This window comes from Hydrogenophaga aquatica (genome assembly GCF_054780915.1).
Genome location: NZ_BAAGVK010000011.1, coordinates 283,851 through 396,425, shown reverse-complemented (window position 1 = coordinate 396,425; position 112,575 = coordinate 283,851). Strand labels below are relative to the sequence as shown.

The following is a 112,575-nucleotide window of genomic DNA, read 5'->3' as shown; positions in this document are numbered from 1 at the left end:
CCGAACGCATGGCTCAATTGGGTCACGTGCTTTCCCCGCTTCCTTCCTGTGGCGGTGGCGTTTATACCGATGAGGGCATTCGCGTGACCACAGCCTATAGGAGTCACTTTCAGGATCTGAACCGCGGGTGGCGGGTTGGCGGATGTCGGTCGGGCGACAGATGAGGGCATGCCCGCGCGCTACGATGCATCGGTTGTGGCCCCCATTTCAATCACAAGGAGACTTTTCATGCTTGGCCTGATGCAAGACCAGCCGCTGCTGATTTCAGACCTGATCCGCCATGCGGAGCGCCACCACGGCGACGTGGAAATTGTCTCTCGGCGGGTGGAGGGTGATATCCACCGCACCACCTACCGGCAGGCGGCCGTGCGTGCACGCCAGCTTGCCAGCGCCCTGGACGGGATGGGCCTGGCCCAAGGCGACCGCGTGGCTTCGCTGGCGTGGAACGGCTACCGGCACTTCGAGATGTACTTCGGCGTGAGCGGTTCCGGGCGCGTGCTGCACACCATCAACCCGCGCCTGATCCCGGAGCAGGTCGCCTGGATCGTGAACCACGCCGAAGACCAGGCGCTGTTCTTCGACATGACCTTCTGGCCCATCGTCAAGGGCATACACGACAAGTGCCCGACGGTGAAGCGCTGGGTGGCGCTGTGCGACGACGTCCACCTGGCCAAGTTGACCGAAGGCGGGAGTATTCCTGGCCTGGTCAGCTATGAGTCATTGATCGCAGGCCAGCCAGAGAACTACGAGTGGCCGCGCTTTGACGAGAACAGCGCATCAAGCATGTGTTACACCAGTGGCACCACCGGGCACCCCAAGGCGGCGCTGTACAGCCACAAGTCCACCATCCTGCACGCCTACGCGGCGGCGCTCCCCGACGTGATGTGCCTGAGCGCTCGAGACAGTGTGCTGCCCGTGGTTCCCATGTTCCATGTGAACGCCTGGGGCATTCCGTATTCCGCCTGCGCGGTGGGTTGCAAGCTGGTGTTCCCTGGCGCGGCGCTGGATGGCAAATCCGTCTACGAACTGATGGACGCGGAGAAAGTGACCTTCGCCGCAGGGGTGCCCACGGTGTGGCAGATGCTGCTGACGCACATGGGGCAGAACAACCTGACGCTGCCGTCGCTCAACCGCACGGTGATCGGCGGCTCGGCGTGCCCGCCAGCCATGATCGACGCTTTCCGCGAGAAATACGGTGTGGATGTGCTGCACGCCTGGGGCATGACGGAACTCAGCCCGCTGGGCACGTTGTGCACCCTGAAGAACAAGCACCTTGACCTGCCGGCAGAAGAACAGATGAAGATCCGTCTTAAGCAGGGGCGGGCCATCTTCGGCATTGACATGAAGGTGGTGGGGCCGGATGGCGAGGAGCTGCCCTGGGACGGCAAGACTTCGGGCGACCTGCTGGTCAAGGGGCCCTGGGTGATTCGCGACTACTACAAGGGCGAAGGACCGGCGCCGTTGGCGGACGGCTGGTTCCCCACGGGGGACGTGGCCACCATCGACGCGGAAGGGTTCATGCAGATCACCGACCGCAGCAAGGATGTGATCAAGTCTGGCGGTGAATGGATCAGCTCGATCGATGTGGAAAACATTGCCATGGCCCACCCGGCTGTGCTGATGGCGGCATGCGTCGGCATGCGCCACCCGAAGTGGGATGAGCGCCCGATCGTTGTGGTGGTCAAGCGGCCCGGCCAGGAGGTCACGCGCGAGGCGTTGCTGGCTTTCTACGAAGGCAAGATTGCCAAGTGGCAGGTGCCCGACGACGTGGTGTTCGTGGACGCCATTCCCCTGGGCGCCACCGGCAAGATGCAGAAGATGAAGCTGCGCGAGATGCTGTCGGACTACAAACTGCCCGGCCTTTGAGTTTGACGCCCGGCCAAAGTCGCACAAGCGATAGCGGCTAGGGCAATCCCTGAGGGCGCATCAAGACGCCCCTTGTAAGCTGTGTGTCAATTCAACCACCCGCATAGGAGACAAAACATGAAACTTGTGTTGAAGACCCTCACCGGCGCAGCGGTGCTCGCTTGTGCATTCGCCGCGCATGCCCAGAAGGGCGAGACGGTGAAGATCGCGTGGATCGACCCGCTCTCGGGCCTGATGGCCCCTGTCGGCTCCAACCAGTTGAAGAGCTTCCAGTTCTTCGCGGAAAAGTTCAGTGGCGCCAACAATCCTGCGGGCGTCAAGTTTGAAGTCATCGGCATCGACAACAAGCTCAGCCCGGCTGAAAGCCTGACCGCGCTGCAGTCCGCCATTGACCAAGGCGTGCGCTACATCACCCAGGGCAACGGTTCGTCCGTGGCTGGCGCGCTGATTGACGCGGTTAACCGGCACAACGCCCGCAACCCGGGCAAGGAGGTGGTCTTTCTGAACCATTCCGCCGTGGACCCGGATTTCACCAACAGCAAGTGCAGCTACTGGCACTTCCGCTTTGATGCGGACACTTCGATGAAGATGGAGGCGCTGACCACCTTCATGAAGGACCAGCCCGACATCAAGAAGGTGTACCTGCTCAACCAGAACTACTCCCACGGCCACCAGGTGGCCAAATACGCCAAGGAAACGCTCAAGCGCAAGCGGCCTGACGTGGAAATCGTGGGCGAGGACCTGCATCCGCTGGCCCAGGTGCGCGACTTTGCGCCATACATTGCCAAGATCAAGGCATCGGGTGCCGACACGGTGATCACGGGCAACTGGGGCTCTGACCTGGCGCTGCTGGTGAAGGCCGCCAACGAGGGCGGCTACACCGGCAAGTTCTACACCTACTACACCGGCGTGACCGGCACGCCCACCGCGCTGGGCACGGGCAGCGAGGGGCGGGTGTACCAGGTCTCGTACAACCACTACAACATGGGTGGCGACATGGGCAAGTGGCAAGCCGAGTTCAAGGAGCGCCTGAAGGATGACTTCTACACCGGCTCCGTGATCCACATCTACAAGGCGTTGGGTGAGGCCATGGCCAAGGCCAAGTCCACCGATCCGGTCAAGGTCGCCGCCGCGATGGAAGGGCTCAAGTTCCAGAGCTACAACGGTGAGGTGGAGATGCGCAAGGCTGACCACCAGCTGCAGCAGCCGCTGTACCTGACACGCTGGCAGAAGGCCGATGCGAAGTTTCCCTACAGCCCGGAGAACACCGGCATGACGCTGGGTCTGGTCAAGGAGTTTCCCGCCTATGTGGCGAGCACGCCGACCAGCTGCGACATGAAGCGCCCGCGTTGATGCGGCGCTGACCAGCTGCTGCCTGGTCCGGCCGGGGAGGACCGGGCGGGTGGCGGTATATCCTCCCGTTTCCTTTTGTCCCACGCGGCATGCCTGCAAGGCACGCCGCTGGGGTATCTGTTGCGTTCAGGGCCCGCATGGGCCGGGAAAGACGGAACCATGGAGTTCTTCATCGTTTCCATGCTCAATGGCCTGAGTTACGGGCTGTTGTTGTTCATGCTGAGCTCGGGGCTTACGCTCATCTTCAGCATGATGGGTGTGCTCAACTTCGCGCACGCCAGCTTCTACATGCTGGGGGCTTATCTGGGCTATTCGATAGCGCAGGTGGTGGGTTTCTGGCCCGCACTGTTTGTGGCGCCGGTGCTGGTGGGGCTGCTTGGCGCGCTTTTCGAGAAATTGAGCCTGCGCAAGGTGCACAAATACGGGCATGTGCCTGAGCTGCTGGTGACCTTCGGCCTGTCCTACGTGGTGCTGGAGCTGGTGCAGCTGGTCTGGGGACGCACGTCGGTGGAGTTCCGTCCGCCCGAACTGCTGCAGGGCCCGGCGTTCACGCTGATGCACCACGCCAACGACACCATGGGCTTCGTGTGGGGCAGGGCAGCCGCCGAAATGTGCGGCGTGGCGGCGCAGACCATCTGCACGCCGTTCCCCGCAACGCGGGCGTTCATGATGCTGGTCGCCGTGGTGATGCTGGTCAGCCTTTGGCTGCTGATAACCCGCACGCGGGTGGGTCTGGTCATTCAGGCAGCGCTGACGCACCCCGACATGGTGGAGAGCCTGGGCCACAACGTGCCGCGCGTCTTCATGATGGTGTTTGGTGCAGGCACGGGGCTGGCCGGGCTGGCGGGTGTGATAGGCGGCAGCACCTTCGTGACGGAGCCTGCCATGGCGGCCACGCTGGGGTCGGTCATCTTCGTGGTGGTGGTGGTGGGCGGCCTGGGTTCGCTCTCCGGGGCGTTTCTGGCGTCGGTGCTCATCGGGGTGATCCAGACCTTTGCCGTGGCGCTGGACCATTCCTTCGTGAGCCTGGCGCAAGGTGCGGGCCTGGAGCTTTCGCAAGCCTTGCAGGACAACGCCGTGCTCAAGCTGACGCTGTCGCAGGTGGCGCCCATATTGCCCTACCTGTTCCTGGTGCTGATCCTGATCTTCCGGCCCAAGGGGCTGCTGGGCACGCGCGAGACTTGAGGTAAACCCATGACGACCGCTTACTACATCTTCAAACCCTACAACGTGGGGCGCTGGATCATCTGGACGCTGTTCGCGCTGGTGCTGCTGTTTGCGCCCAAGGTGTTTTCGAGCAACCTGTCCATCAGCATGCTGGCGCAGATGGGCATTGCCATCGTGGCCTGCCTTTCTTACAACATGCTGCTGGGGCAGGGGGGCATGCTGAGCTTCGGGCACGCGGTTTATACCGGCCTGGGGGCTTACGTGGCCATTCACACGCTGCTGCGCGTGGCGGACGGGGTGCTGCCGCTGCCGGTGAGCCTGATTCCGCTGGCCGGCGGCCTGGCGGGGATGTTCTTCGCCGTGCTGTTCGGCTTTGTGACCACGAAAAAGGCCGGCACGCCCTTTGCCATGATCACCCTGGGCATGGCGGAACTGGTGTTTGCCATGTCGCTGATGTTCTCGGGCTTCTTTGGCGGGGAGGCGGGCATTTCGGCCGACCGCATGGTGGGTGACCCGGTGATGGGCATCACCTACGGCCCGGCGGTGCAGGTGTATTACCTGATCGCCGTGTACACCTTTGTTTGCGTGGCGCTGATGTACGCCTTCACACGCACGCCGCTGGGCCGCATCCTCAACGCGGTGCGTGACAACCCGGAGCGGGTGGAGTTCATCGGCTACAACACGCAGAAGGTGCGCTACCTGGCGTTCATCATCGCGGGCTTCTTCGCGGGCATCTCGGGCGGGCTGGCGGCCATCCAGTTCGAGATCGTGACCGCCGAGGTGGTGGGGCCGCTGCGCTCGGGCGCCTACCTGCTGTTCACCTTCCTGGGCGGCGCCACCTTCTTCTTCGGCCCCATCATCGGCGGGGTACTGATGGTGCTGGCCTTCGTGCTGTTTTCCGAGATCACCAAGGCGTGGCTGCTGTACCTGGGCCTGATCTTCCTGTTCATGGTGATGTACGCCCCGGGGGGCGTGGCGAGCCTGGTGATGATGAACCTGCGCGTGGCGGCCTTCGGGCGGTTGCGTGAGCTGTGGGTGAGCTACCTTGCGCTGGGCGTGACCGCGCTGGTGGTGCTGGCGGGCGGCGGGGCGATGGTGGAAATGATCTACCACCTGCAACTGAACGCCGCGCTGGGCGATGAGGTGCGCTTCCTGGGGGTCGCCCTGCACGCCAAGCAGGCCACGAGCTGGTTTGGCGCCGCCTTCGTGCTGCTGACCGGGCTGGGCCTGTTCGAGCTGACGCGGCACCACTTTCGCCAGCAGTGGGCCGAGATACAGACCGACATTGAAAAAGAAATCAAACGCCGGGAGACGAGCTGATGAACGCCCCCTATGCACTGGAACTCAAGAATCTGCGCAAGAGTTTTGGCAAGACGGAGATCATCCGTGGCGCCGACCTGGCGGTGCGTCCGGGTGAGCGGGTGGCCATCATCGGCCCCAACGGGGCAGGCAAGTCCACGCTGTTCAACCTGATCAGCGGCCGCTTCGAACCCACCAGCGGCGAGATACTGCTCAACGGCCAGCGCATCAATGGCAAGAAGCCTTTCGAGATCAACCGCCTGGGGTTGAGCCGCAGTTTTCAGATCACCAACATCTTCCCCAAGCTCAGCGTGTTCGAGAACCTGCGCTGTGCCGTGCTGTGGAGCCTGGGTTACAAGTACACCTTCTTCAAGTTCCTGGCCGACCTGGAGGATGCCAACGAACGTGCCGAGGCGCTGATGGAGATGATCCGCCTTGACAAGAAGCGCGATGTGCTGGGCATGAACCTGACCTACGCGGAGCAGCGGGCGCTGGAGATCGGCATCACCATCGCGGGTGGGGCCAACGTGGTCCTGCTGGACGAGCCCACGGCGGGCATGAGCAAGAGCGAAACCCGGCGCTTCATCGACCTGATCCGCGAGGTGACCGTGGGCAAGACACTGCTGACGGTCGAACACGACATGGGTGTGGTGTTCGGCCTGGCCGACAAGATTGCCGTGGTGGTGTATGGCGAGGTGATCGCCTTCGACACGCCCGAGGCAGTGCGTGCCAATGCACGGGTGCAGGAAGCGTACCTGGGCTCGGTGCTGGCGGACGAACAGGCGGCCCAGGCCGCGCATTGACGAACCGGAGCCGTGAACATGCTGGAAGTCAACAACCTGCACGCCTACTACGGCAAGAGCCACGTGCTGCATGGCGTGCATTTCAAGGTGGGGCAGGGCGAGATCGTGGCCCTGCTGGGGCGCAATGGCTCCGGCCGTTCCACCACCGCCAAGGCGGTGATGGGACTGGTGGACTGCGAGGGCGATATTCGCTGGAAAGGCCAGTCGATCCAGGGCCGCAAGCCGTTTGAAGTGGCGCACCTGGGGCTGGGTTATGTGCCCGAGAACCGGGACATCTTCCCGAAGCTGACGGTGCACCAGAACCTGTTGCTGGGGCAGAAGGGCTCGGGCAAGGGCAGCCGCTGGTCGTTCGATGACATGTATGCGATGTTTCCGCGCCTGAAGGAACGCCAGCACACCGAGGCGGGGGTGATGTCGGGCGGGGAGCAGCAGATGTTGACGCTGTGCCGCACGCTGATGGGCGATCCGGATCTGATCATCATCGACGAGCCGACCGAGGGGTTGGCGCCGAAGATCGTTGAACTGGTGGCGGAGTACCTGCAGAAGCTCAAGAGCAGGGGGGTGTCGGTGTTGCTGATCGAGCAGAAGCTGACGATTGCCTTGAACATCTCGGACCGCACGCTGGTGATGGGGCACGGGAGCATCGTGTTCGAGGGAACGCCGACGGAGTTGAAGGCCAACCCGTATGTGCGCAAGGAGTGGCTGGAGGTTTGACGAGACAAACAGGTGACAGCCGCGCCTTGCACCACCTGAGTTTCTGCCTAGAATCAACGCAAATCGAACGATCGTTCGTTTTTTGCTTTACGGACCCTGAAGAGGAGACTTCATGACCGCACATTACCAAGCCCACGGCGAAGTGGCCGTGATCACCCTGGACAACCCGCCGGTCAACGGTCTGGGGCTGTCCACCCGCCAGGGCATCGTTGCCGGGTTGGCCCAGGCCGAGGCCGATCCCGCCATCAAGGCGATCGTGCTCACAGGCGCAGGCAAGGCCTTCTCGGGCGGGGCGGACATCAAGGAGTTCGGCACGCCCAAGGCCATCCAGGAGCCCAACCTGCTGAGTGTCATCCGCGCGGTGGAGAACACCACCAAGCCGGTGGTGGCCGCTGTCCACAGTGTGGCCATGGGTGGGGGGCTGGAACTGGCACTGGGCGCGCACTACCGCGTTGTGGCGCCCGGCTGCAATGTGGCCCTGCCCGAAGTGAAGCTGGGACTGATTCCCGGCGCTGGCGGTACGCAGCGCCTGCCGCGTGTGCTGGGCGTGGAAGCCGCGCTCAACATGATCGTCAGCGGCGAACCTGTGAAGAGCGAAATGCTGGCGGGCGTGCCCGGCCAGAAACTGTTCGACAAGCTGGCCGCGTCGCGTGAGTCCCTGATGGACGAGGCCATGGCCCTGGCGCGCGAAGTTGCAGCCCGCCATGCCGCCGATGGCTCCGCGTTTCCGCTGGTTCGCAATCTGCCCTGCAAGCACCCGCAGGGGGCGGCCTACTTCCAGTTTGCACGCAACATGGTCAAGGGCATGGCCAAGAACTTCCCGGCCCCCGCCAAGTGCGTGGACGCGGTGGAGCAAGCCACGCTGCGCAAGTTCGAAGACGGCATGGCCTACGAGCGCGAGACCTTCATCAACCTGATGTGGACGCCCGAGTGCCGCGCCCTGCGTCACCTGTTCGTGGCCGAGCGCGCTGCCAGCAAGATTCCCGACGTGCCCGACGACACCCCTGCACGCGCCATCCAAAGCGTGGCCGTGATTGGCGCGGGCACCATGGGCGGCGGTATCGCCATGAACTTCCTCAACGCGGGCATTCCGGTGAAGATGCTCGAGATGAAGCAGGAAGCCTTGGACCGTGGCGTGGGCGTGATGCGCAAGAACTACGAAGCACAGGTCAAGAAAGGCAAGCTCAAGCAGGACAAGTACGAGCAACGCATGGCCCTGCTGTCCACCACGCTGGACTATGCGGATTTGAAAGAGGCCGATCTCGTGATCGAGGCCGTGTTCGAGGATCTGGGCGTCAAGGAGCAGGTGTTCAAGAAGCTCGACGAGGTGATGAAACCCGGCGCCATCCTGGCGAGCAACACCTCGACGCTGGACCTGAACAGAATAGCCGCCTTCACCCAGCGCCCGCAGGACGTGGTGGGCATGCACTTCTTCAGCCCCGCCAACGTCATGAAGCTGCTGGAGGTAGTGCGCGGCGACGCCACCGCCAAGGACGTGCTGGCCACGGTGATGGCCATCAGCAAGAAGATCAAGAAGACGGCGGTGGTCTCGGGCGTGTGCGATGGCTTCATTGGCAACCGCATGATCGAACAATATGGCCGCCAGGGCGGTTTCTTGCTGGACGAAGGCTGCACGCCCGAACAGGTGGACCGCGCCATCGAGAAATTCGGTTTTGCCATGGGCCCTTTCCGCATGGGCGACCTGGCGGGCAACGACATTGGCTGGGCCATCCGCAAGCGCCGCTACGTGGAACAGCCCGACATGAAGTACAGCAAGACCGCCGACCTGCTGTGCGAAAAGGGGCGTTTCGGCCAGAAGACCGGGGCGGGCTGGTACGACTATGTGCCTGGCAAGCGCGACGCCATCCCCAACGCCGAGGTGGTGGCCATGATCGAGGAGCACCGCAAGACCCTGGGCATCACCCCGCGCAAGATTTCCGATGAGGAGATCGTCCAGCGTCTGGTGTTCAGCCTGGTCAACGAGGCGGCGCACATCCTGGAGGAGGGCATTGCCAACAAGGCCAGCGACATCGACGTGGTCTACATCTTTGGCTACGGCTTCCCGGTGTACCGCGGCGGTCCGCTGAACTACGCCAACGAAATCGGCCTGTTCAACGTGGTGCAGGCCATGAAGCGCTTTGCCCGCAACCCGCACGACGACGCCAAGTTCTGGGAGCCCGCACCGCTGCTGGCCCGCCTGGCCGCCGAAGGCAAGACGTTCTAAGCCCTACAGGAATCCATCATGACCAACGCCGTCATTGTTTCCACCGCCCGCACCCCTCTGGCCAAGAGCTGGAAAGGTTCCTTCAACATGACCCATGGCGCCACGCTGGGCGGCCATGCCGTGCGCCATGCCATCGAGCGCGCCGGCATTGACGCCGCCGAGGTGGAGGACGTCATCATGGGTTGCGCCAACCCTGAAGGTGCCACCGGCGCCAACATCGCGCGCCAGATCGCACTGGCAGCAGGCTGCCCGGTCACCGTTTCGGGTATTACCGTCAACCGCTTCTGCTCGTCCGGTCTGCAGACCATCGCCCTGGCCGCACAACGCATCATCGCGGGCGAAGGCGAGATCTACGCCGCTGGCGGTGTGGAGAGCATTTCCTGCGTGCAGCAGGAGATGAACATGCACATGCTCACCGATCCGGCGCTGCTCAAGGCCAAGCCCGAGATCTACTGGAGCATGCTGCAGACCGCCGAACAGGTGGCCAAGCGCTACAACATTGGCCGCGACGCCATGGACGAATACGGCGCGGCCAGCCAGCAGAAGGCCTGCGCGGCCCAGGCAGCTGGACTGTTCGATGCCGAGATCGCGCCCATCACCGTGACGGCGGGCATTGCTGACAAGTCGCTGGGACTCATCACCAGGCAGGTGACGGTGAGCAGGGACGAAGGCACCCGCGAAGGCACGACCAAGGAAGGCATCAGCGGCATCAAGCCCGCGCTGCCCGGAGGCCTGGTGAGCGCGGGCAATGCCAGCCAGTTCAGCGACGGTGCGGGCGCCTGCGTGGTGATGGACGAACGCGTTGCGCAGAAAAAGGGCCTGCAGCCGCTGGGGCGCTTCCTGGGGTTTGCCGTGGCTGGTTGTGAGCCGGACGAAATGGGCATTGGCCCTGTGTTTGCGGTGCCCAAGGTGTTGTCGCGCCTGGGCCTGACGGTGGACGACATCGACCTGTGGGAACTGAATGAGGCCTTCGCGGTTCAGGTGCTGTACTGCCGCGACAAGCTGGGCATTCCGGCGGAGCGGCTCAACGTCAACGGTGGCGCCATTGCCCTGGGACACCCCTATGGCGTTTCGGGCCAGCGCCTGACGGGCCATGCGCTGATTGAAGGCAAGCGCCGTGGCGCCAAGCGCGTGTGCGTGACCATGTGCATCGGCGGCGGCATGGGTGCTGCTGGCGTGTTCGAGGTCTTGTGACGCGAGGTTGACCATGAGTCTGCGCCCCACCGTCGATTTTCTGCTGTACGACTGGCTGGGGGTGCAGACCCTTGGCGAGCGTGAGCGTTTTGCCGACCACAGCCGCGAAACGTTTGATGCCGTGCTGGACACGTGCGAGCGCATCGCACGCGAGAAGTACGCGCCCTTCAACCGTCTGGTGGACACCCAGGAGCCGCACTTCGATGGCGAGAAGGTGGTCTTGCCGCAGGCCACCAAGGACGCCTGGGATGCCTATGCGGCCTCGGGCATGCTGAGCGCCGCGCAGAACGCCGAGATTGGCGGCATGCAGCTGCCCTACACGGTGGAGGCGGCGGGCAACGCCTTCTTTGCCATGGCTTCGGTGAGCATTGGCGCGGGCATGCTCACGGTGGGCAACGCCAACCTGCTGATGGCGCATGGCACACCTCTGCAGCGCGAGGTGTTCGCGCTCAACGAATTTGCCGGGCGCTTCTCGGGCACCATGTGCCTGAGCGAGCCGCAGGCGGGGTCGTCCTTGAGCGACGTGGCCACGCGTGCCGTGCCCGATGGCGACGGCGCCGAGGCCGACCCGCTGGGGCCGCGCTACCGGCTGCGCGGCAACAAGATGTGGATATCGGCGGGCGAGCACGAGCTGACCGAAAACATCATCCATCTGGTGCTGGCCAAGATTCCCGGGCCCGATGGCAAGTTGCTGCCCGGGGTCAAGGGGATCTCGCTGTTCATCGTGCCCAAGAAGCTGGTGGACACCCAAGGCCAACTGACCGGCGTGCGCAACGACGTGGCACTGGCGGGCCTGAACCACAAGTGCGGCTGGCGGGGCACCACCAACACGCTGTTGAACTTTGGCGAGGGGCGCTTTCCGGTACGGGGGCCTGGCGTGGGCACGGGCCTGGACGGGCGGGGGGCCGGTGCCATCGGCTACCTGGTGGGTGAGGCCGGGCAGGGCCTGCGCTACATGTTCCACATGATGAATGAGGCGCGCATTGGCGTGGGCATGGCCGCAACCATGCTGGGCATGGCCGGTTACCACGCCAGCCTGGACTACGCACGCAACCGCCCGCAGGGACGGCCACTGGGCGCTGGTGGCAAGGACCCGACACAGCCACAGGTGCGCATCATCGAACACGCCGACGTGAAACGCATGCTGCTGGCCCAGAAGGCCTACTGCGAAGGTGCGCTGGCCCTGGAGCTGTACTGTGCAAGGCTGGTGGACGAGCAGCACACTGGCGCGCCACAGGCCGCAGACGAGGCCCGGTTGCTGCTGGAGGTGCTGACTCCCATTGCCAAGAGCTGGCCCAGCGAATGGTGCCTGGAGGCCAACAGCCTGGCCATTCAGGTGCATGGCGGCTATGGCTACACGCGCGACTTTCCGGTGGAGCAGTACTGGCGCGACAACCGCCTGAACATGATCCACGAAGGCACCCACGGCATCCAGGGCATGGACCTGCTGGGCCGCAAGGTGCTGATGGAAAACGGGCGCGGCCTGCAGCTGTTGGCTGCCCACATGCAGGCCACCATCGAACTTGTCGAGCGGGTTCCCGAACTGGCCGCGCATGCCAGCGCACTGGCCCAGGCCCTGAACCAAGTGGGCGCAGCCACCCAGGCGGCATGGGCCACGGGTGACCCTCAAGCGGCGCTGGCCAACGCCGTGCCCTACATGCAGGCGTTCGGGCACACGGTGCTGGCGTGGATCTGGCTCGACGTGGCCCTGACGGCGCACCGTTCGCCCGACGACGCGGCGCGCACTGGGCGGCTGGCCGCCTGCCGCTACTTCTTCCATTACGAACTGCCCAAGACGGGTGCCTGGTTGCAGGTGGTGTCCAGTCGCGACCAGACCTGCGCCACGCTGCCCGAAGAGGCGTTTTGAACACACACGGAGACAAGACATGACTCGCACCATCCAACAACTGTTCGACCTGAAAGGGAAGACAGCCCTCGTCACCGGCGGCTCGCGCGGGCTGGGGCTGCAGATGGCTCACGCGCTGGGCGAGGCTGGCGCCCGCGTGATGCTGAGCGCCCGCAAGGCCGATGAGCTGGAGGCCGCAGTGCAGGAGCTGCAGGACGCGGGCATCGACGCCCGCTGGATTGCCGCCGACTGTGCGCAGGAGACCGACATACACCGCCTGGGCGCCGAAACGCTGGAGCGCATGGGCGACGTGGACATCCTCGTCAACAACGCGGGGGCGGCCTGGGGCGCACCTGCCGAAGACCACCCGCTGGAGGCCTGGGACAAGGTGATGAACCTCAACGTGCGGGGCTACTTCATCCTGAGCCAGTACCTGGCCAAGCACAGCATGATCGGGCGGCAGCGCGGCAGCATCATCAACGTGGCGTCCATCGCGGGCCTGGGTGGCAACCCCAAGGGCATGAAGACCATCGCCTACAACACCTCCAAGGGCGCGGTCATCAACTTCACGCGCGCACTGGCGGCGGAGTGGGGTGCCCACGGCATCCGCGTCAACGCCATCTGCCCCGGGTTTTTCCCCAGCAAGATGACGCGCGGCACGCTGGAGGCCATGGGCGAGGAACGGCTGGCCGCTGGCGCACCGCTCGGTCGCCTGGGCGACGACGAGGACCTCAAGGGCCTGACGGTGCTGTACGCTTCCGATGCAGGCAAACACATCACCGGCCAGTGGTTGGCGGTGGATGGCGGCGTCAGCATTGTCACCGGGGGGTGAGCGTGCGGCCGCTTCACGGAGGTTGAATGGATTTTCAAGTACGCATTCCTTTTGTCGATCACCTTGGTTTCCGGCTCGAACGCTGGGAAGGCGGCGAGGCCGAGCTGCACTACGACCCCGCGCCCGAGCACCTGAATTCCTTCAACGTGGTGCACGGCGGCGCGAGCATGACCCTGCTGGACGTGGTGATGGCCCACGCCGCGCGCAGCGTGCAACAGGACATGGGTGCAGTGACCATCGAGATGAAGACCAGCTTCATGCGCGCGGCGCAAGGGGCACTGGTGGCGCGCGGCAAGCTGCTGCACCGCACGGCCACCATGGCTTTCACCGAGGGCAGCATCTTCGACGCAGCAGGCAAGCTCTGCTGCCACGCCACAGGCACGTTCAAGTACGTGCCGCGTCTGCCGGTGGGGGCCCGGGCCACCCAGGCACTCAACACCATACGAACCGATTGACGCCTGCAATTGGCGGGTCTTATCTTCAGGAGCTTTTCATGCCCAGCAATATCCAGGTTCTGCTCGACAACCGCCCGCAAGGCGAGGCCACGACAGGCAACTTCAAGATCGTCACCACCGAAACGCCCGCCCTGCAGGACGGGCAGGTGCTGGTGCGCCACCATTACCTGAGCCTGGACCCGTACATGCGCGGCCGCATGAACGACAGCCGCAGCTACGCGCAGCCCCAGCCGCTGGGCGAGGTGATGATCGGCGGCACTGTCGGCGAGGTTGTGGACAGCCGCCACCCCAGGTACGCCACTGGCGACAAGGTGGTGGGCATGGGCGGCTGGCAGCAGTACAGCGTGGTGGACGCCAACCAGCCCGGCGCGCTGCGCAAGGTAGACACCACCCACGTGCCCATCAGCCATTACCTGGGCGCGGTGGGCATGCCGGGTGTCACGGCCTGGTATGGGTTGGTCAAGATCATCAACCCCAAGGCAGGCGAAACCATGGTGGTGAGCGCCGCCAGTGGTGCGGTGGGCAGCGCTTTTGGCGCGCTGGCCAAGGCGCGCGGCTGCCGCGTGGTGGGCATTGCGGGCGGGCCAGACAAGTGCGCCTACGTAAAGAACGAGCTGGGCTTCGACGACTGCATCGACTACCGCGAGCACAAGGACTACCTGTCGCTGGCCAAGGCGCTGAAGGTGGCGTGCCCCAACGGCATTGACGGCTATTTTGAGAACGTGGGCGGCATGGTGCTGGACGCCGTGCTGCTGCGCTGCAACGCCTTTGCCCGCGTGGCCATGTGCGGAATGATTGCTGGCTACGACGGGCAACCGCTGCCCATGCTCAACCCGGCGCTCATCCTCGTCAACCGCATGAAAATCGAAGGCTTCATTGTGAGCGAGCACATGGAGGTGTGGCCCGAGGCCTTGACCGAGTTGGGCACGCTGGTGGGCAGCGGCAAGTTCCGCCCGCGCGAGACGGTGGCGCAAGGCATCGAGTCTGCCCCTGAGGCTTTCCTGGGCCTGCTCAAGGGCAAGAACTTTGGCAAGCAGCTGGTCAAGCTGGTCTGAGCGAACAACGCACACCGAGGAGACGACATGCTCAAGACCTTGCAGGGCAAGACGGCGGTGATCACGGGTGCGGGCTCCGGCTTCGGGCTGGAGGTGGCGCGCATAGGTGCGCGCGCCGGCATGAACCTGGTGCTGGCGGACGTGCAGCAGGACGCGCTTGACGCCGCGCGGCGCGAGCTGGAGGAGGCAGGCGCGCAGGTGCTGGCCCAACGGGTGGACGTGTCCAACGCTGAGGCAATGGAGGCCCTTGCCAGCGCCGTCCAGCAACGCTTTGGCGCACCGCACTTCGTGTTCAACAACGCGGGCGTGGGTTCGGGCGGGCTGGTGTGGGAAAACACACTGGCCGACTGGAACTGGGTGCTGGGGGTGAACCTGTGGGGCGTCATCCACGGCGTGCGGCTATTCACGCCGATGATGCTGGCCGCAGCAGAAGCCGACCCGGCCTACCAGGGGCACATTGTGAACACCGCGAGCATGGCGGGCCTGTTGACAGCGCCGAACATGGGCATTTACAACGTGAGCAAGCACGCGGTGGTGGCGTTGACCGAGACGCTGTACCAGGACCTGCGGCTGGTGAGCGACCAAGTGAGTGCCAGCGTGTTGTGTCCGTACTTTGTACCCACGGGCATTGCCCACAGCGAGCGCAACCGCCCGCAGGACATGACCGACGAGAAGCTGACGCGCAGCCAGATGGTGGGGCGAGCGATGTCTGAGAAGGCGGTGAGCAGCGGCAAGGTGACCGCGGCGGAAGTGGCTCAGCGGGTGTTTGACGCAATGGCCGATGACCGTTTCTACATCTACAGCCACCCCCGTGCGTTGGGGAATGTGCAGACGCGGATGGAGGCGATTGTGGGGCAGCACAACCCGCCTGATCCGTTTGTGGAGCGGCCCGAGCTGGGGCAGGCGTTGAGGGAAGCGCTGCGGGCTGGTTGAGGCTTTCCTTCGTTGGTTGCCCTGGTTTGTGGGCGGCCAAGGCGTATGCGCCCAGGCGCTGGCGCTTCGACGAGGTGGCCGGTGCTGCGCACCGGCTCCCCTGCGATGCTCGATGCCGTGGCTACGCGGCAGAAACTCCCTACACGTTTCTAGCGAAACGCTCCGGTCGGACATCTGCCGCAAGTCAGTTACGAAGCGCGCTAAAGCGCGCAGCCACGGCATCTGCGCTTCTCGGCACCTCGTAAGGCGCGCCAGCCCCTAGGCGCACACGCCTTGGCAGAAGCATTTTTGGAGCACCACCGGTGGCATTCCAGCGCTCTTGTTGGCTGCGGCAGGCCTGGCCCTGTGGGGGCGATTTTCCGGGGTGGCTGTGTCTGGCGGCCTGGGGCTGGGCGCGCCTTTGGCGCGCTTCGTCAACTGACTTGCGGTGGCTGTTCGAACGGAGCGCTGCAAGCGCTCAGTGAGTTCCACCGCACCGGCCCCAGACAGGTGGACGCAGCGGAGTCGGCGCCAAGGCGCCGACCGCCACAGTATGAGCCCCCGCAGAGCCAGGCCTGTCGTAGCCCGAGAGGTATCTAAAGAGCAAACACCCCAAAACCCTAGGGTTTCCCCTCGCTCCGCAAATAATGTTTAAACCTAAACTATTCATCAGTGAAGCGTAAACAGCCTTAGCACGTCCCATACAAGGAGACCCCATGAAAATCGTCTGCATCGGCGGCGGCCCTGCCGGCCTGTATTTCGGCCTTCTGATGAAAAAGCTGGACCCCGGGCACGACGTGACCGTGGTCGAGCGCAACCGCCCCTACGACACCTTCGGCTGGGGCGTGGTGTTCTCTGACGCCACCATGGACAACATGCGTCAGTGGGACCGCGAGACCGCCGACGAAATCCAGGAAGCCTTCAACCACTGGGACGACATCGAGCTGCTGTTCAAGGGCCAGACCATCCGCTCGGGTGGCCACGGCTTTGTGGGCATCGGGCGCAAGAAGCTGCTCAACATCCTGCAGGCCCGCTGCGAAAACCTTGGCGTCAAGCTGGTGTTCGAAACCGAAGCCGAGTCCGACCTCGACTATGCCGACGCCGACCTCATCATCGCCAGCGACGGCATCAACTCCCGCATCCGCAGCCGTTACGCCGATGTCTTCAAACCCGACATCGTCACCCGCCCCAACCGCTACATCTGGCTGGGCACCAACCGCCTGTACGACGCCTTCACCTTCGACTTCCAGCGTACCGAACACGGCTGGTTTCAGGCCCACATCTACAAGTTCGACGCCAACACCACCACCTTCATCGTGGAATGCCCCGAGCACGTGTGGCTGGCCCACGGGCTGGACAAGGCCGACCAAGACCAGTCCATCGCCTTCTGCGAAAACCTGTTCAAGGGCACGCTCCAAGGCCACAAGCTGATGACCAACGCCCGCCACCTGCGCGGCTCGGCCTGGCTCAACTTCCAGCGCGTGGTGTGCGAACAATGGTGGCTGCGCAACGCCAACGGCAGCCACGTGGTGCTGATGGGTGACGCGGTGCACACGGCCCACTTCGCCATCGGCTCGGGCACCAAGCTGGCCATCGAGGACGCCATCGAACTCACCCGCCAGTTTCAGCGCCTGGGCGACAGCCCCGACAAGATTCCCGAAGTACTGGCCACCTACCAGGAGCTGCGCCGGGTGGAGACGCTGCGCCTGCAGAACGCCGCCTGGAACGCCATGGAGTGGTTCGAGGTGTGCGGCAAGCGCTATTGCGACCAGCTGGAGCCCGAGCAGTTCATGTACTCCATGCTCACGCGCAGCCAGCGCATCAGCCACGAAAACCTGCGCCTGCGCGACAAGAACTGGCTGGAAGGCTATGAGCGCTGGTTCGCGCAGAAGGCCGATGTCAGCGTGCCCGCCGGGGCGCCGGTTCCGCCGCCCATGTTCACGCCCTACAGCGTGCGTGGCGTCACATTGAAGAACCGCATCGTCGTTTCGCCCATGGCGCAGTATTCCGCCGTGGATGGGCTGGTGGCCGACTACCACCTGGTGCACCTGGGCGCACGTGCCATGGGCGGCGCCGGTCTGGTGTTTGCCGAGATGACCTGCGTCAGCCCCGAAGGCCGCATCACCCCCGGCTGCCCCGGCCTCTACAAACCCGAGCACACCGCTGGTTTCAAGCGCATCGCCGACTGGATTCACGCCAACACCGATGCCAAGTTCGCCATCCAGATCGGCCACGCCGGGGCCAAGGCGTCAACCCGCGTGGCTTGGGAGGGGATCGATCAGCCGCTGGAAAGCGGCAACTGGCCGATCATGTCCGCGTCGCCCCAGCAGTACCTGGAAGGTGTTAGCCAAGTCTCCCGTGAGATGACCCGTGCTGACATGGACGAGGTCAAGGCCCAGTTCGTGGCGTCCGCCCGGGCCGCCGCAGAAGCGGGTGCCGACTGGCTGGAGTTGCACTGCGCGCACGGCTACCTGCTGTCAAGCTTCATTTCACCGCTCACCAACCACCGCAGCGACGAATACGGTGGCAGCCTGACCAACCGCCTGCGCTATCCGTTGGAAGTGTTTGCCGCCGTGCGCGCCGTGTGGCCCGCTGACAAGCCGATGTCGGTACGTATCTCCGCACACGACTGGGTCGAAGGCGGCATCACGCCTGACGACGCGGTGGACATTGCCAAGGCCTTCAAGGCGGCGGGCGCGGACATGATCGACTGTTCCTCCGGCCAGGTGAGCAAGAAGGAAAAGCCGGTTTATGGCCGCATGTTCCAGACGCCGTTCGCCGACCGCGTGCGGCAGGAAGCGGGCATTCCCACCATCGCGGTGGGCGCCATCAGCGAGGCGGACCACGCCAACTCCATCCTGGCAGCCGGCCGTGCCGACCTGTGTGCTGTGGCCCGCCCGCACCTGGCCAACCCGGCCTGGACGCTGACCGAAGCCGCCAAGATCGGCTACGGAATGGTCAACTGGCCCAAGCAGTACCGCTCGGCCAAGGCGCAGATGGAAGCCAACTTCGCCCGCGAGAAAGCCATGGCAGCGCAAGGCGCGGGGGCCAAATGAGTGCGGTCATACGCCACGCCCTGGTGACGGGTGGCGGACAAGGCATTGGCGTAGCCGCCGTGCGTGCCCTGCGCGCGCTCGGCATGAACGTGACGCTGCTGGGCAGGCGCCTGCCGGTGCTGCAGGCCGTGGTGGACACGGGCCCAGCCCACCTGCACGCAGTGGCCGCCGATGTAGCCGACCCCGCCCAGGTGGCTCAAGCGGTGGCCAGTGCGCGCGAGAGGTTCGGGCCCGTGCAGGTGCTGGTGAACAACGCCGGGCAGGCGCTGAGCGCACCTTTCCACAAGATGGACATGGCGCTGTGGCGGCAGATGCTGGACGTGAACCTGACCGGCACCATGGTGTGCACACAAGCTGTGTTGCCCGACATGCTGGCCGCAGGCTGGGGGCGTGTGGTCAACGTGGCCAGCACGGCAGGGCAGGTGGGTTACGCCTACGTGTCGGCGTACTGTGCAGCCAAGCACGGCGTGGTGGGACTCACCCGCTCTCTGGCGCTGGAACTGGCGGCCAAGGGCATCACCGTCAACGCCGTGTGCCCCGGTTACACCGAAACCGACATCGTGCGGGAAAGCATTGAACGCGTGGTGGCCAAGACCGGCCGCACGCACGAGCAGGCGCTGGCCGAGTTCGTCAAATCCAACCCGCAAGGGCGCCTGGTGCAGCCTGAACAGGTGGCCGACGCCATTGCCTGGCTGTGCGGCGAAGGCGCGGCGGCCGTCACCGGGCAGTCCATCTCGGTGTCGGGCGGCGAGGTGATGTGAACAGAACAAACAAGGAGCAGACATGAACCTCACACAGATCGACCCGGCACTGCTGGCTGGCAACCGCCGTCCCATGGCCGCTTATCAGGCCACCCACTTCCTGTGGGAGGTGAACAACGGCACGGCCACCATCACGCTCAACCGCCCGGACCGCAAGAACCCGCTCACCTTTGACAGCTATGCCGAACTGCGCGACCTGTTCCACCAGCTCAAGTGGGCCGACGACGTGAAAACCGTCGTGGTCACTGGCGCGGGCGGCAACTTCTGCTCGGGGGGCGATGTGCACGAAATCATCGGCCCGCTGATTGCGCTGAAGGCCCCCGAGTTGCTGATGTTCACGCGCATGACGGGTGAACTGGTCAAGACCATGCGCGCGTGCCCGCAGCCCATCATCGCTGCCGTGGACGGCGTGTGTGCCGGGGCGGGGGCGATCGTCGCGATGGCGTCCGACATGCGGCTGGGCACGGCACGCAGCAAGACGGCCTTCCTGTTCAACCGCGTGGGTCTGGCGGGCTGTGACATGGGGGCCTGCGCCATCCTGCCACGCATCATCGGCCAGGGCCGGGCGAGCGAACTGCTGTACACCGGCCGCAGCCTGGGCGGGGAAGAGGGCGAGCGTTGGGGCTTCTTTAACCGCCTGTGCGCGCCTGAAGAATTGTTGGCTGAAGCGCAAAAGCTGGCAGCCGAACTGACGCAAGGGCCGAGCTTTGCCAACGGCATCACGAAGACCATGCTGCACCAGGAATGGGCCATGACGATCGAGCAGGCCATCGAGGCGGAAGCCCAGGCCCAGGCGATTTGCATGCTGACGGAAGACTTCTCGCGGGCGTACCACGCGTTTGTGGCCAAGCAGAAACCGGTGTTTCAGGGGAACTGACATGGCAGACACCACCTATCTCCAATGGCCCTTCTTCGAGCCGCGCCACGCCGAACTGGCACAGGCGTTGGACACCTGGGCCACCCAGCACATTCCCCACGACCATGGCCCCGATGTTGACGCCGAATGCAAGGCCCTAGTGCGTTCGCTGGGCGCGGCAGGCTGGTTGCGCCACGCCGTGGGCGGGCGCGACGTAGGGGGCACCAACGACGCCATAGACACCCGCGCCATCTGCCTGATCCGCGAAACCCTGGCCCGCCACAGCGGCCTGGCCGACTTCGCCTTCGCCATGCAGGGGCTGGGCTCCGGCGCCATCTCCCTGCACGGCACGCCCGAACAGCGGCAGGCCTACCTGCCTCGCGTTGCCAGCGGTGAAGCCATTGCCGCCTTCGCGCTGTCCGAGCCCAATGCCGGGTCCGACGTGGCCGCCATGGCCTGCGCCGCCCGGGCCGATGGCGACGACTACATCCTCGACGGCGAAAAAACCTGGATATCCAACGGCGGCATTGCCGACTTCTACGTGGTCTTCGCCCGCACGGGCGAGGCGCCTGGGGCCAGGGGCATCTCAGCGTTCATTGTGGATGCAGGCACACCTGGCTTCGAGATCGCCGAACGCATCGATGTGATCGCCCCCCACCCGCTGGCCCGTCTGCGCTTCACGCAGTGCCGCATTCCCGCCAGCCAGCGTGTGGGCGCACAGGGCGAAGGCTTCAAGGTGGCCATGCGCACGCTGGACGTGTTCCGCACCTCTGTAGCTGCCGCGTCGCTGGGTTTTGCCCGCCGCGCGCTGGACGAAGCGCTGCACCGCGCCACCACCCGCAAGATGTTCAACGGCGTGCTGGCCGACTTCCAGCTCACCCAGGCCAAGCTCGCGCAGATGGCCACCGCCATCGACAGCGCCGCGCTGCTTACCTACCGCGCCGCCTGGCAGCGTGACCAGGGCCGCAACGTCACCCGCGAAGCCGCCATGGCCAAGATGACCGCCACCGAGAACGCCCAGCAGGTCATTGACGCGGCCGTGCAGATCTGGGGCGGGCTGGGCGTGGTGAGCGAGGTGCCGGTGGAACGCCTGTACCGCGAGATACGCGCCCTGCGCATCTACGAAGGCGCCACCGAGGTGCAGCAGCTCATCATTGCCCGCGAGCTGCTGAAAGAAGCGGGCACGCGCGGCTAAGGGCAACAACGCACAGCCACAAGACACAGAGGAAACAACATGCCCACCGCGCACATCGACACCTTTGCCCGCGACCACCTGCCGCCGCCGCACCTGCAGCCCGAATACATCTTCGAGCTGCCGGAGCTGCGCTTCCCCGAACAGCTCAACTGCGCCACCGAACTGCTCGACCGCCACGTGGCCGAGGGCCGGGGCGACCGCGTCTGCATTCGCGCGCCCGGCCTCACGTGGACCTACGCCGACCTGCAGGACAAGGCCAACCGCATTGCCAACGTGCTGGTAAGCGACATGGGCGTGGTACCGGGCAACCGCGTGCTGCTGCGCGCGCCCAACAACCCCATGCTGGTGGCTTGCTGGTTCGCCGTCATGAAGGTGGGGGCCATCGCCGTGGCCACCATGCCGCTGCTGCGCGCCAAGGAACTGAAAGCCATTGTGGAGATTGGCCAGGTCACCCACGCACTGTGCGACGCTGCCTTGGCCGAAGAACTGCGCCTGACCGCGCTGGACACGCCGCTGCTGCGCCAGATGCGCCACTTCAACTACGCGGGCCCCGACAGCCTGGAAGCGGCCATGGAGCGCGCCTCCCCCCACTTCGACAACGTGGCCACCGCCAGCGACGACACCTGCATCTTCGGCTTCACCTCCGGCACCACCGGCGTGCCCAAGGCCACCATGCACTTCCACCGCGACGTGATGGCCATTTGCCGCTGCTGGCCGCCACACGTGCTGCGTGCCACGCCCGATGACGTGTTCATCGGCAGCCCGCCGCTGGCTTTCACCTTCGGGCTCGGCGGCCTGGTGCTGTTCCCCATGTCCATCGGTGCGTCCACCGTGTTGCTGGACAAAGCCAGCCCGCCACAGCTGCTCGACGGCATCAAGGAATTCGGCGCCACCGTGTTGTTCACCGCGCCCACCTCGTACCGCACGCTCGCGGCTCGTGGGGTGGAGCTGCGCCGCACACCGCTGCGCAAATGCGTGTCGGCGGGCGAGGCCTTGCCCGCGTCCACCCGCGCACTGTGGAAAGAGGCCACGGGCATCGAGCTGATCGATGGCATTGGCGCCACCGAGTTGCTGCACATCTTCATCTCCCACGACGAAGCACATGCCCGCCCAGGTGCCACAGGCAAGCCCGTACCGGGCTACCGCGCCAAGGTGATCGACGACGACGGCAAGGAAGTGCCACCCGGCACCATCGGCAAACTCGCCGTGCAGGGCCCCACCGGCTGCCGCTACCTGGCAGACGAGCGCCAGAAGAACTACGTGAAGAACGGCTGGAACGTGACCGGCGACGCCTACCTGATGGATGCCGATGGCTACTTCTTCTACCAGGCCCGCACCGACGACATGATCATCTCTGCCGGCTACAACATTGCAGCGCCCGAGGTGGAAGAGGCGCTGATGCTGCACCCCGCTGTGGCCGAGTGCGCCGTGATTGGCGCCCCCGACGCCGAGCGCGGCCAGATCGTCAAGGCCTTCGTGGTGCTGCGTCCGGGGCAGGAAGAGGGCGAGGCGATGGTCAAGACGCTGCAGGACTTCGTCAAGCAGACCGTGGCGCCCTACAAATACCCGCGCGCCATCGTCTTCACCGACAAGCTGCCGCGCACCCAGACGGGCAAGCTGCAGCGCTTCAAGCTCAGTGCGGAGGCCGTCCAGTGAACGACTGGCACTTCGAGCGCCCGCTGCGCATCCGCTTCGGCCAGTGTGACCCGGCAGGCATCGTCTATTTCCCGCAGTACCTCGTCATGCTCAACGGCCTGCTGGAAGACTGGTTCACCGACGGCCTGGGTGTCAACTACGCCGAACTGCTGGGCCCGCGCCGCGTGGGCACGCCCACCGTGCGGTTGGAGTGCGACTTCACCGCCATCAGCCGCCCGGGAGACGAGGTGCGGCTGTGCCTGCGCATTGAACGCCTGGGCGGCAGTTCCATGACCTTGCGCTTCGCCTGCCTGGCGGGCAGCGAGGTGCGCTTGAGCGCACGCCAGGTGCTGGTCTTCACCAGCCTGGACACGCACCGCGCCATACCCATTCCCGCTGACGTGCGCCACGCCATCGAGTCGCGCCACCCCCATTTCACTCAGGAGAATTGACATGCAAGTCTTGTTGCCCCCCGGTTGGCCGCGCCCCAAAGGTTATGCCAACGGCGTCACCGCCCGCGGCCGCATGGTGTTTGTGGCCGGCATGATCGGCTGGGACGCCGACGGGCGCTTCCACAGCGACGACATGGGCGTCCAGGTGCGCCAGGCCCTGCAGAACGTGGTGGACGTGCTCAAGGAAGGCGGCGCCCGCCCCGAGCACATCGTGCGCATGACCTGGTACGTCACCGACAAACAGGAATACGTCAACGCCTACCCTGAGATCGGCAAGGCGTTCAAGGAACTCATTGGCTGCTACAACGCCGCCATGACGGCGGTGGAGGTCTCTGCCCTGATCGAAGACCGCGCCAAGGTGGAGATTGAAGTCACGGCGGTTGTACCGGATTGACTGGTACCCAAAAGTCCGGCGGTTACCGGGCAAGGCGAGGGGGCGCGCCATTTGATGGCAAACTCCCACACCTTGTTTCGTACCGATGGACGCGCCAGGGAGCGCGGTAGTTTTTCAGCATGCAAAAAATCGTCGCGCAAATCGCGCAAGAACTCCGAGTCAAACCCCAGCAGGTCCAGGCCGCGGTCGATCTGCTCGACGGGGGCGCCACCGTCCCCTTCATCGCCCGTTACCGTAAAGAAGCTACCGAAGGGCTGGACGACATCCAGCTGCGCGAACTGGAAAGCCGCCTGGCCTATCTGCGCGAGCTGGAAGACCGCCGTGCCGCCGTGCTCAAGAGCATTGAAGAGCAAGGCAAGTTGACCCCGGAATTGCGTGCCGCCATCGAAGCCGCACCCACCAAGCAGGAACTGGAAGATCTGTACCTGCCCTACAAACCCAAGCGCCGCACCAAGGGCCAGATCGCCCGAGAAAACGGCATCGAGCCCTTGGCCGACCTGCTGTTTGCCGACCCCACACGCGTGCCTGCCGACGAGGCTCAGGCCTACGTGAAGGCCGAAAAAGGCGAGGATGGCAGCGACTTCACCACCGTGGCCGCCGTGCTGGATGGGGTGCGCGACATCCTGAGCGAACGCTGGGCCGAGGATGCCGCACTCGTTCAGGCCCTGCGCGAATGGCTGTGGCAGGAAGGCCTGCTGCAGAGCAAGAAGCTCGATGGCAAGAACGAGAACGACCCCGACGTGGCCAAGTTCCGCGATTACTTCGACTACGACGAACCCATTGGCCGCGTGCCTTCGCACCGCGCCCTGGCCGTGTTCCGTGGCCGAGCGCTCGAAATCCTGGACGCCAAGCTGGTGGTGCCCGAGCCGGAATTGCCTGAAAGCGCCAAAGCCGGTGCCAAGCCCTCCGCCGTACCCTCGTTGGCCGAAGGCCGCATCGCCCGCCACCTGGGCTGGAGCCACCAGGGCCGCCCGGCGGACGACCTCATCCGCAAATGCGTGGGCTGGACGTGGCGCGTCAAGCTCAGCCTGTCCACCGAGCGTGATCTGTTCGCCCGCCTGCGCGAAGAGGCTGAAAAAGTCGCGATCAAGGTGTTTGCCGACAACCTGCGCGACCTGTTGCTGGCCGCGCCCGCCGGCGCCAAGGCCGTGATGGGCCTGGACCCGGGCATACGCACCGGCGTGAAGGTGGCCGTGGTGGACCAGACCGGCAAACTCGTGGACACCGCCACCGTCTATCCGCACGAACCCCGCCGCGACTGGGAAGGCTCCATCGCCACGCTGGGCGCGCTCTGCCTCAAGCATGGCGTGCAGCTCATCGCCATCGGCAACGGTACCGCCAGCCGCGAAACCGACAAGCTCGCCGCTGACCTGATCAAGCGCCTGGCCGATCGGGGTGTGCAACCGCAGAAGGTGGTGGTCAGCGAGGCTGGCGCTTCCGTCTACTCCGCTAGCGAATACGCCAGCCAGGAAATGCCCGACGTGGACGTGAGCCTGCGCGGCGCGGCCAGCATTGCCCGCCGCCTGCAAGACCCGTTGGCCGAACTGGTGAAGATCGAACCCAAGAGCATCGGCGTGGGGCAGTACCAGCACGACGTGAACCAGAGCGAGCTGGCCCGTGCGCTGGACGCCGTGGTGGAGGATTGCGTGAACGGCGTGGGTGTGGACCTCAACACCGCCAGCGCTCCGCTGCTGTCGCGTGTGTCGGGCCTGTCGGGCAGCGTGGCCAAGGCCGTGGTGCGCTGGCGCGAGTCGAACGGGGCCTTCAAGAGCCGCCAGGACTTGCTCAAGGTCACCGGCCTGGGCGCCAAGACGTTCGAGCAGAGCGCGGGCTTCCTGCGCATCCGGGGCGGTGACAACCCGCTGGACATGACTGGCGTGCACCCCGAGACCTACCCGGTGGTGGAAAAGATCATCGAGAAGACCGGCAAGCCCGTGGCCGACCTGATGGGCCGCGTGGACGTGCTCAAAAGCCTCAAGCCCGAACTCTTCGCCAACGAACAATTCGGCGTCATCACCGTCAAGGACATCCTGGGCGAACTGGAAAAGCCCGGCCGCGACCCGCGCCCAGACTTCCAGGTGGCGCGCTTCAACGAGGGGGTGGAAGACATCACCGACTTGAAGGAGGGCATGGTGCTGGAAGGCACCGTGAGCAACGTGGCCCAGTTCGGCGCTTTCGTGGACCTCGGCGTTCACCAGGACGGCCTGGTCCACGTCAGCCAGCTTTCGCACAAGTTCGTGAACGATGCCCGCGAGGTCGTCAAGACGGGTGACATCGTGAAGGTCAAGGTGGTGGAAGTGGACGTGGCGCGCAAGCGCATCGGCCTGACCATGAAGCTCGATGCCCCCACGGGCGCACGCGGTGAACGGCGCGAGAGCAGTGGCAACCGCTTTGAACCGGCTGGCCGCCAGAACCAGACAGGGCGGGGCGGCTACCGTTCTAATGAGCCCGCGCCGTCGTCGGCCATGGCGTCGGCCTTCGCCAAGCTGCAGGGCCTCAAGCGCTGAGCGTTCGCAGGCGGGGCCTCACCACTCCCGGGGCCTCGTCTATACTCGAAAATCCCGCCGCTCAGGCGCCCCCAACCGTCCTTCTGCCCACCATGGAACTCGAAGCACTGCTCGCCAAAGCCAAGGCCCTGCCCAGCATTCCGCGAGTGGTGTCCGAGGTGCTGGAGGAACTCAACAGCGACGATCCCAATCCTCGCAAGATCGCCGAGGCCGTGGCCACCGATCCGGGCCTCACGGCGCGCATGCTCAAGCTGGCGAATTCCGCCTTCTTCGGCCTCACGCGCGAAATCGCCAGCGTGCCGGACGCGGTCAGCATTCTGGGCTTCAACCACGTGCGCACGCTCGTCACGGCGGTGGCCGTCAGCAGCAGCTTCAAGGAAGTGCCCGGCGTCAACCTGGAGCAGTTCTGGGGCTACAGCCTCAACACCGCCAAGATCTGCCGCACCCTGGCCAAGAGCATGAAGATGAACGACGGCGCAGCGTTCACCGCAGGGCTTGTGCACGCCGTGGGCGATCTGGTCATGCACATCGGCATGCCCGATGAAATTGCCAAGGTGGACTGGAGCGTGGCCCCGCTGGCCATGAACCGCGCCGCCGCCGAACAAGCTGCCTTCGGCTACACCTACGCCGATGTGAGTGCGGCATTCGCCAAGAAGTGGGACTTCCCCGAAGCCATCGTCACCGCGCTCCAGCACCAGCTGGTTCCCTTCGAAGGCGACATCTACGAACCCATGGCCGGCGTGGTGCACATGGCGTCCTGGCGCGCCAGGGCGCAGGAGGTGAACCTTGACCGCGAGGGCATGAAATCCACCTTCCCCGACGTCGTTGCCATGCTGCTGGGGCTCGACCTAGACATGGTGCTGGACAAAGATCCGAGCGACTGGACGTCTGCCGGTGAGCTTTCGGCCTTCCTTGGCTGACCTGGGCAAGCACAACGAATGCAGCTGGAAGATCTGCTGAAACAACCCCAAGCCTTTCCGGTCGTACCGGAGGTGGCGGCCCGCCTGATCCAAACCTTCGAGGACGAGGACATCGACCTGGAAGGCATTGCCGGGGAAATACAGAAAGACCCCGTGCTGTCTGCGCAGGTACTGCGGCAGGCCAACTCCTCCTTCTTTCGCCTGATGAGGCCGGTGGCCACTGTGCGCGATGCCGTCGCGGTCATCGGTCTCAACAAGATCCGTGCGCTGGTCATCAGTGCCGCCCTGAACCAGAGCTTCCATGCGGTCAGCGGCGTGCCCCTTGAGAGGTTCTGGCAGTACAGCCTGGCGGCCGCCCAGGTGGCCAGGCACATCTGCGTCAGCACCCACCTGGACGAAAACATCGCCTTCACGACAGGCCTGTTGCATGGCATGGGTGAACTGGTGATGCACGCCGGGATGCCAGAGCACATGGCCGCGTTCGACGCGCTGTGCCCGATGTTTTCCGTGGCACGCGCCGAGCTTCAGTACACGAACTTTGGCTACTCGCACGCCGAAGTTGGGGCGGAACTGGCCAGGCGCTGGCGCTTGCCCAAAGCCATGTCACATGCCATTGGCGCGCAGAACCGTCCGCTGGAAGGCGACGTCGCGCCCTTGGCTGCGGTGCTCCATCTGGCGGTCTGGCGTGCGCAGCTCTTCCTGCAGGGGGACGAGCCGGACGTCCTCATCCACACCTACCCCGACGCCGTGGGGCTGCTGCTTGAGCTGGACCCGGACGTGCTCGTCATGCCGGGCATTGCGCCACTGAGGGACCTCCCGGCCCTTTGAGTCGCATGAAAGCCTTGTGCATTTACGCAGGCCCCGAGGCCCTGCGTCATCTTCGCCGTGATGGCTTGCAACCTGCCGACGTGGGTGTCATCCCCGGTGCTGCAGGTGGCCCCAAGGGCCTCATCCTGGGCCCGCTGGACCGTTTTCTGTTCGGTGACTGGCTCGCAGGCTCCGAGCATCCCGTGCATCTGGTCGGCGCTTCCATTGGCGCGTGGCGCATGGCCACGGCGTGCCTGGCTGACCCGGTGGCGGGTTTCCAGCGCCTCACCCGCGACTACATCGCCCAGCACTACGATGTTCCGCCCGGAAAAAAACGCCCGCCAGCCGGGCAGGTCAGTGAAACCTTCGGACGCAGCCTCGAAGCCTTCTACGGAGGGCGGATCGAGGAGGTGCTCAACCACCCCCGGTTCCGGTTGCACGTGGTGACGTCCCGGGGAAGGCATGTGCTGGCCAGAGAAGCACCTTGGCGAACGCCGCTGGGTTACGCGGGCGCCTTCCTGAGCAACGTCGTCAGCCGCCGGGCCATGGGCGCGTGGCTGGAGCGGGTGGTCTTTTCCACGCCTGGCTCAGACCTCCCGTTCGGCACGGACGACTACCGGACCCGGCAGCTTCCGCTGACCCCGCAAAACTTCATGGCCGCCTTGCAGGCAAGCTGCTCGATACCCTTCGTGTTGCAGGCTGTGCGCCACATACCCGGTGCACCGCCAGGGGCCTACTGGGATGGCGGCATCACCGACTACCACCTGCACTTGCGCTACGCCCCCAGCCAGGGCCTGGTGCTTTACCCCCATTTCCAGCGGCAGGTGGTTCCCGGCTGGCTCGACAAGGGGCTGAAGTGGCGGCACCGGTCCACGGCCTTCCTGGACAGGACCATCGTTCTGGCCCCCAACCCCGAATGGGTGCGTTCCCTGCCAAACGGAAAGCTGCCGGACAGGACCGATTTCGTGCGTTACGGCAGCGACCTCCAGGCGCGGATGAAAGCCTGGGGACAGGCTGTTGCGGCCAGCGAGCAGCTGGCGCAAGAGTGGGCCCATTGGCTGCAAAGGCCCGACCCCACACAGGTTCAGCCCCTGTGAAGTCAGGGCGCCAGAGGGTTCTCGTCAAGCGGCGGGATCAGCGTGTCGCCGAATAATGACGGGCGGAAATCCAGGTTCGTCGGCCCGCTGTCCATCATTGCCCACAGGAAGAGCATCCTGGCAGCCATGGGCTTGGCAAAAAGGAAGCCCTGCAACTCGTCGCAACCCAGCTGCCTGAGGATCTGGTACTGCCCCTCGGTCTCCACCCCCTCGGCCACCACCTTCAGGCCCAGCGCCAGACCCAGTTTCACCACGGCGTCAACCACCGCGCGGGCGTCGCTGCTGGTTTCCAGGTCAACAACGAAGCAGCGGTCGATCTTGAGTTCTTCGGCGGGCAACTGCCGCAGGTAGGACAGGCTTGAATAGCCGGAGCCGAAATCGTCGATGGAGATGTGCACCCCAGCAGCCGCTAGCTTGCGGAAGAAAGCCTTGGTGCTTTCGGTGTCCTCCATTGCCACGGACTCGGTGATCTCGCAGGTCAGCAGCTTGGGGTTGATGTCCTGCTGGCTGAGTGCTGCCGCAATGCGTTCACTCAGGTCGCTTTGCCGCAACTGATGGACGGAAAGGTTGACTGCAACGCGCATGCGCAGACCGCCATCGCGCCACTGGCGGATCTGGCGGCAAGCTTCCTCTATCACCCAGTTGCCAATGGTGCCTATGAGGCCGAAGCGCTCGGCGATCGGAATGAAGACTGCCGGGCTGATGAGGCCGCGCACCGGGTGGTTCCAGCGCAGCAGGGCTTCTGCACCGGTGATCTGCCCGCTGGGGGCATGCACCTTCGGCTGGTAATAAAGCTCCAGCTGCCCACGTGACAGCGCGTGGCGAAGATCGTGCAGGAGTTCCATCTGCTCCCTGGCGTCGCGCATCATCTGCGGCTCAAAGAAGCAATACGTGTCGCCACCGGCAGACTTGGCCGCATGGGCGGCGGCATCCGCGTGGGTGATGAGGGTGGACTGTGTTCCATCCACCGGGTAGATGGCTACACCAATCGATGCCGCCACAGGCACATCGCGTCCCTCAAGTGAAAACGGCTTCTTCAGCCGGTCCAACAGAGTCCTGGCGCGAGCAGCGACAGCTTCTTTGTCCAGGTCTTGTTCCAGCAGAACAAGGAACTCGTCGGCAGCCCACCGCGCCACCACTGACTCGGAACCCGCTTCTTCGCGAATGCGCCGTGCGGCCTCCTGCAGAAGCAAGTCGCCAAACCGGTGTCCAAACGATTCATTGATCGGCTTGAAACCATCTAGGTCAATGAACAGCAGCGCGCGGCGTTCCTTGTCTTGATCGGCTCGCCTGGCCGAGGCGGCCAGCCGCTCTTCCACAAAGAGGCGGTTGGGCAGACCGGTGAGGTGGTCGGTATGGGACTGGCGTTCAAGCGATCCTTCTGCTCGCCTCAGCGAGGCCTGCATGCGCGCTTCGGTGGCTGCGATGACCCATGTCATGAACAGCAGGATCGGGGTACCCAGACTGGCCAGCAGGCTCAGAGAACGGACGGAGAGCAGATTTGCCTGTACGGAGCCGTGCTGCAAAGGCAACGCCATAGCTGCCCCGACCTGCGACTGGCTCCACCACAACGCGAGTGCCAGCCACAAGACGGCCAGCGGCTGGTGCAGCCATGACCAAGACCGTTCTTCGCGCCCCGACCGCATTGCCGCCAATGCCAGACCGCAGGCCAGCAGCGTCCCTGCCATCGCCAGAAGCATCCCGTCCCAGCTCAGCGCCGGCCCCGGTTTGAGGCCCAAGGCAAACTGCGACGACACCTGCACCAGCAAGATGCCCGATGCAAGCAACCAGGCACCCAGAGCCAGCCTGGCTACGCCTGCAGCGCCGGCGCAAGCCAGGAACCAGCCCAGCATGCCCACGGCCACGCCAGACAGCCATGCGCCGACCAAGACGACCGGCCTGTACCCCAAGGCGAACTCCCGCTCCAGGGGGACCATGCCGATCACATGCATGGCCCAGGCACCTGTGGCCAGTGCCAGCGCGGCCGCCAGAGACCAGGCTGCCGTATGGGCCAGCGCGCGTGTCCCGGCACGCTTCGCGCTGTCCACGCTGACATAGGCCGACAGGACGGCCAGCGCGATGATGAACGCGCCAGTGACGGCATCGGACATGAACGGGGAAGCAGCTGCTTGAGCGGACATGGGTGCAATCGGACTGGCCTGGGTGACCGCGTTACCGAGCAGGTTGAGGACTCAAGAAACTGAATACGGGCATCCCCAAAAACCTCCTGAATGAGCATCAATGAGTTGTGCGGAGAAAAAACCGCAATGAACTGATCGCTTTTCGGCAACACCACCCGGCAAGTGTAAATATGATAAGCGGATATGCCGAACTGCCCAACAGTATGCACGTGTTGCCGCGCGCCACTTGGCGCGTTCGGGCAAGACTCACATTGATGTATCAAGCATCACGCGGTAATCGTCGACAGAAGCCAGCCGGGGGTTGGTTTTGTGACAATGATCCGCCAGAGCGCCGGTGATGACCTGATCGAATTGGGCACGGGTCACACCCATTTCAGCCAGACCCGAGGGCAGCCCCAGCCGGGCGTTCATGTCGCGTATGGCAAGGCCGATATCGGAGGCGCTGCCCAGCCCCATGGCATGCGCCATGCGCTCCAGCCTGCGGTCGCGGCGCACGGTTTCTGCTTCTGCGTTGAAGGCCACCACCGCAGGCAGGAACATGGCGTTGAGCGTGCCGTGGTGCAGGCGCGGGTTGACGCCGCCCAGGCTGTGGCTGAGGGAATGCACGCAGCCCAGTCCTTTTTGGAAAGCCATGGCACCCTGCATGCTCGCGCTCATCATGTGCAGGCGGGCTTCGCGGTCCTGCCCGTTGCGGGTGGCGCGCTCGATGTGCGCCCAGCCGCGCTCCAGGCCGTCCAGCGCAATACCATCGGCCGGTGGGTTGAAGGCTGCGGCCATGAAGGTTTCCATGCAGTGGGCAATGGCGTCCATCCCGGTGGCAGCGGTCAGCATGGGCGGCAGGCCCAGCGTGAGTTCGGGGTCGAGCAATGCGGTCTTGGGCACCAGGTGCCAGCTGTGGAAGCCCAGCTTGCGCCCATCGTCCACGATGATGATGGCGCCACGCGCCACCTCGCTGCCTGTGCCTGCGGTGGTGGGAACGGCGATCAGTGGCGGCACGCTGTCGGTGATGCGGGGCGAGCCGCCTTCGATGGTGGCGTAGGTCTTGAGCGGCCCTTCGTGCGCCACGGCAATGGCCACGCCCTTGGCGCAGTCGATGCTGCTTCCGCCACCCAGCGCAATCAGGCCGTCGCAGCCCTGGGCGTGGTAGATGGCTGCTGCGGCGCGCACGGCGGCCTCGGTCGGGTTGGACGGTGTCTGGTCGAACACAGCGTGCGGCAGTGTGTTGCCGCCCTGGGTCAATGCAGTTGTGGCCCGCTCCAGCAGACCAGCGGCCTTGACACCCGCGTCGGTCACGATGAGGGGCTTGCTCATGCCCGTGCGCTCGCACTCGCCGCGCAGTAGGGCGATGGCGCCGAAGTCGATCTGGATATTGGTGACGTAAAGAATCTGCGACACGTGTTTGTCTCCTGTGGTGTTGTGGGTGCAACGTGCTCGCAAACTATAAGAGGTGCAGACCGCCAGCCCGCGTGCGCAGGTGACAGCACCGATTGGCGACAATGCGGGCATGAATTCACACGTGAACCCCCGCGCGCTGCTGACGACGCAGATGCGCGGCGTCATCGACCGCATGGCTCGCGCTGGCCGTCCACCCATGCATTGCCTGTCACCCGAGCAGGCCAGGGCGTTCTACGAAGCCGGTTCGGGTGTGCTCGACATACCGCACCACAAGATGGCGCGCGTCGAGGCACTGAACATTCCGACCCGAGATGGCGCCCAGCTGCATGCGGAACTGGTGGTGCCCCGCCCGTCAGACGCCGAGCCGGGCGGCTGGCCCGTGCTGCTGTATCTGCATGGCGGCGGCTTTACCGTGGGCAGCGTGGCCACGCACGCCAGCCTGTGCCGCCATCTGGCGCACTTGGCCCACTGCGCCGTGGTGTCGGTGGACTACCGGCTGGCGCCCCAGCACAAGTTCCCCACGGCGGTGAACGACGCATGGGACAGCCTGCAATGGCTGTATGCCCATGCAACGTCCCTCGGGCTGGACCCACAGCGCATGGCCGTCGGTGGTGACAGCGCAGGGGGCACGTTGGCCATCGTTTCAGCCCTGCAGGCGCGCGACGCCGGGCTGCCTCTGCGCCTGCAAATGCTGTTCTACCCGGGTTGCGCCGCGCACCAGGACACACCATCGCACCGCACTTTCGCACACGGCTTCGTGCTGGAGGAGCCCAGCATCACGTGGTTCTTCAGTCAGTACCTCAACAGCCCGGCAGATCGCGACGACTGGCGTTTCTCGCCCTTGAACGCCCCCGAACTGGAAGGTGTTTCCCCGGTCTGGATGGGCCTGGCCGAGTGCGACCCGCTGGTGGACGAGGGGGTGCTGTTCGCGGACCGCCTGCGCATGGCGGGCGTGCCGGTGGACATTGAGATCTACCGTGGCGTGACGCACGAATTCATCAAGATGGGACGCGCCATCCCCGAAGCGCTGCAAGCCCACCAGGACGCCGCCCGAGCCTTGCGGCAGGCGTTTGCAGGCCGTTGAAGGCCAGCACGCGATGACAGCGAACACCGAAGGGCCACCTGGGAGCGTCGATTACTGGCATCTGCCAGCCGCCGCCCCCGCCGCTGCACGGGTGCAGCTTCCGCTGGAACAGGTCACAGCCCTGCTGGAAAAACTGGGCTTGTCCGGCCGACACGCGGTTGCCGAGGACCTGTTGCGCATCGTTGGCACGCACGTGCCCATGGCTCAGTGCACCATCTTCTCGTATGAGGGGCAGTCCCCGCCGCGCGTGGTGGCCGTGGGCGATCGCTCCCGCACCGCACGTCTGCCCAGCATTGCGCAGGACTACGTCACGCGCTTTCACCGCTTGGACGGCAGCCGCCTCGTCATGGAGGCCGAACTGGCCCAGGCCCGCCGCGCGAGTGCCGCGCACCCTCACATCCTGCTGCACCGGCAGCGCCCGCAGGACATTACCCACCCGGAGTACCGCGAGATCTGTTACGAATGGCCGCGTGTGGCCGAGCGGCTGGCCATTCTGGCGCTGTACGACGGCTGGCGCTGGCTGTCGGTGAATTTTTACCGGGGCGAAGAACACGGCCCGCTCGACGATGCCGCCCTGCGCACGATGGAAGCCCTGGCACCGCTGGTCATGCACGCGGTGCGCCTGCACTACGCAGGGCATCTGTTCGATGCCGACCTGGCGGAATGGCTGCTGGCCCGCCTGCACCGGCGCCACCCGGCCCTGACCAAACGGGATCTGGACGTGTTGCGCGCCTTGCTGGCAGGCCTGATGACGGAAGCTCTGGCACAGCGGCTGGGTCTGGAACTGTCCAGTGCGCGCACCTACCTCAAGCGCGTTTACCGCAAGCTGGGCATTGGCAGCCAGCGGGAGCTTCTTGGCCTGCTGGTGCAGCCCGACGGTACCGAGCCCCCAGCGGCCTGAAGCGCCGGGAAAGCCTCTCAGTACTGGCTCTTGGGCAGGCGTACCACCATGCCGCCCAGCTCTTCCTTGAGCGGGATCTGGCAGCTCAGGCGGCTGCCCGGCTCGCGCGCACTGGCCGCGAAGTCGAGCATGGAGTCCTCGTCGGCCACCATGTCGGGCAGGCGCGTGTTCCACGGCGCATCGATCATCACGTGGCAGGTGGCACAGGTCAGCAGACCGCCGCAGTCTCCCTCAACGCCTTTGAGGTTGGCTTTGATGGCGGCCTGCATGAGTGAGATGCCGGTGGGCGCAGTGATGTCGGTGGCTTGGCCGTCGGCGTGGACGAAATGGATGCGGATGTCGGGCATGTTGGTTCAGAAAACAGAGAAGTATTCGCGGCGGTCCCAGTCCATTCTCGCCTGTGCCTGGGCCGATGCATCGCTGGCGGCCAGGGCTTGGTCAAGTCGCGCCAGTTCGGCGCGCTTGACGCGCACCATGTGGTTGACCATGGCATCACCCAGATCCTCGCGCAGCCATTCAGCGCCGGACAGGGCAGACAGGGCCTCGTCCAGGCTGGCGGGCAGGCGTGTGGCGTGGGCTTCGGCGTAGGGAGTGTCGGCCGCGCGCCCGGGGTTCAGGCGCTGGTCCAGGCCGCGCACACCCGCGTGCACTTGCGACGAGAGGTAGAGGTAAGGGTTGGCAAGCGGTTCGCCCGCGCGGTTTTCAATGCGCGTGGCGGCGTCACCAGGCCCTTGGCCAATGACGCGCAACATGGCGCCCCGGTTGTCGCGGCCCCAGAGCACGTGTTGCGGCGCCATCACGCTGCCCTGGTAGCGGGCGTAACCGTTGGCTGTGGGGCTGGCGAAGGCCGCCATGTCGCGGGCGTGTGCCAGCAGCCCGCCCAGGTAATGCACGCCGGTGGCTGACAGCAGGCTGGCGGCTTCCATCGGGTCGGGGTGGGGCGCTTGGGGAATCAACAGGTTGGCGCCGCTGCGCGTGTCCACCAGCGACTGGTGCAGGTGCCAGCCGCTGCTGATGACCTGAGGGAACGGCGGGCGGCACATGAAGGTTGCGTGGTATCCCGCGCGGTGCAGCGCCTGCTTCACCGCAGAGCGGAACAGCACCATGTGATCGGCAGAGGTGAGCGCGTCTGCGGGGCCAAAGACGGCTTCCACCTGGCTGGGGCCCAGTTCAATTTCCAGCGACGTCAAGGGCAGACCGAGCGCCTGGGCGGTGCGCTGCACAACGCGCAGCGCGGGTTCCGCCATGTCAAACCACTGCTCCGTCAGGTGGTTGAAGCCGGGGTGCAGCAAACGAACGGCGGGCGCCTCACCGGGCCAGCTGGCGTCTTGCGGCGGGGGCAGTTCGCCTTCACGGCGGTAAATGTGGAACTCCACTTCCAGCCCGGTACGCAGGCTCATGCCTCGTTCCTGCAGGCGTTGCAGCGCGCGCCGTGCCTGGTGGCGCGGGTCCAGCTCTATGGGTTGCCCGTTGGTGAAGTGCGCCTGGCAGAGCACCCAGCCGGTGCTTTCCGCCCAGGGCAACACCTGGAAGGTGGTGGGGTCAGGCACCATCACCACGTCGCCCGCGCCGCCAAAACCTTTCGGTGCCTCGCCGTTGTTCTGGAACACGGGGTACACCGTGCGGTGGGAACTGTCCTTCAGCAGCAGCGTGCCCACCATGTTCACGCCGTTGCGCAGGGCAGAAATGGCCGCGCTGGCCACCAGCGTCTTGCCGCGCAGCACACCGTGCAGGTCGGCCCAGGCGAAGCGCACCAGCTCCAGGCCTTCCTCGCGGATGCGGCGCTCCACTTCGCCGCAGGCGGCGTGCTGCGCGTCGTTCCAGAGCCGGTGGCGGTCAACGAAACGCTGGCCGCCGTCGCTGGCGGTCGTGGGACTCGTGTTCGGGTGTCGCATGGGCTCAGGCGTTGGCGGGTTCGCTGGCCTGGCGCCACGGCGCGCCGTCGCGCTTGGTGGCGTCCACCTGGCGCCAGTGGGCTTCCCAGGCGTCGGCCGGTGCAATGCTGTCCACGGTGGACGGGCCTTGCATGGCCGCAGCCTGCTCGGGCGCCAGAACCATGGGCGGTGTGCCGCCTGCCTGCACCGTTTCAATCGCCTTGATCAGCAAGCGGCGGTAGGCCATGATGCCTTTGTCGGACGTGCCCAGGTGCTCGCGTGTGCGGTCCTGAATGGGGCCGGGCGACTCGACCGCCCACTGGTCATGCACGTTGATGTCCTGACCCATTCCGGTGTAGGTTTCGGTGAGCTGTTCGTCTGCGTTGAAGCCCCAGTCGTTGTGGCGGCCCACGCGGGGCTTGTAGTCGGGCAGGGTGTACAGCGCCAGACGCTGCTCGCGCATCTGTGCCTTGTTCAACGGTTCGCGAAAGCCCGTGAAGATGGCATACCAGTAGCAGTGCGTGTCGTCCACGGGCACGTGCCATTGGGTGATGGTGATGTCAGCCGACAAGGGGATGACGAAGGCCTGCGGGAATACCTGGTTGGTGACCCGCACGTGGGTGAGCTGTTCGTTCAGGTGGCGCAGAGCAATGAGCTGCAGGCCGTGGTCGGCGGGGTTCACGTGGATCTCGGGGCGGCCGTATTCGCGCAACACCTTGGTCATGGGCCAGTCAGAGCCGGCAGAAGCGCCGCGGAACTGCTTGCCATAGCTGGTTTCCAGCGACTCGTCCTGGAAGTAGCGGTGCAGGTAAGACGCGTGTGCGGGGTCGATGCCGACCTCCAACGCCTGCAGCCAGTTGCAGTCAAGCCAGCCCTTGAAGGCGAAAGTGTGGCTGCCTGGGGCGGTGAAGCAGTCGAAAGCCGGGAAGGGCGCGGGCTCCTGGCCTTCAGGCCCCATCCATGCGAAGAGGATGCCGCTTTTTTCGGCCACCGGGTAGCTGCGCTGGCGCACGCGCTGGCACAACGTGCTGCCTTCCGGCTCTGCCGGAGTTTCGGTGCAGTGGCCGTGGGCGTTGAACTTCCACCCATGGAAAGGGCAACGCACACCGTCTCCCTCGTGGCGGCCAAAGGCGAGGTCGGCGCCACGGTGGGGGCAGTCACGGTCCAGCAGGCCCCAGCGGCCTTGGTCGTCCTTGAAGAGCACCAGGTCCTGGCCCAACAGGCGAACTGCCTTCATAGGGCGTTTGGCCATGCGCGGGTCCAGCGCCGGGTCGAACTCGTCAACCAATGCCACGGGCTGCCAGTAGTGCCGCAGCAGCTGGCCGCCAGGAGTTCCCGGGCCCACACGGGTGATGAGTTCGTTCTGTTCAGCCTTCATGTCTTGTCCTGCCAGATAGGGTTGCGCACTTGGGGTTGTGTACCAAAAAATCAAAACGGTATACCGTTTCAAAAATCCAGTGTACAGTAGCCTGCATGAGCGTGCAAGAAACCGTTTTGATGCAACTGCGCGACCGCATCCTGCGGGGCGATTTCGCGCCCGGCCAGCGTCTGGCCGAGCAACAACTGGCCGAACAGCTGGGTGCGTCGCGCACGCCCGTGCGCGCAGCGCTGGCCACGCTGGAGCAGGAAGGGCTGGTCGAGTCCAACGACACTGGCGGCTACCTGGTGCGGCAGTACACCGCGCAGGAGGTGAGTGACGCGATTGCCGTGCGCGGGCACCTGGAAGGCATGGCCGCACGCCTGGTGGCCGAGCACGGTGTGCCGCGCCAGTTGCAGGCTCAGCTGCAGGCCTGCCTGGACGAAGGCGACCACGTGCTGGCAGCCAACCCGCTCACACTGGAAAGCTACGCTGCCTACGCTGACATGAACGACCGCTTCCACGCCTTGATTCTGGAAGCCAGCGGCAACCGCGCGCTGCAAAGGGCCGTGGCCATGAACGACAAGCTGCCCTTCGCGCCCGCGTCTGCCATGCTGCCCATGCAGGGCACCCTGGCGCTGGACCGCGACTGGATGCTCTACGCCCACCGCCAGCACCACATGCTTTTCGACGCGCTGCGCGCAGGGCAGGGTGCGCGGGCCCAGGCACTGGCCGTGGAACACACCGAAGTGGCGCAGATGAACATGCGCCTGGCGCTGGAGCGCCGCACCGAGGCTGAACATGTGCTGCCCGCCATCCGGCTCGTCGTGGGGCGTTGAGTAAGGCATTCGCGCGCCGCCCGCATGTTGCCTGCGGGCCTTAAACTTTCGGCCATGAAGCTCTACAACTACTTCCGTTCGGGCACGTCTTTCCGCGTGCGCATCGCGCTCAACCTCAAGGGTTTGCCTTACGAGTACGTGTCTGTACACCTGGCCAAGGGCGAACACCGGCAGGAGGCTTACCGCGCCGTCAGCCCCGACACCCTTGTGCCCGTGCTCGACCTGCAAGGCGACCCCGAACAGGCGATGCTGAGCCAGTCCATGGCCATCATCGAATACCTGGACGAGACCCATCCCGAACCTGCGCTGCTGCCCGCCGACGCGCTGGGCCGTGCCCGTGTTCGCGCATTGGCTCAGACGGTGGCTTGCGAAATCCACCCCATCAACAACCTGCGCATCCTCAAGTACCTGGGGGGCACACTGGGCCTGAGCGAACAGCAACGTGCCGACTGGTACAACCACTGGGTGCTGGAAGGGCTGCAGTCCTACGAACGCCGCTTGCAGGACCTCCAGCAAGAGCGTGCTGCCGCAGGCCTGCCGCCTTCGGTGTACTCCTATGGCGACAAGCCTACGCTGGCCGACTGTTGTCTGGTGCCGCAGGTCGTCAACGGGCAGCGCTTTGGCTTGAAGTACGAAGGTCTGCCGCTCACGATGGCTGCTTTCGAGGCCTGCATGAAGCTCGACGCCTTCCAGCAGGCGCATCCGCGCAACTGCCCCGACTTCGAGGCCTGAGCGCGTGCAAGACCTGATCGCAGCAGGCACCCATTGGCCAGCGGGTGTGCGCGCCGTGTTCACCACGCGCAACGGCGGTGTCTCGGCGCCACCATTCGACAGCTGGAACCTGGGTGACCACGTGGGCGATGCGCCCGAAGCCGTGGCGGAAAACCGCCAGCGCCTGACCGTGCGCCTGCAAGCCCGGCCGGTGTTCCTGAAGCAGGTGCACGGCTGTGACGCACTACGCCTGCAGGGTGACACGGCCGACCAGAACGTGGCCGACGCCTGCTGGACCAGCGAGACCGGTGTGGCCTGCACCGTGATGGTGGCCGACTGCCTGCCGCTGCTCTTCAGTACCGCCGATGGCAGCAGCGTGGCAGCGGTTCACGCTGGGTGGCGCGGCCTGGTGGGCCACCGCGGCACGGGCGTGATCGAATCGTTGTGCCGCGACTGGCCCGCCGTGCAGCTGCCAGGGCAACTTGAAGGCTTGCGAGTCTGGCTGGGGCCATGCATCGGCCCAACGGCATTCGAGGTGGGTGAAGACGTGCGCTCAGCCTTCGCTGAACACGACCCCACCGCCGCGCGCCACTTTCAGCCCCAAGGCGGAAGCGCTGGGCCGAAATACCTTTGCAATCTGCCAGCGCTTGCGCGAGACAGACTGGCCCGCCTGGGCATTACCTCCATCCACGGCAATGACGGCTCCACGCCCTGGTGCACCGTGAGCAATCCGTCACTTTTCTTCTCGCACCGGCGTGACGCTGCCCGCCTCGGCAGCACCGGGCGCATGGCCGCCTGCATCTGGCGCGCCTGAGGCTGCCGCCTCAGCGGCCTTTGCGGCATCGAACTTTCGCTGCTTGCGGCTGATGAAATAAAGAATCAGCGAAACCGGCACAAAACCGTAAAGAATCAGCGTCACAATGGCACCAAGGATGGTGCCGTTGGCGCTGAAGGCTTCTGCGAGGGCCATCAGCACAGCCACGTAAACCCAGCCCAAAACCACGAGATACATGTGTTAACGTTCGGTCATGTGTGAGAGAAATGTTGGTCTCGTCAGCCGGCCGCAATGCAAGGGCCGCAAACTGGCAACCAGACACCCATATTGTGGGCCCCTTGCCGGATGCCTGCATGAACTTTTCGGAGACAAACATGACCTCTGACAACCCCTGGCTGCAGTCCGCCCAGCAGTTCCAGCAGTCCGCCATGCAGCAATGGACACAGATGCTGCAGTCCGCCCAGGCGTCCGGTACGCCCACCCCCAGTTTTGCCATGCCCAGCGGCGCCAACCTGTCGGAGCTGTTCAGCAAGATCACGGGGCAGCCCGTCAAGTTCGACCCGGAGAAGTGGGTCGAGATCCAGCAGACCTACATGAAGGACCTGGCCGAACTGTGGAACCAGGGTCTGCAGGTCAAGCCGCCGAAGGACCGCCGCTTTGCGTCGGAAGCCTGGAACGCCAACCCCATGGCAGCGTTCTCGGCAGCGGCCTACCTGCTCAACGCCCGCACCCTCATGGCCATGGCAGAAGCTGTGGATGCAGATGCCAAGACCAAGGCCCGCGTCAGCTTCGCGGTGCAGCAGTGGATAGACGCCAGCGCACCCAGCAACTTCATGGCCTTCAACGCCGAAGCGCAGAAGAAGGCACTGGAAACGCAGGGAGAAAGCATCTCCAAGGGCATCCAGAACCTGCTCAATGACATGAAGCAGGGGCAGGTGTCCATGACGGACCAGAACGCTTTCGAGGTGGGCCGCAACGTGGCCACCAGTGAAGGCCAGGTGGTGTTCGAAAACGAACTGTTCCAGCTGCTCGAATACAAGCCGCTCACCGCCAAGGTGTACGAGCGCCCCTTCCTGCTGGTTCCGCCCTGCATCAACAAATTCTACATCCTCGACCTGCAGCCCGACAACTCGCTCATCCGCTACGCGGTGGAGCAGGGCCACCGCACCTTCGTGGTGAGCTGGCGCAACCCCGACGCCTCCTGTGCCCAGAAGACCTGGGACAACTACATCGAAGACGCCGTCATCAAGGCCATTGGTGTGGTGCAGGAAATCACCGGTGCAGAGACCATCAACGCCCTGGGCTTCTGCGTGGGCGGCACCATGCTGGGCACAGCGCTGGGGGTGCTGGCGGCGCGCGGCGAAAAGCCAGTGCACAGCGCCACGTTCCTCACCACCTTCCTCGACTTTTCCGACACGGGTGTGCTCGACGTCTTCATCGACGAAGCCTTCGTGAAATTCCGCGAGATGCAGTTCGCCAACGGCGGGTTGTTGCCGGGCCGCGACCTCGCCACCACTTTCAGCTTCCTGCGCCCCAACGACCTGGTGTGGAACTACGTGGTGGGCAACTACCTCAAGGGCGAAACACCACCGCCTTTTGATCTGCTCTACTGGAACAGCGACAGCACCAACCTGCCGGGGCCGTACTACGCCTGGTACCTGCGCAACACCTACCTGGAAAACCGGCTGTGCAAGCCTGGGGCGGCCACGGTTTGCGGCGAGAAGATCGACCTGGGCAAGATCGATATCCCGGTCTACATCTACGGTTCGCGCGAGGACCACATCGTGCCCATTGGCGGTGCCTACGCCAGCACGCAACATCTGTCCGGCCCCAAGCGTTTCGTCATGGGCGCGTCCGGCCACATCGCCGGGGTCATCAACCCTGCCAGCAAGGGCAAGCGCAGCCACTGGATCGGCCCCAACCGCTTCCCGGCCAAGTTCGACGACTGGCTCGCGACGGCCACCGAGCACCCTGGCAGCTGGTGGACCGACTGGTCCAGCTGGCTCAAAGGCCAGGCTGGCAAGCAAATTGCTGCGCCCAAGGCGTATGGCAACCGCAAGCACAAGCCCATCGAACCCGCTCCAGGCCGTTACGTCAAGGTCAAGGCCTGAAACGTCCCGGTTCAACCACTGAACATTCTTCGACAACCCCCAGAGGAGTAGACACATGGAAGACATCGTCATCGTAGGCGCAGCGCGCACGGCCGTTGGCAAGTTCGGCGGCTCGCTCGCCAAGATTCCCGCCACCGAGCTGGGCGGCATTGTCATCAAGGCCCTTCTGGAGCGCACCGGCGTGGGCGCCGACCAGATCGGCGAGGTCATCATGGGCCAGGTGCTGGCGGCAGGCGTTGGACAGAACCCGGCCCGCCAGGCCATGATGAAAGCAGGCATTGCCAAGGAAACCCCGGCGCTCACCATCAACGCCGTTTGCGGCTCCGGCCTCAAGGCCGTGATGCTGGCTGCCCAGGCCGTGGCATGGGGCGACAGCGAGATCGTCATCGCAGGCGGTCAAGAGAACATGAGTGCCAGCCCGCACGTGCTCAACGGCTCGCGCGACGGCCAGCGCATGGGCGACTGGAAGATGGTCGACACCATGATCGTCGACGGCCTGTGGGACGTGTACAACCAGTACCACATGGGCATCACCGCCGAGAACGTGGCCAAGGCCCACGGCATCACCCGCGAGATGCAGGACGCACTGGCACTGGGCAGCCAGCAGAAGGCATCGGCTGCGCAGGAAGCAGGCAAATTCAAGGACGAAATCGTCCCCGTGAGCATTCCCCAGCGCAAGGGTGACCCGGTGATCTTCGACACCGACGAGTTCATCAACAAGAAGACCAACGCTGAAGCGCTGGCGGGCCTGCGCCCGGCTTTCGACAAGGCTGGCAGCGTGACGGCAGGCAACGCCTCCGGCATCAACGACGGCGCCGCCGCCGTGATGGTGATGAAGGCCAGCAAGGCGGCGGCCCTGGGCCTCAAGCCCCTGGCGCGCATCGCCAGCTTCGGCACCAGCGGTCTGGACCCGGCCACCATGGGCATGGGCCCCGTGCCTGCATCGCAAAAGGCTCTGGCCCGCGCAGGCTGGAAGGCTTCTGAAGTGGATCTGTTCGAGCTGAACGAGGCTTTCGCCGCCCAGGCCTGTGCCGTCAACAAGGAACTCGGCATCGACCCCGCACGTGTCAACGTGAACGGCGGCGCCATTGCCATCGGGCACCCCATCGGTGCTTCCGGCTGCCGCATTCTGGTCACGCTGCTTCACGAAATGCAGCGCCGCGACGCGAAGAAAGGCCTGGCTGCCCTGTGCATTGGCGGCGGCATGGGCGTGTCGCTGACGGTCGAACGCTGAACAACCACCAACATCCCCTTTCACTCAACACACAGAGGAGCATTCCATGAGCCAGAAAGTCGCATACGTCACCGGAGGCATGGGTGGCATCGGTACCGCCATCTGCCAGCGCCTGGCCAAGGGCGGTTACAAGGTCATTGCGGGCTGCGGCCCCACACGCGACTTCCAGAAGTGGCTGGACGAGCAAAAGGCGCTGGGTTTCACCTTCTACGCCTCGGTGGGCAACGTGGCCGACTGGGACTCCACCGTCGCCGCCTTCACCAAGGCCAAGGAAGAGCACGGCCCCATCGACGTGCTGGTGAACAACGCGGGCATCACACGTGACCGCATGTTCCTGAAGATGACGCTGGACGACTGGAACGCGGTCATCAACACCAACCTGACGTCCATGTTCAACGTGACCAAGCAGGTGGTGCCTGACATGGTGGAACGTGGCTGGGGCCGCATCATCCAGATCTCGTCGGTCAACGGCGAGAAAGGGCAGGCGGGCCAGACCAACTACTCCGCCGCCAAGGCCGGCATGCACGGCTTCACCATGGCCCTGGCCCAGGAACTGGCAGCCAAGGGCGTGACGGTTAACACCGTGAGCCCGGGCTACATCGGCACCGAAATGGTGCGCGCCATCCGCCCGGACGTGCTGGAAAAGATCGTGGCCACCATTCCGGTCAAGCGCCTGGGCACGCCCGAGGAAATTGGCTCCATCGTCGCCTGGCTGGCGGGTGACGATTCCGGCTTCACCACCGGTGCCGACTTCTCGTGCAACGGCGGCCTGCACATGGGCTGATTGCCCGCAAGGCGCCAGTACCAGCAAACCCGCTTCGGCGGGTTTTTTTCATGGGGCTGGGATAATCGCGCCCCATGACTGTTTCTGCCCCCGTTTCCGGCGCTGTTGATGCGCGGCACCTCTGGCGCCTGAGTGTGGCGCCCATGCTCGACTGGACCAAGCCACTTCTAAGGTGTTGTCACTGAAGCAGAAAAGGCCGCTGACGCGACCTTGATGCACTCGGCGGTGCATATGCAGGGGGTGGCGCGGTGCGCCGGTGCATCATTCTGCTGGCGGGGCGGCAGTCGGTGACAGGTTGTCACCGTGTAGTCGGGCGCGGAGGGCGTCATGCGTCCGCTGGATCATGTCGTGCGCTCCGGGTGTTTCGCCGTGCTCCAGCCAGTACGCCAGCGTGTCCAGGGCCTGCCGCAGCAGGGCGGTATCTGCCTGCTGTTGCTGATGGAGTTCGCGCATCACCTCAATCACGGCTTCTTCATGCTTGAGCAGCACGGCCTTGATTAAGTCCATTGGCGTCTCAATCATTGCCAGTGCGGCGGCTTTGACCTTGGCCTGCTCTGTCTGCGCCTTCTCGATAGCCTCGGTGTGGAGTTTCGATAGTGGTTTCATTTCAATCGCTCCATGATGGCGTCGCGCAGTTCAAGATCGCGCAGCAGTGTCGGGTCGCTTAAGTGCTCGGCGCTGATTTCACTGGTGGCTGGCAGCAGTTCGTTCATGAACTCCAGCGCCTGCCGCAGCAGCGCGGTGTCGTCGGGGTGCGGCTGCGGGGCGGCTGGTAACTCATGTGCTGGCTCCACGTTGGCCAGCATCCGCATAAACCGCGCAGCACCTTGGTTGGCCGTGTAGTGCGAGCCGCCAGCGTCCACAAACGCCATTGCGATATTGCAGTGCCAACCCCACGCGTAGTCTGGGTCAGCTTGCATTGCTTCAATTAAAGTTTGCACTGCACTTGCCACCGGCTCCCCGGCTGGTTGCGGGGCGGCTGCGAGCATGGCGGAGTAGATGGCTTTCACTTCTGCCCATGTGAGCGCGCCGATTTCAGGCTTACTTTCAGGGTAAACCTCAACGGCTATGCCAGCGGTCTTCATCTCCGGCGTAGGCTCCACCGGCACCAGCTTGTACCCTGGCGGGATGGCGGGCTGGGGTGCGGTGTAAACAGCCGTCGCCCCTTCGGCCGCATATCCGTACAACGGCACGCCGCGCAGCAACAGCGTGGGCGGCTTGATTTGCGCAAGTGCATCCGTTGGGACGTACGCCACCGGCTCTGCTGGCTGCTCTGCCAGCGCGGCGCGGAGTATCCGCAGCGCCTCGGTCCACTCGTCGACGCACCCGCTGCACAGCGGGGCTTCAGGGCCGAGTATGGCTACGGTCTGTTCGATGGCCTGTCTCAGTTTGTCGGTCATACCTGACTCCTTTCCCACAGTGCCTTGGCCTCGGCCTCGGTCTTGTCGATCCACTGACCCAGTGCTTCGGCGCTGACCATCATCGGGGCCTTGCGGCTGTTGGTCAGCCGGAACGTGGGTACCGGCAGCTCGTTGCGCGCGGCTTTCTTCAGCGCTTCCTCGTAGGACAGCGCGAAATACTTTTCGCACACGTCAGCCAGCGGGATCGCTGGCGACTTGTAGATGGACATGAGGGCCAGGGACGTGATCATGGTGCCTCTCAGAACTTCTTGCCGCCTTCAGCAGCTCGGTTTTCGATCTTGTGGTCAGCGCGCTGCGCGTTGAAGACCATCTTCTCGGCGATGGCGCCCGCCAGGTCCATGCCGTAGCCGCCGGCCAAGTCGAAAATCCTGATCACCGCGTCTGCCAGCTCGACCTCTCGCATTGCACGGTGCGGCAGCTTGTCGTCCATGAGGCCTTTTCTGTCGCCTTCCATTGACTCGCTGATTTCGGAGTGGATCAGGCACAGCTTGTTGCTGAAGTGCAGCGGGTTTTCTTTGCTGGTGTAGGTGTCGTTGCTGTTCCACCAGCCGGCTGATTTGGCCGCTCCGTGGCATTGCCGCTGCAGCACCTCTGCGGCCTGGATGATCAGATCGGGGTTTAGGTCGAAGTCACTCATGGTTGTATCTTTGTCGGCCTCGCGGGCCATGAACATCAGAGCCATGATGACGACGCCAAAGGTGGCGCCGGTCATCAGGACGGCAATGAAGATCGCCAGTGTCATTCAGTCGATCAGTTCGCTTTGGCGTAGGCGCCCAGCAGAACGGGCATCTGGCCGTTGAGGGAATCGCGCACCAGGTCGGCCAGCTCGTTGGCCATTTCCTCGGCATGCAGCTCGGCCTTCACGATGCGCAGCACGATCGACGGCTTATCGCCACCGGTCTGCACACCCAGGCGCAGCACGAACAGACGTTCGGCCAGGTCTTTGTAGGGCACGCACTTGAAGTAGATGGTGGTCGGGATCGGGTCGGCGCTGGTGGCCTGCACCGACTCGAATGCGCTCTTGCTGGCACTCAGCGACTGCTCGCTGGATTCCAGTTTGCGCATGGCCTCGATGGACAGCTTGCGGATGGCGGCGACTGCCTTGGGCAGCTTGATCGGGCCTTGCTCGTTGAAGCACTCAATCAGGTCGGGCCAGTCTTCCAGAAACTCGGCGGCGACGGTCTGGGTCAGTGCGCGGCCGCCGGCATGCTGCAGCAGGGCGCGATACGCGGCGGTCAGTTGGGCTTGCAGCTTGGCGCGGTTGTCGGTGTGGCCGGGCTCGTCGGGAGTGCCCAGGTTCAGCACGGCGGTGGCGCACATTTCGTTGGCGTCCACAAACACGCTGGCACCGGCTTCGGCGTGGGCCTTGGCGTAGGTAGCAAAGTCCTTCAGTGCGCTGGTGGTCATCAGGCCACGGGCGCGCCGGCGGATGGTCAGGTACTGCTCCAGATCGTGCAGTTTGAAGTCTTCGGGCAGGGCCACAAGGGTGGCGGCCTGCTCGGTGATGGCCGTAGCAGCGGCCGAGATGGCCTCCGATTGGCCCAGTTGCTTGATGGCGTCTTTGTCGAACATGGTGTTGCTTTCTGCTGGGTGTTGCGGGTGGGGCTTAAACGATTTCGCCCTGCTTGTTCATGAGAGAGGGCTGGGCCAGCGACAGCGCGCCGAACCGGCCCACGTGCAGCACGGTCGATCGCTTCTCTTCTTCGCCGGCCTTGCCGTCCATGGTCGGCTTGACGTACTTCAGGGTGTGCTCGCAGCGCACCTGACTGGTACCGGGGATGCGCTGGAAAACCAGCTTCACGGTGACTTCGCCGGCCTTGTCGTTGTCCACGGTGGCGGCCGCCACTTGCGACAGCGCAATGGACAGCTTGCGGTCGAACACGCCACCGTCCAAGTCGGTGATGAATTCGCCCACGTCAGTGGCGGCTGCGGTGGTGTCGGGTGTCGCGGTCATGGTTTCCTTTCGGGTGGGTTGGGGGAATCAGAACGGGATGTCGTCGTCCATGTCGTCAAAGCCGCTGCTGGCCGGTGCTGGCGCGGGACGCGGTGCGGGGGCCTGGCGCTGGGTCGCCGGTGCGGCAGCATCGTCACGGCCGCCCAACAGCTGCAGCTCGGTGGCCACGATGTCCACCGTGTTCTTCTCCACGCCCGACTGGTCGGTGTATTTGCCGTACTTAAGGCGGCCTTCGACGTACACGGGCTTGCCCTTCTTGATGTACTCGCCGGCAATCTCGGCCAGGCGCTCGTAGAAGGTGACGCGGTGCCATTGAACATCCTCAATGCGCTCGCCTGTGCTTGGGTCTTTACGGTAGTTGGACGTCGCCATCGAAACGGCTGCAACAGCTTTGCCGCTTGGTAGGTAACGAACCTCGGCGTCTTTGCCGCACCGCCCCAGAAGAATGACCTTATTGACTGATGACATGTTTTTGACCCTCTTTCTTCGATGCAATCCAGCTTGCGTGATGCCTACTGATCCCGAACAAGATTCCAATTTGCGTGTAGGACATGCCGGAACTTGCAAGCCTTTGGATTTCTGCTCGCTGGCTTTCGGTCAGCTTTGTGTGCGGCAAAGCAAAACCCTTGGCTATGCGATTTTTTTTGACCGCATCGGCCATGTTTTCTGTATGCGTTCCCAGAAATAGGTGTTCTGGGTTGATGCAACCTCTAACGTCACACCAGTGACACACCTCAAGGCCCGGCTGAATCTCGCCGTGGATAAGCCTGTACATGTGCCGGTGTGTGTAATCAACCTTGCCGAGAATCTTTGCTCTCCCATAGCCGTTGCTTTGCGTGCATCCGGTAAAAATCCGGCAGCCGTTCGGTGAAGCAATGGTTCTTTCGAGCAATGATTCGATGATCTGGTGCGCGCTCATGCGGCCCTCGCTGCGATGCTGCGTTCGGCCACAGCCATGACGCCGGGGTACAGCTGGCCGGCCTTCTTGAAGGCGCGGGCCTGGGCGCCCAGGAACTTGGTGTCGGCCTGCAGGCACTCGATGGGGGCCTGACCGGCGGCCACGGCTTGCACCAGCTCCATCAGGTTGGTGACTTCGGCGCTGTACGTGACGCGGCCACTGATGCCGGTGACCTTGGCCGGGGCTTCCACGGCCGGGGCCAAGGTCACCACCTGGGCGGTCATGGCAGCGGTGGCGGCCTGCAGCTCGGCGGCCTGTGCGGCGGCCATGGCAGCGGCTGCAGCTTCCTGATCACCGGCAGCGGCAGCGGCTTGGGCTTCTTCCTGCGCACGGCGCGCGGCTTCGGCTTGTTCGCGCTCGATGGCGGCCAGGCGTTCCCGCTCGGCGCGGGCTTCGGCTTCGGCCTTTGCGCGGGCCGCTGCAGCGATGCGCTCCTGCTCGGTGGTCCACGCCACCATGGCGCGCTTCAGTGTGGCCTCGGCTTTGTCCAAATAGTCCTTCGGGGCGCGGAACAGATCGTTCACTGCCTTCACTGCCTGGTTCAGTGGGCCGGTGATGCTGGTGCGCTTCTCTTCGACTTCCTTCTGCAGGGCCTTGATGCCTTTCAGGTCGTCGCTGGCCAGCTCGAACATGGTCGGGCTGTCGATCACGAAGTCGGTGGCGCCGGCCAGTGCGGCCTGGGCTTTGTTGGCCAGCACGATGGCGGCGCTGGCGTCGTAAGTCACGGTGTCGGTGGTTTTCATGGGTGGGCTCCTTAGAACTTGGGGGTGATGGAATGGCGCGCGCACCAGTTGCGCAGCGTCAGAAGGGAACAGAACAAAGGCCAGTCGGCCGGGTCGGTGTAGGGCTTGGCCACATAGGTGCCGTCGCCATTGAGTTGCACGGCGATGCGCTGCATGGTGCTGGCGGCGCCGGGGCTCCATGCGTTGGCGTAGGCGGCCAGCTGCGGCCCGACACTGGGGTACAGCTCGGCGGTGGTCTTGATGTCCACCACAGAGAGCAGGCCCTGCACGTCGCCAATGCGGTCGGGTGTGCCGGCATAGCGCAGGGATTGGTGGTGCACGGGCCTTTCGATTTCGAGCCACGACACGCGGTGGTCGGCGCAGAACTTGCGCCATGCGCTCAGGTACGGGCGCAGGGCGGGGTCCATGGTGTCCTCGTCCAGCTCCATCAGGTCGTCCAGCTCGCAGGCGCGGTGCACAGCCTTGCCGAACTCGGCGGCGGCCTGCAGCACATCGGGCGGTACCGTGCTGTAGTCGGTCAGCGGCTTCAGTACGCTCGTCACGCCGGGCACCTTCTGACCGCTGAGGTAGTAGGTGTGGGTGGCTTCGTCAAAGGTGAGCATCACAGCACCGCCTTCAGTGCAGCGAAGTCGGCCTTGCTCATCTGCACGGCTTCGTCAAACGCGAGCCCGGCCGCTTGGTAGGCCTCGGCCTTGGTCCAGCCCTTGGCCTCGATCTTCTTGGTGATATAGGCCACCTCGCCCTGGGTGGCGGGCGTGCTGTCACCTGGTGCGGGGGCAGCTGCAGGCGCTGGCGCCTCTGCAGGTGCGCGGCGCCGGGGTTGTGCCACGGGCGGCTTGCTGGTGTTGCGGGGTACGGTCTCGCCCATTTCCTGGCCGTCTTCGTCCAGGTCGTCGTCAGCGGCCACGCCCAGCATGGCAGTGACAAGGTAGCGGCGCAGGTAGGTGATGGCGGCGCCGAAGCTCTTGGGATCGCCCAAGTCGCGGGCGCTGGGCATGTCCACCGTGCTGGACATCGAGCCACCATCGGCATGCACCAGCGAGCACACCAGACGGCCTTCGTGCACGGTCTGGATCAGCGCCAGCCCATTGGCCGACAGTGCGGGCCGGGTCTTGGTCAGGATCTCTTCCAGATCGGCGTAGCGAAACCGGTACCGGCCTCCGCTCTTCATCGTGATTTCGACATCACGGTTCTTGACGATCGGCTGGAATGCGCCTTGTGCTTTGGCCAGCGCTGCGTACAGCGCGGCCATGGGATTGGTGGGTTCGTTCATGGAGGTACAGCAGGTGGGTCAGAAAAAGGGGTAGATGAGCGCGGTAATGAGCATCACCACGACGACCATCAGGGCAGCGGTGGCGGCGTCACGCAGGTGCTCGCGCCACGTAGTGCGGGGCAGGGGTTCGGCGGCCGGCATGCGCTGGCCGACTTTGGCGACACGGACCGGGCAGTCCTTGCCCTCGGTGCACTTGTAGTCGCAGCAGTTCATACGGGCTCCGTCACGGCACCGGCCAAGCCGAACAACACGACCAAAGCCACGGCGACGGCAGGCCAGAACCAGCGGGGGCGGCCCAGGCGCTCATAAATCTCATCAAGCAGGTAGGGGTTCATCGGTTCACTCCGGTGGTGTGCGGTAAGTGAAGTGAACTTTAGCAGAATAAACCTGCCTTGTATAGTAGGCTACTAAATAATTTTCGGCATTGCGGTGGTTTGCCTAGGATTCAGGCAACAAAAAACCCGCCGAAGCGGGTTTGCTGGTGGTGTGCGGCGCGGCTACTTCTTTGGGATCAGGTCGCTGAAGCTGATGCCGCCTTCGGCGTGTTTGTCGTCGCAGATGCTGCGCAGATCGTGGTAGGCCATTGGCACGCCATTGGCGGCCTTGGCGGCGCTCTTCAGGCACCCCTCGTAGCTCTGCTGGCCAAACGCCAGCCAGCCAATCAGTATGGTGGCGCCAACAATGCCCGCGCCGATGATCGTTTTCCGTTGCATCACCTTCTCCTGTACTTCCTGTGCTCCACCATCGTGCCGACGATCCGCACCGGCGTGACATCTGACCGGATGATCGGATAGTCGTCGTTGAGCGGCACCAGCTCAAACACCATGTTGCCGTTGGCATCCATGCCGCGCGGCCGGTACTTCTTGAATGTCGCTTCGTCCTCGCCGTTCTTTGCCACCACACAGTCGCCAGGTTGTGGCGACACCTCTGGGTCAATGATCACTCGATCGCCAGGCCGATATTCCGGCAGCATTGAATCCCCCTTGATTTCCAGTGCAAAGGCACTCCCCGATATTTCTGAGTCTGTCATCAGCCAGTCTTGTGCATCGTTGGTTTGATACGGATCGACAGCGCCCGTCCAGTGGCCAGCCTGCACATAGTTGATGAGTGGGACGCACTTTGCTCCGATGGCAGCGGGTTGAACGTTGTTGTCAATCACAAATTTAGGTCCGCGGCCGGTAACGAGCCAAGCAGCACGAACCCCTGTTGCTTTTTCCAGGGCTTCTGCTGTATCGGCACGTAGGCTTTTGATCCTGCCGTCCAGCCACTGACTTACCGCGCCGGGGCTCTTGCGAGTCTCGGCAGCGATCTGGGCCTGGCTTTTTCCCGAGTGGGAAATCGCCTCGCGGATTCGGTCTGAGAGTGTCATGGCCTTATTAAGCCACCTAAAGGCTATAGGATGCTTCACAATATCGGTTTAGTGTGATAAATTTCAAGCCCATGAAAACCGAAGAAGCCATCCAACTAGCCGGGTCCGCCGCGACGCTGGCCAAGATTCTCAATGTCACCCCGTCCGCTGTGACTCAGTGGAGGGATGGCCCCCTGCCTGATCTTCGGCTTGTCCAGCTCTACGCGATCCGGCCCGAGTGGTTCAAGGGGCGCCCTGTCCCTTCTGTTCGCCGCAAGGTGGGAAAGAAGCGTAAGCCAGTCACTGAAGGCGTCTGAGCCATGGCCGGCGACTGGATCAAGATGCGCGGTAATCTGTGGGACGACCCACGGGTTGCAAAACTTTGCGACCTGACAGAGCAGGGTGAGGCCGCCGTCATTGGTGGGCTTTACTGGCTGTGGGCCACGGCAGACCAGCACAGCGAAGACGGGATCATGCCCGGGCTGACGCTGCGCCAGATTGACCGCAAGACTGGTGTGCCAGGGCTTGGCAATGCTTTGGTGTGCATCGGGTGGCTGGCCGATCACCCCGAAGGCGTGCGCATCGTCCGGTTTGAAGAGCACAACGGCACGTCTGCCAAGAGGCGCGCTGTAACGGCAAAACGTGTGGCCAGCCACCGCTCAGGTAACGCCGATGCAACCGCAGACGATGCAGCCGGTAACGCTGATGTAACGCAGACAGCGTTACAGGATGAGCACGCGAGCGTTACAGGTGCGTTAGCTAGAGAAAGAGAAAGAGAAGAGAAGAATACTTCTTCACTTCGTTCAGAAGTAGAGCCGCGCAAGCGCAGCGCACCCGCTCAGGTTTCCCGGCCTGACGTTGTTGCCGAACAAACCTGGACCGACTGGCTTGCACTGCGCCGAGCCAAGAAGGCCCCGGTCACCGAAACCGTGTTGGAGCAAGCCCGGCGTGAGAGCGAGAAGGCCGGCATGCAGTTGGACGCCTTCCTGCAGGTGTGGTGCATGCGCGGATCGCAAGGCCTGCAAGCCGATTGGCTGAAGCCGGCCGAGCGACAAACCGCCAGCCGCCAGCCCATGAGCTACGCCCAGCAAGACGAGCTGGCGCGCCGCGCTCGTTGGGAGGAAATGACCGGCCGCAAGTGGCCCGAGGCCGGCCAGCCCGCCGATGCCGACGATTACATCGACATCACACCCCTGCAGCCGAAGTTGAGGGTCGCCACATGAGCCTGCCCACCAAAGCGATTGACCGACTGTTCGAGCGCCTGGCCGCCACCTACGGCGCGCAATGGACGCGCCAATGGGCCGATGTGCCGATGGCCGATGTGAAGGCGGCATGGGCGCATGAGCTGTCCACGTTCGCGCAAAGCCTGCACCGCATTGCCTGGGCGCTGGAGAACCTGCCGCCTAAGTGTCCGAACGTCATCGAGTTCAAGCACCTGTGCCGCCAGGCTCCATCACCCGAGGCGCCGCGCCTGCCCGAACCCAAGGCCGACCCTGAGCGCGTCAAGCGGGAGCTTGCCAAGCTGGGCGACGTGCGTACGCAAACCGTCCAGACCGCCACAACTGATCACAAGGCCTGGGCTAAGCGAATCCTGGCCCGCCATGAGGCTGGCGAGAAGATCAACCCCACCAGCTTGCGCTTTGCCCGCGAAGCGCTGCGCTCGCACCTGATGCCGGAGGCTGCTTGACATGCAGCGCCTGCATCCAATCGAGCGAACGGCCGACCTGTGGGGCGTACCGGTTCCAGTGCCTGGAGTGCTGCACCCGGCTGGTGCTGAGTGCGTACCCGAGCAAGCCACACGCGGCCGCGATGCTCGCTGCGATCGAGCGCTTTCCGGGAAATCCTGGCCGGGCAAAGGTCTTGGAGTGCGTGGCCCAGAAATTGACGAAACGCCGCTCAGCTGGGCCGAAGTCCAGTTTGGACGAGTGAGGCACCTGCTGTGAAGTTGTACTGCGCCCTGTGCGGCCGCCCGATGGACCAGGCCGCCGTCCTGATCGGCAATCACCCAGTCGGGCCGAAGTGCGCCCAGCGCGCCGGCCTGATGCCGCTGGCGCAGCGCAAGAGCGGGCTGGTGTTTCCTGTCTTGCGCCGAAAGCTGGTCAAGCCGCAACAGCCGCAGACCGCCGACCTGTTTGAAGAGGTCGAGGCATGACCGAGCGCACCGTCATCCGATGCTGGGAGCCGGTGCAGGCCCACAAGGCCATGACCGGCCAGCTGTGGCCACTGCTGAAGGCGCACCTGATGGCCGGCCGCCGCATGGTGGTTGAGGCGCGGGAAGAAACCCGCAGCCTGGCCGAGAACGCCATGCTCCATGCCCTGCTGACCCAGATCAGCAAGCAAGTGGAGTGGGCCGGCAAGAAGCGCGACGTGGAAACGTGGAAGCGCCTGCTGACCGCCGCATGGATGCGCGCACGTGGGGAGCACATCGAAATGCTGCCCGCCCTCGATGGCCACGGGGTGGACATCGTGTTCCGCCGCACCAGTCAACTGACCCGCGGCGAATGCGCCGAGCTGATCGAGTTCGTGCTGGCATGGGCTGCAGACCATGGAGTGCACACCGGCAGGGTGGACCCTGAGACCGGGGAGATTTACCAGTGAAGTCGTGCAAGGTTTGTTCCGAGTATTTCAGCCCATCGAGGCCGATGCAAAAAGTCTGTTCACCCAGCTGCGCACTGAAGCACGCTAGAGCCCAGACGGAAAAGAAGCAGGCCAAGGAGCAAGCGCAAGAGCGCAAGGCCATCAAGGCCAAGCTGCAGGCGATGCAGACCAAGCCCCAGCTGGTGAAGAAGGCGCAGACGGCATTCAATGCCTTCATCCGTGCCCGTGACGCCGGCAAGCCCTGCATTTCCTGTGGCCGACCACTGGGTACCGAGCCCAACACTTACGACTGTGGCCACTACCGCAGCGTGGGAAGCGCGCCGCACATGCGGTTTGTAGAAGACAACGCCCACGGCCAGTGCAAGCACTGCAACAACCACCTCGCCGGGAACCACGTCGAGTACCGCAAGGGCCTGATCGAGCGCATCGGGCCCCGTGCTGTGGAGCTGATCGAAGCCGACAGCACCCTGCGCAAGTACACCCACGAAGGGCTGATCGAGATTGCGCGCCACTACCGGGAGCAGGCCAGAAAACTGGGGGGCAAGGCGTGAGGCGGGACGTAGAGCTGGACCACTTTCCGCCAGGCACCCGTGTGATGACGCCCACCGGGCGAACCGGCACCGTCATCAAGCACAAGGGTTTCGAGAGCAAGCACGACCACTTCCTGCGCGTGACCGTGCAGATGGACGGCGGCGGACGGCATGACCTGGTGACCTTGCAGCCGCATCTACTCACGAAATGTCCACCAGCCCACGGGGGCCACGAAACAATCGACACAAGGGCCAGCATCAAGGAATTGCAGCAATGAGGAAGAAGACTAGGCGCAAGGTATGGGCGCTGGTGAACCCGATCCAGCACGCCATCGAGGGCGCAGCCATCACCCCGGACGACAAGCTGAACCAGCTGCAGCTGCGCGAGCTGGCAGCGATCGACGCATTCGCCAAAGGCCAAGCCGGCCTGAGAGAGTGGCAGGACATCGTGGATATGGCCAACTTGTGCGAGCTGATGGCCGCGAACGGGGTGGGACCAGAGGCCGCCGAAGACTGCGCCGCCCTGCAGGCCCACATGATCGAGTCCGCCCGCCGGTACGAGCGCACCAAGAAGATGGGCACCACCGGGCCGGGACTGCAGGCCATGCGGGAGGTGTTCGAGTACCACCACCTGCAGCGCACCAGCATCAGCCGCGGCGAGTACGAGCGATTCATCCGTGAGCTGACCAACCGGATCAAGGCCAAGGCGCCCGAGGTGGTGGTGATCTGATGGCAAGACCCAGCAAACTGAGCCCGGAGCAGTGGCAAGAGATTGAGCGCCGGCTGGCTGCAGGGGAGAGGGCCGCAGACCTGTCGCGCGAGTACGGCATCAGTCAAACCCGGATTTCCGAAAGAGTTTCGAAAGTTTCGGAAAAAGTTAAGGAAACGGCCCACAAGCTGGCCGAGGCGCAAACGGCACTGGCCGAGCTGCCGGTGGCGCAGCAGTACGCCGCGGTGAGCCTGGCCGAGAAGCTGAGGGCCATCAGCGTGAGCCTGGCCAATGCGGCAGAGCTGGGGGCGAAGACCGCCCACCGGCTGCATGCGCTGGCCAACAGCGAGGTGGAGAAGGTGGACGACGCCGATCCATTGCTGTCCATGGAGGCGCTAAAGGGTGTGAGCGTGTTGACCAAGCTGGCCAACGATTCCAGCCAGATCGCGGTGAACCTGCTGGCGGCCAACCGCGACACGGTGAAGCAGGTGAACGCGCCGCCCGAGAACGAAGCGCCCAAGGGCGTGCTGGTGGTGCCGGGCGTGATGGATGAAAAGGCCTGGGAAAAGATGATGAACAACGCAAAGGACACGCAATCATGAAAAGCGACACGGAAATCATGCAGCTCGCCTTGGAGGCCCTTGAGCTGGTCGAGCACTGTGGTGCAGAGGCTATGGAGGGCGGCCTTAAGGAGATTGACGAGGCGATTGCAGAGCTGAAAGATCGGCTAACCAATGGGCCCGCCGATCACAGACTGGATGCCATGATGTTTCTAGAAAATGCGATGGACGGGCGCCACATCTGCACGCGCGCAGTTGGGCTTGTGCCCATGGAGGCGGTCCGGGTAGCCCACCATTTACTGCAAGGGCCTGGATGCAGCGGCTACGAGTGGGCTGCCAGCGAAAACGCACGGGTGGCCGCAAGGTCGGCCATTGATGATGCGAAATGGAGGCCGGAGGCGTGACGACACGCTGGGTGCCGCTCCCCGGCGCGCAGTTCAGGTTCCTGACGTGCCCGATCTTCGAGGCGCTGATGCACGGCACGCGCGGCGGTGGCAAGACCGACACGCTGCTGATGTCCTTCGCGCAGCACACGGGCAAGGGCTTCGGCCAGCACTGGCGTGGCGTGCTGTTCCGCCTGACCTACCCGCAGCTGGCCGACGTGGTGGCCAAGAGCCGGCGATGGTTCACCCAGTTCTTTCCCGAGGCGAAATTCAACAAGGCCGACTACTACTGGGAGTGGCCGACCGGCGAAATGCTGTTCTTCCGCTACGGCGCCACCGAGGACGATTACTGGAACTATCACGGGCACGAATACCCATGGCTGGGCTTTGAAGAGCTGACCAACTGGCGCGATCTGCAGTTCTACGAGGCCATGCACTCCACCTGCCGGTCATCGTTTCCCGGCATGCCGCGCATGGTGCGCGCCACCTGCAACCCGTTCGGCAAGGGCCATGGCGCGGTGAAGGAGCGTTTCCAGCTGGGGCAGGGTGGTGTGCCATCGGGCCAGGTGATCCGACTGGATGGCGAGAAGCCGCGCGTGGCGATTCGCTCCACGATCTACGAGAACCGCATCCTGCTGGCCAATGACCCCGAGTACCTGGCCACACTGGAAAGCCTGAAGGACCCCAACCGGCGCAAGGCGTGGCTGGAAGGCGACTGGGACATCCATGTGGGTTCGTTCTTAGAAGGCGTGTGGGACGCCAAGAAGCATGTGGTGGAGCCGTTCCCGATCCCGGCGAGCTGGAAGGTGTGGAAGGCCATGGACTGGGGCTATGCCCGGCCGTATGCCGTGTACTGGTTTGCGATGGACCCGGACGGTGTGCACTACATCTGGCGCGAGCTGTACGGCATGGGCGAGAAGCCCAACGAGGGAAGCCGGGAAGATGCGGCCAAGGTGGCCAGAAAGATCAAGGCCATTGAGGAACACGACGAGCGACTGGGCTACGAGTACCGCCTGAACCTGGCGGACCCTGCCATCTTCAGCAAGATCGGCGCGGACCGCTCCATCGGCCAGATATTCCGCGAGGGTGGCGTGAAGTGGATGGAGGCCTGGAATGCCAAGGGCTCACGGGTCAACGGGGCGCAGGAAATCATCCGCCTGCTGGCCGAGGGCCGGCTGAAGGTGTTTTCCACATGCAAGCACTGGCTGCGCACCGTGCCGAGCCTGCCGCCCAGCGACGACAACCCGGAAGACGTGGACACCGATGCCGAAGACCACTGTTTCCCGGCTGACACGCCGGTGATGACCAACATGGGGCCGCGTCGCATTGACAGCATTGGTGATGCTTTAGTGCTGAACGATGCCGGCGAATGGGTGCCGCATGAAAACTGGCGCGTGATCCGCCGCAATGCCGAGCTGGTGCGCGTTGTGTTTGAGGACGGCACCAGCGTCACCTGCACGCCTGACCACAAGTTTCTGACAACTGAGAATAAATATCTGCCAGCGATAGACCTCACGGACAAAATCAGTTACGCGAGGTCAATCACATGCAAGTCACAGTCATCAGCGACACTATCCAAGAGTTCAACGGCGTGCGGTACTACCGATGCGGCCGCTACTTTCAGCGCAAAGGCGTGCGGCTGCACCGGGTGGTGTGGGAGCACTTCAATGGCCCAGTGCCAGAAGGCCACCACATCCACCACAAAGACGAAGACCGCGCAAACAACCAACCAGAAAACCTGGAGTGTCTGGTTGGTGCGGATCATGTCTCAAGTCACGGCAAGACTGGCGGGCGCTGGGGCAACGGCTTGGTTGCAGCAACTGAAGCGGCCAGGGAGTGGCACAAGTCTGACGCTGGCCGCGAGTGGCACCGACAGCACTACGAAGCCCACTGCAAAGATGCTCTGCACGCAAAGCAGCTCATGCAGTGCCAGATGTGCGGATCGGAGTTTGTGGGACTTGCACGCGCCAAGTTTTGCGGGCCCAACTGCAGGGCCAAAGACTTTCGCAGGCGGAATCCGGGTTATTCGGGTCGAGCCAGCCGGCCGGGCTGACACCGGCTGCATCACCGTCATGCGGCGCCACAACTTCGCCTTGGCCAATGGGGTGATTGTGGCGAACTGCTGGGACGCCACGCGCTACGGAATCATGCGCCGCCGCCGCAACCCGGACGAAGAACAAAAGTCCGGCGACCCCGAGGAACAGACATACAAACACGACAACGACACCTACACCATGCGAGTGTGACCAATGGACATTTCTACGCCCAACCAAGCCGAGACCGGCTACCGCGACCAACCGGAGGCCGATGAGCTGGCCAAGAAGTGGAGCCGGCGCATCGCGCACGCGCGCGCCCACTGGGACAAGTTCCACAAGCGGGTGCAGCACAACCGCAAGACCGTGGCCGGGTTCAACTGGGAGGGCGACCCGAAGAGCAAGGACTTCTACAAGCTGCGCGCCAACCTGATCCAGGGAACCATCACCGCAGTGCTGCCGGCGATCTACGCGCGCAACCCGGAAATCAGCGCGGTGCCGCTCTATAAGGCGGACAACCTCAAGCTGTTCTGCAAGACGCTGGAGACCGTCACCAACCGGCACCTGGAGAAAGCCGACCTAAAGGGCCGGGCCAAGGCATCGGTGCGATCGGCCCTGACATCGAGCTTCGGCATCGTGAAGGTGATGTACCAGCGGGACATCAAGCAGGACCCGATCATCCAGAGCCGCATCAACGACACCCAGGACAACATCCTGGAGGTGGAGCGCCTGCTGTCGGACATCGAGGACCCGAACCAGCGCGGCGATCTGGAAGCGAAGAAGGCCGAGCTGGAGCAGCTGATGGCTGCGCTGAACGAGCAGGTGGAGGTGACGGCGGCCGAGGGCCTGGTGATCGACCGCGTGCTGACCGAGAACCTGCTGATTGACCCGAGCGTGTGCGAGTTCTGGGACTACCGGGACGCCGACTGGCTGTGCCAGATCATCCCGATGAAGAAGAGCCAGGCCGAAGCCACGTACAAGGTGAAGCTGGACAAGGCCAAGGCCTACAGCGACGGCAAATCCGGGGTGAAGGATGGCCGCTTTGCCAGTGCATCGGCCAGCCTGGACGAAGACCGGCAGATTGCCATTCTGGAAATCTGGGACAAGACCACCCAGCGCGTCTACACCATGGCCGAGGGCTGCGACTACTGGCTGCGCGAACCCTACAGCCCCCCGAAGGCCGGCGAGCGCTGGTATCCGTTCTTTTTGCTGCCCTTCCAGACCATTGATGGCCAGTTTGTGGCCCCTTCGCTGGTGGACCTGACCGAGAAGCTGCAGGACGAGCACAACGAGGCGCGAGACCGCTTCAACAAACACCGCGATCTGTGCCTGCCCGGCTGGGTGGCGGGGGGCGACATCAACGAGAAGAGCATCAAGCGGTACAGCGACAGTGAGATTGGCGAAATCACGATCATCGACACCGAGGGCAAGCCGCTCAACCAGGTGATCATCCCGCGCCAGCATCCGCCCATCGACCCGGCGGTGTACGACACCAGCGCCGTGCGCTACGACTGGGAGCAGGTGACCGGGCTGCAAGACGCGGCCCGTTCGACCGTGGTAAAGCCCAAGACCGCCACCGAGGCCAGCATCCTGCAGCAGAGCCTGAGCGGCCGCGTGTCGGAGTTCCGCGATCAGGTGGAAGACTGGCTGCAGGAGATTGCCCAGTATTCCGCACAGATCCTTTTGTTCGAGCTGACCGCCCCGCAGGTGGAGCGAATCATGGGGCCACCCGAGGTGCAGGTGATCGAGACCGGCGGCATGCCCATGCAGGTGGAGGTCAAGCCCTACGACTGGCCCGAGCTGTCGCGCGAAGAAGTGTTCGACATGATCGAAATGAAGATCAGGGCCGGCACTTCAGGCGCACCGGACAAGATGGAGCAGCAGGAAAACTGGGGCAAGGTTCTGCCGGTTGTGCAGGGTTTGGTGACCCAGATCATGCAGGTGCAGGCCAGCGGCATGGATGCCGAGCCACTGATCAACTTGCTGCGTGAAACACTCAAGCGCTTTGACGAGCGCCTGGAGGTTGACCAGTTCATCCCGAAGAAACCCGCCATGCCAGCGATGCCAGGCATGCCAGCGGGAATGCCAGCCCCGGCCATGTAACCCATCCCCCAACCACCAGCCACCAAGGAACCACCATGCCCATCTGGAATCAACACCTGTTTTCTCGCCTGATGAAGCCCGCCGACGATCAAGGCGGCGACTTGGGAGGTGGCAGCGCCACCGAGGCCGCGATAGACGCCATTGGCGCCGATGCGCCGGCCGAGCTGCCCGAGGAATCAAAACCCGATCAAGAAACGCCAGCCGAGCCGACCGATGCGCCGCAAAATGATGAGGGTGCCGCACCAGAAGGCGGCAAGTCCAAGCTGGCCGCGATGCTGGACGAGCTGACCGACGACCCGAACGCACCGAAGCCGGCCGAATCAAAACCCGATCAAGAAAAGCCGGCCGAGCCCGCCAAGGCCGAGGACAAGCCCAAGGCGCCCGAGCAGGAAGAGGCCGAGCTGTTGGAGGGCGTGAAGTCCGAGCGCGGCAAAGAGCGCATCAAGCAGGTGTTTGCCGAGAAGAAGCAGCTGGAGCAGGACATCAACGAGTTTCGCGAGCTGGTGAAGTCCACCGGCATGAGCGCGCAGGAGTTTGCCCAGACGCTGGAGTTTGGCCGCCTGGTGAGCAGCGGCGACGAGAAGAACCTGCGCGTGGCGCTGGAAATGGTCGAGAGCCAGCGCGCCATGCTGTACCAGAAGCTGGGTGTGGAAGCGCCCGGCGTGGACCTGTTGCAGGGCCATGACGACCTGAAGCAGGCCGTGGACAACATGGAAATCACCCGCGAGCGCGCGGTGGAGCTGGCCAAGTACCGCAAGCAACAGCAAGAGGTGCAGCAGCGCCAGCAGGTAGAGCGCCAGACCGTGCAGCAGCAGCAGGAGTTCCAGCAGCAGGTGCAGCAGGCCGCACAGTCCATGGAGGCCTATTTGCAGACACGGGCACAAGAGATTGACCACCCGGCCCGCATGAAGGTGATCACCGATCACTTCAAGAACCCGGCCAACCTGCAGGCCTTCGTCAGCACGTACCAGCCGCACCAGTGGGCCGCGACGATCAAGATGATGTACGACAACATCCAGGTGCCGCGCGCTGCAGCCAGCCCGCAGCCCATCCGATCGCGCCCGGCCGCCCTGGGCAACCCAGCCCCCAACGCTGCGTCACCGATCGACCGGATCGCGCAACGCATGGAGAGCATGGGCCTCTGAACAAAAGTCCGTGGCGGTATTGACAGCCGCCAATAATTCGATTGCCAGTTCCGCATCGCTGTGCTGACTGGCCTGCAACGCGCGTAAGCGGGGATCGCCTCCCACAGCAGGCCAGCCGGTATGCCGATGCGGTACACGCCGAATTTGTCGCTGCATCGAAGGGGTCGCGTCCTTCAGGACCAAGCCAACAGACCAAGCTGTACCCGAGTCGCGCCGGGAATCTGAAAGGCTGAACACACGGGTGGTCTTCGTGGACGGTGTGGAAGGTGAATTAACCCTTTCATTTCGGAGCGACAAAATGCCTATTTCCGCTGGAGACCTCCAAGAGCTTGCCAAAGTCTCGCTGGACGAATATCTCAGAAACATCCCCGTGGACCAGATCGCCACGGAGCGCCCCCTTCTCAAAAAGCTCATGCAAGGCCGCAAGATGTTCTTGGGTGCCAAGCAGAACATCGTGGAGAACATCCGCAAGACCTACGGCAGCAACTTTGCCTGGGCCTACGGTGAAGACCCGGTGATTTTCAACAAGCGCAACACGACCGAGCAAGCCGCCTTCCCGTGGCGCCGTGCCGTGGACGGCCTCTACCTCGATTACGACCGCCTGTTCGGCAACGGCATCAAGGTGCGCGAGGGCGAGCGCGGGGCCTACAAGCTGGAGCAGAACGAGAAAGTTCAGCTCCTGAACCTGTTGGACGAGCAGATGGAATCGCTCAAGGAAGGCTTCATGCAGAAGCTGGACCTGGAGCTGCACCGCAACGGCACTGCCGACACCGACGCCATCGTGGGCCTGGACACGCTCATTTCCGTGGCGCCGGGCACCGGCACCGTGGGCGGCCTTGATCGTGCAACCGCCACTTACTGGCGCAACTATGCCGAGACCGGCATTTCCGTGGCATCGGTGGGCAACCTGGCCCAGCGCATGGAGCTGGCATGGCGCCGTTGCATCAAGAACGGCGGCTCGCCCGACTTCATCCTGGCTGGTGGCGACTTCATCGACGCCTACCGCAAGGAAATCACCGTCACCAACAACGCCAACGCCGGTGCTGTGAAGCAGCTGGACGCTGGTGTGGGCTCCGGTGTGAACACGGGCCTGTACTTCAAGGGCGTGGAAATCATCTGGGACCCGCAGTTTGAAGAGCTGCAGACCCTGGAGAGCCCGCTGGTGTCCTGGAACAAGCGCTGTTACTTCATCAACACCAAGTTCATGAAGTACCGCGACGACGACATGGACATCGTGACGCCGGTACGCCCGCACGACACCCTGGCCATGTACGCCATGGTGAACCTGCGCTGCGCGCTGTCCATCAGCCGCGCCAACGCGCACGCCGTCCTGGCTATCGCCTGATGACCAGATCGAGCCCCGGCCTAGCGCCGGGGTTCTTCAATCCACTGGAGTATCCCAATGAGCAAGACCAATGTACCCATGGTGGAAGTCATGGTTCGCCGTGACGCCAACACCATCACCGCCGTGGCCGTGCCGCCCTACGAGCTGACCATGCTGCGCCAGATGTTCGGCAAGGAGAACGTCAACGGTGACAAGGTGGTGGGCCACATCGAAGTCGAGGCCGACCAGGAGTTCGAGCGCCTGAGCGCCAAGTACGGCGCGCAGAAGGTCGTCAAGGTCTATGGCGACGATGGCGGCGAGCGCCTGGCCGAGATGGTCGAGAAGGTCGCCGTGAAGGCCGAGGCCAAAGCCAAGAACCCCAAGAAAGCCGAAGGCGAAGCCGGCGGCGAGACCAAGCCCGAGTAAGGAAGCAAGATGGCGCAGCCGCAAGCATACGATCGCATCGTAGATTTCACCGAGCGCGACGGTGACGATACCAACCATGCGGGTATCAACTCCGAGCTAGACGCGGCTGCGCTGTCCATCAATCAGATCAGGCAAAACCTTGCACTGATCCAGAAAGACGATGGCGCCCTGCAAAACGGCATCGTCGGTGCTGACCAATTGGCGCCTTCGGCCTTTGATGCTTTGCAGGCCAGCTTAGATGAGGCTACGCAAGAAGCCCAAAATGCTGCCCAGTCCGCCTTAACTTCAGCACTGACGGCTACACAAGCGGCCTCAGATGCTGCCAACTCGATTGCAGTCGTTCAGCAGGCGGAGACTGCTTCACTGCTGAACGCGCAGAATGCACTGGCGTCTGCCACTGCAGCACAAGCCAGCGCCGGAAGTGCAGCTACATCGGCTGCAAATGCGTCCACCAGCGCCTCTACTGCCTCCACATCGGCCACCAATGCAGCAAACAGCGCAGGTGCAGCGGCCGCATCGGCTGCGTCTGCAGCAAACAGCGCGAGCACGGCAACCACGCAGGCAGGCATTGCAACGACAGAGGCCGGCAATGCAAGCGCATCAGCATCGGCTGCATCTACGAGCTCGATCAATGCGGCCAATAGCGCTTCAGCAGCAAGCACATCAGAGTCCAATGCAGCAAACTTTGCAACATCGGCGGCAAACAGCGCGTCAGCCGCTGCCGCCAGTGCGGCCAGCATTGATTCGGAAAACCTTGTTAGGGTTTTTGGAGACCAAAATATTGACGGGACTAAGACGTTTATCAGCCCACCAGTTGTACCAGCCGGAAGCTGGAGTCTAAACAGGCTGGAGAGCGTGCCTGGCTTTCGTATTCTGGGCAACCTTTCTGCTGCGAGTGCGCCGCCCGAGGCGTTGTCTATTGCGCAGTTTGTAGCAGCAAATCAAGGGATTTTTAAGCTTGACCCAAACTCCGCCTGTTTTGTAAAGACCGGCCCTAACGCGCTGGCGGTTAAAGCCTTTTCCGCGTTCCGCACTGAGGTCAACGTTATCACTTTTGCCGCAGACACCCCCGTCACCATGCCGACCCTCACAGCGGGTGAGGACTACGCCATCTGGGCGCGGCCTGACGGCACGCTGCAAGCCACCCCAGACCCGTTCAGCAGCCCAGCCGCGCCGCCTGTGTCCGGTGCTCGCAAGATCGGCGGCTTCCACTATGGGCTGGTGGCCCCCGGCACCACACCCGCCGGAGGCTCGTTTGCCACCACTGGGTTCACCAATCAGGGCGGCTCCATGATCTGGACGCAGGCTGATGTCGATCGCATCGCCGGCATCAACGAATTCAGCCTGTGGGACTTGGCCTGGCGCTGCAAAGGCCAGCAACGCGGCATGGCGCTCGACCCGCAGACCGAGGTGTGGCACGCCATCTACTTCTGCTCGGTCAACCACATCGTCAACGGCATCAGCCGCAACAACACCGACGTGGCCAGCGGCACGGTGTTGCCGCGCATTCCGCTGGCGTATGGCGGCAACGGTAGCACCAACTACGGTCGCCTCAGCCAGTACGAGTGCGAAGAAATCGCCGCCAGCTTTGGCCTGCGCCTACCCACGCCTGACGAATTCCGCAGCGCCATGTTTGGCGTGACTGAAGCGCAGTCCCTGGGCGGCGCAGCGGCCACCATACCGCTCACTACCCGGCAGCCGGGCTATACCAGCCGTCTGGGCATCGAGCAGGCGACCGGCCATTTGTGGGTCTTCGCTCGCGGCAACAGTGCCGCAGGCGGCAGCGCATGGACCGCGGGGCCCAACCGAGGTAACGCCTACGGCAATCCGTGGGTGGTTTTGCTGGGTGGCGACCGCGACAACGCGGCGAACTCCGGCTCTCGGGCGTCCGCCTCGAGCGACGTCGCGTGGAACTCGTACTGGAGCGTTGCGTTGCGGGCCGCCGGTGACCACCTGAAACATGTATGAGGCTGCGAAAGCAGCCTCGCAAGAAATGATGGAACAGCCAGCCCAAACCGCCGCCAAGCCTGAACCGCGCGCCGCCATGGCCGTGGTGATGCGCTTCGACGGGTTTGTGAACTACCTCTACCCCATGCTGACGAACACCAACCGCCAGCACCGGGTGTTGCGAGACACGGCCATTGCGGCCATTTTTGAGCAGTACCGGCTGTTTCACGCCGCCGGGAAAAGCAATCAGGTCTCGCGCGTGTACGAGGCAGACGCCGGGCTGGCGTACCTCAAAGAGCTTTTGCGCTTCATGGCCGCGCCTGAACGCAAGCTGGTGTCGCGTCGCCAATACGAGGTTGCCAGCGTGCACCTCGCAGAGACGGGTGCCATGCTTGGGGCTTGGGCAAAGTCTGCGCAAAAGAGGCAAGGAGGGGGCTAAAGTGGCAACCGCAACAACGCGGCGAACTCCGGCTCTCGGGCGTCCAACTCGAACAACGTCGCGTGGAACTCGAACTGGAACATTGCGTTGCGGGCCGCCGGTGACGATAAAAGTCAAGGCTCCTGCACCTGGTGCCGCTACGGCAACACCAGGCGACCTTTTTGGATATGGTCAGCCCCTCTTGGCCTGCTTCGGCAAACACACTCAGCGGTTCGGAGAACGGGGAGTAGGGCAGTGCCCGAAACCCGGGCCGACTCATGCAAGGCCAGGGATGGGCCAGAAGTACAAACACCTGTTCGACCAGATCACCGACCCCGACAACCTCTGGGAGGCCTACCGCAAGGCATCTGTCGGCAAGCGCTTGACGATCGGCTACCTGCTGTTCAAGCAAGACGAGGCTGCGAACCTGGCCTGGCTGCGGCAGCGCCTGGTGGCCGGCACCTACCAGCCCAGCGCGCCGCGCACCTTCATGGTGTACGAGCCCAAGCCGCGCGAAATCAGCGCCCTGCCTTTCGTGGACCGGGTGGCGCAGCACGCCTTCTGCAATGTGGTGGAGCCGATCTTTGAGCGCCTGTTTCTGCCGCAGAGCTACGCTTGTCGCACCGGGCGCGGCACCCATGCCGCTGCTGCGGCGGTGCAGGCCATGTTGCGCCGCGCCATTGCAGATGGCTCGCAGCCCTGGATGCTGAAAACCGATTTCTCCCGCTACTTTGCCTCGGTGCGGCGCGACGTGCTGCACCAGGAATTTGCCCGCAAGATCGCCTGCCGCCGCACCCTTGACCTGCTGCGCCGGTTCGTGCCGGCCACCGGCTGCGGCCTACCCATCGGCAACCTGACCAGCCAGCTCAGCGCCAACATCTACGGCCACATCTTCGACCGCTGGCTGGTGCACACCGTGGGCCTGACGCGCTTTGCCCGCTACATGGACGACGTGGTGGTGGTCGGCCGCAGCCAGGAGGCCATGGCGCTGCTGCAAATGCAGGCCGCCGCCTTTGCCCGCAGCCAGATGGGGCTGCGGTTTTCGCACTGGAGCGTGCTGCCCTGGCAAGCGGGCGTCAACTTTTGCGGCTATCGCATCTGGCCCACGCACAAGCTGCTGCGCAAGTCCAGCGTCACCCGGGCCAAGCGCAAGCTGCGCCGGTTTGACGCAGCCGGCGACACGGAAGGCCGCCGCAAATTCCTCGCCGCCTGGCTGGGCCATGCCCAGTGGGCAGACACCCACCACCTGATTCAACACCTAGGAGTTGCACATGCCTGAGTACCACTTCAGCCCCCACACAGGGGAGCACATCGAGACCGCCACGCCTGCCGACTGGATGGGCAGCACGTCGATTGCGCCGCCCGCGTATGACCGGGCCACGCAGGGCGCTTTCTTCCGGGGCGGGGCCTGGGAGGTGGAGACTGCGCAGCCGCCCGCCGCGCCCGTTCCGCAGCAAGTAACCCGCGCCCAAGGCAAGGTGGTGTTGATTCAGATGGGGTTGTGGCAGCCCGTGCTGGACTACGTGGCCGGCATTGCCGACTCTACACAAAAAGCCGTAGCTGAGGTTGCGCTGCATGACACGCAGTTCTGGCAGCGCAGCAGCCCGTTCTTGGCCCAGGCAGCCGCAGCGCTTGGCATGACAGACGCGCAGCTTGATGATCTGTTTGTGCGGGCGGAAGGAGTGGTGTTGTGATGTACCTGCTGGCCGTCATCCTGTTCCTGTGGGTGTTTTGGTACGCGTACATCCTGGTGATGGGCTTGTATCGGGCGCACTTGGCCGGACGGATGACGCGGTTCACCTATTTCTTGTCGTTCCCCGCCTTGCTGGCGGGGTATGTCATGGATGTGGTCGCTCAATACACCTTGGCCACGGTGTTCTTTCTTGACCTCCCGAAGCGCGGGGAGCATCTGGTCACGGACCGATTGAAGCGTTACATCGCGCAAGGCTCTGGATGGCGTGCAGCAAAGGCCGAATGGGTATGCACTCATCTGCTCGATATTTTTGACCCAACAGGCAACCACTGCTGACTATGCAACCAGAAAACCAGGGATACAACGGACCGGAGCGCAGGCGCGGTGGCTGTGAATGCGTTCAGGTATCAGAGGCGCAGATCGCCTTGATGATCGAGGAAGAAGTGGAGCGCCGCCTGAGCAAAGCAGAGGACAAGCTGCTGGCTCACATGGACGTGAAGTTCGGGCAACTGCACAAACTCATCACCGACGCTTTCCCTGGCGGCGACCCGCACGGGCATCGAATGGCTCACGAAAAGCAGATACGTGATGCCGATGGGTGGGCCAAGATGAAAGCCGAGGTGCTTTCCAAGTTCCTATCCGGCGGCTTATGGGTCGCTGCCGGCTGGCTGGGCTTTGCCATTTGGCAGGCCTTCAAAGAATCCGTACACAAGTGAGGCCACCATGCCGCAAGCCCCCGCCTACAACCGCACAAAGAATTTCCTGGAGAACAACCCGGACCGCACCGACCACGCGGCGGTGAATGCCGAGCTGGACAAGGTGGCGCTGTCCATCAACGCGCTGCGCTCGAATGCAGGCCTGCTGCAGAACGATGACGGCACGCTGAAGAACGCGATCGTCACGCTGGCCAGCCTGGCGCCTGAGCTGGTGAGCGACCTGACCGGACCCCAAGGCCCGATTGGCCCCGCTGGCCCGACCGGTCCCGCCGGTCCGCAAGGTCCGCAAGGCCCGAAGGGCGACACCGGTGCGTCATTCAATGCCGATGCGCGCGATTTGTTCGCCAACCGCAACCTGTACGACCTGCAGCCCAAGGGGTTCAGCTTCCTGGCCATGGACACCGGGTTCATGTACTTCAAGCTGTCCAACACCAGCGGCGACTGGAGCGCGGGCAAGGAGTTCGGCAAGGGCGAGACCGGCGCCACCGGCCCAGCAGGACCAACCGGGCCGCAAGGCCCGCAGGGGTTGCAGGGCATCCAGGGCATTCAAGGCTTGACCGGCCCGGCCGGCGCCGATGGCTTGGACGGCGTGGTGACCAGCGTGGACACCGCCCTGAAAACCGCCAGCCTGATCGGGCGCACCAGCGTGAACGCGCAGCTGCAACTGGTGGCCGGCCAGCTGCGCATCGTCCTGACCACTTCGTGAGGCCTGCATGAACGGACTGACCGAACGCTACCGCACCCTGGGCGAGCTGATGACCGAGCTGCGCGCCCGGCTGGGCTTTGTCACGCAAGGCTCCGCGTCCAAGAACAACGACACGGTGATCAAGTCGTTCTTGCAGGAGGCGCACGACTACGTGTTTGGCGAGCTGGAGCCGCCGGCCATGCGCAAGAAAACCACCATCAAGCTGGTGGCGGGCTCGTTCCTGTACGACTGGAACAACGACGAGGAAGACGAGGAAATCGACCCGGGCCGCGTGCTGTCGATGTGGGTGAAGGTGGGCGATCAAATCCGCGAGCCGCTGACGCAAGGCATCACCGAGTTTGACCGCAGCTTTTTGACGCTGACGGGCCAGCCCACCAAGTACGACCACCTCAACGGGCAGATCGAGCTGTACCCGATACCGGACGCGGCCTACGACATGATCGTGGAGTACACGGCCGACCGTGGGCGCTTCGACCGGCCGAGCGACCGGCCCAGCGTGCCCGACCGCCTGGTGTTCATGTACGCCCTGGCCAATGCTAAGGCGCACTACCGGCACCCGGATGCGCAGGCTTCCGCGACCAGCTTCCAGAACATGCTGGCCAAGGAAAAGTTCCGCCAGAAGGAAAACAAGCGGTTCTTCCACAAGAGCACGCGGCCAGGCAACAACGCCACCCAGATCACGGCCGTGAAGATTGCGTAAGGAGTAGCAGTGCCAGCAATCCACTTTGACAAATTCGACCTTGGCATTGATCTGCGCAAGGGCGCCAGCGTGTCGGACGCGAACCGACTGCTGGAAATGAAGAACGCGCACGTCACCACCGGCCTGGCCACGCGCAAGCGCCCAGGGCTCACGAAGGTGACGGACCTGGAGCCTGGCACCAAAGGCCTGTTCGCGGCCTTCGGCAAGCTGCACACCTTCTATGGCGACGGCACCATCACGCATGCCAACCCGCTGTTCCAAGCCAACAAGGTGGTGTTTTCCGGCGGCGCGCAGGCGGTGGCCGATGTGCCGTTTGCCGACGTGTTCAACGCCTTCATCTACTGCGCTGTGCAGTACGCCGGCGGCCAGGTGGAGCATCACTACCTGGACGGCAGCCCGACGACCCACATTGCCGACGCCAACTGCCCCGACACCCGGGCCTGCCTGAAGATCGCCAGCAAGATTTTCGCGGTGGGCGCTGGCAATGCGGACGTGGTGCGCTTCTCCAAGACTGGCAACCCGCGCGACTGGACCACGGCCAACGACGCCGGGTTCCTGCCCACGGGCCTGAACAGCCGCGGCGACCGTGCAGCCAACGCGCTGGGCGTGTACCAGAACAAGATGGTGGTGCTGACCCGCGACGGCGCGCAGGTGTGGGCGGTGGACCCGGACCCGACCGCCATGCGGCTGGAGGACATCGTGGAGAACGTGGGGACGAGTTTTCCGCGCACGGTGGCCAACGTGGGGGGCGACCTGTATTTCCTGAGCGACTACGGGTTCCGCTCCATCACCACGCTGCAGTACACCAACAGCCTGGCCGACGTGGACGTGGGTTCGCCCATCGACTCGCTGGTGCGGCCTGAGCTGAAGGTGGGCGGCGTCAACCCCAAGAGCTTCTACTTCTACGGCACCGGCCAGTACGTGTGCGCGATCGGCAACCGCCTGTTCGTGTACTCGATCAGCCGCACGGCCAAGATCGCGGCCTGGAGCCAGTATTTCCTGAGCCAAACCGTGGACGCCTTCGCGGAGCTGGGCCAGGAGCTGTACATCCGCTCGGGGGATTCGGTTTACAAGCTGGACGAGGCGGTGAGTACGGACGACGGCACGCAGTACGAGGTGCTGATCCAGCTGCCGTACATGGACTTCAAGAAGCCGGGCAACCTCAAGCGCATCTACGGCGCCGACGTGGTGGTGGATGGCGCCTGCAGCTTCTCGCTGGGCTTTGACGTGCGCGACCCGGACGCCTTCACGCCAGAAGTGAAGGTGAAGGGCAACACCCGGCCGGGCGGAATGATCCCGGTGGAGTGCACCGGCACCGAGTTCTCCATTCGGCTGCGCAACTACGACAACAAGCCGTTCCGCGTCGATGCGTTGACCCTGTACTGGGATGACCTGGGGCCCATCTGATGAAGCTGCGACTGGCCACCATGGACGATCTGCCCGCCATCTGCGTGCTGGGCAGGATGATGCACGACGAATCGACGTTCGCGCCGATGGACTACGACATCGACTGCGTGAAGGAAACGATCACCGACCTGATGGAGAAAAGTCAGCTGGTGCTGGTGGCTGAGGATAAAAACGGGGAGTTGATCGGCGGGATTCTCGGGAAGGTGACGCAAACCTGGTTCGGCAAGGACATGGTGGCCAACGAGCTGGGCCTTTTCATTCACCCGGACCACCGCGGCGGAATGTTGGCGGTGAAGCTGATCAAGACCTTTGTGGCCTGGGCCAGGCTGGCGGGAGCCAAGCAGATAAGGCCGGGCGTGATTTCCGGCTGCGAGGTGGCCGAGTTGTTGTATGACCGTTTGGGCTTCCGCCGATGCGGAGCCACGTTTGTGATGGAAGGAGTTTGATATGGGCGGCGGCGGCGGGGATGGAGGCGCGGGCGAGGCCCGGCAGCAAGAGGCAGATCGTCAGGCGCGCATCAAAGCGGCGACGGACGCGATCAATGCCACGTTCAACAACAGCGGGCGCGAGTCGCTGTACGCGGACCAGCGAGGCGCGGTGTACGACCTGAACCGCATGGAGGTGGACCGGCAGGCCACCGACGCCGAGCGCGCCAACCGGTTTGCCTTGGCGCGCACTGGACTGATGGGCGGATCGGCGCAGATCGACAGCGTGGCCGACATCAACCGGCGCACCAACGAGGGCCTGATGCGAGCTGGCGGGATTGCCGACCAGGCATCGGCGGACCTTCGCACGGCCGACGAGCAGGCGCGAGCGAACCTGATCAGCCTGGCGCAGTCGGGCATCGACACCGGTACGGCGGCATCGCAGGCACTGAACAGCCTGAGAGTGAACAACGCCAACGCAGCCAGTGCCCGAGCAGGCGCCACGGTGGGCGGCCTGTTCAACGACCTGAGCCATGCTTACTTAATGAACCAAGCAAACATTGGCCGCAATGCTGCCGCCAACCCAAACGCGCAGCAGTGGTACGGGGTGTCAAGCCCGTCAAAAACCTACGGCGGCACGTCTACGCGATAAGGAGAGAGCGCCATGACTGGATTGGAAATCGCAGCACTGGTGGCGGCAGTCGCTGGTGCAGGGGTGCAGTACAACGCCGCCCGCGAGGCGCAGGCCCGCATGGAGGCCGAGACGCGCCGAAGCCTGGAAAACCAGCGACGGCTGCAGATGCAGGCCGAGAAGAAGGCGCTGGACACAGCTGCCAACTACGAAACCCCGAAGCGGCAAGCCGAGCAGGCACAGATTGCCGAGCAGATCACGCAAGAGCTGATTGCACCGGTCAGCGAGAGCCAAGCGATCCGCCAAGGCCAGCAGACCACGCAAGGCAACGTGTCCGAGGACTACCTGACCGCCAAGGCGGCCAGTGACCTGAACACGCTGAAGCAAGCGGAACAGATGGCCCGGCTGCTGGGGAAGACCACCAGCGCCAGCCGCTTGCGCATGAACGAGGGCATCCGACTGATGGATGCCGGCATGGACGTGGACCGACTGAACAACTTTTCGCGAGGGCAGGCCGGGGCTGATCAAATCGCCATCAATGCAGCCGGGCAGGTAGACCCTGGACAAATGTTCCTAGGCGCGCTTCTGCAAGCGGGCGGAAGTGCCGGGCTTGCTGGCGGGTTTGGTGGAAAGACCACGCCATTCACCGGCGGAGGCCTGAAGGCTACAGCTTCGCCCACGGGTTTCAATTTGGCATCACCAAGCGGCGGGTTGGGCTTGCGCCCCACTGGTGGCGTTGGTTTGAAGCCTGGCATTTTGGGGGGCTTCTGATATGACGACGACGACTTTGATCCGGGGGCCTGGTGAGGCTTGGGCCGGTGCGGGTCGCGCCATTGCCGGCGGCCTTGGCGCATTGCTGCAGGGCGAGGCGGTGCGCCAGCGCGCGCAGCAAGAGCAGGAGCAGAGCCTGGCCGACATCTACTACCGCAACATGATGGGCAACCAAGCCGGGGCCAACGCGGTGAAGATCGGCGAGGAAGCCACGGGCCTGCGGCTGACCAATGAAGCCCGGCAGGCGCCCGTGGACGTGAGCATGCCCGCGTACATGCAGCTGGCGCAGCGCCTTTTCCAGATGACCGGCGACACCAACATGGAACGGTTTGCCAATGCTGGCACGGCGATCCAGACGCAAGGCATACGCGATCAGGCGGTGGCCAACGTGGACAACCTGGACATGATGAACCGGCTGAATACGCTGGCCAGTCCCGGCGAGACTTATATGCCGTTCAGCGCAGTGGGAAACACTGGCGGGGCTCTCAACCAAGCAACCGGCCAAGGCACGGTGTTTGACGAGGCGCTTCGCAGTTTGTTTGCTGACGAGTCGGGCGCGAAGGTGGCGCGCGACCGTGGAGCCGCGAACGCATCCAATGCAGCAGCTGCGCGATCGAATGCCCAGCGGGATATGACGCTGGCGGAACTCGAATTTCTGAACACCAGAGGCTCCCGGCCCGGTACCGGCGCCGAAGGCTCCGAGGGCGCACTTTCATCCACGATTCTGAACACTTTGCGCATTCCCGCGTTGGACGATCGGGGGCGGCCGGTACGCAACCCGCTCACGGGCCAGCTGGAAACCCAGATCGATCAAGCTGCACTGAGTCAGTTCTACGCCTGGGCAACCGAGAACAACCGCCGACCGACTGCCACAGCCTTTGCACAGTGGGAGGCGCAAGGCCGACCAAGTGGCAACAAAAATCCGGCGCCCGCACAACCCGCAGGAACAATGTCCACCGAAGCAAGAGCTGCCGCGCTGGCCAGAGCGCGCGAGGCCATCGCCAGAGGTGCGCCGCGTGACAAGGTGATCGAGCGCCTACGGCAGAACGGGATTGATCCAACGGGGCTGTAAATGACCATCGAATTCGATGACCTGATTCCAAGCAACACCAGCAACATCGAATTCGATGACCTGATCCCGAAAGGGCCCAGCTTCACCGATCAACTGGCCAATGGGGTGCGCGCCCTGTTCGGCAACATCGTCACCCCACTCAACGCGGCCGAGAAGATCGGCCAGGTGGCCAACACCGTCAACCCGCCCGAGCCCACGGGCTCCGTGTTTGACCGCGTGCAGGTCGAGCGAGCGCCGTTCAACTTTGCCCGGGCCAGCGCCGTTCAGCGCGCTATTGACGACCAGATGGAGCGCCAGGCCCAGTACGGCACCATCGGCCCGATCGTCGACCCCAAGCCATCCGTAAGCAGTGTGGCCACGGGCCTGGTTTCCGATCTGGTATCCGGCGGCAAAGCAGCGCGCGCAGGCATCAACCAGATGGCCGGCGACATCACCGGGTCCGAGTACCTGCTGGACAAGGCCCGGCGCGAGACTGCGCAGGCCGAGCTGATGCGGGCCGTCAACACGCCCAACTTCGAGACCGACACCGCCCGCGGCATTTACGGCGGTGTGTCGAGCACGGTGCGCCAGCTGCCAGCGATTGCAGCAGCCATTGCGACCCGCAACCCGAACATCGCCCTGGGCGGCATGGTGGCGCCCATGGTGCCCGAGGAATACGGCAAGTTCCGCCAGCGCGGAGCCGATCCCCTTCCGGCACTGGCTGGCGCTGCAGGATCGGCGGCCACCGAGTACATCACCGAGAAGCTGCCCATGGGCTTCCTGGTGCAGCAGTTTGGCCGTGCCGGTGCGGGCCAATTCCTGACCGGCATGCTGGCGCGCGAGGTGCCCGGCGAGCAGCTGGCCACGCTGGTGCAGGACGCGATCGACACCGCGATTGCCAACCCGGACAAGACCTGGGGCGACTACCTGGCCGAGCGCCCGAGCGCCGCGTACCAGACCCTGCTGGCCACGATCACGCAGACCGGCATCATGGGTGGTGCCAATGCCGTGGCCAACCGCCTGACCGGCCAACCCGAGCAGCGCGCACCCGAGCTGCCCGACTATCAGGAAGCCGCTGCCCGAGTGTTTGGCCGTACCCAGCCGCCGGCACAACCGCCGGCACAACCGCCGGCACAGCCACCAGCTCCGCCCGCACCGCCCGAGACCGAGGTGGTCAATCGCATCCTGCAGGCCATCGAGCAGACCCAGAATGTCCCGAACGTACCGCCAGCCCCCCGAGCCGAAACCCAAGCCGCGCCAGTTGAAGCGCCAGCGCCAGCAGCAGTTGATGCAGCCGCCCCCGCTGGAGTACCCGCAGAACCTGCCGCCCCCGATGTGGAAGCCGCTGGGCTGACGTTTGATGACCTGGTGCCCGACGTGTCGAAAAACACGCCGGAATTGAACACGTCGCCGGGACCTGTACAGAAAACGCCAGAAATTGAGCAGGTGGCTGGTGCCATCACTGATGAGGGTACCAAGCAGCCCATCCTGCAGAACCGCAACCGCGCCACGCCTTCGAGCATTGCGCAGATGCAAAGCATCGCCACCCAGCCCGACTATGGGCGCCTGGGCTTTTCGCGCGACTTCGCCAACGGTGCCCCGGTGGTGGCTGGTGGCCAGATCGCGCCCGAGCAGCTGGGCCGCCAGGATGTGGCCGTGGCCAGCGATGGCCGGCGCATCCCGGTGCAGTACGCGGTGGTGGAGGCGGCCGACGTGCTGCCTTCCAACCAGGCCGATGGCACGCCCAACCCCGACTATGGCAACCAGGCGGTGCAGCGCATCCGCGCGATCGCAGGCAATGGCCGCATTGCCGGCCTGCAGCTGGCCTACCGCAAGGGCACCACGCCCGGCTACCTGAACGAGCTGACGAGCGACACCCTGCACGGCGTGAGCCCTGACGTGATCCGCGCCATGCGCGCGCCCGTGCTGGTGCGCGTGATGCCGGCCGACCAGGTGACGGCCGACATTGGCGACGTGTCCAACACCGTGGGCAACCTGAACCTGTCGGCGGTGGAGCAGGCCAACAACGACGCGCAGCGCGTCAACCTGGACACCCTGCAGTTTGCCGAGGACGGCAGCATCACCCCCGAGGCGGTGCGCCAGTTCGTGCGCGCCATGCCGCAGGCCGAGCAGGGCGGGCTGATCGACACCAACGGCCAGCCGACCAAGCAGGCGGTGGACCGCATCAATGCGGCCGTGTTCGCCAAGGCCTACGGCAACGACCGGCTGGTGCGCCTGTTTGCGCAAGCCCAAGACCCCGAAGCGCGCAATGTGCTGTCGGCACTCGCGCAGGTGGCGCCGAAGATGGCCCGCCTGGAAGGCGCTGGTGCGCTGGACATTCGCGGCGTGGTGACGCAGGCGGCCGAGATTGCCGTGAACGCGCGCCGGGAGGGCAAAGCCCTGTCGTTGGCCGCGCAGCAGCTGGACATGGCCGCCGACCCGGACGTGGGCGCCGTGCTGGACCTGTTCGCGCGCAACGCCCGCACGGTGAAGCCGGTGGTGGAGGCGCTGAGCCGCGCCGCTGACTTTGCTTACACTGAGGCCAACAAGCCGGGCGAAGACATGTTCGGGGAAGTTCCCCGCGCGAGCCGCGCCGACATCATCAACCAACTGGGCCCGCAAGATGAACGAGCAAGCCAAGAAACTCTGGAAGACACCGCAGGGCGCCAGCCTGCTGGGCAAGATGCTGGACGGCAAACCCCTGAGCCCGCAGGACCAGCAGCACCTGCAGAAGCTGAAGCAGGCCGACCCGCCGAAGCCGAAGGCCTGACCAGCTACACCCCCGAAGAAGTCACCCAGCGCATCGAGCGACTGGAGCAGGCCGAAGCAGAGCGCAAGGCCGCCGAAGCCAAAGCAGAGCAGGACGAGCGCGAGCGCCAACAGCGCGCCGAGATTGCCCGACGCAGCGAGGCCGCAGCCGACACGTTCGAGCTGGGCCAGGACCCGATGGCCAACCTGAGCGGCCAGGGTGACATCTTCAGCGCGCGTGAAGATGGGCAGGACTACAATGCAGAAGCCCCCCGGCGACCCTATACCGATGACCGACAGCTCCAACTCTTCCTCGATAACGGACCTGACCGAAGCCAGGCAGGGCCGCGTGGAGAAGCTGCCCAACGGGAAGCCGTTGCCGCCGTTGACGACCTACGATCCACCGAAACCATACTTGGCCTCGCCCTGTCGCGTGATTACGCTGCCCGTCAGCGGGTCAGCCTCGTCGGGCAAAAAGTAGAGAGCGCCGAAGACCTGGCCGTTCTGGCCCAGGTGTACCGCGACCCCCGATTCGAGACCTTCCGTGTCGTGTTCGTGAACGACGCGGGCAAGGTGGTTTCGCAGGTGGGCCTGACCAGCCGACTGCCTGCATCGACCCAGGTCATCATGGGTAACGATGTGAACGCCTACCTGTCCGAGCTGTCGGCCACGGCGCGCAACCGCGGTGCCACCGGGTTCTACATGCTGCACAACCACCCCAGCGGCTTGGCCACGCCCAGCATGGCCGACCGTTCGCTGACGCAGACGTTCGCGCTGTCGATGCCGTCGCTGGAGTTCAAGTCGCACGTGGTGATCGACACGAACGAGTATTCGACCATCGACGCCAAAGGCCGCACCGAGACCCTGAAGAAGGACTTTGGCCAGCCGGCCCCGTACCGCGCACAAGAGTGGGCGGACGTGCAGATCAGCGGCCCGGCCGATGTCATGTCCATCGCCAAGCGCCTGCAGGTGGACGATGGCGCTATCACCCTGATCCACACGGACAGTCAGTACAACGTCAAGACGATCAGCACGATCCCGGCCGACGCCAGCACCATGGGCAAGGAAGAGCTGAAGAAGCTGGTGCTGAAGGCCTCGCTGCAGACGCAGGGCTCGCAAGTGTTCGCCGTAGGCCGAGACAGCAAGGCGCTGGCGCGCATTGGCACCATGGTGGTGGACGCGATTTATGTCGAGGACGGCGGCCAAGCCCAGAGCCTGAGAAGCATGGGCGTCATTGCTGGCGGTGCACCACTGCCCAGCGATCGCCGCACCCGCGTGAGCCCCGACACCAGCCCCGAGTTTGCTTACCTTCGCCGGCAGTCGCAGCCTGCACCCATGCAGCGCGTGGCTGAGCCTGAATCCGAATACAGCCCAGAGCCGCCGCAGAACCCCAACCGCGATGCACTGGGCCGGCTGAAGTTCCGCTTGGGTGAGGTAGCGCTGCACAAGCTGGACGCCGTGACCCGGCCACTGCAGGAACGCTTCGGCATGCGCATGGCATCGCCCGAGCTGCGCAAGCAGCTGCGCCAGATGAAAGCGACGATCGAGGAGGCCAAGCGCGCGGCCGTGAACGTGGCCAAGGAAATGAACGCCATGACCGAGGCCGACCGCGCCATGGTTTCCGACATCGTGGAAAAGATGATCGCGCCCGGCGTGGTGCCGCCCGAGCATGCGGTGAAGGTGGCCGACGCCATCACCCGCACCATGGACCAGCAGACCGACGAGCTGGTGTCGCTGGGCATGTTGAGCCAGGATAGCGCCGACCGGTGGCGTGGCCGCTACCTGCCGCGCATCTACAACCGCGAGACCGAGCTGGCCGACGACCCGCTGATCAAGCGCCTGTTCAAGACCGGGACGCCGACCATGGCCGGCATTGGTGGTGGATCGCTGAAAGGCCGAGGCCTTTTCCAGGACGTGAGCGTGGACGCGGTGGACCAGTGGCTGGCCATGGGCTACGAGGTGCGAGACCCGCACTGGCGCCTGAACCAGGGCAAGCTGGAGCTGAAAGACCCGAATGCGCCGAAGGTGGCCCGCGACCAGGTGACCGTGTGGCGCGACTGGACCCCGAGCGAGCGCGCGCAGATGGGCGAGAACCGGGACGCCATGTACCGCTTCGTCATGGGCTACACGGCCATGCAGCGCGACATTGCCCTGGGCCGCCTGTTCAACAACATCGCCAACAACCCTGAATGGGTGCGCCGATCGGGTTCCGAGGGCTGGGTGCAGGTGCCCAACACCGAGATTCCCGACACCGGCGGGGTGAAGCGCTACGGCAAACTGGCCGGGCTGTACGTGCGCCGCGACGTGATGAGCCACCTGACCCAGTTCGAGGAAGCAGCCAACGACACTCTGCAGCTGTACCGCGAGGCGCTTGGCCTGTGGAAGGAGGGCAAGGCGCTTGCACTGGACACCCCGATTCCGACGCCGGGCGGCTGGAAAACAATGGGCGAACTACAGGTCGGCGATGTTGTTTTTGATGAGCGCGGCCAGCCCTGCAATGTCACTTATGTAACGGGCACGCAGCTGCAGCGGGAATGCTACGAGCTGGAATTCTCTGACGGCACCAAGATTGTGGCGGACGCCGAACACCTGTGGTTCACCATCTACAACGGCCGCGGCGAGGTCAAGAACACCCTGCGAATCATTGAAACCCTGAAGGAGCGAACCCGGGGCGACAACAAGCATTCCATCCCGGTAGCCGGCGCCCTGCAGCTGCCAGAGGCGGACCTGCCCATCCCGCCTTACGCCTTGGGCGTGTGGCTGGGCGACGGCAACAGCAATAGCGCCCGCATCACGGTGGGCAGCGCTGACGCGGCCGAGACTGTGGATCTGCTGCGGTCCTGCGGCATTGAGTCGAGCGATGGCCGGAAAGACCCGCGCGGCAATGTCTGGTCCTACGGCATCCGGTTCGCCAAATGCGGCCCGAGGCGCTGCGATGGCCTGCAGCCAACCTTGCGATCCATTGGGGTGCTTGGCAACAAGCACATCCCGGCCGCCTACCTGCGAGCCTCCGAGGCCCAGCGCCGCGAGCTTTTGTGCGGCCTGATGGATACAGACGGCTCCGTTACCGCCCGTGGGCAGTGCGAGTTCTCGACCACCAGCAAGACGCTTTTTGACGGCATGATGGAGCTGCTGCGCTCGCTGGGCTACAAGCCTTCGCATGGTGAGCAGGTGGGCAGCGTCAACGGCAAGGCCTGCAGCAATGTCTGGCGGATCAAGTTCCAGGCATTCAGCGACAAGCCGGTTTTTAAGCTGCCTCGCAAGGTCGCCCGGCTCCGTGAGCGCCCGGTATCTCGGCCTCGGTCCGGCACCCGCCAGATTGTGGCCGTCCGCCCGGTGGAGTCCGTGCCTGTGAAATGCATCACGGTGGACTCGCCCAGCCGGCTGTACCTGGCTGGCGACGGCATGGTGCCCACGCACAACACCGCGCTCAACCCGGTGGCCCACTTCAACAACGTGATGGCCAACGTGAGCATGGCGCACTTCGCCGGGGTGAGCTACTGGGATGGCCACAAGTACGTGAATGCGGTGCGCGATCTGGTGAACGACGCGCCCATGGTGGAAGAGGCCCGGAAGGTGGGCTTGTTCACTGGGAGCTTCACCAAGGAAGAAATGGTGCAGGCCATGCCGCCCGAGCTGCAGAAGCTGATGAACCAAGAAGAGGGCGTGACCCGCCGGGCAGGCAAGCAGGTGATGAATGCGCTGACCTTCTGGCTGCGCAAGCCCTTGCGTGATGCCTACGAGTTCGAGGACACGTTCTTCAAGTACCTGATCTACCGTGACGCGCGCCAGCAGGGCATGGGCCCCACGGAGGCGATGGACTACGCGCTGCGCTACATCTTCACCTACGACGACCTTCCGAGCGGTGCACGCAAGGTGCGGGACTACGCCATTCCGTTCTTCAGCTGGACCTACAAGGCCATTCCCGCCCTGTTGCACACAGCCATGGTGTACCCGTGGCGCTTTATGGCCCCAGCCGCAGCGCTTCACGGCATCAATCTGGTGGCCTATGCGCTGGCTGCAGGCGACGAGGACGACGACTGGCTGGAGAAGATCGCCAAGGGCCGCGAACTGGAGGCCGAAGAGCGGGAGTCGCTGCCGGATCGCATGCAGGGCATGGGCATGCTGGCCAACCCCAAGACCATCCGCCTGGGCACCGACGAGCTGACCGGCAACCCGGTGTTCCTGGACGCATCGCGCGTGATCCCTGGCGGCGATATGTTCGACATGGTGAACCAGGCGGGCGGCATTGCCCTGCCGGCACCACTGATGCCGAACCACCCCGTGCTGTCGGCCTTCAGCGCCATGATCGTCAACCGGGAAATGTTCTTTGGCCGCGACATCACGGACCGCAACGACACCAGCCTAGAGGCCGCCGAGAAGCGCGCCAAATGGATGGCCGGCTTCCTGCTGCCGGCCGTGTCGCCGGGTGGCTACCACTCGCAGCGCATTCTGGACGCGACCGCCAACGCCATGGATACGGTGATCACCACACCCCTGGGCGAGTTCACGGGGGTGGATCGTTCTGGCCTGCCGGTGCAGCCCAAGTATGCGGCCATGCAGACGGTGGGCATCAAGGCCCGGCCGGTTGATCTGGACCTGGAGGCGCAGCGTCGAAGAGCGCAAGAGGCGGCACTGGTTAACTCGATCGCGGCCGAGGTGCGCAGCATGGCCCGCCTGTACCAACGCGGCGCAGTGTCTGACCGGATGATGGACGAGACCCGCGAGCGGGCGCGCGAGAAGATCGAGCGCATCCGCGAGGGTGAAACGCCCTGACAAATATCCGCTGGACCGCCTGAGCGACCGAAGAATGGGGGCATCTGGAAAGGATGCACCCCATGAAGGTTGACGACTACATCGACGCACTGATCGCCCGGGAGGGCGGTTACGTGGATCACCCGGCCGATCGCGGCGGCCCCACCAACTGGGGCATCACCGAGCAAGTGGCCCGGGCTTACGGCTACCAAGGCCGCATGCAGGACTTGCCGCGATCAGTGGCCAAGGCCATCTACCTGGAGCGGTACTGGGAGGCGCCGCGGTTCAACCTGGTGAACGAGCACAGCGCGGCGGTGGCTGAGGAACTGCTGGACACCGGCGTGAACATGGGCACCGGCGTGGCCGCGCGTTTCCTTCAGCGCGCGCTGAACGTGCTGAACCAGGAAGGCCAGCACTACCCCGACATCGTGGTGGACGGCGCGATTGGCCGCATGACGATCGCCGCGCTGCGCTCCTACCTGAGCGCCCGAGGGAAAGATGGCCACGTGGTGCTGCTGCGCGCACTGAACGCCCAGCAGGGTGTGCGCTACATCGAGCTGGCCGAGGCCCGGCCCAGCCAAGAGGCCTTTGTGCACGGCTGGCTACTTCACCGAGTTGCATGAAAGGCGCGAGCATGGACCCGATTACCGTAGCCATGGGGCTGGCGCAGTTTGCGCCCCAGATTATCAAGTGGGTCACTGGCAGCAACAAGGCCGCCGAGGCCGCCGAGAAGGTGGTGGGCATTGCTGAGGCCGTCACTGGCCAGCATGGGCCGGCCGCGCTCGATGCGCTCAAGGCGGACCCGGCGCTGGTGCTGCAGTTTCGCCAGGCCGTGATGGCCAACGAGACCGAGCTGGACCGGCTTTACCTGGCCGATCGCGCCGATGCCCGCAAGCGTGACACCGCTTTCGTGCAGGCCGGCCGCTACAACTGGCGCGCGGACCTGCTGGCGCTGCTGGCCGTGGTGGGCCTGGTGGTGTGCGTGTGGTTCATCGCCCGCGATGCCAGCCTGCCAGAGCGCGCGGTGAACGCCATCATGTTCGTGGCCGGCGTGCTGGCCGCTGCAGTGCGTGACGTGTATGGCTTCGAGTTCGGCAGCTCGCGCGGGTCGAAGGACAAGGACGATCTGATCGCCAGGATCAAGTAGCCCCGCCTTCATGACCGCGAAAGCCACGCGGCGCGCTGGGGCGGAAATACCAGCGCGGGAACCTGCCACGGCGGCCGTGGTCATGGCCGAAGCCGATACCGCAGGCGGATGTGCTTCGGCATAGTCGGAATCCGTCAACCCTTCAGCTCATTCCAGCGCCGGTGCACGTCCTCCGGCCGGATGTGGGTGTAGCGCTTGAGCTGCGCCCAGTTGGTATGCCCTGACACCTGGGCCACTTCCTCAATCTTCAGCCCGGCCCAAAAGAGCTGGGTGATGCCGGTGTGCCGCAGGTCGTGAAAGCGCAGGTTTTCGATCTTGGGCAGGCCAGTCGCTGCAATGCGGTCCCGCACCCGCTCAAAGGCGGCGAGCATGGATTCGGTCTCGTAGGGGAAGATGCGATCGCCCAGCTTCGGGATTTGGTCCAGCAGCGTGAACGCCTCGCCCAGCAGCGGCACCACCTGGTCGTTGCCGATCTTCTGGCGCGGATGCTTCACGTCGCGGATGAGGATGGTCTTGCGCTTGTAGTCCACATCGGCCCAGCGCATGCGCGTGAGTTCGCTGGCCCGGCGGGGCAGGGCAATGGCCATCTTGTACACGGGCACCATGTCGATGGTGGTCTGGTGGTGCAGGTTGCGCTGCGCGAACTCGGCCAGCAGCGCGGCTTCTTCTTCGTCGTCCACCAGGCGGATCACCTGGCGGGACTTGCCGATGGCGCCGGCCTCCTTCAGCTTCTTGATGGCCATGTCCACCGGCTGCGGGTCCACCTGGATGCCGTGGGCGTAGGGCGCCGCGTGCACCGCGGCCGACAGCGGGGACAGGTTGGCCAGGATGGTGGCCGGCCCGGCGCCTTCGGCTTTTCGCTGGATCACGTAGTCGGTGATGTCCTTGGCGGTCAGCTCGCTGAGCTTGATCTTGTTGAACGCCTGGGCCACGGTCTGGTGGTTGTGGATGGTGGAGCGGCCCAGCGGCCGCAGCTTCTGCTGGTACTCCAGGTGCTCCAAGATCAGCTCGCCCACGGTCATGGACCGCGTGGGGGCGCCTTGCTTGCGCACCTTGTCCTCCAGCCGCTCGGCCCACGACCGGGCCATGGCCTCGGTGGGGAAGGTTTTGGACTCACTGAATACAATGACACCCGCTTTCTTGATGCGGACCTGGGCGAAATACACGTCGCCGCGTTGCTGAATTGATGCCATGACGGGGTTCCTTTCGTTGATGCACCGAACCTGTTGAAACGTGGTGCATCAGGACCCGTATGATGCACCATTTGATGCACCGGACGCCAAGAAACCCACGGAAATGCACCGAAATGCCCGGTTAGCAGGCAGCAGGAACAAGGCCAGAAATTGACAAATCAGCAGGAAAATCAACAGCTTAGAGGGGAAATGAGCCCCTGGCGTCTGTGCGTTGCGCCGATGCTCGACTGGACCGACAAGCACTGCCGGTACTTCCACCGCCTGCTCACCCGCCACACCCGCCTGTACACCGAGATGGTGACCACTGGCGCGCTCACGCACGGCAGCGTGCGGCGCCACCTGCGCATGGACACCAGCGAACACCCTGTGGCACTGCAACTGGGCGGGAGCGAACCGGGCGATCTGGCGTTTTCCGCCAAGCTGGGCAAGGAATGGGGCTACGACGAAATCAACCTCAACTGCGGTTGCCCCAGCGAACGCGTGCAGCGCGGCGCCTTCGGCGCCTGCCTGATGGCCGAACCCACCCTGGTGGCAGACGGTGTGAAGGCCATGCGTGACGCGGTCGATCTGCCCGTCACGGTCAAACACCGCATTGGTATCGACAAGGTGGAAAGCTACGACTTCGTGCGCGACTTCGTAGGCAAGGTCAGTGAGGCGGGCTGCGAGGTGTTCATCGTGCACGCGCGCAACGCCTGGCTGCAAGGTCTGAGTCCGAAGGAAAACCGCGAAGTGCCGCCGCTGCGCTACGAGCTGGCCTACAGGTTGAAGCAAGACTTCCCGCAGCTCACCATCGCGGTCAACGGCGGCGTCAAGACCAACGAAGACATTGCCGTGCACCTGCAGCACGTGGATGGCGTGATGCTGGGCCGCGAGGCTTATTACAACCCCTGGCTGCTCAGCACCTGGGACGAAAAGTTCTACGGCGACGCTCCTTCCACCGTGACCCGTGAGGCGGTGGAGGAGGCCATGGTTGCCTACATGGAACGCGAAGCCGTGGAAGACGGCACGCCCTGGTACGCCATCGCACGCCACATGCTGGGGCTGTACCACGGTCAGCGCGGCGCCCGTTACTGGCGCCAGGTTTGGAGCAACCACAAGCTCAAACCCCTGCCGCCCCGCGAGGTATGGGCCATGGCGCGGGAGGCGCTGGCCAAAGGCTGAGTCAGAAAACGCTCAGTTGTCGCGCTTGCTGGAAAGGAAGCGCGTGAACTCTTCGGCGGGCATGGGCCGTGCAAACAGATAGCCTTGCGCTTCGTCACAGCGGAAAACGCGCAGCATGTGGCGCATGTCGTCGGTTTCCACGCCTTCGGCAATGGTCTTGAGGTTGAGGCTGTGCGCCATCTGGATCACCGCGCGCACAATGGCGGCGTCGTCCGGATCACTGGCAAGGTCGCGGATGAAGGACTGGTCGATCTTGAGCTTGTCAACCTCGAAGCGCTTGAGGTAGGACAGGCTGGAATAACCCGTGCCAAAGTCGTCGATGGAAAGCTTGACCCCCAACAGCTTGAGGCTGCGCACCGTGGCCAGCACCTGTTCCACGTTCTGCAGCATGATGGATTCGGTGAGTTCCAGCTCCAGGCAGTCGGGCGGCAGGCCTGTGGCTTCCAGCGCGCGCAGCACGGTCTGCTCCACGTTGCCCCTGCGGAACTGTACCGCCGACAGGTTGATGGCCACGCAGATGTCGGGCAACCCGGCGGCGCGCCACTCGCTGGCCTGGCGGCAGGCTTCCATGATGACCCATTCCCCGATGGGTACGATCAGCCCGCTTTCCTCGGCGATGGTGATGAACCTGCCGGGCATGATCATGCCTTCGCCTGGCGCGTTCCAGCGCAGCAAGGCTTCGGCCCCTATGACCCGCCCCGTGTCCAGCTGCACCTGCGGCTGGTAGTGCAGCTCCAGCTCGCCGTTGTCCAGCGCGCGGCGCAGGCCACTGCGTAAGGCCAGATGTTCGCTGGCCTGGGTGCTCATTTCCTCGTTGAAGAAGTGGTAGGTGTTGCGGCCAACCTCCTTGGCGCGGTACATCGCCATGTCAGCCTTCTTCAACAGCGTGTCGAACGTCCTGCCGTCGTCCGGGTACAGCGCCACGCCTATGGATACCGACGTCGTCAGCTCGCTGCCCTCGATGCGCACAGGCATCTGCATCTGCGTCATGATCTTGTCGAGCACGGGCACGGCGGCCTGGCTGTCGGGCAGGTCGCGCAGCAGCACCACGAATTCGTCACCCCCTTGGCGGCTGATCGTGTCGGTGTCGCGCACACAGACCAGAAGGCGGGCCGTCACTTCCTTGAGCAACAGGTCGCCGCAGGCATGGCCCAGCGTGTCGTTGATCTGCTTGAAGTTGTCCAGATCCAGAAACATCAGCGCTACATGGGTGTCAGTGCGCTCTGCCTGGGCCACGGCCTGGTCCAGCCGGTCCTGCAGCAGCAGGCGGTTGGGCAGGCCGGTGAGGGCGTCGTGGTAAGCCAGGAACTCGACCTGCTGTTCCGCCTTCTTCTGCTCGGTCACGTCAGCGGCAATCGTCAGGTAGCCGGTAATGCTGCCAACGCTGTCGCGCATGGGCGCCAGGGTCATGTCCAGGTAGATGGTCTTGCCATCGCGCCGCTGGCGGACCAGCTCGGTCTGCATCAGCGTCTCGCCAGACAGCACACGCCGCAGCAAGTCGTTGAACTCGTGAATGCGGTCTGGTGGAACGGAGGGCATGCGCCGCCCAATGATCTCGTCGGCCGACCAGCCGAACATGCGCTCGGCCGCAGGGTTCCAGCTGGTGACGAGGCTCTGGCGGTCGCGTGCATAGATGGCCAAGGGCGAGCTCTGGATCATGGCATCGAGCTTCTGGTTGGCCTTTTCCAGCTCGGCCGTGCGTTCGTGCACGCGCTGTTCCAGGTCCCTGTGGGCAGCAGCCAAATCTTGTTCGATCTTCTTGCGCTCGGTGATGTCCTCGCTGATCCAGATGGTGCTGCGCTCGCCGTCCTGCCCGGTGAGCGCCTTGGCAAGGTGGCGGCTCCAGAGCAATGTGCCATCCTTGCGCACGTTGAGCCACTCAATGTCCACCAGGCCCCCGGTCGTCAGCGTGGGCGCCACGGTCTGGCCGAAGAATTCGTAGTCCCGCTCGTCGCGAAAGAACACTTCGCTCTTGCGCCCGACCAGCGAGCCGTGCGGCCAGCCATAGATGGCTTCCATGCGCGGGTTGCAGTGAACGATGACGCCGTCCCGTGTGAACAGGATGCCTACGGACGCGTTTTCCAGAATGGCATCCTGCTTCAGCAGCAGGTCCTGCAGTTCGGCTTCGGCGCGCCGCCGCTCACCCACATCCTCGACGATCCAGATCGTGCCTTCGGCGGTGTTCTCTGGATTGATGGCCTTGGCCCGTACATGGCAATAGACGACGCTGCCATCCTTGCGGCGCATGGGCAGCTCATGGTCCAGCAGTTGCCCGGAAGAGAGCAGGGGGTAGGCTACGCGGCCAGTGTTGGCGTAGTCCTGCGGAGACAGGTAAAACACCGAACCGGGTTGGCCTACCAGCTCGCCGTGTGGCCAGCCGTAAATGGCGGACGCGCGCGGGTTGCAATGCTGCACCCGCTGGTCGCGGGTGAAGATGATGCCTACCGACGCGTTTTCTAGGATGGCCTGGTACTCCAGCAGCGTCTGCTGGGTGACTTTCTGGTTGTTGCTGGCCGTTGTTGGGGCTGTGTAACTCGTCATGGGCAAAGCCCCGCTAATGGGGCCGCCCATTGTAGGCGCGTGTTACCGTTTGGTTACAGCAGGGAAAGTACGGGTTCAGGCCGCAGCCTGAAGGCCGTTGGCGAAGTGGGTTTTCACCCGCTGCACGGCTTGCTCGGCGTCCCGCTCCACTATGGCGGCAAGGATTGCCCGGTGTTCCTTGAGCGATTCCTCGATGCGCCCGGACTTGAACAGCGAACTGTGGCGATTGAGCTTCATGACCTTGCGCAGGTCGGCCACCATCTGCTTGCGCCAGCGGTTGCCCGCCAGTTCCAGCAGGCGCAGGTGGAAGGCTTCGTTCAGGGCGAAGAAGCGTTCGCGTGAGCCGGTTTTCGGGTCTGCGGCCTGTTCCAGTTCCTGGTGAAGCGCCTGCAGCTCGGCCAGCTCGGCCCCGGTGGCACGCTGGCACACGGCACCTGCCGCGTCAGATTCGAGCAGGGAAAGCAGCTCGTAAACCTCACGCAAGTCTTGTTCAGATACTTCGGTGACGTAGGCACCCCGGCGCACCTTCATGGTCACCAGGCCTTCGGCGGCCAGCACCTTCAGCGCTTCGCGCAGGGGCGTGCGGCTGATGCCGAATTCCTCGGCGATCTTGAGCTCGTCGATCCAGCTGCCCGGTGCCAGCTCGCGGTTGAAGATGCGCTGCCGCAGCAGTTCGGCAACTTCTTCATACAGGGCGCGGGGGGTAAGGGAGATGGCGGACATGGCGGTGTAAGGTCGGCTCGGAGTGTAATGGTACTTCAGTTTGAATTCTGCATCAATAATTATGAATGATGTAGAATGCGCTCCGTTCAAGATCACAAGCACAGGTGCCTCACATGACGTCCGAGTTCAAGCCCGCCACACTGTCCGACTGGGAAAAGGCCGCTGCCAAGTCCCTCAAAGACCGCCCGCTGAGCAGCCTCGACTGGGTCACGCCCGACGGCATCGCCGTCAAGCCGCTGTACACCGCACAGGACGTGCAGGGCTTGCCGTACACCAATACGCTTCCCGGCTTCGAGCCCTTCATACGTGGCCCGCAGGCCACCATGTACGCTGTGCGGCCCTGGACCATCCGCCAGTACGCGGGCTTTTCCACGGCGGAGGAATCCAACGCCTTCTACCGCAAGGCGCTGGCGGCCGGCGGGCAGGGCGTGTCCGTGGCATTCGACCTGGCCACCCACCGCGGATACGACAGCGACCACCCCCGAGTCTTTGGTGACGTGGGCAAGGCGGGCGTGGCCATCGACAGCGTGGAGGACATGAAGATCCTGTTCGACGGCATTCCGCTGGACAAGGTGAGCGTTTCCATGACCATGAACGGCGCCGTGTTGCCCGTGCTGGCGGGCTACGTGGTGGCCGCCGAAGAGCAGGGCGTGGGCCAGGACCAGCTCAGCGGCACCATCCAGAACGACATCCTCAAGGAGTTCATGGTCCGCAACACCTACATCTACCCGCCCCAGCCTTCCATGCGGATCATCGGCGACATCATCGAGTACACCTCGAAGAACATGCCGAAGTTCAACTCCATCAGCATCAGCGGCTACCACATGCAGGAAGCTGGCGCCAACCAGGCGCTGGAGATGGCCTTTACCTTGGCGGACGGCAAGGAATACGTGAAGACCGCCATTGCCAAGGGCATGGACGTGGACGACTTTGCCGGGCGCCTGAGCTTCTTCTGGGCGGTGGGCATGAACTTCTACCTGGAAATTGCCAAGATGCGTGCGGCCCGCCTGCTGTGGTGCCGCATCATGAAGGGCTTCAACGCCAAGAACCCCAAGAGCCTGATGCTGCGCACGCACAGCCAGACCAGCGGCTGGAGCCTGACCGAGCAGGACCCCTACAACAACGTGGTGCGCACCACCATCGAGGCCATGGCGGCCGTTTTCGGCGGCACGCAGAGCCTGCACACCAACAGCTTCGACGAAGCCATTGCGCTGCCCACCGAGTTCAGCGCCCGCATCGCGCGCAACACGCAGCTCATCATCCAGGAAGAAACGCACATCACCAACGTGGTGGATCCCTGGGCGGGCAGCTACATGATGGAGTCGCTGACCCAGCAGATGGCCGATGAAGCCTGGAAGATCATCGAGGAAGTGGACGCCATGGGCGGCATGACCAAGGCCGTGGACAGCGGCTGGGCCAAGCTCAAGATCGAAGCCGCTGCCGCCGAGAAGCAGGCGCGCATCGACTCGGGCAAGGACGTGATCGTGGGCGTCAACAAATACAAGTTGGCCAAGGAAGACCCGATCGAGATTCTGGAAGTGGACAACCACAAGGTGCGCGAGCAGCAGATCGCGCGCTTGAAGGACATCAAGGCCAAACGCGACAATGCTGCCGTGCAGGCGGCGCTGGACGCGCTGACCGCCGCCGCCGAAAGCGGCAGTGGTAACCTGCTGGACCTGTCCATCCGCGCCATCCGCCTGCGTGCCACGGTGGGCGAGGTGTCTGATGCGCTGGAGAAGGTTTTCGGGCGCCACCGCGCCGACACACAAAAGGTGACCGGGGTGTACGCAGCTGCCTACGATTCGGCCGAGGGCTGGGAAAAATTGAAGGAAGAGATTGCTGCCTTTGCCGAGAGCCAAGGCCGCCGCCCGCGCGTGATGATCGCCAAGCTGGGGCAAGACGGCCACGACCGGGGCGCCAAGGTGGTGGCCACCGCGTTTGCCGACCTGGGCTTTGACGTGGACATGGGCCCGCTGTTCCAGACGCCCGAAGAGTGCGCGCGCCAGGCCATCGAGAACGACGTGCACGCCGTGGGTGTTTCCACACTGGCGGCAGGCCACAAGACGCTGGTGCCCGCCATCATCGAAGAACTGAAGAAGCAGGGCGCCGACGATATCATCGTCTTCGTGGGCGGCGTGATTCCGCGCCAGGACTACGACTTCCTGTACGAAGCGGGCGTCAAGGGCGTCTATGGCCCCGGCACCCCCATTCCCGCCAGCGCCAAGGACGTGCTGGAGCAGATCAAGAAGGCGGTCGCTTGAACCCTGCCGTGCTTTTCGATGGCATCGTCCAAGGGCAGGGCGCCGTGCAGCGCCGGGCCATGGCCAAGGCCATCACGCTGCTCGAATCCACCCGGGCCGACCATCGCGCCCAGGCGGACGAGTTGCTGACCGCGCTGCTGCCGCACACCGGCAAGGCGCTGCGGCTGGGCATCAGTGGCGTGCCGGGCGTGGGCAAAAGCACCTTCATTGAAGCGCTGGGCCTGCACCTCATCGGGCTGGGCCACCGTGTGGCCGTGCTGGCGGTAGACCCGTCCAGCAGCGTGTCGGGCGGCTCCATCCTGGGCGACAAGACGCGCATGGAACACCTGTCGGTGAACGAGCGCGCCTATATCCGCCCCAGCCCCAGCAGTGGCACCCTGGGGGGCGTGGCCGAAAAAACGCGCGAATCCATGCTGGTTTGCGAAGCCGCCGGGTACGACGTGGTCATCGTGGAAACGGTGGGCGTGGGCCAGAGCGAAACCGCCGTGGCCAACATGACCGACATGTTCTGTCTGCTGCAACTGCCCAACGCCGGAGACGACCTGCAGGCCATCAAGAAGGGTGTGATGGAGCTGGCCGACCTGGTGGTCATCAACAAGGCCGACATCGACCCTGACGCCGCCACCCGAGCGCGAGCGCAGATCACATCTTCCTTGCGTCTGCTGGGTTTGCATGGCAACCCCGAACACGCCCACCACGACACCCATGTCTGGCACCCGCAGGTCATCCAGATCAGCGCGCTGCACGGGCAGGGTGTTGACAGCTTCTGGTCGCAGGTGAGCGATTTCCGCCGGCTGCAGACCGCCAACGGCCGCCTGGAAGCCAAGCGGCACCAGCAGGCCCGCGCCTGGATGTGGGAACGCATCGAAGCCGGACTGAAACAACGTTTCCGCGAGCACCCGCGCATCCGCGCGCAGCTCGACACCGCCACGCGCCAGGTGCTTGAAGGTAGCCTGGCCGCATCCACCGCAGCGCGTCAGCTGCTGGAACTGTTTGACTGATTTTCTGGAGACCCCACCATGCATGAAATCCTGGAACAACTGGAGAGCAAACGCGAGGCCGCGCGCCTGGGCGGCGGGCAAAAGCGCATAGACGCGCAGCACGCCAAGGGCAAGCTCACCGCGCGCGAGCGTTTGGAGGTGCTGCTTGACGAAGGCACCTTTGAAGAATGGGACATGTTCGTCGAGCACCGCTGCACCGACTTCGGCATGCAGGACAACAAGGTGCCCGGCGACGGCGTGGTCACCGGCTACGGCATGATCAACGGCCGCCTGGTCTTCGTCTTCAGCCAGGACTTCACCGTCTTCGGCGGCGCGCTGTCCGAAGCGCATGCCGAGAAGATCTGCAAGGTCATGGACCAGGCCATGAAGGTCGGTGCACCGGTGATTGGCCTCAACGATTCGGGCGGTGCGCGTATTCAGGAAGGTGTGGCCTCCCTGGGCGGCTACGCCGAGGTGTTCCAGCGCAACGTCATGGCCAGCGGCGTGATTCCGCAGATCAGCATGATCATGGGCCCCTCTGCCGGTGGCGCGGTGTATTCCCCCGCCATGACGGACTTCATCTTCATGGTGAAGGATTCGAGCTACATGTTCGTGACCGGCCCCGAGGTGGTGAAGACCGTGACGCACGAGGAAGTGACCGCCGAGGAACTGGGCGGTGCCGTGACGCACACCACCAAGAGCGGCGTGGCCGATCTGGCGTTCGAGAACGACGTGGAGGCGCTGCTGATGCTGCGCCGCCTGTTCAACTACCTGCCGCTCAACAACCGCGAGAAGGCCCCCGTGCGCAAGAGCGGCGACCCGATCGACCGCGCCGAGCTGAGCCTGGACACGCTGGTACCCGACAACCCGAACAAGCCCTACGACATGAAGGAGCTGATCGTCAAGACCGTGGACGATGGCGACTTCTTCGAGATCCAGCCCGAGTACGCCAAGAACATCGTGGTGGGTTTTGCCCGCATGGACGGCCAGACTGTGGGCATCGTGGCCAACCAGCCGCTGGTGCTGGCGGGCTGCCTGGACATCAAGTCGAGCATCAAGGCCGCGCGTTTCGTGCGCTTCTGCGACGCGTTCAACATCCCCGTCGTCACCTTCGTGGACGTGCCCGGCTTCATGCCCGGTACCAGCCAGGAGTACGGCGGCATCATCAAGCACGGTGCCAAGCTGCTCTACGCGTACGCCGAATGCACGGTGCCGAAGATCACCGTCATCACCCGCAAGGCCTATGGCGGCGCGTATGACGTGATGGCTTCCAAGCACCTGCGCGGTGACGTGAACCTGGCCTGGCCCAACGCCGAGATCGCGGTGATGGGCGCCAAGGGCGCTGTGGAGATCATCTTCCGCGAGGACAAGAAAGACCCGGCCAAGCTGGCCGAGCGCGAGGCCGAGTACAAGCGCCGCTTTGCCAACCCCTTCGTCGCCGCCGAGCGCGGGTACATCGACGACGTCATCCTGCCGCACGAAACCCGCAAGCGCATCTGCCGCAGCCTGGTCATGCTCAAGGACAAGAAGGTGGAAAACCCGTGGCGCAAGCACGGGAACATTCCGCTGTAAACCCTTGAGGAGAAAAGAAAATGTTCAAGAAAATCCTGATTGCCAACCGCGGTGAGATCGCTTGCCGCGTCATCGCCACTGCCAAGAAGATGGGCATTGCCACCGTGGCTGTGTATTCCGAAGCCGACAAGGAAGCGCGCCACGTGCGCCTGGCCGACGAGTCCGTGCTGCTGGGCCCGGCGCCTTCGCGCGAGTCCTACCTGGTGGCCGACAAGATCATCGCCGCCGCCAAGCAGACCGGTGCCGAGGCCATCCACCCCGGCTACGGCTTCCTGTCGGAAAACGAAGCCTTCGCCAAGCGTTGCGAGGAAGAAGGCATCGCCTTCATCGGCCCCAAGGCTCACTCCATCGCTGCCATGGGCGACAAGATCGCCTCCAAGAAGCTGGCGAACGAGGCCAAGGTCAACACCATTCCCGGCTACAACGACCCCATCGCCACGGCAGAAGAGGCCGTGGGCATTGCCAAGGGCATCGGCTACCCGGTGATGATCAAGGCGTCTGCGGGCGGCGGCGGCAAGGGCCTGCGCGTGGCCTACAACGACAAGGAAGCCCTGGAAGGCTTCACCGCCTGCCAGAACGAGGCACGCAACAGCTTTGGCGACGACCGCATCTTCATCGAGAAGTTCGTGCAGGAGCCGCGCCACATCGAAATCCAGATCCTGGGTGACAGCCACGGCAACGTGATCTACCTGAACGAGCGCGAGTGCTCCATTCAGCGCCGCCACCAGAAGGTGATCGAGGAGGCGCCCAGCCCCTTCATTTCTGACGCCACCCGCAAGGCCATGGGCGAACAGGCCGTGGCGCTGGCCAAGGCCGTGAAGTACCAGAGCGCGGGCACGGTGGAATTCGTGGTGGGCAAGGACCAGGACTTCTACTTCCTGGAAATGAACACCCGCCTGCAGGTGGAGCACCCGGTGACCGAATGCATCACCGGGCTGGACCTGGTGGAGCTGATGATTCGCGTGGCCGCTGGCGAGAAGCTGCCCCTGACCCAGGCCGACGTGAAGCGTGACGGCTGGGCCATCGAGTGCCGCATCAACGCCGAAGACCCTTTCCGCAACTTCCTGCCTTCCACCGGCCGCCTGGTGCGCTTCACACCCCCGAAAGAGACGATGTGGCAGGCCGACACCGGCCACAAGTACGGTGTGCGCGTGGACACTGGCGTGTTTGAAGGTGGCGAAATCCCGATGTTCTACGACTCGATGATCGCCAAGCTCATCGTGCACGGCAAGGACCGCAACGACGCCATCGCCAAGATGCGCGAAGCGCTCAATGGCTTCGTCATTCGCGGCATCAACAGCAACATCCCGTTCCAGGCTGCGCTGCTAGCCCACCCGGACTTCGTCTCCGGCAAGTTCAACACCGGTTTCATCGCGCAGCACTACGCTGGCGGCTTCCGCGCTGAAGACGTGCCGCACGACGATAACGACTTCCTCGTGGCACTGGCGGCCTTCGTGCGCCGCAAGTCCCGCGAGCGCACCACCACCATCACCGGCCAGCTGCCCGGCTATGGCGTGAAGGTGGGGCAGGACTACATCGTCATCAGCCTGTCGCCCTCGGGCAAGCACACCCACACGCGTGTGCACGTGGACGAATTTGCTGGCGAGACGGGTTACGCATCCGTCACCGTGGGTGAGAAGCGCTACAAGATCACCTCGTCCTCGCGCCTGAACGATGTGGTCATCACCGGCGAGGTCAACGGCGAGCCCTTCGTGGCCCAGGTGGAGCGTGGCTCCGCCAAGAACCCGCTGGCCCTGGTGGTGCAGCACAACGGCACCAAGCTGGAGACGATGGTCGTGTCGCCGCGCATGGCCGAACTGCACCAGCTCATGCCATTCAAGGCGCCGCCAGACATGAGCCAGTTCGTGCTGTCGCCCATGCCCGGCCTGCTGGTGGAGGTTGCTGTGCAGCCGGGCCAGAAGGTGCAGGCAGGCGAGCGCGTGGCCGTCATCGAAGCCATGAAGATGGAGAACGTGCTCTTTGCCGCTGCCGACGGCGTGGTGGCCAAGGTGCTGGCCAACAAGGGCGAAAGCCTGGTGGTGGACCAGCCCATCGTGGAGTTCGAGAAATGAGCCAGCGTCCCTTTAAGGTGCTGGGCATCCAGCAGATTGCCATTGGCGGGCCCGACAAGACCCGCATGCAAAAGCTGTGGGTGGACATGCTCGGCCTGGAGGTGACCGGCACCTTCAAGAGCGAGCGCGAGAACGTGGACGAGGACATCTGCGCCATGGGGCAGGGCCCCTACAAGGTAGAGGTGGACCTGATGCAGCCGCTCGACCCCGAGAAGAAGCCCGCCGTGCACACCACGCCGCTCAACCACGTGGGTCTGTGGATCGACGACCTGCCCAAGGCGGTGGAATGGCTCACCGCGCAGGGTGTGCGCTTTGCGCCGGGCGGCATCCGCAAGGGTGCGGCGGGCTACGACATCACTTTCCTGCACCCGAAGTCCAACGACGAGTTCCCGATCGCGGGTGAAGGGGTGCTCATCGAGCTGGTGCAGGCACCGCCCGAAGTGATCCAGGCGCTGGGCTGACGTGGTACACGGAAACGCCGACTGGCAGGCCCGCAGCCTGGCCAGCGTGTGGCACCCCTGCACGCAAATGCAGCGCGCGGCCGTGGTACCGCCGCTACCCATCGCCCGCGCCCACGGCCCCTGGTTGTACGATCAGGAAGGCCGCCGCTACTTCGACGCCAACAGCAGCTGGTGGGTCAACCTGTTCGGTCATGCCGACGAGGGCATCGTCAACGCGCTCAAGCAGCAACTGGACGTATTGCCCCACGTGATGCTGGCCGGGTGCACTCACGCCCCCGCCATCGAGCTGGCGGAACGGCTGTCTGCCCGCACGGGTGGTGTGCTGGGTCATGCCTTCTACGCCAGTGATGGCGCGTCCGCTGTGGAAATCGCGCTCAAGATGAGCTTCCACCACTGGCGCAACGTGGGGCAGGGCGGCAAGCGTGAATTCGTCTGCGTGCGCCAGGGTTACCACGGCGAAACGCTGGGCGCCCTGGCCGTGACGGACGTGCCAGTCTTCCGCGACGCCTACGACCCGCTGCTGATGCGCTCGCATCAGGTCGCTTCGCCCGACGACCGCCAGGCGGCTGAAGGCGAGGACGCTGCAGCCGTGGCCCAACGCGCCGCTGCCGATCTGGAGACGCTGCTGGCCGAACGTCACGCGCACGTCGCCGCCGTCATCGTGGAGCCGCTGGTGCAATGCGCCGCAGGCATGGCCATGCACCATGCGTCCTACCTGCAACGGGTGCGTGCGCTGTGCGACCAGTACAGCGTGCACCTCATCGCCGACGAGATTGCCGTGGGTTGTGGCCGAACGGGCACCTTCTTCGCCTGCGAACAGGCTGGCATCTGGCCCGATTTCGTGTGCCTGTCCAAGGGCATCACTGGCGGCTTTCTGCCGCTGTCGCTGGTGTTGTGCCGCGATGCCATCTACCGCGCCTTCCTCTCCGACGACGTGGCGCGCGGCTTCCTGCACTCGCATTCCTACACCGGCAACGCGCTGGCCTGCCGGGCAGCGCTGGCCGTGCTCGACCGTTTTGACACCCAGGACGTGCTGGGCCGCAACGCCCAACAAGCGGCCTTGCTCGACCAGGCGCTGGCACCGCTGATGGCATACCCCGGGGTGGAGCACCCGCGCCGCCATGGCATGATCTGGGCCTTCGACGTCAAGGCGGAGCTCGCCCAGGGCCGCTTTGCCGAGGCGTTTCACCTGGCGGGCCGCCGCCACGAACTGCTGGTTCGCCCCATCGGGCGCACCGTGTACCTGATGCCTCCCTACGTGCTCGACGGGGACCTCTCGCGCTGGTTGTCCGAGCGCTTGCAGGCCACCCTGCACGACACGCTGCAACAGCCCGATGCTGATCGAACACATCAACCGTCAACTGCTTGATATTGATGCGGCCGCCCTGCGCAGACGCCGCAGGGTGGGTGCGTCGCCGTGTGGCCCGCACCAACAGTGGCAAGGCAGTGGCAGCATGCTCGCCTTCTGCAGCAACGACTACCTGGGTTTGGCAAGCCACCAGCGCGTGGTTGAGGCTCTGGCTGACGGAGCCCGCCTGTGGGGCGCAGGCAGCGGTGCGTCGCACCTCGTCAGCGGACACAGCCAGGCTCACGCGACGCTGGAATCCACCCTCGCGCAATGGATGGCCCCACACATCCCCGGCGCTCGTGCGCTGCTGTTCTGCAGCGGCTACATGGCCAACGTGGCGTTGATGACGGCACTGGGCGATGATCAGGCCACCATCCTGTCGGACAAGCTCAACCACGCCTCACTCATCGACGGCGCCTTGCTGGCCCGCGCCAAGCTGCAGCGCTACCCCCATGGACAGCTTGACGCGCTGGAGCGTCAGCTGCGCGCCTGCACCACCCCAGTCAAGCTCATCGTCACCGACGCCGTGTTCAGCATGGATGGCGACGTGGCCGACCTGCCCGCATTGCTGCGCCTGGCCGAACAGTACGACGCCTGGCTGGTCATTGACGATGCACATGGCTTTGGCGTGCTGGGTGCGAGCGGCCACGGCACCCTGGAACATTTCGGCCTTTGCAGCGAACGCCTGATCTGCATGGGCACGCTGGGCAAGGCCGCCGGGGTGTCGGGCGCCTTCGTGGCCGCGCACCCCGTCATCGTCGAATGGCTTGTGCAGCGCGCCCGGCCTTACATCTACACCACGGCCATGCCGCCCGCGTTGGCGCATGCGCTGGTTGACGCCCTGGCGCTGATCGAAGGCGCGGAGGGTGCCAGACGGCGCGAACGGCTCAACGAGTTGATCCACCAGTTGCGCAACGGGCTGGCAGTCTTGGCAGAGTCCCATCCGGGCCTGTCGCTGCCACCGTCCTTCACGCCCATTCAACCCCTTATCGTGGGCGACAACGCCCGCGCCCTGGCGCTGGAGGCCGCGCTGGAAGCGCGTGGCATCCGTGTGCCCGCCATTCGCCCGCCCACCGTACCCTTGGGTACGGCGCGTTTGCGCCTCACGCTGTCTGCGAGCCACACCGCGGCCGATGTGGAGCAACTGCTGGGCGCGCTCACCGAAACTCTGAACGAGGAGCAAACATGAAAGGCTGTTTCGTCACCGGCACCGACACCGAAGTCGGCAAGACCCGCGTCAGCGCCGGGCTGCTGCACCGCGCAGCCCAGGCGGGCTTGCGCGTGGCAGGCTACAAGCCCGTGGCAGCTGGCATGGACAACATCGCCGGGCAGTGGGTCAACGAAGACGTGCAAACCCTTTGGGCCGCCAGCAATATCGAACTGCAACGTGAAGAAGTGGGCCCGTGCCAGTTGCGGCAACCCTGTGCGCCGCACTTGGCCGCGCAGGCCGAAGGCCGTGCCATCGATCGAGAAGCTCTGGAACAAGGTGCCCGCCAGCTCGCCCAGCGCGCCGACCTGATCGTGGTGGAAGGTGCGGGTGGACTGTGCGTGCCGCTGGGCTCCAACTGGGACAGCTCGCACCTCATGTGCGCGCTGAACCTTCCTGTGGTTCTTGTCGTCGGGCTGCGCCTCGGCTGCATCAACCACGCGCTGCTCACGGCGGAGGCCATCGTTGCCCGCCGCCTGCACCTGGCAGGCTGGGTCGGCAACACGCTGGACCCGGCCATGCTGCACCTGCAAGACAACATACATACCCTCACGCACGAGCTTGAGCGGCGCTTCCACGTGCCCTGCCTGGGCATCGTGCCCCATCTTGAACGCCCCGATGCAGCCTCTGTCGCGCCGCATCTTTCTGCCACCGGCCTGCAAACCCTGTTCGGCCTGGAACAACCCTTGTCTGAAGCCACACCATGACCACTGTCGCCCCCATCTCCCTGTCGTCCCTGCGCCGCGCCAACGTGGGCGTGCCCGAAACCCGCTGGACCGTGGCCGCCGTGGAGGCGCTGTACGACCTGCCTTTCATGGACCTGCTCTTCCGTGCCCAGCAGGTGCACCGTGAAAACTTCGACCCCAACGAGGTGCAGCTCTCCACGCTGCTGTCCATCAAGACCGGCGGTTGCGCCGAAGACTGCGGCTACTGCCCCCAGTCCTCGCACTTCGACACCGGGCTGGAAGCCAGCAAGATCATGCCGCTGGACGAAGTGCTCGACGCCGCCCGTGCCGCCAAGGAGCAGGGCGCCACGCGCTTCTGCATGGGCGCTGCCTGGCGCAGCCCCAAGGAGCGCGACATGGAGCGCGTGGCCGCCATGATCGAAGGCGTGCGCGGCCTGGGCCTGGAAACCTGCATGACGCTGGGCATGCTCGACGGCGATCAGGCCCGCCAGCTCAAGGACGCCGGGCTGGACTACTACAACCACAACCTGGACACCTCGCCCGACCACTACGGCAGCATCATCAGCACCCGCACCTACCAGGACCGGCTCGACACGCTCGACAACGTCCGCCAGGCGGGCATCAATGTGTGTTGTGGCGGCATCGTGGGCATGGGCGAGACGCGCACCCAGCGCGCGGGCCTCATTGCCCAGCTCGCCAACCTCGACCCGTACCCCGAGTCCGTGCCCATCAACAACCTCGTCGCCGTGCCCGGCACCCCGCTGGCCGACGCCGAACCCATTGACCCCTTCGAGTTCGTGCGCACCATTGCCGTGGCACGCATCACCATGCCCACCACCATGGTGCGCCTGTCGGCAGGCCGCGAACAGATGGACGACGCCCTGCAAGCCCTGTGCTTTGCGGCAGGTGCCAACTCCATCTTCTACGGCGACCGCCTGCTCACCACCACCAACCCCCAGGCCCAGCGTGACCGCCGCCTGTTCGAACGCCTGGGCCTCAAGCCCCAAGGTGAACGCCCCGAAGTGAAAGACACCGAGGTCACGGGCGCCGAGGCATGACGCTGGCCGAGACTGTCGCGGCCCCGTTGATAGACGAGGCCTTCCTGGACGACCCGTACCCCGCCTACCAGGCATGGCGGGAAGAGGGCGCCATGCTGTGGAGCGACGCGTTCTTCGGCGGCGCATGGCTGCTCACCCGCCACGCCGACGTGGAAGCAGCCTTGCGCGACCCGGTGCTTTCGGCGCAGCGCACGGGCGGCTGGGTCATGGCTGCCGCGCAGCAAGGCCGGGCTGAACTGCGCCCCTTTCAGAGCCTGTTCGCGCGCGCCATGCTGTTCCTGGACGCGCCCGACCACGGCCGTCTGCGCCAGATCCTCATGCCCGCCTTCCGGCCCGACGCCCTGGCCCCGTTTCAGTCATGGCTCGACACCACGGTGACGGAGCGCGTGCGTGCGCTCGATGGCCGGTTCGACTTCATGGCACAGATAGCGCGGCCGCTGCCCGCGCGCGTCATCGGCCGTTTGATGGACGTGGACCCAGCGCTGGACGCCACTTTCATGCGCTGGTGCGATGACATCGCCGTGTTCATTGGCGCTGCGCAGCCCGAGCATGCTCAACTGCTGCGTGCCCAGCGCAGCCTGCTGGAGATGACCGCGTACTTCGAGCGCGAACTGCTGCCCTGGCGCCGTCAGCACCTGGGCGACGACCTGGTGAGCCGCCTGCTGCAAGCCGAGGCGCAAGGCCAGATCGAATCCAGCCTGGAACTGCTGGCCCAGTGCGCCATGCTGCTGTTCGCCGGTTACGAAACCACCCGCAACCTGCTGGGCAACGGCCTGCACGCCTTGCTTTCACACCCCGGCCAATGGCGCCTGCTGTGCCAGCAGCCAGAACTCGCGGGCAACGCCGTGCGCGAACTGCTGCGCTTTGACAGCCCCGTGCAGTGGACCGGCCGCCGTGCCACCCGCGCCATGACGCTGTGCGGCCAAACCATCCAGCGTGGCGACCTGATCCTGCCACTGATAGGCTCCGCCAACCGGGACACTGCCCGCCACAGCAACCCTGACGCCCTGCAAATCGACCGCGCCAACCCCGGTGCCCTGTCGTTCGGCAGCGGCGCGCACATCTGCATTGGTGCTGCACTCACGCAAATGGAAACGCAAGCCGTGCTGCGGGCACTGGCCATGCACAAACCGGGGCTGGAACTGGATGGGCTGCCGCAGCGCAACCGCAACCCGCTTTACCGGGGCCTGTCCGCGCTGCCGTTGCGCGTGGCTTGACGCGACCCAAGCGCCCGAGCGGCTCAGCCCTTGGTCTGCCGCGCCGCGCGCGCGCGGGCCAGGGCTGCCTCTATCACGGCGCGCTTCTTGTCGAGCATGGCCGGGTCGGTATGCTTGGAATGTTCTTCCAGGTTTGCCAGTTTCTCCTGGGCTTTCTTGTCCTGCCTGTCCTGGTGCTCCGCAGCATCGCGTTCCGTGCGCTGCAGGTGCAACCGATAGCGTGAACGCGCCAGGTCCGCTTGCTGGGGTGACCACGCCGCCCAGCCCGTGGCCGTGCCGCTCACGTTCTCCAGGCTGATGCAGTCCACCGGGCAAACGGGAATGCACAGCTCGCAGCCCGTGCAATAGGGCTCCATCACCGCGTGCATGCGCTTGTTGGCGCCCACAATGGCGTCAGTGGGGCACGCCTTGATGCACAGCGTACAGCCAATGCACCAGTCCTCGTCGATCACGGCCACCGTCAGCGGCCCTTCAATGCCGTTTTCAGGGTTGAGGGGCAGGGCGGGGCGGCCCGTGATGGCAGCCAGGCGAAGAACGCCTTCCTCGCCCCCGGGCGGGCACTGGTTGATATCGGCTTCGCCCGCCGCAACGGCAGCGGCATAGCGGGCGCAATCGGGGTAACCGCAGCGCGTGCACTGCGTTTGCGGCAAGGCCGCGTCTATGCGCGCGGCCAATTCGGCGCGGGGGTCTGTCGTCGTCAAGCCTTGTCCGTGGTTTTCTTGGCAGCCGTCTTGCGCACGGGCGCCTTGCGGGCAGACGACGGCGCGGGACTGGCCACCTTGATGCCGGCGTTGTGCTCCTCAATGAAGGCCTTCACCACCGGGTACACCTTTTCCCGCCAGCGGCGGCCGCTGAAGATGCCGTAATGGCCTGCACCCTTCACCTCGTAGTGGCGCTGCTCGTTGTCCACAATGCCCGTGCACAGGTCGTGCGCCGCGCGGGTCTGGCCGCTGCCGGAAATATCGTCCAGCTCGCCTTCCACCGTCAGCAGGCCCGTGTCGCGGATGTCCTGCGGGCGCACCAGTTCCTTCACGCCTTTTTCGTTGCGCACTTCCCAGGTGCCATGGACCAGCTTGAACTCCTGGAACACCGTGTTGATGGTTTCCAGATAGTAGTTGGCGTCCATGTCGAGCACGGCGTTGTACTCGTCGTAGAACTTGCGGTGGGCCTCAACGCTGTCGTTGTCGCCCTTGATCAGGTCCTGGAAGTAGTCGTAGTGGCTGTTGGCGTGCCGGTCCGGGTTCATGGCAATGAAGCCCGCGTGCTGCAAGAAGCCAGGGTAGACACGGCGCCCGGCGCCGGGGAAGTTCGTGGGCACCCTGTAGATCACATTGTTTTCAAACCAGTCGATGCTGCGGTGCACCGCCAGGTTGTTCACCGCCGTGGGCGACTTGCGGGCATCAATGGGGCCGCCCATCATGGTCATGGACAGCGGCGGCAGTTCGCCCCGGCTGGACATGAGCGACACCGCAGCCAGCACCGGCACGGTGGGCTGGCACACGCTCATCACGTGGCAGTTGCCGTAAATGCCCTGCAGGTAGCGTATGAACTCCTGAACGTAGTTCACGTAGTCGTCCAGGTGAAAGTCGCCTTCGCTCATCGGCACCAGGCGGGCGTTCTTCCAGTCGGTGATGTAGACCTTGTGGTCGGCCAGCATGGTGCGCACCGTGTCACGCAGCAGCGTGGCGTAGTGACCCGACAGTGGCGCCACGATCAGCACCACAGGCTGTTGCTTCAAACGCAGGATGGTGTCTGCGTCATCCGAATAGCGCTTGAAACGGCGTAGCTCACAGAAAGGTTTATCAATTTCAACCCGTTCCGCAATGGCCACGTGCACGTTGCCCACATCCACGGTCGTGATGCCGAACTCGGGCTTCTCGTAGTCCTTGCCCAGGCGGTGGATCAGGTCGTAGCCTGCAGCAATGCGCTGCGAGAACGGTGTCTGCCCCAGGGGCGAAAGGGGGTTGGCGTACAGCTTGGCCGTCAGCTGGGCAAGGTCGGAAAAGGGCTCCATCAAGGAGCGCTGGGTTTCGTAGAACTGGTACAGCATGGAGGCCTCGCTACACGATTATGTTGCAGTGCAACAAATATAACAGGATATACCTCATAATGAACGAAGCCCGACGCAATGCCGGGCTCCGTCTGTCGCATTGGCGAAACCCGTCCGCGTTTTACAACACTGCGGCGATGGCCTTGCACACGTAGTCGATGTTCTTGCTGTTCAGCGCGGCCACGCACATGCGGCCGGTGTCGGTGCCGTACACACCAAACTCGCTGCGCAGGCGCACCATCTGGTCCTTGGTCAGGCCAGAGTAGCTGAACATGCCGATCTGCGTGGTGATGAAGCTCATGTCCTGCTGAATGCCAGCGGCCTTCAGGCCTTCCACCAGCTTCTGGCGCATGGCCTTGATGCGCACGCGCATTTCACCCAGTTCCTTTTCCCACAGGGCGCGCAGTTCGGGGTTGTTCAGCACGGCAGCCACCACGGCGCCACCGTGGGTGGGCGGGTTGGAGTAGTTGGTGCGGATCGCGATCTTGAGCTGGCTCAGCACGCGGTCGGCTTCTTCCTTGTTCTCGCACAGCACGCTCAGGGCGCCCACGCGCTCGCCGTACAGGCTGAAGCTCTTGGAGAACGAGGTGGACACGAAGAAGGTGAGGCCAGCGGCCACGAACTTCTGGATCACGGCGCCGTCTTCGGCAATGCCGTGGCCAAAGCCCTGGTAGGCCATGTCCAGGAAAGCGGTCAGGCCCTTGGCCTTGACGGCGGCAACCACCTGGTCCCACTGCTCGGGGGTGATGTCGTAGCCAGTGGGGTTGTGGCAGCAGGCATGCAGCACAACGATGGTGCCGGGCGCAGCGGCGTTCAGGCTGGCCAGCATGCCTTCAAAGTTCACGCCACGCTTGGCGGCGTCGTAGTAGGCGTAGGTTTCAACGGTGAAGCCCGCGTTGGTGAACAGCGCGCGGTGGTTTTCCCAGCTCGGGTCGGAAATCAGCACCTTGGCGTTGGGGGTGAGCTTCTTCAGGAAGTCAGCGCCAATCTTCAGGCCGCCAGTGCCGCCCAGTGCCTGCACGGTGGCCACGCGGCCGCTCTTCACCGGCTCGCTGTCAACGCCAAACACCAGGCCCTTCACGGCGTTGTCGTAGGCGGCAATACCGTCGATGGGCAGGTAGCCACGCGCGGCGGGCTTGTCCATCATGGCCTTTTCAGCCTGCTGCACGCACTGCAGCAGGGGCAGCTTGCCGTTGTCGTCGTAATAGACGCCCACGCCCAGGTTGACCTTGTTGGGGTTGGTGTCGGCAGCGAACTGCTCATTCAGACCCAGGATGGGGTCGCGGGGGGCCATTTCGACGGCGGTGAACAGAGACATGGTGGCGTGTACCTGTGGGGTGGAAAAAACGGGGGCTTGCATCACGCCGCCAGACGAGCAGCGCAAAGCCCTTTATTTTACCGTGGACAGGGGCGGGCCTGCCGCAAACGAACGCTCACGCCGCAGGCTTGGGCGGCGGGGGCGGCGCGTGGTCGAACGTCTCCAGTGCCGGGTCCACACAGGCCCAGGCAGGGGCGCTGGCCCGCCAGATATTGGCGGTGGGTTTGATGGAAGAGGGGTCATCCAGCGTACCGACGCGCACCACGGTCAGCCCCGGGCGGCCAGACGAGTCGGAAAACAGCTGGGAGCCGCACTGCGGGCAAAAGCTTCGCGTGACCTGGTTGCCGCTGTCGGCCGTCTTGTTGTGCCGCGCCACGTTGCCGGTCACCTCAATGGCCGCCGTGGGGAAAACCACGTTCACCGTGCCATTGGCCGCCAAGTGCTGGCAGTCACGGCACCAGCAAATGCGCGAAGGCCCCGGTTCGGCCGTGATGCTGTAACGTACTTGGCCGCACAGGCAGCCGCCGGTTCTGGTGTTCATCTGCAAGCTCCGCAAGGGGTGGGCGCGTCAGCCCACGGGTTTGCCATACGCACGTTCCACCTTTGCCACGCGCATTTCGTAATGCGCGTACCAAGCGCGTATGCCCATGGCCTGCGCGGCCAGGTGCTCGGCGTTGGCCTTCCAGGCGGCAATGGCCTCGGTGCTGGCCCAGTATGACACGGTGATGCCAAACCCATCGGCGCCCCGGGTGCTTTCAGCCCCCAGAAAGCCGGGTTGTTCCGCTGCCAGTTCCACCATGCGGTCTGCCATCTGTGCATAGCCCGCGTCACCGTCTGTGCGCAGGGACGAGAAGATGACCGCGTAGTAGGGTGGCTCGGGCGTCTGGGCGAAGGGGGAAGAGGGTGTCATGGTTGATCTTTCAAGCGGGACGCCATACCGCCATCTTTGGCGTTGGCCTCCTCCTCGGGCGAATGACAGGCAACACAGAGCTTGTTGCCATCTGGGTCCCGAAAGTAGGCCCCATAGTAGTTGGCGTGGTATTCGGGCCTCAAGCCGGGCTCACCGTCTGAAGTGCCGCCATTTGCCAACGCCACCTGATGGACGTGACGAACGGAGGCGCGATCGGCTGCCAGGAAGGCCACCATGTGGCCGTTACCAGGGTGAGGTGGCTTTTCGTCATACGGCTTGCCGATGAGGAACAGCGGCCTTGGGCCGCCCGTGGTTTGCCAGCCAGCCCAGGGGCGGCTGCGATCACAGAACCGCAGCTCAATTTGCAGAGCCGCCATCAGCGGCTCATAGAACCTGAGTGCCCGATCAAAGTCACTCACGCCGACGAAGATGTGCGAGAACATGGCGTGGGCCTATTTGCTGACACCGCGCGTACCCGCCAGCGCAGCGAACACGCCAAGGCCGATGAACACGCCACCACCAAGACGCCGCCCAACGCTGCGGACAGCTTTGCCGCGCAGCATTGGCGCCGCCGCACCAGCGGCCAAAGCGTAGGCGCTGTCGGTTGCAGCGGCAATGGCCACGAACAGAAAACCAAGCGCCACGCTCTGGAACATGGGTGGCGCGCCAGGGCTCAGGAACTGCGGCAGAAACGCTGCAAAGAAAACCGTGGTCTTGGGGTTGAGGAGCGCGACCACAAAACCGTCACGGAAAATGTGCTGGAGGGGGACCGCAGCGGGAACGGCAGCCGAATGCCCGCCCGGGGACGAACGCATCATCTGCACCCCGAGGTACACAAGGTAGAGCGCACCCGCATATTTGACGATGGCAAAAGCAAGGGACGAAACCGCAAACAACGCGGCAAGCCCCACAGACGCGGCAAGCGCGTTGCCCAGATTGCCCAGAGCCACTCCGGCAACCGACACCAGGCCGAAACGGCGCCCCTGCACCAGACTGCGCGTAACGATGTAGAGCACGCCCGGCCCCGGCGTGACAGCGAGGACAAAGCTCGCCAGCAGGAAGGCGGAGAACAGCGGCCAGGGTGGGAAGAGGTTGGTCATTGCTACAAACTCCGAATAGGTCCAACGTGGTAATTAACGATGCTGCGTAGCGACTAGTGGGCTACAGGATTGTGCACACTTACCATACCTTGCACCGAGCCTTCCTCTTGATCTGCGCCACGGTCTGAACGACATCGTCGGACGAGAAAATTGGATAAGGCGCTGTCTTGGTCCCCTCAATTAATCTATAAACAGCAATGGCTTCACCATTCTCAATTGCTAACACTTCAAGGCACTCGTGAATAATAGCCGCTGCCGCCATTGCTGCCGCGTCAGCAGCATCCTGGAGAGCCAGGCGTGTAACCTCGCAATACTTGAGAAAGAACGCAGATAAGCGGTTAGTGGACTCCTTGAAGTTTAGCTGAGGGGATCTTGATGATAAAAAATCTGAATTTAGATTGTTCTCTTCGATTTGGCACCCAAGGTACCTTAATGCTTCAAGCATAACATTCATTAATTTTGGGTCGTGTATATTTGCCTGAGGAGATGGAACGATAGCGTTTGGAGGAGTTTTCTTATCAAATGCAAAGCTTTAACACATCAAAGAACCAGCCCCCTCGATGCTGATGAAGTCAGTGTATCGGGATGAGGCCTACCTTCAATGGTTAGTCCTTTTTGTGCCACATCATTGAAAAAAACGACTGCAACCAATAGGGACTTGTACTTGTCTTAATTCATGTAGGTCACCGTGCATATTTATAACTGTCGCACAGCGGAATCTGCATTAATTTTGAATGGAAAGGCTTAAATTTTTGCTGCCTTCCGCTTGGTTCTTAACCAGCCTGGGATCGCGCCAATTTCTGGAGCGGCATCAATGTCAAAAATGTACTCAAGCAACAGATTGAAGTTTTTATCGATGGTTTCTCGGCTGATGCCAAGTTTCGATTTCATGTAGATCGGCGTATTTTTCTCAAAATCTCCGAAGGCGATCACGATGTACTTAGTGTTCATTTCCCCCTGAAGCATCATGTCACCTTGGATGATCATTGTTTCCCAGCCCACGCCTGCGCGTCTCGTGTCTGCCTTTTCTGCGTAGTGTGAGTCGCAGATCAAAAGTACCTTGCTGGCTTTTAAGACTTCGTTGGTCATCCACTGAGGGAGATCCATCCCAGGACGAAGGTGGAATCGATCTAGCCTTGCATCAACGCCATTCGCACGTAGCTTGTGCGCCAACTCCAATGCCCACGATTTCACTGATTCGTCTTTCCAAGAGTAGGAGATGAATACTCTTGGGTGTTCGTCGGTCTGCTTTTTGCTTGCGTTAGCCTCCGAGTTCCAACTCAAAAACACCTTGGCTGTGTTCTTGTCTGGGACATATGCATTGAACTGCACCGCCTCGCTTGTCAGTAGTCTTTTATAGAGTGCGAGAACGTCAGCAGGATCAAGTCCGCCCGCACCTGTGCCAAGGACTGGCAGGTTTGCAATCGAACAATTGTTGTCTTTGCAATACCGAACTATGTCGGAAATAATGCTTTCGATTGCATTGCTACTGGAGGCGATTGTTTGGGCGTCAACCGATGCGGCATATGCAATGAAATCTGCCTTGGGGTAACGCGCATTTGTGGGTAGGAACATGACCTTCCCAAATGGAATCTTCGTGCTGGGAAACGGAAGATTGTTGCTTTCGATCTCACTTTTGACCCATTGAGTGACACCGCCGCCTGAGTCGCTAGGAAGTACGAGCAAGTCGCATTTGTCGTCGAACACACTGCCCTCTTTGATCTTCAGCATGTTGGCCCTCCCTCAGGCTCGAAAAATATAACGTCTGAATTCACCGGCCTGCGCACTTTTCGCGCAGGTCCGGCGGAATGATGGGTTCGGTCTCGATGCCAAGACGCTTCCGAGATTTTACGGCTGCACAGGACTTGTAATAACAAGTGAGGCGAGATAAATGCCGACAGCCTTAAAAAATCCATAGATTAGTCCGCCTACCGCAAGGACGATGACCGAGTTTTGGCTCTTGGCCATGTACTTCGTCATCTTGTTACGATCACCCGCAGTAATTTGAAAAAGTGGTACGGCTGAGATTCGGCGCATATGGCGTGCGAAGAACACATTAATGAGACTGGCGGCGTATCGCGCTATTAAGAAGAGCGCGCCTCCCCCTAACACCCACGCGGCTGAGTACTTTATGGAATTGGTGATCGAGTGCGGGATGTATCGAAGCCATGCTCCTACGTAAGCTAAAACCGCCAAGGCTGGCAGGGTATTTGAAATGAAAGAGGTGATTTTCTCGGAGTGCTTTCCCAGCCACTTCACAAAGCCAAATGTCGTTTCGGCCTGCGGCTGGGCTTCGACCCATTCTGTGACGAGGGCAAGAACCTCTGAACTAAAGCGACTGTCGGCAAAATCTAATTTGCAGGCAACCGGCGAAAAAATCTCTCCATCAGGTCTCTCAAGGTCGTCCGGTCGCGTGCTCAGCATCTTTTGCAAGAAGAGGCCCGCGTTTGGTGATTCGGAAATTCTTACGAAGATTGAGTGCAAATGCTGATCGTCTTTGCCAGCAGGATCAAAGACAAACGACCATCGCAATGAGATGGAGTCGGTAAGTACATCGACCTCAAAGTCCTCTTTCCAAAGGTCGGCAATGCTGGACAGGTTCCGAACTCGGTCGTTTTGGAAATGAATGCACACAGAGGTGGTTACATCGTTAATTTGATGCAGCGCAAGCTTTCTAATGATCTTCTTATCAAGCTCATCGATCTGCTTCAAAAAGACCTGCGGTCGGCTCGAAAATAGCTGAGTAACGCTGTTCATTGCAGCAGTTGCGATTCGCAATACCGTTACGTTTGTCGACGGTTGCTCTGCAACGATAGAGACCTGTTGATTCTTCACTTGCTACTCCCTGAAGGTGGAACTACATAGGCGATTCGTAGAATTTCTAAAGAGACCGAACATACAGTCTGCACCCATTCGGGTGCAGACTCAATAACAGAACAACAGGTGTATAGCACGGCATCTCCCTCTACAGAACCCAAAATAGACAAACTTATCGGTGTCGAGTATCGCGGAGATATACACCGCACCATCCCTATGTGACACTGCCCCCGATCGCCGAGAAGCAAGGCGTTAAGCGGGCACTTCTGATGTGGATGCATTTTTAACACATCCAGTGATGCACGAACACGCGGTGCAGGCCGCAGGCCGGGGGACACGGAGCAAAGCACACAGGCAGTCCGCTCCAGCAAACGCCAAAGCCGAGCCAAGGCCCCAATGGCACAATCCCCCGCATGTCTGAATCCCAAGGCCAGTTCGTCTCCTTCCCCGGCTCGCCGTTCGAGCTGTTCCAGCCCTTCCCCCCGGGCGGGGACCAGCCCACGGCCATTGCCCAGTTGGTAGAGGGCATTGAAGACGGCGAGGTGTTTCAGACCCTGCTGGGCGTGACCGGCTCTGGCAAAACCTTCACCATGGCCAACGTGATTGCCCGCCTGGGCCGCCCAGCCATTGTGTTTGCGCCCAACAAGACCCTGGCCGCCCAGCTGTATTCCGAATTCCGCGAATTCTTCCCCAAGAACGCGGTGGAATACTTCGTCAGCTATTACGACTACTACCAGCCCGAAGCCTACGTGCCGCAGCGCGACCTGTTCATCGAAAAAGACAGCGCCATCAACGAGCACATCGAGCAGATGCGCCTGAGCTGCACCAAGAGCCTGCTGGAGCGGCGCGACGTGGTGATCGTGGCCACAGTGTCAGCCATCTACGGCATTGGCAAGCCCGAGAGCTACCACCAGATGATCATGACCTTGCGCGTGGGCGACAAGGCGGGCCAGCGCGACGTGATCGCGCAACTGGTGCGCATGCAGTACCAGCGCAACGAGCAGGATTTTTCACGTGGCAAGTTCCGCGTGCGGGGCGACACCATCGACGTGTTCCCGGCCGAACACTCCGAACTGGCCATCCGCATCGAACTGTTTGACGACGAGGTGGAGACCCTGCAGCTGTTCGACCCGCTCACCGGGCGCATCAAGCAGAAGATTCCGCGCTTTACCGTGTACCCCAGCAGCCACTACGTGACGCCGCGCGACCAGGTGCTGGCAGCGGTGGAAACCATCAAGGTTGAACTGGCGGAGCGGCTGAAGGAACTGGTGGGCATGGGCAAGCTGGTGGAAGCGCAGCGGCTGGAGCAGCGCACCCGCTTCGACCTGGAGATGCTGAGCGAGGTGGGCCACTGCAAGGGCATTGAGAACTACACCCGCCACCTGAGCGGTGCGGCTCCCGGCGAGCCGCCCAGCACGCTGACCGACTACCTGCCCAAGGACGCCATCATGTTCCTGGACGAAAGCCATGTGATGATCGGCCAGTTGGGCGGCATGTACAACGGCGACCGCGCCCGCAAGACCACGCTGGTGGAATACGGTTTTCGCCTGCCCAGCGCGCTGGACAACCGCCCGCTCAAGCTGGAGGAGTTCGAGCAGCGCATGCGCCAGTGCATTTTTGTGTCGGCCACGCCAGCAGACTACGAAAAACAACACGCTGGCCAGGTGGTGGAACAGGTGGTACGCCCCACCGGCTTGGTGGACCCAGTGGTTGAGGTGCGCCCCGCCACCCATCAGGTGGACGACGTGCTGCAGGAAATCCGCCTGCGGGTGGAGCGGCAGGAGAGGGTGCTCATCACCGTGCTGACCAAGCGCATGGCCGAGCAGCTGACCGACTACCTGACGGAAAACGGTGTGAAGGTGCGCTACCTGCACTCCGACGTGGACACGGTGGAGCGGGTGGAGATCATCCGTGACCTGCGCCTGGGCACTTTTGACGTGGTGGTGGGCATCAACCTGCTGCGCGAGGGCTTGGACATCCCCGAGGTGTCGCTGGTGGCCATTCTGGACGCCGACAAGGAAGGCTTCTTGCGGTCAGAGCGCAGCCTGATCCAGACCATAGGCCGAGCGGCGCGCAACCTCAGCGGCATGGCCATTTTGTACGCCGACCGCGTTACCGATTCGATGAAGCGTGCCATTGGCGAGACCGAACGCCGCCGCGCCAAGCAGATTGCCTTCAACGAGGCACACGGCATCACGCCCAAGGGCGTGGTCAAGCGCATCAAGGACCTGATTGACGGCGTTTACAGCGAAAAGGCAGGCGAGGAAGCCGCCAAGCTGGCGCAGGCCCAGCAGCACCTGGCCGAGATCCAGGACATGAGCGAGAAAGACCTGTCCAAGGAAATCAAGCGGCTGGAAAAGGTGATGCTGGAGCACGCCCGCAACCTGGAGTTCGAACAGGCCGCCCGCGTGCGCGACCAACTGGCCCGGCTGAAGGACCGTGTGCTGGGCGCCCATGGCGAAGACCACGTGCCACCCGTGAACGGGAAGGCTGCCTGATACGGGCTGCTGCCTCCCCTGTTTAGGGGAGGGCGCAAGTGGCGGATTTCGCAGAAAATCGCAGGCATGCCGGAGCTCACGCGCATCTATCTGATCGAGGACGACCGGTCCATACAGCAGTTTGTTGAGGAGACGCTGAAGCAGCGCCCCCAATGGCGGCTGGTGGGCTGCTC

At 63.9% G+C, this 112,575-nt stretch carries 111 protein-coding genes and 1 pseudogene (2 of these 112 running past the window's edge); 77 read left to right on the top strand and 35 right to left on the bottom strand.

Annotated elements, in window-relative coordinates; genetic code table 11:
* On the bottom strand, positions 1-26 hold the start of the coding sequence (locus ACYVHH_RS09290; RefSeq protein WP_460564858.1) for a response regulator. Its footprint begins 682 nt before the window's first position; only the first 26 of its 708 coding nucleotides appear in the window; it begins with the start codon at positions 24-26; its stop codon lies off the left edge, out of view.
* A gap of 202 nt (positions 27-228) precedes the next feature.
* Between ACYVHH_RS09290 and ACYVHH_RS09285 the strand changes: the two genes are divergently transcribed.
* The 24 genes from ACYVHH_RS09285 to ACYVHH_RS09170 all read left to right on the top strand — a co-directional run bounded on the left by ACYVHH_RS09285 (position 229) and on the right by ACYVHH_RS09170 (position 29,400).
* Entirely contained in the window at positions 229-1,866 is a 1,638-nt protein-coding gene (locus ACYVHH_RS09285) for a 3-(methylthio)propionyl-CoA ligase (RefSeq protein ID WP_460564857.1), read from the top strand.
* A 117-nt stretch (positions 1,867-1,983) separates the two neighbouring features.
* Positions 1,984-3,219, top strand: coding sequence for a branched-chain amino acid ABC transporter substrate-binding protein (locus ACYVHH_RS09280; RefSeq protein WP_460564856.1), 1,236 nt, complete (start codon positions 1,984-1,986; stop codon positions 3,217-3,219).
* A gap of 159 nt (positions 3,220-3,378) precedes the next feature.
* The gene (locus ACYVHH_RS09275) at positions 3,379-4,404 is read left to right on the top strand and encodes a branched-chain amino acid ABC transporter permease (protein WP_460564855.1); all 1,026 of its coding nucleotides are present in this window, start codon (positions 3,379-3,381) and stop codon (positions 4,402-4,404) included.
* Positions 4,405-4,413: 9 nt separating this feature from the next.
* Positions 4,414-5,706, top strand: a complete 1,293-nt coding sequence (locus ACYVHH_RS09270; RefSeq protein WP_460564854.1) for a branched-chain amino acid ABC transporter permease — start codon at positions 4,414-4,416, stop codon at positions 5,704-5,706.
* Positions 5,706-6,488, top strand: coding sequence for an ABC transporter ATP-binding protein (locus ACYVHH_RS09265; protein ID WP_460564853.1), 783 nt, complete (start codon positions 5,706-5,708; stop codon positions 6,486-6,488). The genes ACYVHH_RS09270 and ACYVHH_RS09265 overlap by 1 nt, the downstream gene beginning before the upstream one ends.
* Before the next feature lie 18 nt (positions 6,489-6,506).
* Complete coding sequence (locus tag ACYVHH_RS09260) at positions 6,507-7,202, top strand: ABC transporter ATP-binding protein (RefSeq protein WP_460564852.1); 696 nt, start codon at positions 6,507-6,509, stop codon at positions 7,200-7,202.
* Between the two features lie 112 nt (positions 7,203-7,314).
* Positions 7,315-9,426, top strand: coding sequence for a 3-hydroxyacyl-CoA dehydrogenase NAD-binding domain-containing protein (locus ACYVHH_RS09255; RefSeq protein ID WP_460564851.1), 2,112 nt, complete (start codon positions 7,315-7,317; stop codon positions 9,424-9,426).
* Between the two features lie 18 nt (positions 9,427-9,444).
* Positions 9,445-10,620 carry an acetyl-CoA C-acyltransferase gene (locus ACYVHH_RS09250; protein ID WP_460564850.1) on the top strand — a complete coding sequence of 392 codons (1,176 nt, stop codon included), beginning with the start codon at positions 9,445-9,447 and terminating at the stop codon, positions 10,618-10,620.
* Positions 10,621-10,633: 13 nt separating this feature from the next.
* A complete protein-coding gene (locus ACYVHH_RS09245) occupies positions 10,634-12,487 on the top strand; it encodes an acyl-CoA dehydrogenase (protein WP_460564849.1) in 1,854 nt (617 codons plus the stop codon).
* A 19-nt stretch (positions 12,488-12,506) separates the two neighbouring features.
* Positions 12,507-13,298 carry an SDR family oxidoreductase gene (locus ACYVHH_RS09240; RefSeq protein ID WP_460564848.1) on the top strand — a complete coding sequence of 264 codons (792 nt, stop codon included), beginning with the start codon at positions 12,507-12,509 and terminating at the stop codon, positions 13,296-13,298.
* A 26-nt stretch (positions 13,299-13,324) separates the two neighbouring features.
* Complete coding sequence (locus ACYVHH_RS09235; RefSeq protein WP_460564847.1) at positions 13,325-13,753, top strand: PaaI family thioesterase; 429 nt, start codon at positions 13,325-13,327, stop codon at positions 13,751-13,753.
* Between the two features lie 38 nt (positions 13,754-13,791).
* The gene (locus ACYVHH_RS09230) at positions 13,792-14,808 is read left to right on the top strand and encodes an NADP-dependent oxidoreductase (RefSeq protein WP_460564846.1); all 1,017 of its coding nucleotides are present in this window, start codon (positions 13,792-13,794) and stop codon (positions 14,806-14,808) included.
* A 27-nt stretch (positions 14,809-14,835) separates the two neighbouring features.
* Positions 14,836-15,741 carry an SDR family oxidoreductase gene (locus tag ACYVHH_RS09225; RefSeq protein ID WP_460564845.1) on the top strand — a complete coding sequence of 302 codons (906 nt, stop codon included), beginning with the start codon at positions 14,836-14,838 and terminating at the stop codon, positions 15,739-15,741.
* 695 nt (positions 15,742-16,436) lie between these two features.
* Positions 16,437-18,776, top strand: coding sequence for a bifunctional salicylyl-CoA 5-hydroxylase/oxidoreductase (locus tag ACYVHH_RS09220; protein WP_460564844.1), 2,340 nt, complete (start codon positions 16,437-16,439; stop codon positions 18,774-18,776).
* Complete coding sequence (locus tag ACYVHH_RS09215) at positions 18,773-19,537, top strand: SDR family NAD(P)-dependent oxidoreductase (RefSeq protein ID WP_460564843.1); 765 nt, start codon at positions 18,773-18,775, stop codon at positions 19,535-19,537. Before ACYVHH_RS09220 ends, ACYVHH_RS09215 begins: the two co-directional genes overlap by 4 nt.
* A 22-nt stretch (positions 19,538-19,559) precedes the next feature.
* Positions 19,560-20,414 (top strand): enoyl-CoA hydratase family protein, encoded by an 855-nt coding sequence (locus ACYVHH_RS09210; RefSeq protein ID WP_460564842.1) that lies wholly within the window; start codon positions 19,560-19,562, stop codon positions 20,412-20,414.
* 1 nt (position 20,415) lies between these two features.
* Positions 20,416-21,588, top strand: coding sequence for an acyl-CoA dehydrogenase family protein (locus ACYVHH_RS09205; RefSeq protein WP_460564841.1), 1,173 nt, complete (start codon positions 20,416-20,418; stop codon positions 21,586-21,588).
* A gap of 39 nt (positions 21,589-21,627) precedes the next feature.
* Complete coding sequence (locus ACYVHH_RS09200; RefSeq protein WP_460564840.1) at positions 21,628-23,244, top strand: AMP-binding protein; 1,617 nt, start codon at positions 21,628-21,630, stop codon at positions 23,242-23,244.
* Positions 23,241-23,675, top strand: a complete 435-nt coding sequence (locus tag ACYVHH_RS09195; protein WP_460564839.1) for an acyl-CoA thioesterase — start codon at positions 23,241-23,243, stop codon at positions 23,673-23,675. Before ACYVHH_RS09200 ends, ACYVHH_RS09195 begins: the two co-directional genes overlap by 4 nt.
* A 1-nt stretch (position 23,676) precedes the next feature.
* Positions 23,677-24,069 (top strand): RidA family protein, encoded by a 393-nt coding sequence (locus tag ACYVHH_RS09190; RefSeq protein WP_460564838.1) that lies wholly within the window; start codon positions 23,677-23,679, stop codon positions 24,067-24,069.
* A 119-nt stretch (positions 24,070-24,188) separates the two neighbouring features.
* Entirely contained in the window at positions 24,189-26,576 is a 2,388-nt protein-coding gene (locus ACYVHH_RS09185; RefSeq protein WP_460564837.1) for a Tex family protein, read from the top strand.
* A gap of 92 nt (positions 26,577-26,668) precedes the next feature.
* A complete protein-coding gene (locus tag ACYVHH_RS09180) occupies positions 26,669-27,496 on the top strand; it encodes an HDOD domain-containing protein (RefSeq protein WP_460564836.1) in 828 nt (275 codons plus the stop codon).
* Positions 27,497-27,514: 18 nt separating this feature from the next.
* On the top strand, positions 27,515-28,324 hold the full coding sequence (locus tag ACYVHH_RS09175) for an HDOD domain-containing protein (protein WP_460564835.1): 810 nt from the start codon (positions 27,515-27,517) through the stop codon (positions 28,322-28,324).
* Positions 28,325-28,329: 5 nt separating this feature from the next.
* Entirely contained in the window at positions 28,330-29,400 is a 1,071-nt protein-coding gene (locus ACYVHH_RS09170; protein WP_460564834.1) for a patatin-like phospholipase family protein, read from the top strand.
* A gap of 2 nt (positions 29,401-29,402) precedes the next feature.
* Here ACYVHH_RS09170 and ACYVHH_RS09165 read toward each other — a convergent pair whose 3' ends face one another.
* Both ACYVHH_RS09165 and ACYVHH_RS09160 read right to left on the bottom strand, forming a co-directional pair.
* Entirely contained in the window at positions 29,403-31,541 is a 2,139-nt protein-coding gene (locus ACYVHH_RS09165) for a putative bifunctional diguanylate cyclase/phosphodiesterase (protein ID WP_460564833.1), read from the bottom strand.
* 246 nt (positions 31,542-31,787) lie between these two features.
* A complete protein-coding gene (locus tag ACYVHH_RS09160; protein ID WP_460564832.1) occupies positions 31,788-32,936 on the bottom strand; it encodes an iron-containing alcohol dehydrogenase in 1,149 nt (382 codons plus the stop codon).
* Positions 32,937-33,045: 109 nt separating this feature from the next.
* Between ACYVHH_RS09160 and ACYVHH_RS09155 the strand changes: the two genes are divergently transcribed.
* A complete protein-coding gene (locus ACYVHH_RS09155) occupies positions 33,046-34,020 on the top strand; it encodes an alpha/beta hydrolase (protein ID WP_460564831.1) in 975 nt (324 codons plus the stop codon).
* Positions 34,021-34,033: 13 nt separating this feature from the next.
* Positions 34,034-34,921 (top strand): helix-turn-helix transcriptional regulator, encoded by an 888-nt coding sequence (locus ACYVHH_RS09150; RefSeq protein WP_460564829.1) that lies wholly within the window; start codon positions 34,034-34,036, stop codon positions 34,919-34,921.
* A 17-nt stretch (positions 34,922-34,938) separates the two neighbouring features.
* Here ACYVHH_RS09150 and ACYVHH_RS09145 read toward each other — a convergent pair whose 3' ends face one another.
* The 3 genes from ACYVHH_RS09145 to ACYVHH_RS09135 are packed head-to-tail and all read right to left on the bottom strand — an operon-like array spanning position 34,939 to position 38,173.
* Positions 34,939-35,268, bottom strand: coding sequence for a 2Fe-2S iron-sulfur cluster-binding protein (locus ACYVHH_RS09145; RefSeq protein ID WP_460564828.1), 330 nt, complete (start codon positions 35,266-35,268; stop codon positions 34,939-34,941).
* 6 nt (positions 35,269-35,274) lie between these two features.
* Positions 35,275-36,816: a glutamine synthetase family protein gene (locus ACYVHH_RS09140; RefSeq protein ID WP_460564827.1), complete on the bottom strand. Its 1,542-nt coding sequence runs from the start codon at positions 36,814-36,816 to the stop codon at positions 35,275-35,277.
* 4 nt (positions 36,817-36,820) lie between these two features.
* A complete protein-coding gene (locus ACYVHH_RS09135) occupies positions 36,821-38,173 on the bottom strand; it encodes a Rieske 2Fe-2S domain-containing protein (protein ID WP_460564825.1) in 1,353 nt (450 codons plus the stop codon).
* Between the two features lie 95 nt (positions 38,174-38,268).
* On the opposite strand from ACYVHH_RS09135, the gene ACYVHH_RS09130 reads away from it, so the two are divergent.
* From ACYVHH_RS09130 to pgeF, 3 genes are read left to right on the top strand one after another with little or no spacing between them, the layout of a single operon-like run.
* On the top strand, positions 38,269-38,991 hold the full coding sequence (locus ACYVHH_RS09130; protein ID WP_460564824.1) for a GntR family transcriptional regulator: 723 nt from the start codon (positions 38,269-38,271) through the stop codon (positions 38,989-38,991).
* A 54-nt stretch (positions 38,992-39,045) separates the two neighbouring features.
* A complete protein-coding gene (gene maiA / locus ACYVHH_RS09125) occupies positions 39,046-39,723 on the top strand; it encodes a maleylacetoacetate isomerase (RefSeq protein ID WP_460564823.1) in 678 nt (225 codons plus the stop codon).
* A gap of 4 nt (positions 39,724-39,727) precedes the next feature.
* Positions 39,728-40,516, top strand: coding sequence for a peptidoglycan editing factor PgeF (pgeF, locus tag ACYVHH_RS09120; RefSeq protein ID WP_460564822.1), 789 nt, complete (start codon positions 39,728-39,730; stop codon positions 40,514-40,516).
* Here the strand turns inward: pgeF and ACYVHH_RS09115 are convergent.
* A complete protein-coding gene (locus ACYVHH_RS09115) occupies positions 40,436-40,714 on the bottom strand; it encodes a hypothetical protein (protein ID WP_460564821.1) in 279 nt (92 codons plus the stop codon). The two genes, pgeF and ACYVHH_RS09115, sit on opposite strands and share 81 nt — an antisense overlap.
* 137 nt (positions 40,715-40,851) lie before the next feature.
* Between ACYVHH_RS09115 and phaC the strand changes: the two genes are divergently transcribed.
* The 3 genes from phaC to phbB are packed head-to-tail and all read left to right on the top strand — an operon-like array spanning position 40,852 to position 44,606.
* Positions 40,852-42,588, top strand: coding sequence for a class I poly(R)-hydroxyalkanoic acid synthase (phaC, locus tag ACYVHH_RS09110; RefSeq protein WP_460564820.1), 1,737 nt, complete (start codon positions 40,852-40,854; stop codon positions 42,586-42,588).
* Positions 42,589-42,643: 55 nt separating this feature from the next.
* Entirely contained in the window at positions 42,644-43,822 is a 1,179-nt protein-coding gene (locus ACYVHH_RS09105; protein WP_460564819.1) for an acetyl-CoA C-acetyltransferase, read from the top strand.
* A gap of 46 nt (positions 43,823-43,868) precedes the next feature.
* Positions 43,869-44,606, top strand: coding sequence for an acetoacetyl-CoA reductase (phbB, locus tag ACYVHH_RS09100; RefSeq protein WP_460564818.1), 738 nt, complete (start codon positions 43,869-43,871; stop codon positions 44,604-44,606).
* A gap of 261 nt (positions 44,607-44,867) precedes the next feature.
* Here phbB and ACYVHH_RS09095 read toward each other — a convergent pair whose 3' ends face one another.
* From ACYVHH_RS09095 to ACYVHH_RS09025, 15 genes are all read right to left on the bottom strand, one after another.
* Entirely contained in the window at positions 44,868-45,212 is a 345-nt protein-coding gene (locus ACYVHH_RS09095) for a hypothetical protein (protein WP_460564817.1), read from the bottom strand.
* Positions 45,209-46,006, bottom strand: coding sequence for a hypothetical protein (locus ACYVHH_RS09090; RefSeq protein ID WP_460564816.1), 798 nt, complete (start codon positions 46,004-46,006; stop codon positions 45,209-45,211). Before ACYVHH_RS09090 ends, ACYVHH_RS09095 begins: the two co-directional genes overlap by 4 nt.
* Positions 46,003-46,257 (bottom strand): pyocin activator PrtN family protein, encoded by a 255-nt coding sequence (locus ACYVHH_RS09085; protein WP_460564815.1) that lies wholly within the window; start codon positions 46,255-46,257, stop codon positions 46,003-46,005. The genes ACYVHH_RS09090 and ACYVHH_RS09085 overlap by 4 nt, the downstream gene beginning before the upstream one ends.
* Before the next feature lie 8 nt (positions 46,258-46,265).
* Positions 46,266-46,739, bottom strand: a complete 474-nt coding sequence (locus tag ACYVHH_RS09080; RefSeq protein WP_460564814.1) for a hypothetical protein — start codon at positions 46,737-46,739, stop codon at positions 46,266-46,268.
* A 38-nt stretch (positions 46,740-46,777) separates the two neighbouring features.
* Entirely contained in the window at positions 46,778-47,599 is an 822-nt protein-coding gene (locus tag ACYVHH_RS09075) for a DUF2303 family protein (protein ID WP_460564813.1), read from the bottom strand.
* A gap of 34 nt (positions 47,600-47,633) precedes the next feature.
* Positions 47,634-47,981 carry a hypothetical protein gene (locus tag ACYVHH_RS09070; protein WP_183965961.1) on the bottom strand — a complete coding sequence of 116 codons (348 nt, stop codon included), beginning with the start codon at positions 47,979-47,981 and terminating at the stop codon, positions 47,634-47,636.
* 27 nt (positions 47,982-48,008) lie between these two features.
* Positions 48,009-48,449, bottom strand: a complete 441-nt coding sequence (gene ssb / locus ACYVHH_RS09065) for a single-stranded DNA-binding protein (RefSeq protein WP_460564812.1) — start codon at positions 48,447-48,449, stop codon at positions 48,009-48,011.
* On the bottom strand, positions 48,433-48,900 hold the full coding sequence (locus tag ACYVHH_RS09060; protein ID WP_460564811.1) for an HNH endonuclease: 468 nt from the start codon (positions 48,898-48,900) through the stop codon (positions 48,433-48,435). The genes ssb and ACYVHH_RS09060 overlap by 17 nt, the downstream gene beginning before the upstream one ends.
* Positions 48,897-49,682, bottom strand: coding sequence for a hypothetical protein (locus ACYVHH_RS09055; RefSeq protein ID WP_460564810.1), 786 nt, complete (start codon positions 49,680-49,682; stop codon positions 48,897-48,899). Before ACYVHH_RS09055 ends, ACYVHH_RS09060 begins: the two co-directional genes overlap by 4 nt.
* Before the next feature lie 11 nt (positions 49,683-49,693).
* Positions 49,694-50,284: a PD-(D/E)XK nuclease family protein gene (locus tag ACYVHH_RS09050; protein WP_460564809.1), complete on the bottom strand. Its 591-nt coding sequence runs from the start codon at positions 50,282-50,284 to the stop codon at positions 49,694-49,696.
* Positions 50,284-50,955 (bottom strand): ERF family protein, encoded by a 672-nt coding sequence (locus tag ACYVHH_RS09045; protein ID WP_460564808.1) that lies wholly within the window; start codon positions 50,953-50,955, stop codon positions 50,284-50,286. Before ACYVHH_RS09045 ends, ACYVHH_RS09050 begins: the two co-directional genes overlap by 1 nt.
* 18 nt (positions 50,956-50,973) lie before the next feature.
* The gene (locus tag ACYVHH_RS09040; protein ID WP_460564807.1) at positions 50,974-51,168 is read right to left on the bottom strand and encodes a hypothetical protein; all 195 of its coding nucleotides are present in this window, start codon (positions 51,166-51,168) and stop codon (positions 50,974-50,976) included.
* On the bottom strand, positions 51,165-51,290 hold the full coding sequence (locus tag ACYVHH_RS09035) for a hypothetical protein (RefSeq protein WP_460564806.1): 126 nt from the start codon (positions 51,288-51,290) through the stop codon (positions 51,165-51,167). Before ACYVHH_RS09035 ends, ACYVHH_RS09040 begins: the two co-directional genes overlap by 4 nt.
* 162 nt (positions 51,291-51,452) lie before the next feature.
* Positions 51,453-51,668 carry a hypothetical protein gene (locus ACYVHH_RS09030; RefSeq protein WP_460564805.1) on the bottom strand — a complete coding sequence of 72 codons (216 nt, stop codon included), beginning with the start codon at positions 51,666-51,668 and terminating at the stop codon, positions 51,453-51,455.
* Positions 51,668-52,324 (bottom strand): LexA family protein, encoded by a 657-nt coding sequence (locus ACYVHH_RS09025; RefSeq protein WP_460564803.1) that lies wholly within the window; start codon positions 52,322-52,324, stop codon positions 51,668-51,670. The genes ACYVHH_RS09030 and ACYVHH_RS09025 overlap by 1 nt, the downstream gene beginning before the upstream one ends.
* 71 nt (positions 52,325-52,395) lie before the next feature.
* Here ACYVHH_RS09025 and ACYVHH_RS09020 point away from each other — a divergent pair, with 71 nt between their 5' ends.
* The 16 genes and pseudogenes from ACYVHH_RS09020 (at position 52,396) to ACYVHH_RS08945 (ending at position 64,114) form a co-directional block, all read left to right on the top strand.
* Positions 52,396-52,620: a Cro/CI family transcriptional regulator gene (locus ACYVHH_RS09020; protein WP_460564802.1), complete on the top strand. Its 225-nt coding sequence runs from the start codon at positions 52,396-52,398 to the stop codon at positions 52,618-52,620.
* Positions 52,621-52,623: 3 nt separating this feature from the next.
* Positions 52,624-53,526, top strand: a complete 903-nt coding sequence (locus ACYVHH_RS09015; RefSeq protein WP_460564801.1) for a hypothetical protein — start codon at positions 52,624-52,626, stop codon at positions 53,524-53,526.
* Positions 53,523-53,990: a hypothetical protein gene (locus ACYVHH_RS09010; RefSeq protein ID WP_460564800.1), complete on the top strand. Its 468-nt coding sequence runs from the start codon at positions 53,523-53,525 to the stop codon at positions 53,988-53,990. The genes ACYVHH_RS09015 and ACYVHH_RS09010 overlap by 4 nt, the downstream gene beginning before the upstream one ends.
* Before the next feature lie 252 nt (positions 53,991-54,242).
* Positions 54,243-54,455, top strand: a complete 213-nt coding sequence (locus ACYVHH_RS09005) for a hypothetical protein (RefSeq protein WP_460564799.1) — start codon at positions 54,243-54,245, stop codon at positions 54,453-54,455.
* Positions 54,452-54,901, top strand: a complete 450-nt coding sequence (locus ACYVHH_RS09000; protein WP_460564798.1) for a recombination protein NinB — start codon at positions 54,452-54,454, stop codon at positions 54,899-54,901. Before ACYVHH_RS09005 ends, ACYVHH_RS09000 begins: the two co-directional genes overlap by 4 nt.
* Positions 54,902-54,945: 44 nt before the next feature.
* A complete protein-coding gene (locus ACYVHH_RS08995) occupies positions 54,946-55,452 on the top strand; it encodes a recombination protein NinG (protein ID WP_460564797.1) in 507 nt (168 codons plus the stop codon).
* Positions 55,449-55,709: a hypothetical protein gene (locus tag ACYVHH_RS08990; protein ID WP_460564796.1), complete on the top strand. Its 261-nt coding sequence runs from the start codon at positions 55,449-55,451 to the stop codon at positions 55,707-55,709. The genes ACYVHH_RS08995 and ACYVHH_RS08990 overlap by 4 nt, the downstream gene beginning before the upstream one ends.
* The gene (locus ACYVHH_RS08985) at positions 55,706-56,161 is read left to right on the top strand and encodes a hypothetical protein (RefSeq protein ID WP_460564795.1); all 456 of its coding nucleotides are present in this window, start codon (positions 55,706-55,708) and stop codon (positions 56,159-56,161) included. The genes ACYVHH_RS08990 and ACYVHH_RS08985 overlap by 4 nt, the downstream gene beginning before the upstream one ends.
* Positions 56,161-56,742 carry a helix-turn-helix domain-containing protein gene (locus tag ACYVHH_RS08980; protein ID WP_460564794.1) on the top strand — a complete coding sequence of 194 codons (582 nt, stop codon included), beginning with the start codon at positions 56,161-56,163 and terminating at the stop codon, positions 56,740-56,742. The genes ACYVHH_RS08985 and ACYVHH_RS08980 overlap by 1 nt, the downstream gene beginning before the upstream one ends.
* Positions 56,739-57,104: a hypothetical protein gene (locus tag ACYVHH_RS08975; protein ID WP_460564793.1), complete on the top strand. Its 366-nt coding sequence runs from the start codon at positions 56,739-56,741 to the stop codon at positions 57,102-57,104. Before ACYVHH_RS08980 ends, ACYVHH_RS08975 begins: the two co-directional genes overlap by 4 nt.
* Positions 57,086-58,552: pseudogene (locus tag ACYVHH_RS08970) on the top strand (hypothetical protein); the annotation flags it as partial. The gene ACYVHH_RS08975 and the pseudogene ACYVHH_RS08970, both read left to right, overlap by 19 nt.
* Before the next feature lie 77 nt (positions 58,553-58,629).
* On the top strand, positions 58,630-59,136 hold the full coding sequence (locus tag ACYVHH_RS08965) for an HNH endonuclease signature motif containing protein (RefSeq protein WP_460565271.1): 507 nt from the start codon (positions 58,630-58,632) through the stop codon (positions 59,134-59,136).
* A 196-nt stretch (positions 59,137-59,332) separates the two neighbouring features.
* Positions 59,333-61,219, top strand: coding sequence for a hypothetical protein (locus ACYVHH_RS08960; RefSeq protein WP_460564792.1), 1,887 nt, complete (start codon positions 59,333-59,335; stop codon positions 61,217-61,219).
* A 35-nt stretch (positions 61,220-61,254) separates the two neighbouring features.
* A complete protein-coding gene (locus tag ACYVHH_RS08955) occupies positions 61,255-62,364 on the top strand; it encodes a hypothetical protein (RefSeq protein ID WP_460564791.1) in 1,110 nt (369 codons plus the stop codon).
* Between the two features lie 298 nt (positions 62,365-62,662).
* Positions 62,663-63,709, top strand: coding sequence for a phage major capsid protein (locus ACYVHH_RS08950; protein ID WP_460564790.1), 1,047 nt, complete (start codon positions 62,663-62,665; stop codon positions 63,707-63,709).
* 57 nt (positions 63,710-63,766) lie between these two features.
* Positions 63,767-64,114 (top strand): hypothetical protein, encoded by a 348-nt coding sequence (locus tag ACYVHH_RS08945; RefSeq protein WP_460564789.1) that lies wholly within the window; start codon positions 63,767-63,769, stop codon positions 64,112-64,114.
* 341 nt (positions 64,115-64,455) lie between these two features.
* Here ACYVHH_RS08945 and ACYVHH_RS08940 read toward each other — a convergent pair whose 3' ends face one another.
* Entirely contained in the window at positions 64,456-64,854 is a 399-nt protein-coding gene (locus ACYVHH_RS08940) for a hypothetical protein (protein WP_460565282.1), read from the bottom strand.
* Between the two features lie 115 nt (positions 64,855-64,969).
* Here ACYVHH_RS08940 and ACYVHH_RS08935 point away from each other — a divergent pair, with 115 nt between their 5' ends.
* The 16 genes from ACYVHH_RS08935 (at position 64,970) to ACYVHH_RS08860 (ending at position 83,229) form a co-directional block, all read left to right on the top strand.
* Positions 64,970-66,082, top strand: coding sequence for a phage major tropism determinant (locus ACYVHH_RS08935; RefSeq protein ID WP_460565270.1), 1,113 nt, complete (start codon positions 64,970-64,972; stop codon positions 66,080-66,082).
* Between the two features lie 25 nt (positions 66,083-66,107).
* Positions 66,108-66,500 carry a diversity-generating retroelement protein Avd gene (avd, locus tag ACYVHH_RS08930; protein ID WP_460564788.1) on the top strand — a complete coding sequence of 131 codons (393 nt, stop codon included), beginning with the start codon at positions 66,108-66,110 and terminating at the stop codon, positions 66,498-66,500.
* 271 nt (positions 66,501-66,771) lie between these two features.
* Positions 66,772-67,758 carry a reverse transcriptase domain-containing protein gene (locus ACYVHH_RS08925; protein WP_460564787.1) on the top strand — a complete coding sequence of 329 codons (987 nt, stop codon included), beginning with the start codon at positions 66,772-66,774 and terminating at the stop codon, positions 67,756-67,758.
* Positions 67,751-68,173 (top strand): hypothetical protein, encoded by a 423-nt coding sequence (locus tag ACYVHH_RS08920; RefSeq protein WP_460564786.1) that lies wholly within the window; start codon positions 67,751-67,753, stop codon positions 68,171-68,173. The genes ACYVHH_RS08925 and ACYVHH_RS08920 overlap by 8 nt, the downstream gene beginning before the upstream one ends.
* On the top strand, positions 68,173-68,508 hold the full coding sequence (locus tag ACYVHH_RS08915; protein WP_460564785.1) for a hypothetical protein: 336 nt from the start codon (positions 68,173-68,175) through the stop codon (positions 68,506-68,508). The genes ACYVHH_RS08920 and ACYVHH_RS08915 overlap by 1 nt, the downstream gene beginning before the upstream one ends.
* A gap of 92 nt (positions 68,509-68,600) precedes the next feature.
* Positions 68,601-68,888: a hypothetical protein gene (locus ACYVHH_RS08910; RefSeq protein WP_460564784.1), complete on the top strand. Its 288-nt coding sequence runs from the start codon at positions 68,601-68,603 to the stop codon at positions 68,886-68,888.
* Between the two features lie 7 nt (positions 68,889-68,895).
* The gene (locus tag ACYVHH_RS08905) at positions 68,896-69,594 is read left to right on the top strand and encodes a hypothetical protein (RefSeq protein ID WP_460564783.1); all 699 of its coding nucleotides are present in this window, start codon (positions 68,896-68,898) and stop codon (positions 69,592-69,594) included.
* A gap of 7 nt (positions 69,595-69,601) precedes the next feature.
* Entirely contained in the window at positions 69,602-70,294 is a 693-nt protein-coding gene (locus ACYVHH_RS08900; RefSeq protein ID WP_460564782.1) for a phage adaptor protein, read from the top strand.
* Positions 70,295-70,303: 9 nt separating this feature from the next.
* Complete coding sequence (locus ACYVHH_RS08895) at positions 70,304-71,701, top strand: hypothetical protein (protein WP_460564781.1); 1,398 nt, start codon at positions 70,304-70,306, stop codon at positions 71,699-71,701.
* Entirely contained in the window at positions 71,701-72,147 is a 447-nt protein-coding gene (locus tag ACYVHH_RS08890) for a GNAT family N-acetyltransferase (protein WP_460564780.1), read from the top strand. Before ACYVHH_RS08895 ends, ACYVHH_RS08890 begins: the two co-directional genes overlap by 1 nt.
* Before the next feature lies 1 nt (position 72,148).
* The gene (locus tag ACYVHH_RS08885) at positions 72,149-72,778 is read left to right on the top strand and encodes a hypothetical protein (RefSeq protein ID WP_460564779.1); all 630 of its coding nucleotides are present in this window, start codon (positions 72,149-72,151) and stop codon (positions 72,776-72,778) included.
* Positions 72,779-72,790: 12 nt separating this feature from the next.
* On the top strand, positions 72,791-73,528 hold the full coding sequence (locus tag ACYVHH_RS08880; RefSeq protein WP_460564778.1) for an ATP synthase subunit B family protein: 738 nt from the start codon (positions 72,791-72,793) through the stop codon (positions 73,526-73,528).
* Positions 73,529-73,610: 82 nt separating this feature from the next.
* Complete coding sequence (locus ACYVHH_RS08875; RefSeq protein WP_460564777.1) at positions 73,611-74,600, top strand: hypothetical protein; 990 nt, start codon at positions 73,611-73,613, stop codon at positions 74,598-74,600.
* A complete protein-coding gene (locus ACYVHH_RS08870) occupies positions 74,601-82,103 on the top strand; it encodes a JAB domain-containing protein (protein WP_460564776.1) in 7,503 nt (2,500 codons plus the stop codon). It begins immediately after the preceding gene.
* Positions 82,104-82,165: 62 nt separating this feature from the next.
* Positions 82,166-82,705 (top strand): glycoside hydrolase family 108 protein, encoded by a 540-nt coding sequence (locus ACYVHH_RS08865; RefSeq protein ID WP_460564775.1) that lies wholly within the window; start codon positions 82,166-82,168, stop codon positions 82,703-82,705.
* An 11-nt stretch (positions 82,706-82,716) separates the two neighbouring features.
* Positions 82,717-83,229, top strand: coding sequence for a hypothetical protein (locus ACYVHH_RS08860; RefSeq protein WP_460564774.1), 513 nt, complete (start codon positions 82,717-82,719; stop codon positions 83,227-83,229).
* Between the two features lie 134 nt (positions 83,230-83,363).
* On the opposite strand, the gene ACYVHH_RS08855 is transcribed toward ACYVHH_RS08860, so the two are convergent.
* Complete coding sequence (locus tag ACYVHH_RS08855) at positions 83,364-84,422, bottom strand: tyrosine-type recombinase/integrase (RefSeq protein ID WP_460564772.1); 1,059 nt, start codon at positions 84,420-84,422, stop codon at positions 83,364-83,366.
* Positions 84,423-84,611: 189 nt separating this feature from the next.
* Between ACYVHH_RS08855 and dusA the strand changes: the two genes are divergently transcribed.
* Positions 84,612-85,583, top strand: coding sequence for a tRNA dihydrouridine(20/20a) synthase DusA (dusA, locus tag ACYVHH_RS08850; RefSeq protein WP_460564771.1), 972 nt, complete (start codon positions 84,612-84,614; stop codon positions 85,581-85,583).
* Between the two features lie 12 nt (positions 85,584-85,595).
* Here the strand turns inward: dusA and ACYVHH_RS08845 are convergent, their stop codons facing one another.
* Together ACYVHH_RS08845 and ACYVHH_RS08840 are read right to left on the bottom strand one after the other, a co-directional pair.
* On the bottom strand, positions 85,596-88,124 hold the full coding sequence (locus ACYVHH_RS08845) for a sensor domain-containing protein (protein ID WP_460564770.1): 2,529 nt from the start codon (positions 88,122-88,124) through the stop codon (positions 85,596-85,598).
* Positions 88,125-88,199: 75 nt separating this feature from the next.
* Complete coding sequence (locus tag ACYVHH_RS08840) at positions 88,200-88,847, bottom strand: GntR family transcriptional regulator (protein WP_460564769.1); 648 nt, start codon at positions 88,845-88,847, stop codon at positions 88,200-88,202.
* A 113-nt stretch (positions 88,848-88,960) separates the two neighbouring features.
* Between ACYVHH_RS08840 and scpA the strand changes: the two genes are divergently transcribed.
* The 10 genes from scpA to ACYVHH_RS08790 all read left to right on the top strand — a co-directional run bounded on the left by scpA (position 88,961) and on the right by ACYVHH_RS08790 (position 101,709).
* A complete protein-coding gene (scpA, locus tag ACYVHH_RS08835; RefSeq protein ID WP_460564768.1) occupies positions 88,961-91,108 on the top strand; it encodes a methylmalonyl-CoA mutase in 2,148 nt (715 codons plus the stop codon).
* Positions 91,105-92,109 (top strand): methylmalonyl Co-A mutase-associated GTPase MeaB, encoded by a 1,005-nt coding sequence (meaB, locus tag ACYVHH_RS08830; RefSeq protein ID WP_460564767.1) that lies wholly within the window; start codon positions 91,105-91,107, stop codon positions 92,107-92,109. The genes scpA and meaB overlap by 4 nt, the downstream gene beginning before the upstream one ends.
* An 18-nt stretch (positions 92,110-92,127) precedes the next feature.
* Positions 92,128-93,660 (top strand): acyl-CoA carboxylase subunit beta, encoded by a 1,533-nt coding sequence (locus ACYVHH_RS08825; RefSeq protein WP_460564766.1) that lies wholly within the window; start codon positions 92,128-92,130, stop codon positions 93,658-93,660.
* A 20-nt stretch (positions 93,661-93,680) separates the two neighbouring features.
* The gene (locus ACYVHH_RS08820) at positions 93,681-95,732 is read left to right on the top strand and encodes an acetyl-CoA carboxylase biotin carboxylase subunit (protein ID WP_460564765.1); all 2,052 of its coding nucleotides are present in this window, start codon (positions 93,681-93,683) and stop codon (positions 95,730-95,732) included.
* Positions 95,729-96,193, top strand: a complete 465-nt coding sequence (locus tag ACYVHH_RS08815; protein WP_460564764.1) for a VOC family protein — start codon at positions 95,729-95,731, stop codon at positions 96,191-96,193. The genes ACYVHH_RS08820 and ACYVHH_RS08815 overlap by 4 nt, the downstream gene beginning before the upstream one ends.
* A 67-nt stretch (positions 96,194-96,260) precedes the next feature.
* Positions 96,261-97,562, top strand: a complete 1,302-nt coding sequence (bioA, locus tag ACYVHH_RS08810; RefSeq protein WP_460565269.1) for an adenosylmethionine--8-amino-7-oxononanoate transaminase — start codon at positions 96,261-96,263, stop codon at positions 97,560-97,562.
* The gene (gene bioF, locus ACYVHH_RS08805) at positions 97,528-98,730 is read left to right on the top strand and encodes an 8-amino-7-oxononanoate synthase (RefSeq protein ID WP_460564763.1); all 1,203 of its coding nucleotides are present in this window, start codon (positions 97,528-97,530) and stop codon (positions 98,728-98,730) included. Before bioA ends, bioF begins: the two co-directional genes overlap by 35 nt.
* Positions 98,727-99,455 carry a dethiobiotin synthase gene (gene bioD / locus ACYVHH_RS08800; protein ID WP_460564762.1) on the top strand — a complete coding sequence of 243 codons (729 nt, stop codon included), beginning with the start codon at positions 98,727-98,729 and terminating at the stop codon, positions 99,453-99,455. The genes bioF and bioD overlap by 4 nt, the downstream gene beginning before the upstream one ends.
* The gene (bioB, locus tag ACYVHH_RS08795) at positions 99,452-100,492 is read left to right on the top strand and encodes a biotin synthase BioB (RefSeq protein ID WP_460564761.1); all 1,041 of its coding nucleotides are present in this window, start codon (positions 99,452-99,454) and stop codon (positions 100,490-100,492) included. Before bioD ends, bioB begins: the two co-directional genes overlap by 4 nt.
* Positions 100,489-101,709, top strand: a complete 1,221-nt coding sequence (locus ACYVHH_RS08790; RefSeq protein ID WP_460564759.1) for a cytochrome P450 — start codon at positions 100,489-100,491, stop codon at positions 101,707-101,709. Before bioB ends, ACYVHH_RS08790 begins: the two co-directional genes overlap by 4 nt.
* Before the next feature lie 23 nt (positions 101,710-101,732).
* On the opposite strand, the gene rsxB is transcribed toward ACYVHH_RS08790, so the two are convergent.
* From rsxB to ACYVHH_RS08745, 9 genes are all read right to left on the bottom strand, one after another.
* The gene (rsxB, locus tag ACYVHH_RS08785) at positions 101,733-102,410 is read right to left on the bottom strand and encodes an electron transport complex subunit RsxB (RefSeq protein ID WP_460564758.1); all 678 of its coding nucleotides are present in this window, start codon (positions 102,408-102,410) and stop codon (positions 101,733-101,735) included.
* Positions 102,407-103,759, bottom strand: a complete 1,353-nt coding sequence (locus ACYVHH_RS08780; RefSeq protein WP_460564757.1) for a polyhydroxyalkanoate depolymerase — start codon at positions 103,757-103,759, stop codon at positions 102,407-102,409. The genes rsxB and ACYVHH_RS08780 overlap by 4 nt, the downstream gene beginning before the upstream one ends.
* A gap of 121 nt (positions 103,760-103,880) precedes the next feature.
* Positions 103,881-105,077, bottom strand: coding sequence for an amino acid aminotransferase (locus ACYVHH_RS08775; RefSeq protein ID WP_460564756.1), 1,197 nt, complete (start codon positions 105,075-105,077; stop codon positions 103,881-103,883).
* Between the two features lie 115 nt (positions 105,078-105,192).
* A complete protein-coding gene (locus tag ACYVHH_RS08770; RefSeq protein ID WP_460564755.1) occupies positions 105,193-105,618 on the bottom strand; it encodes a GFA family protein in 426 nt (141 codons plus the stop codon).
* A gap of 27 nt (positions 105,619-105,645) precedes the next feature.
* On the bottom strand, positions 105,646-105,987 hold the full coding sequence (locus ACYVHH_RS08765) for an antibiotic biosynthesis monooxygenase family protein (RefSeq protein WP_460564754.1): 342 nt from the start codon (positions 105,985-105,987) through the stop codon (positions 105,646-105,648).
* A complete protein-coding gene (locus ACYVHH_RS08760; protein ID WP_460564753.1) occupies positions 105,984-106,430 on the bottom strand; it encodes a VOC family protein in 447 nt (148 codons plus the stop codon). Before ACYVHH_RS08760 ends, ACYVHH_RS08765 begins: the two co-directional genes overlap by 4 nt.
* A 9-nt stretch (positions 106,431-106,439) precedes the next feature.
* A complete protein-coding gene (locus tag ACYVHH_RS08755) occupies positions 106,440-107,087 on the bottom strand; it encodes a LysE family translocator (RefSeq protein WP_460564752.1) in 648 nt (215 codons plus the stop codon).
* Positions 107,088-107,831: 744 nt separating this feature from the next.
* A complete protein-coding gene (locus tag ACYVHH_RS08750) occupies positions 107,832-108,818 on the bottom strand; it encodes a toll/interleukin-1 receptor domain-containing protein (protein WP_460564751.1) in 987 nt (328 codons plus the stop codon).
* A 117-nt stretch (positions 108,819-108,935) separates the two neighbouring features.
* Positions 108,936-109,922 (bottom strand): hypothetical protein, encoded by a 987-nt coding sequence (locus ACYVHH_RS08745; protein WP_460564750.1) that lies wholly within the window; start codon positions 109,920-109,922, stop codon positions 108,936-108,938.
* A 395-nt stretch (positions 109,923-110,317) separates the two neighbouring features.
* Between ACYVHH_RS08745 and uvrB the strand changes: the two genes are divergently transcribed.
* On the top strand, positions 110,318-112,402 hold the full coding sequence (gene uvrB, locus ACYVHH_RS08740) for an excinuclease ABC subunit UvrB (RefSeq protein ID WP_460564749.1): 2,085 nt from the start codon (positions 110,318-110,320) through the stop codon (positions 112,400-112,402).
* 66 nt (positions 112,403-112,468) lie between these two features.
* Positions 112,469-112,575 carry the start of a LuxR C-terminal-related transcriptional regulator gene (locus ACYVHH_RS08735; protein WP_460564748.1) on the top strand. 550 nt of this gene lie beyond the right edge of the window, so the window shows 107 of its 657 coding nt (coding positions 1-107); the start codon lies at positions 112,469-112,471; its stop codon lies beyond the right edge, outside the window.

Coding starts and splice junctions, on each gene's coding strand:
- ACYVHH_RS09285 (WP_460564857.1), top strand. CDS start 229: ATGCTTGGCCTGATGCAAGACCAGCCGCTGCTGATTTCAGACCTGATC.
- ACYVHH_RS09280 (WP_460564856.1), top strand. CDS start 1,984: ATGAAACTTGTGTTGAAGACCCTCACCGGCGCAGCGGTGCTCGCTTGT.
- ACYVHH_RS09275 (WP_460564855.1), top strand. CDS start 3,379: ATGGAGTTCTTCATCGTTTCCATGCTCAATGGCCTGAGTTACGGGCTG.
- ACYVHH_RS09270 (WP_460564854.1), top strand. CDS start 4,414: ATGACGACCGCTTACTACATCTTCAAACCCTACAACGTGGGGCGCTGG.
- ACYVHH_RS09265 (WP_460564853.1), top strand. CDS start 5,706: ATGAACGCCCCCTATGCACTGGAACTCAAGAATCTGCGCAAGAGTTTT.
- ACYVHH_RS09260 (WP_460564852.1), top strand. CDS start 6,507: ATGCTGGAAGTCAACAACCTGCACGCCTACTACGGCAAGAGCCACGTG.
- ACYVHH_RS09255 (WP_460564851.1), top strand. CDS start 7,315: ATGACCGCACATTACCAAGCCCACGGCGAAGTGGCCGTGATCACCCTG.
- ACYVHH_RS09250 (WP_460564850.1), top strand. CDS start 9,445: ATGACCAACGCCGTCATTGTTTCCACCGCCCGCACCCCTCTGGCCAAG.
- ACYVHH_RS09245 (WP_460564849.1), top strand. CDS start 10,634: ATGAGTCTGCGCCCCACCGTCGATTTTCTGCTGTACGACTGGCTGGGG.
- ACYVHH_RS09240 (WP_460564848.1), top strand. CDS start 12,507: ATGACTCGCACCATCCAACAACTGTTCGACCTGAAAGGGAAGACAGCC.
- ACYVHH_RS09235 (WP_460564847.1), top strand. CDS start 13,325: ATGGATTTTCAAGTACGCATTCCTTTTGTCGATCACCTTGGTTTCCGG.
- ACYVHH_RS09230 (WP_460564846.1), top strand. CDS start 13,792: ATGCCCAGCAATATCCAGGTTCTGCTCGACAACCGCCCGCAAGGCGAG.
- ACYVHH_RS09225 (WP_460564845.1), top strand. CDS start 14,836: ATGCTCAAGACCTTGCAGGGCAAGACGGCGGTGATCACGGGTGCGGGC.
- ACYVHH_RS09220 (WP_460564844.1), top strand. CDS start 16,437: ATGAAAATCGTCTGCATCGGCGGCGGCCCTGCCGGCCTGTATTTCGGC.
- ACYVHH_RS09215 (WP_460564843.1), top strand. CDS start 18,773: ATGAGTGCGGTCATACGCCACGCCCTGGTGACGGGTGGCGGACAAGGC.
- ACYVHH_RS09210 (WP_460564842.1), top strand. CDS start 19,560: ATGAACCTCACACAGATCGACCCGGCACTGCTGGCTGGCAACCGCCGT.
- ACYVHH_RS09205 (WP_460564841.1), top strand. CDS start 20,416: ATGGCAGACACCACCTATCTCCAATGGCCCTTCTTCGAGCCGCGCCAC.
- ACYVHH_RS09200 (WP_460564840.1), top strand. CDS start 21,628: ATGCCCACCGCGCACATCGACACCTTTGCCCGCGACCACCTGCCGCCG.
- ACYVHH_RS09190 (WP_460564838.1), top strand. CDS start 23,677: ATGCAAGTCTTGTTGCCCCCCGGTTGGCCGCGCCCCAAAGGTTATGCC.
- ACYVHH_RS09185 (WP_460564837.1), top strand. CDS start 24,189: ATGCAAAAAATCGTCGCGCAAATCGCGCAAGAACTCCGAGTCAAACCC.
- ACYVHH_RS09180 (WP_460564836.1), top strand. CDS start 26,669: ATGGAACTCGAAGCACTGCTCGCCAAAGCCAAGGCCCTGCCCAGCATT.
- ACYVHH_RS09175 (WP_460564835.1), top strand. CDS start 27,515: ATGCAGCTGGAAGATCTGCTGAAACAACCCCAAGCCTTTCCGGTCGTA.
- ACYVHH_RS09170 (WP_460564834.1), top strand. CDS start 28,330: ATGAAAGCCTTGTGCATTTACGCAGGCCCCGAGGCCCTGCGTCATCTT.
- ACYVHH_RS09165 (WP_460564833.1), bottom strand. CDS start 31,541: ATGTCCGCTCAAGCAGCTGCTTCCCCGTTCATGTCCGATGCCGTCACT.
- ACYVHH_RS09155 (WP_460564831.1), top strand. CDS start 33,046: ATGAATTCACACGTGAACCCCCGCGCGCTGCTGACGACGCAGATGCGC.
- ACYVHH_RS09150 (WP_460564829.1), top strand. CDS start 34,034: ATGACAGCGAACACCGAAGGGCCACCTGGGAGCGTCGATTACTGGCAT.
- ACYVHH_RS09145 (WP_460564828.1), bottom strand. CDS start 35,268: ATGCCCGACATCCGCATCCATTTCGTCCACGCCGACGGCCAAGCCACC.
- ACYVHH_RS09140 (WP_460564827.1), bottom strand. CDS start 36,816: ATGCGACACCCGAACACGAGTCCCACGACCGCCAGCGACGGCGGCCAG.
- ACYVHH_RS09135 (WP_460564825.1), bottom strand. CDS start 38,173: ATGAAGGCTGAACAGAACGAACTCATCACCCGTGTGGGCCCGGGAACT.
- ACYVHH_RS09130 (WP_460564824.1), top strand. CDS start 38,269: ATGAGCGTGCAAGAAACCGTTTTGATGCAACTGCGCGACCGCATCCTG.
- maiA (WP_460564823.1), top strand. CDS start 39,046: ATGAAGCTCTACAACTACTTCCGTTCGGGCACGTCTTTCCGCGTGCGC.
- ACYVHH_RS09115 (WP_460564821.1), bottom strand. CDS start 40,714: ATGTATCTCGTGGTTTTGGGCTGGGTTTACGTGGCTGTGCTGATGGCC.
- phaC (WP_460564820.1), top strand. CDS start 40,852: ATGACCTCTGACAACCCCTGGCTGCAGTCCGCCCAGCAGTTCCAGCAG.
- ACYVHH_RS09105 (WP_460564819.1), top strand. CDS start 42,644: ATGGAAGACATCGTCATCGTAGGCGCAGCGCGCACGGCCGTTGGCAAG.
- phbB (WP_460564818.1), top strand. CDS start 43,869: ATGAGCCAGAAAGTCGCATACGTCACCGGAGGCATGGGTGGCATCGGT.
- ACYVHH_RS09095 (WP_460564817.1), bottom strand. CDS start 45,212: ATGAAACCACTATCGAAACTCCACACCGAGGCTATCGAGAAGGCGCAG.
- ACYVHH_RS09090 (WP_460564816.1), bottom strand. CDS start 46,006: ATGACCGACAAACTGAGACAGGCCATCGAACAGACCGTAGCCATACTC.
- ACYVHH_RS09085 (WP_460564815.1), bottom strand. CDS start 46,257: ATGATCACGTCCCTGGCCCTCATGTCCATCTACAAGTCGCCAGCGATC.
- ACYVHH_RS09080 (WP_460564814.1), bottom strand. CDS start 46,739: ATGACCGGCGCCACCTTTGGCGTCGTCATCATGGCTCTGATGTTCATG.
- ACYVHH_RS09075 (WP_460564813.1), bottom strand. CDS start 47,599: ATGTTCGACAAAGACGCCATCAAGCAACTGGGCCAATCGGAGGCCATC.
- ACYVHH_RS09070 (WP_183965961.1), bottom strand. CDS start 47,981: ATGACCGCGACACCCGACACCACCGCAGCCGCCACTGACGTGGGCGAA.
- ssb (WP_460564812.1), bottom strand. CDS start 48,449: ATGTCATCAGTCAATAAGGTCATTCTTCTGGGGCGGTGCGGCAAAGAC.
- ACYVHH_RS09060 (WP_460564811.1), bottom strand. CDS start 48,900: ATGAGCGCGCACCAGATCATCGAATCATTGCTCGAAAGAACCATTGCT.
- ACYVHH_RS09055 (WP_460564810.1), bottom strand. CDS start 49,682: ATGAAAACCACCGACACCGTGACTTACGACGCCAGCGCCGCCATCGTG.
- ACYVHH_RS09050 (WP_460564809.1), bottom strand. CDS start 50,284: ATGCTCACCTTTGACGAAGCCACCCACACCTACTACCTCAGCGGTCAG.
- ACYVHH_RS09045 (WP_460564808.1), bottom strand. CDS start 50,955: ATGAACGAACCCACCAATCCCATGGCCGCGCTGTACGCAGCGCTGGCC.
- ACYVHH_RS09040 (WP_460564807.1), bottom strand. CDS start 51,168: ATGAACTGCTGCGACTACAAGTGCACCGAGGGCAAGGACTGCCCGGTC.
- ACYVHH_RS09035 (WP_460564806.1), bottom strand. CDS start 51,290: ATGAACCCCTACCTGCTTGATGAGATTTATGAGCGCCTGGGCCGCCCC.
- ACYVHH_RS09030 (WP_460564805.1), bottom strand. CDS start 51,668: ATGCAACGGAAAACGATCATCGGCGCGGGCATTGTTGGCGCCACCATA.
- ACYVHH_RS09025 (WP_460564803.1), bottom strand. CDS start 52,324: ATGACACTCTCAGACCGAATCCGCGAGGCGATTTCCCACTCGGGAAAA.
- ACYVHH_RS09020 (WP_460564802.1), top strand. CDS start 52,396: ATGAAAACCGAAGAAGCCATCCAACTAGCCGGGTCCGCCGCGACGCTG.
- ACYVHH_RS09015 (WP_460564801.1), top strand. CDS start 52,624: ATGGCCGGCGACTGGATCAAGATGCGCGGTAATCTGTGGGACGACCCA.
- ACYVHH_RS09010 (WP_460564800.1), top strand. CDS start 53,523: ATGAGCCTGCCCACCAAAGCGATTGACCGACTGTTCGAGCGCCTGGCC.
- ACYVHH_RS09000 (WP_460564798.1), top strand. CDS start 54,452: ATGACCGAGCGCACCGTCATCCGATGCTGGGAGCCGGTGCAGGCCCAC.
- ACYVHH_RS08995 (WP_460564797.1), top strand. CDS start 54,946: ATGCAAAAAGTCTGTTCACCCAGCTGCGCACTGAAGCACGCTAGAGCC.
- ACYVHH_RS08985 (WP_460564795.1), top strand. CDS start 55,706: ATGAGGAAGAAGACTAGGCGCAAGGTATGGGCGCTGGTGAACCCGATC.
- ACYVHH_RS08980 (WP_460564794.1), top strand. CDS start 56,161: ATGGCAAGACCCAGCAAACTGAGCCCGGAGCAGTGGCAAGAGATTGAG.
- ACYVHH_RS08975 (WP_460564793.1), top strand. CDS start 56,739: ATGAAAAGCGACACGGAAATCATGCAGCTCGCCTTGGAGGCCCTTGAG.
- ACYVHH_RS08965 (WP_460565271.1), top strand. CDS start 58,630: ATGCAAGTCACAGTCATCAGCGACACTATCCAAGAGTTCAACGGCGTG.
- ACYVHH_RS08960 (WP_460564792.1), top strand. CDS start 59,333: ATGGACATTTCTACGCCCAACCAAGCCGAGACCGGCTACCGCGACCAA.
- ACYVHH_RS08955 (WP_460564791.1), top strand. CDS start 61,255: ATGCCCATCTGGAATCAACACCTGTTTTCTCGCCTGATGAAGCCCGCC.
- ACYVHH_RS08950 (WP_460564790.1), top strand. CDS start 62,663: ATGCCTATTTCCGCTGGAGACCTCCAAGAGCTTGCCAAAGTCTCGCTG.
- ACYVHH_RS08945 (WP_460564789.1), top strand. CDS start 63,767: ATGAGCAAGACCAATGTACCCATGGTGGAAGTCATGGTTCGCCGTGAC.
- ACYVHH_RS08940 (WP_460565282.1), bottom strand. CDS start 64,854: ATGCTGGCCGCACTGGCGGCAGCGGCTGACGCGCTGTTTGCCGCCGAT.
- avd (WP_460564788.1), top strand. CDS start 66,108: ATGATGGAACAGCCAGCCCAAACCGCCGCCAAGCCTGAACCGCGCGCC.
- ACYVHH_RS08925 (WP_460564787.1), top strand. CDS start 66,772: ATGGGCCAGAAGTACAAACACCTGTTCGACCAGATCACCGACCCCGAC.
- ACYVHH_RS08920 (WP_460564786.1), top strand. CDS start 67,751: ATGCCTGAGTACCACTTCAGCCCCCACACAGGGGAGCACATCGAGACC.
- ACYVHH_RS08915 (WP_460564785.1), top strand. CDS start 68,173: ATGTACCTGCTGGCCGTCATCCTGTTCCTGTGGGTGTTTTGGTACGCG.
- ACYVHH_RS08910 (WP_460564784.1), top strand. CDS start 68,601: ATGATCGAGGAAGAAGTGGAGCGCCGCCTGAGCAAAGCAGAGGACAAG.
- ACYVHH_RS08905 (WP_460564783.1), top strand. CDS start 68,896: ATGCCGCAAGCCCCCGCCTACAACCGCACAAAGAATTTCCTGGAGAAC.
- ACYVHH_RS08900 (WP_460564782.1), top strand. CDS start 69,602: ATGAACGGACTGACCGAACGCTACCGCACCCTGGGCGAGCTGATGACC.
- ACYVHH_RS08890 (WP_460564780.1), top strand. CDS start 71,701: ATGAAGCTGCGACTGGCCACCATGGACGATCTGCCCGCCATCTGCGTG.
- ACYVHH_RS08885 (WP_460564779.1), top strand. CDS start 72,149: ATGGGCGGCGGCGGCGGGGATGGAGGCGCGGGCGAGGCCCGGCAGCAA.
- ACYVHH_RS08880 (WP_460564778.1), top strand. CDS start 72,791: ATGACTGGATTGGAAATCGCAGCACTGGTGGCGGCAGTCGCTGGTGCA.
- ACYVHH_RS08870 (WP_460564776.1), top strand. CDS start 74,601: ATGACCATCGAATTCGATGACCTGATTCCAAGCAACACCAGCAACATC.
- ACYVHH_RS08865 (WP_460564775.1), top strand. CDS start 82,166: ATGAAGGTTGACGACTACATCGACGCACTGATCGCCCGGGAGGGCGGT.
- ACYVHH_RS08860 (WP_460564774.1), top strand. CDS start 82,717: ATGGACCCGATTACCGTAGCCATGGGGCTGGCGCAGTTTGCGCCCCAG.
- ACYVHH_RS08855 (WP_460564772.1), bottom strand. CDS start 84,422: ATGGCATCAATTCAGCAACGCGGCGACGTGTATTTCGCCCAGGTCCGC.
- dusA (WP_460564771.1), top strand. CDS start 84,612: ATGAGCCCCTGGCGTCTGTGCGTTGCGCCGATGCTCGACTGGACCGAC.
- ACYVHH_RS08845 (WP_460564770.1), bottom strand. CDS start 88,124: ATGACGAGTTACACAGCCCCAACAACGGCCAGCAACAACCAGAAAGTC.
- ACYVHH_RS08840 (WP_460564769.1), bottom strand. CDS start 88,847: ATGTCCGCCATCTCCCTTACCCCCCGCGCCCTGTATGAAGAAGTTGCC.
- scpA (WP_460564768.1), top strand. CDS start 88,961: ATGACGTCCGAGTTCAAGCCCGCCACACTGTCCGACTGGGAAAAGGCC.
- ACYVHH_RS08825 (WP_460564766.1), top strand. CDS start 92,128: ATGCATGAAATCCTGGAACAACTGGAGAGCAAACGCGAGGCCGCGCGC.
- ACYVHH_RS08820 (WP_460564765.1), top strand. CDS start 93,681: ATGTTCAAGAAAATCCTGATTGCCAACCGCGGTGAGATCGCTTGCCGC.
- ACYVHH_RS08815 (WP_460564764.1), top strand. CDS start 95,729: ATGAGCCAGCGTCCCTTTAAGGTGCTGGGCATCCAGCAGATTGCCATT.
- bioA (WP_460565269.1), top strand. CDS start 96,261: ATGCAGCGCGCGGCCGTGGTACCGCCGCTACCCATCGCCCGCGCCCAC.
- bioF (WP_460564763.1), top strand. CDS start 97,528: ATGCTGATCGAACACATCAACCGTCAACTGCTTGATATTGATGCGGCC.
- bioD (WP_460564762.1), top strand. CDS start 98,727: ATGAAAGGCTGTTTCGTCACCGGCACCGACACCGAAGTCGGCAAGACC.
- bioB (WP_460564761.1), top strand. CDS start 99,452: ATGACCACTGTCGCCCCCATCTCCCTGTCGTCCCTGCGCCGCGCCAAC.
- ACYVHH_RS08790 (WP_460564759.1), top strand. CDS start 100,489: ATGACGCTGGCCGAGACTGTCGCGGCCCCGTTGATAGACGAGGCCTTC.
- ACYVHH_RS08780 (WP_460564757.1), bottom strand. CDS start 103,759: ATGCTGTACCAGTTCTACGAAACCCAGCGCTCCTTGATGGAGCCCTTT.
- ACYVHH_RS08775 (WP_460564756.1), bottom strand. CDS start 105,077: ATGTCTCTGTTCACCGCCGTCGAAATGGCCCCCCGCGACCCCATCCTG.
- ACYVHH_RS08770 (WP_460564755.1), bottom strand. CDS start 105,618: ATGAACACCAGAACCGGCGGCTGCCTGTGCGGCCAAGTACGTTACAGC.
- ACYVHH_RS08765 (WP_460564754.1), bottom strand. CDS start 105,987: ATGACACCCTCTTCCCCCTTCGCCCAGACGCCCGAGCCACCCTACTAC.
- ACYVHH_RS08760 (WP_460564753.1), bottom strand. CDS start 106,430: ATGTTCTCGCACATCTTCGTCGGCGTGAGTGACTTTGATCGGGCACTC.
- ACYVHH_RS08755 (WP_460564752.1), bottom strand. CDS start 107,087: ATGACCAACCTCTTCCCACCCTGGCCGCTGTTCTCCGCCTTCCTGCTG.
- ACYVHH_RS08750 (WP_460564751.1), bottom strand. CDS start 108,818: ATGCTGAAGATCAAAGAGGGCAGTGTGTTCGACGACAAATGCGACTTG.
- uvrB (WP_460564749.1), top strand. CDS start 110,318: ATGTCTGAATCCCAAGGCCAGTTCGTCTCCTTCCCCGGCTCGCCGTTC.